General features: G+C 68.4%; 73 protein-coding genes and 1 pseudogene (2 of these 74 running past the window's edge). 51 read left to right on the top strand and 23 right to left on the bottom strand.

The window, feature by feature from the left end:
- Positions 1 to 351, top strand: partial view of a TetR/AcrR family transcriptional regulator gene (locus JVH1_RS06175; RefSeq protein WP_009479267.1) — the 3' portion only. The gene continues 294 nt to the left of window position 1, outside the view; only the last 351 of its 645 coding nucleotides appear in the window; the start codon falls outside the window, past its left edge; its stop codon occupies positions 349 to 351.
- A 60-nt stretch (positions 352 to 411) separates the two neighbouring features.
- On the top strand, positions 412 to 1,611 hold the full coding sequence (locus JVH1_RS06170; protein WP_083849881.1) for an amino acid deaminase/aldolase: 1,200 nt from the start codon (positions 412 to 414) through the stop codon (positions 1,609 to 1,611).
- Here the strand turns inward: JVH1_RS06170 and JVH1_RS06165 are convergent.
- Positions 1,596 to 5,063, bottom strand: a complete 3,468-nt coding sequence (locus JVH1_RS06165) for a bifunctional RecB family nuclease/DEAD/DEAH box helicase (RefSeq protein ID WP_009479269.1) — start codon at positions 5,061 to 5,063, stop codon at positions 1,596 to 1,598. The genes JVH1_RS06170 and JVH1_RS06165 overlap by 16 nt on opposite strands.
- 78 nt (positions 5,064 to 5,141) lie before the next feature.
- Here JVH1_RS06165 and JVH1_RS06160 point away from each other — a divergent pair, with 78 nt between their 5' ends.
- The gene (locus JVH1_RS06160; RefSeq protein WP_051033794.1) at positions 5,142 to 5,765 is read left to right on the top strand and encodes an alpha/beta hydrolase; all 624 of its coding nucleotides are present in this window, start codon (positions 5,142 to 5,144) and stop codon (positions 5,763 to 5,765) included.
- A gap of 51 nt (positions 5,766 to 5,816) precedes the next feature.
- Here JVH1_RS06160 and JVH1_RS06155 read toward each other — a convergent pair whose 3' ends face one another.
- The 4 genes from JVH1_RS06155 to JVH1_RS06140 all read right to left on the bottom strand — a co-directional run bounded on the left by JVH1_RS06155 (position 5,817) and on the right by JVH1_RS06140 (position 10,034).
- On the bottom strand, positions 5,817 to 7,604 hold the full coding sequence (locus JVH1_RS06155; protein WP_009479271.1) for a long-chain fatty acid--CoA ligase: 1,788 nt from the start codon (positions 7,602 to 7,604) through the stop codon (positions 5,817 to 5,819).
- Between the two features lie 139 nt (positions 7,605 to 7,743).
- Entirely contained in the window at positions 7,744 to 8,448 is a 705-nt protein-coding gene (locus JVH1_RS06150) for a hypothetical protein (RefSeq protein ID WP_009479272.1), read from the bottom strand.
- A gap of 99 nt (positions 8,449 to 8,547) precedes the next feature.
- Positions 8,548 to 9,177, bottom strand: coding sequence for a phosphoribosyltransferase (locus JVH1_RS06145; RefSeq protein ID WP_009479273.1), 630 nt, complete (start codon positions 9,175 to 9,177; stop codon positions 8,548 to 8,550).
- A gap of 59 nt (positions 9,178 to 9,236) precedes the next feature.
- On the bottom strand, positions 9,237 to 10,034 hold the full coding sequence (locus tag JVH1_RS06140) for a carbon-nitrogen hydrolase family protein (protein WP_016883289.1): 798 nt from the start codon (positions 10,032 to 10,034) through the stop codon (positions 9,237 to 9,239).
- A gap of 109 nt (positions 10,035 to 10,143) precedes the next feature.
- Between JVH1_RS06140 and JVH1_RS06135 the strand changes: the two genes are divergently transcribed.
- Positions 10,144 to 11,904, top strand: coding sequence for a DEAD/DEAH box helicase (locus JVH1_RS06135; protein WP_009479275.1), 1,761 nt, complete (start codon positions 10,144 to 10,146; stop codon positions 11,902 to 11,904).
- Positions 11,905 to 11,940: 36 nt separating this feature from the next.
- Here the strand turns inward: JVH1_RS06135 and JVH1_RS06130 are convergent, their stop codons facing one another.
- Both JVH1_RS06130 and JVH1_RS06125 read right to left on the bottom strand, forming a co-directional pair.
- Positions 11,941 to 12,573, bottom strand: coding sequence for a hypothetical protein (locus tag JVH1_RS06130; protein ID WP_043782057.1), 633 nt, complete (start codon positions 12,571 to 12,573; stop codon positions 11,941 to 11,943).
- A gap of 87 nt (positions 12,574 to 12,660) precedes the next feature.
- Entirely contained in the window at positions 12,661 to 13,212 is a 552-nt protein-coding gene (locus JVH1_RS06125) for a DUF664 domain-containing protein (protein ID WP_009479277.1), read from the bottom strand.
- Positions 13,213 to 13,364: 152 nt separating this feature from the next.
- Between JVH1_RS06125 and treS the strand changes: the two genes are divergently transcribed.
- Positions 13,365 to 15,221 (top strand): maltose alpha-D-glucosyltransferase, encoded by a 1,857-nt coding sequence (gene treS, locus JVH1_RS06120; protein ID WP_009479279.1) that lies wholly within the window; start codon positions 13,365 to 13,367, stop codon positions 15,219 to 15,221.
- Positions 15,218 to 16,621 (top strand): phosphotransferase, encoded by a 1,404-nt coding sequence (locus JVH1_RS06115; RefSeq protein ID WP_009479280.1) that lies wholly within the window; start codon positions 15,218 to 15,220, stop codon positions 16,619 to 16,621. The genes treS and JVH1_RS06115 overlap by 4 nt, the downstream gene beginning before the upstream one ends.
- Here the strand turns inward: JVH1_RS06115 and JVH1_RS06110 are convergent.
- The 5 genes from JVH1_RS06110 to JVH1_RS06090 form a co-directional block, all read right to left on the bottom strand.
- Positions 16,602 to 18,500 carry an ABC transporter ATP-binding protein gene (locus JVH1_RS06110; RefSeq protein ID WP_009479281.1) on the bottom strand — a complete coding sequence of 633 codons (1,899 nt, stop codon included), beginning with the start codon at positions 18,498 to 18,500 and terminating at the stop codon, positions 16,602 to 16,604. The two genes, JVH1_RS06115 and JVH1_RS06110, sit on opposite strands and share 20 nt — an antisense overlap.
- Positions 18,501 to 18,601: 101 nt before the next feature.
- A complete protein-coding gene (locus tag JVH1_RS06105) occupies positions 18,602 to 19,204 on the bottom strand; it encodes a hypothetical protein (RefSeq protein ID WP_009479282.1) in 603 nt (200 codons plus the stop codon).
- Between the two features lie 24 nt (positions 19,205 to 19,228).
- Positions 19,229 to 19,657 (bottom strand): YchJ family protein, encoded by a 429-nt coding sequence (locus tag JVH1_RS06100; protein WP_043782007.1) that lies wholly within the window; start codon positions 19,655 to 19,657, stop codon positions 19,229 to 19,231.
- Positions 19,654 to 21,216 (bottom strand): long-chain-fatty-acid--CoA ligase, encoded by a 1,563-nt coding sequence (locus JVH1_RS06095; protein WP_009479284.1) that lies wholly within the window; start codon positions 21,214 to 21,216, stop codon positions 19,654 to 19,656. The genes JVH1_RS06100 and JVH1_RS06095 overlap by 4 nt, the downstream gene beginning before the upstream one ends.
- 72 nt (positions 21,217 to 21,288) lie before the next feature.
- Positions 21,289 to 22,206, bottom strand: coding sequence for a hypothetical protein (locus tag JVH1_RS06090; RefSeq protein ID WP_043782008.1), 918 nt, complete (start codon positions 22,204 to 22,206; stop codon positions 21,289 to 21,291).
- A 142-nt stretch (positions 22,207 to 22,348) separates the two neighbouring features.
- Between JVH1_RS06090 and JVH1_RS06085 the strand changes: the two genes are divergently transcribed.
- The 4 genes from JVH1_RS06085 (at position 22,349) to JVH1_RS06070 (ending at position 27,777) form a co-directional block, all read left to right on the top strand.
- The gene (locus JVH1_RS06085) at positions 22,349 to 23,122 is read left to right on the top strand and encodes an ABC transporter ATP-binding protein (RefSeq protein WP_005239421.1); all 774 of its coding nucleotides are present in this window, start codon (positions 22,349 to 22,351) and stop codon (positions 23,120 to 23,122) included.
- A 4-nt stretch (positions 23,123 to 23,126) separates the two neighbouring features.
- Positions 23,127 to 25,658 carry an ABC transporter permease gene (locus tag JVH1_RS06080; RefSeq protein ID WP_009479288.1) on the top strand — a complete coding sequence of 844 codons (2,532 nt, stop codon included), beginning with the start codon at positions 23,127 to 23,129 and terminating at the stop codon, positions 25,656 to 25,658.
- An 83-nt stretch (positions 25,659 to 25,741) separates the two neighbouring features.
- Positions 25,742 to 26,971: an NAD(P)/FAD-dependent oxidoreductase gene (locus JVH1_RS06075; protein ID WP_009479289.1), complete on the top strand. Its 1,230-nt coding sequence runs from the start codon at positions 25,742 to 25,744 to the stop codon at positions 26,969 to 26,971.
- A 32-nt stretch (positions 26,972 to 27,003) separates the two neighbouring features.
- The gene (locus JVH1_RS06070; RefSeq protein WP_009479290.1) at positions 27,004 to 27,777 is read left to right on the top strand and encodes a glutamate racemase; all 774 of its coding nucleotides are present in this window, start codon (positions 27,004 to 27,006) and stop codon (positions 27,775 to 27,777) included.
- Here the strand turns inward: JVH1_RS06070 and JVH1_RS06065 are convergent.
- Positions 27,765 to 28,418 carry a TetR/AcrR family transcriptional regulator gene (locus JVH1_RS06065; protein WP_009479291.1) on the bottom strand — a complete coding sequence of 218 codons (654 nt, stop codon included), beginning with the start codon at positions 28,416 to 28,418 and terminating at the stop codon, positions 27,765 to 27,767. The two genes, JVH1_RS06070 and JVH1_RS06065, sit on opposite strands and share 13 nt — an antisense overlap.
- An 86-nt stretch (positions 28,419 to 28,504) precedes the next feature.
- Positions 28,505 to 28,870, bottom strand: a complete 366-nt coding sequence (locus tag JVH1_RS06060; RefSeq protein ID WP_029539480.1) for an SPW repeat protein — start codon at positions 28,868 to 28,870, stop codon at positions 28,505 to 28,507.
- Between the two features lie 174 nt (positions 28,871 to 29,044).
- Here JVH1_RS06060 and JVH1_RS06055 point away from each other — a divergent pair.
- Together JVH1_RS06055 and JVH1_RS06050 are read left to right on the top strand one after the other, a co-directional pair.
- A pseudogene (locus JVH1_RS06055) lies at positions 29,045 to 29,772 on the top strand (DNA alkylation repair protein).
- 25 nt (positions 29,773 to 29,797) lie between these two features.
- Positions 29,798 to 30,394, top strand: coding sequence for a CHAP domain-containing protein (locus JVH1_RS06050; protein WP_009479294.1), 597 nt, complete (start codon positions 29,798 to 29,800; stop codon positions 30,392 to 30,394).
- Positions 30,395 to 30,400: 6 nt separating this feature from the next.
- Here JVH1_RS06050 and JVH1_RS06045 read toward each other — a convergent pair whose 3' ends face one another.
- Positions 30,401 to 31,456 carry a ferredoxin--NADP reductase gene (locus JVH1_RS06045; protein WP_009479295.1) on the bottom strand — a complete coding sequence of 352 codons (1,056 nt, stop codon included), beginning with the start codon at positions 31,454 to 31,456 and terminating at the stop codon, positions 30,401 to 30,403.
- A 322-nt stretch (positions 31,457 to 31,778) separates the two neighbouring features.
- On the opposite strand from JVH1_RS06045, the gene mdo reads away from it, so the two are divergent.
- The 8 genes from mdo (at position 31,779) to JVH1_RS06005 (ending at position 41,826) form a co-directional block, all read left to right on the top strand.
- Entirely contained in the window at positions 31,779 to 33,050 is a 1,272-nt protein-coding gene (gene mdo / locus JVH1_RS06040) for an NDMA-dependent methanol dehydrogenase (RefSeq protein ID WP_005239439.1), read from the top strand.
- 107 nt (positions 33,051 to 33,157) lie between these two features.
- Positions 33,158 to 34,264 (top strand): MoxR family ATPase, encoded by a 1,107-nt coding sequence (locus JVH1_RS06035; RefSeq protein ID WP_009479296.1) that lies wholly within the window; start codon positions 33,158 to 33,160, stop codon positions 34,262 to 34,264.
- A gap of 2 nt (positions 34,265 to 34,266) precedes the next feature.
- Positions 34,267 to 35,805, top strand: a complete 1,539-nt coding sequence (locus JVH1_RS06030; RefSeq protein ID WP_009479297.1) for a VWA domain-containing protein — start codon at positions 34,267 to 34,269, stop codon at positions 35,803 to 35,805.
- Positions 35,806 to 35,943: 138 nt separating this feature from the next.
- Complete coding sequence (locus JVH1_RS06025; protein ID WP_009479298.1) at positions 35,944 to 37,131, top strand: iron-containing alcohol dehydrogenase; 1,188 nt, start codon at positions 35,944 to 35,946, stop codon at positions 37,129 to 37,131.
- Between the two features lie 4 nt (positions 37,132 to 37,135).
- Complete coding sequence (locus tag JVH1_RS06020; protein ID WP_009479299.1) at positions 37,136 to 38,476, top strand: GAF domain-containing sensor histidine kinase; 1,341 nt, start codon at positions 37,136 to 37,138, stop codon at positions 38,474 to 38,476.
- A complete protein-coding gene (locus JVH1_RS06015; RefSeq protein ID WP_009479300.1) occupies positions 38,473 to 39,159 on the top strand; it encodes a response regulator transcription factor in 687 nt (228 codons plus the stop codon). The genes JVH1_RS06020 and JVH1_RS06015 overlap by 4 nt, the downstream gene beginning before the upstream one ends.
- Positions 39,160 to 39,229: 70 nt before the next feature.
- Positions 39,230 to 40,165, top strand: a complete 936-nt coding sequence (locus JVH1_RS06010; protein ID WP_009479301.1) for an ABC transporter ATP-binding protein — start codon at positions 39,230 to 39,232, stop codon at positions 40,163 to 40,165.
- The gene (locus JVH1_RS06005; protein WP_009479302.1) at positions 40,162 to 41,826 is read left to right on the top strand and encodes an ABC transporter permease; all 1,665 of its coding nucleotides are present in this window, start codon (positions 40,162 to 40,164) and stop codon (positions 41,824 to 41,826) included. Before JVH1_RS06010 ends, JVH1_RS06005 begins: the two co-directional genes overlap by 4 nt.
- On the opposite strand, the gene JVH1_RS06000 is transcribed toward JVH1_RS06005, so the two are convergent.
- Positions 41,813 to 42,385, bottom strand: coding sequence for a putative immunity protein (locus JVH1_RS06000; protein ID WP_051033795.1), 573 nt, complete (start codon positions 42,383 to 42,385; stop codon positions 41,813 to 41,815). The genes JVH1_RS06005 and JVH1_RS06000 overlap by 14 nt on opposite strands.
- Before the next feature lie 44 nt (positions 42,386 to 42,429).
- Positions 42,430 to 42,732, bottom strand: a complete 303-nt coding sequence (locus JVH1_RS05995; protein WP_009479304.1) for a putative quinol monooxygenase — start codon at positions 42,730 to 42,732, stop codon at positions 42,430 to 42,432.
- A 42-nt stretch (positions 42,733 to 42,774) separates the two neighbouring features.
- Between JVH1_RS05995 and JVH1_RS05990 the strand changes: the two genes are divergently transcribed.
- Positions 42,775 to 42,933: a hypothetical protein gene (locus JVH1_RS05990; protein WP_009479305.1), complete on the top strand. Its 159-nt coding sequence runs from the start codon at positions 42,775 to 42,777 to the stop codon at positions 42,931 to 42,933.
- A 20-nt stretch (positions 42,934 to 42,953) separates the two neighbouring features.
- On the opposite strand, the gene JVH1_RS05985 is transcribed toward JVH1_RS05990, so the two are convergent.
- Positions 42,954 to 43,409, bottom strand: coding sequence for a hypothetical protein (locus tag JVH1_RS05985; RefSeq protein ID WP_009479306.1), 456 nt, complete (start codon positions 43,407 to 43,409; stop codon positions 42,954 to 42,956).
- 294 nt (positions 43,410 to 43,703) lie between these two features.
- On the opposite strand from JVH1_RS05985, the gene JVH1_RS05980 reads away from it, so the two are divergent.
- Positions 43,704 to 44,993 carry an HNH endonuclease signature motif containing protein gene (locus JVH1_RS05980; protein WP_009479308.1) on the top strand — a complete coding sequence of 430 codons (1,290 nt, stop codon included), beginning with the start codon at positions 43,704 to 43,706 and terminating at the stop codon, positions 44,991 to 44,993.
- Positions 44,994 to 44,998: 5 nt separating this feature from the next.
- On the opposite strand, the gene mftM is transcribed toward JVH1_RS05980, so the two are convergent.
- Complete coding sequence (gene mftM / locus JVH1_RS05975) at positions 44,999 to 45,823, bottom strand: mycofactocin oligosaccharide methyltransferase MftM (RefSeq protein ID WP_009479309.1); 825 nt, start codon at positions 45,821 to 45,823, stop codon at positions 44,999 to 45,001.
- Positions 45,824 to 45,861: 38 nt separating this feature from the next.
- Positions 45,862 to 46,485, bottom strand: coding sequence for a mycofactocin system transcriptional regulator (gene mftR / locus JVH1_RS05970; protein ID WP_029539479.1), 624 nt, complete (start codon positions 46,483 to 46,485; stop codon positions 45,862 to 45,864).
- A 132-nt stretch (positions 46,486 to 46,617) separates the two neighbouring features.
- Here mftR and mftA point away from each other — a divergent pair, with 132 nt between their 5' ends.
- The 19 genes from mftA to JVH1_RS05875 all read left to right on the top strand — a co-directional run bounded on the left by mftA (position 46,618) and on the right by JVH1_RS05875 (position 69,173).
- Positions 46,618 to 46,713, top strand: a complete 96-nt coding sequence (gene mftA / locus JVH1_RS05965; RefSeq protein WP_005573048.1) for a mycofactocin precursor MftA — start codon at positions 46,618 to 46,620, stop codon at positions 46,711 to 46,713.
- A 2-nt stretch (positions 46,714 to 46,715) separates the two neighbouring features.
- A complete protein-coding gene (gene mftB, locus JVH1_RS05960; protein ID WP_081437482.1) occupies positions 46,716 to 47,018 on the top strand; it encodes a mycofactocin biosynthesis chaperone MftB in 303 nt (100 codons plus the stop codon).
- A gap of 35 nt (positions 47,019 to 47,053) precedes the next feature.
- On the top strand, positions 47,054 to 48,271 hold the full coding sequence (mftC, locus tag JVH1_RS05955; protein ID WP_007295767.1) for a mycofactocin radical SAM maturase: 1,218 nt from the start codon (positions 47,054 to 47,056) through the stop codon (positions 48,269 to 48,271).
- A gap of 29 nt (positions 48,272 to 48,300) precedes the next feature.
- Positions 48,301 to 49,482 (top strand): pre-mycofactocin synthase MftD, encoded by a 1,182-nt coding sequence (gene mftD / locus JVH1_RS05950; protein ID WP_009479311.1) that lies wholly within the window; start codon positions 48,301 to 48,303, stop codon positions 49,480 to 49,482.
- 16 nt (positions 49,483 to 49,498) lie between these two features.
- Positions 49,499 to 51,463: a mycofactocin system FadH/OYE family oxidoreductase 1 gene (locus tag JVH1_RS05945; RefSeq protein WP_009479312.1), complete on the top strand. Its 1,965-nt coding sequence runs from the start codon at positions 49,499 to 49,501 to the stop codon at positions 51,461 to 51,463.
- A gap of 8 nt (positions 51,464 to 51,471) precedes the next feature.
- Positions 51,472 to 52,284, top strand: coding sequence for a mycofactocin-coupled SDR family oxidoreductase (locus JVH1_RS05940; protein WP_009479313.1), 813 nt, complete (start codon positions 51,472 to 51,474; stop codon positions 52,282 to 52,284).
- Positions 52,281 to 54,242 carry a mycofactocin system FadH/OYE family oxidoreductase 2 gene (locus tag JVH1_RS05935; RefSeq protein ID WP_009479314.1) on the top strand — a complete coding sequence of 654 codons (1,962 nt, stop codon included), beginning with the start codon at positions 52,281 to 52,283 and terminating at the stop codon, positions 54,240 to 54,242. Before JVH1_RS05940 ends, JVH1_RS05935 begins: the two co-directional genes overlap by 4 nt.
- 40 nt (positions 54,243 to 54,282) lie before the next feature.
- Positions 54,283 to 55,005: a mycofactocin biosynthesis peptidyl-dipeptidase MftE gene (mftE, locus tag JVH1_RS05930; RefSeq protein ID WP_009479315.1), complete on the top strand. Its 723-nt coding sequence runs from the start codon at positions 54,283 to 54,285 to the stop codon at positions 55,003 to 55,005.
- Between the two features lie 106 nt (positions 55,006 to 55,111).
- Positions 55,112 to 56,512: a mycofactocin biosynthesis glycosyltransferase MftF gene (gene mftF, locus JVH1_RS05925; RefSeq protein ID WP_009479316.1), complete on the top strand. Its 1,401-nt coding sequence runs from the start codon at positions 55,112 to 55,114 to the stop codon at positions 56,510 to 56,512.
- Positions 56,512 to 57,984 carry a mycofactocin system GMC family oxidoreductase MftG gene (mftG, locus tag JVH1_RS05920; RefSeq protein WP_009479317.1) on the top strand — a complete coding sequence of 491 codons (1,473 nt, stop codon included), beginning with the start codon at positions 56,512 to 56,514 and terminating at the stop codon, positions 57,982 to 57,984. Before mftF ends, mftG begins: the two co-directional genes overlap by 1 nt.
- A 66-nt stretch (positions 57,985 to 58,050) precedes the next feature.
- Positions 58,051 to 59,367 (top strand): helix-turn-helix domain-containing protein, encoded by a 1,317-nt coding sequence (locus JVH1_RS05915; protein ID WP_009479318.1) that lies wholly within the window; start codon positions 58,051 to 58,053, stop codon positions 59,365 to 59,367.
- Positions 59,368 to 59,442: 75 nt separating this feature from the next.
- Positions 59,443 to 60,966 carry an aldehyde dehydrogenase gene (adh, locus tag JVH1_RS05910; RefSeq protein WP_009479319.1) on the top strand — a complete coding sequence of 508 codons (1,524 nt, stop codon included), beginning with the start codon at positions 59,443 to 59,445 and terminating at the stop codon, positions 60,964 to 60,966.
- The gene (locus JVH1_RS05905) at positions 60,966 to 61,508 is read left to right on the top strand and encodes a DUF779 domain-containing protein (RefSeq protein ID WP_043782014.1); all 543 of its coding nucleotides are present in this window, start codon (positions 60,966 to 60,968) and stop codon (positions 61,506 to 61,508) included. The genes adh and JVH1_RS05905 overlap by 1 nt, the downstream gene beginning before the upstream one ends.
- A gap of 154 nt (positions 61,509 to 61,662) precedes the next feature.
- Positions 61,663 to 63,117 carry an ethanolamine permease gene (gene eat, locus JVH1_RS05900; RefSeq protein WP_009479321.1) on the top strand — a complete coding sequence of 485 codons (1,455 nt, stop codon included), beginning with the start codon at positions 61,663 to 61,665 and terminating at the stop codon, positions 63,115 to 63,117.
- On the top strand, positions 63,114 to 64,526 hold the full coding sequence (locus JVH1_RS05895; RefSeq protein ID WP_009479322.1) for an ethanolamine ammonia-lyase subunit EutB: 1,413 nt from the start codon (positions 63,114 to 63,116) through the stop codon (positions 64,524 to 64,526). Before eat ends, JVH1_RS05895 begins: the two co-directional genes overlap by 4 nt.
- Positions 64,523 to 65,290 (top strand): ethanolamine ammonia-lyase subunit EutC, encoded by a 768-nt coding sequence (gene eutC / locus JVH1_RS05890; RefSeq protein ID WP_011598118.1) that lies wholly within the window; start codon positions 64,523 to 64,525, stop codon positions 65,288 to 65,290. Before JVH1_RS05895 ends, eutC begins: the two co-directional genes overlap by 4 nt.
- Positions 65,291 to 65,368: 78 nt before the next feature.
- Positions 65,369 to 65,914, top strand: a complete 546-nt coding sequence (locus JVH1_RS05885) for a hypothetical protein (RefSeq protein ID WP_009479324.1) — start codon at positions 65,369 to 65,371, stop codon at positions 65,912 to 65,914.
- Between the two features lie 119 nt (positions 65,915 to 66,033).
- Positions 66,034 to 67,374 (top strand): MFS transporter, encoded by a 1,341-nt coding sequence (locus JVH1_RS05880; RefSeq protein WP_009479325.1) that lies wholly within the window; start codon positions 66,034 to 66,036, stop codon positions 67,372 to 67,374.
- Positions 67,375 to 67,535: 161 nt separating this feature from the next.
- Complete coding sequence (locus JVH1_RS05875; RefSeq protein WP_009479326.1) at positions 67,536 to 69,173, top strand: AMP-binding protein; 1,638 nt, start codon at positions 67,536 to 67,538, stop codon at positions 69,171 to 69,173.
- Between the two features lie 9 nt (positions 69,174 to 69,182).
- Here JVH1_RS05875 and JVH1_RS05870 read toward each other — a convergent pair whose 3' ends face one another.
- Together JVH1_RS05870 and JVH1_RS05865 are read right to left on the bottom strand one after the other, a co-directional pair.
- On the bottom strand, positions 69,183 to 69,680 hold the full coding sequence (locus JVH1_RS05870) for an ankyrin repeat domain-containing protein (RefSeq protein ID WP_009479327.1): 498 nt from the start codon (positions 69,678 to 69,680) through the stop codon (positions 69,183 to 69,185).
- A gap of 12 nt (positions 69,681 to 69,692) precedes the next feature.
- Positions 69,693 to 70,277, bottom strand: a complete 585-nt coding sequence (locus JVH1_RS05865) for a heme-binding protein (RefSeq protein ID WP_009479328.1) — start codon at positions 70,275 to 70,277, stop codon at positions 69,693 to 69,695.
- A 163-nt stretch (positions 70,278 to 70,440) separates the two neighbouring features.
- On the opposite strand from JVH1_RS05865, the gene JVH1_RS05860 reads away from it, so the two are divergent.
- From JVH1_RS05860 to JVH1_RS05850, 3 genes are all read left to right on the top strand, one after another.
- On the top strand, positions 70,441 to 71,643 hold the full coding sequence (locus tag JVH1_RS05860) for a sensor histidine kinase (RefSeq protein WP_009479329.1): 1,203 nt from the start codon (positions 70,441 to 70,443) through the stop codon (positions 71,641 to 71,643).
- Entirely contained in the window at positions 71,640 to 72,266 is a 627-nt protein-coding gene (locus JVH1_RS05855) for a response regulator transcription factor (RefSeq protein ID WP_009479330.1), read from the top strand. The genes JVH1_RS05860 and JVH1_RS05855 overlap by 4 nt, the downstream gene beginning before the upstream one ends.
- Before the next feature lie 148 nt (positions 72,267 to 72,414).
- Positions 72,415 to 72,684, top strand: a complete 270-nt coding sequence (locus JVH1_RS05850) for a GlsB/YeaQ/YmgE family stress response membrane protein (RefSeq protein WP_009479331.1) — start codon at positions 72,415 to 72,417, stop codon at positions 72,682 to 72,684.
- 107 nt (positions 72,685 to 72,791) lie between these two features.
- On the opposite strand, the gene JVH1_RS05845 is transcribed toward JVH1_RS05850, so the two are convergent.
- Positions 72,792 to 73,397: a TetR/AcrR family transcriptional regulator gene (locus JVH1_RS05845; RefSeq protein WP_009479332.1), complete on the bottom strand. Its 606-nt coding sequence runs from the start codon at positions 73,395 to 73,397 to the stop codon at positions 72,792 to 72,794.
- 115 nt (positions 73,398 to 73,512) lie between these two features.
- Between JVH1_RS05845 and JVH1_RS05840 the strand changes: the two genes are divergently transcribed.
- The 7 genes from JVH1_RS05840 to JVH1_RS05810 form a co-directional block, all read left to right on the top strand.
- Positions 73,513 to 75,102 (top strand): carboxyl transferase domain-containing protein, encoded by a 1,590-nt coding sequence (locus JVH1_RS05840; RefSeq protein ID WP_009479333.1) that lies wholly within the window; start codon positions 73,513 to 73,515, stop codon positions 75,100 to 75,102.
- Between the two features lie 14 nt (positions 75,103 to 75,116).
- Entirely contained in the window at positions 75,117 to 77,126 is a 2,010-nt protein-coding gene (locus JVH1_RS05835) for an acetyl/propionyl/methylcrotonyl-CoA carboxylase subunit alpha (RefSeq protein ID WP_009479334.1), read from the top strand.
- Positions 77,123 to 78,283: an acyl-CoA dehydrogenase family protein gene (locus JVH1_RS05830; RefSeq protein ID WP_009479335.1), complete on the top strand. Its 1,161-nt coding sequence runs from the start codon at positions 77,123 to 77,125 to the stop codon at positions 78,281 to 78,283. Before JVH1_RS05835 ends, JVH1_RS05830 begins: the two co-directional genes overlap by 4 nt.
- Positions 78,280 to 78,765 (top strand): MaoC family dehydratase, encoded by a 486-nt coding sequence (locus JVH1_RS05825; RefSeq protein ID WP_009479336.1) that lies wholly within the window; start codon positions 78,280 to 78,282, stop codon positions 78,763 to 78,765. The genes JVH1_RS05830 and JVH1_RS05825 overlap by 4 nt, the downstream gene beginning before the upstream one ends.
- Positions 78,762 to 79,610, top strand: a complete 849-nt coding sequence (locus tag JVH1_RS05820) for a CoA ester lyase (RefSeq protein ID WP_009479337.1) — start codon at positions 78,762 to 78,764, stop codon at positions 79,608 to 79,610. The genes JVH1_RS05825 and JVH1_RS05820 overlap by 4 nt, the downstream gene beginning before the upstream one ends.
- 48 nt (positions 79,611 to 79,658) lie before the next feature.
- On the top strand, positions 79,659 to 81,602 hold the full coding sequence (locus tag JVH1_RS05815) for an acetoacetate--CoA ligase (protein WP_043782016.1): 1,944 nt from the start codon (positions 79,659 to 79,661) through the stop codon (positions 81,600 to 81,602).
- A 1,324-nt stretch (positions 81,603 to 82,926) separates the two neighbouring features.
- A protein-coding gene (locus tag JVH1_RS05810) for a non-ribosomal peptide synthase/polyketide synthase (RefSeq protein WP_009479342.1) crosses the window boundary here: on the top strand, positions 82,927 to 115,343 show its 5' portion. Its footprint extends 1,309 nt past the window's final position; the window shows 32,417 of its 33,726 coding nt (coding positions 1–32,417); it begins with the start codon at positions 82,927 to 82,929; its stop codon lies off the right edge, out of view.

The following is a 115,343-nucleotide window of genomic DNA, read 5'->3' as shown; positions in this document are numbered from 1 at the left end:
ATCAGCGGAATGTGGCCGATCATCGAGGCCACCCCGGACCGTCAGTTGCTGACATACGAGATCACCGCGCAGGCGCTGCGGCACCGCGCGTCCGGGAGCGAGCGGGCCGGCGATATCGCCGGTCAGCAGTACCGGACCATGGATGAGGAGGCGATCGAGTTCCTCGTCGAGTGTGCCCGCATCGCGGAAGTCGGCTGGGCCACCCCGGTCGAGGCGATCGCGCGGTTCGGGCTGGCGATCCTGGACGGGCTCGTGCTGCGGTGGCTGGTGGACCGCGACAGCGAGGCGATGATCGCGGCGCTGGACGACATGGTGCACGTGATCGCGTCGAAGGCGGTCGAGCGGGCCTGAGCGGGTCCGATTCGATCTGGACAATCGTCCAACTCGGTGGTTGACTGGCGTCGCAGACCAATGGAAAAGGTTGGACGAACTGTGACGCCCACGCTCGACCGTCTCATCGCCTCGACCGCCGAGGTCGACCCGCCGCTGGCCGCGCTCGACCTGACCACCCTGCGCGCGAACGCCGCCGACTTGGTGCTGCGCGCGGGCGGCACCCCCGTCCGCGTCGCCAGCAAGTCCGTTCGCTGCCGCGCGGTACTCCAGGTCGCACTGGGGGAGAAGCTCACCGGGGCCGGCGGGTTCCGCGGGATCATGGCGTATTCATTGCGCGAGGCGATCTGGCTCGCCCGCCGCGGCGCGGACGACATCCTCATGGGCTACCCGACGGTCGACCGCGGGGCCCTCGCCGAACTCGCGGCCGACCCCGAACTGCTGAACCGGATCACGTTGATGGTCGACAGCGACGACCACCTCGACTTCGTTCTCGCCGCGGCCGGCACCACCTCCCTCCGGGCCCGGCTGTGCATCGACGTGGACGCCTCGCTGCGGCTCGGTCCCCTCCACATCGGGGTCCGCCGTTCCCCGCTCCGCGAACCGTCCACCGTCGCCGCCTTCGCGAAGCGGGCCGCGGGGCGGGGGTTCGCCGTCGTCGGCGTCATGTTCTACGAGGCACAGATCGCGGGTCTGCCCGATTCCAGTCCACCGATCGGCTGGATGAAGCGGGCGTCCGCGAACGAACTCGCGACCCGTCGCGATGCCGTGGTGAACGCCGTGCAGTCGGAGGTCGGGGTGCTCGAGATCGTCAACAGCGGGGGCACCGGCTCCCTCGAGGTGAGCTCCGCGGACCCGGTCGTGACGGAGGTGACGGCCGGTTCCGGCCTGTACGTCCCGACGCTCTTCGACAGGTACCGCGCGTTCCGTCCGCACCCGTCGCTGTACTTCGCCCTCTCGGCGGTCCGGCGGCCGACTCCCGGCATCGCGACGCTGTTCGGCGGCGGCTACATCGCCTCCGGTCCCGCCGGGGGCAGTCGGGTGCCCAAGCCGGTGTGGCCGCCGCGGCTGAAGCTACTGCGCAACGAGGGCGCAGGCGAGGTCCAGACCCCGGTGACCGGAAAGGCTGCCGCAGATCTCGGCATCGGCGACCGGGTGTGGTTCCGGCACGCGAAGGCCGGCGAGCTGTGCGAGCGGTTCACCGAGGTGCACCTCGTCGAGTCGGACGGCTCCCGCACCGTGGTGCCCACCTACCGCGGCGAAGGTCAGTGCTTCGGCTGACCGGTGAGCCGCATGAAGGCACCCAGCTCGGTCAGACCTTCCGGGGTGCTCGGCATGTACTGCGTCAACGATTCCGACCGGACGATGATCGCCGCCCACTTGCCGCGGGACACCGCCACGTTCATCCGGTTCCGCGACAGCAGGAACGACATGCCGCGCGGCACGTCCTCGATCGCCGACGCAGTCATCGACACGATGGCGACGGCCGCCTCCCGGCCCTGGAACTTGTCGACCGTGCCCACCTCGACCTTGTCGAGACCGACCGCGGCCAGATTGCGTTCGATCAACCCGACCTGCGCGTTGTACGGCGCCACCACCAGGATGTCGGACTCGTCGAGTGGGCGGGTGCCCTCGAACTCGCTGGGGTCGGTCCAGCCGGAACCGAGCAGCTTCGTGATCCGGTTGACCACCTCCCGCGATTCCTCCGGGGATTGGGTGGCATTGCCCTGGTGGTCGACGAAGACGGTGTGCACACCCGGCCCCATGCCGTCGAGTCGCCGTGCGGCACTGGCCGATTCCTGCGAACGCAGCTTGCCGTCGTAGGACAGCGTCGACACGGGTGCGCACAGTTCCGGGTGCATCCGCCACGTGCGCTCGAGGAAATAACCCCGGCTCGCGGGCAGCGCCCCGTGCCCCTCGGCGAGCCACCCGAGGGCCGACGCGTCCACCGGTTCCGGGTGGGTGCCCTGGCTGACCTGCGGAAGTTGCTGGGGGTCGCCGAGAAGCAGGAGGTTGCGGGCCGCCCCGCCCACCGCGATGGTGTTGGCGAGAGCGAACTGCCCGGCCTCGTCGATGACCAGCAGATCGAGGCTGCCGGGCGGAACGCGGTCGGTGTTCGCGAAATCCCAGGCGGTCCCGCCGATCACGCAACCCGTCTCCTCGGCCTGGTCGATGAAACCCGGGTAGTCGTTGGAGCTGATGTCGGTCCACGTCGCGGCGCGATGCCGCCCGTCCTTCTTCGCGACGAGTTCGGCGGGGAGCCCGGCCTTCACGACGCCGCCGAGCATGTTCTCGATCACCGAATGCGACTGCGCGACCACGCCGATCCGCCAGTGGTGCTGCTCGACGAGCGCCTTGATCACCCGGGCCCCGGTGTACGTCTTGCCGGTGCCGGGAGGTCCCTGCACTGCGACGTACGAGTCTTCGAGGTCGAGTAGTGCCGCGGTGATCGCGCCCGCGTAGTCCGTGCCGTCGACGGGCGGGAGCGGGTTCCCGCTCCGGGTGCGCGGGTCGGACCGCCGCAGAATGTCCACCGACGCGCACAACGGGAGCTCCGGCAGCGGTGCGCACATGTCGTCCGCGGCCACCGCGATGGACGATTCGATGCGGTCGGTCGTGATCGGGGGACCGGGGGTGATCGCCGTCGGAAGTTGCCCGTACTCCTCGCCGTTCAGGAGTTCCTCGACGATCACGACGTCGCGGCGCCGGCCGTCCTTCCCGACGTCGAGCACGTTGACCGTGCACGTTCCCCGCTGCTGCGGATTGTCTCCCGCGACCGCCTCGGGTGCGGGAGTGTCGTAGAGCGCGTACATCGTGGTCTTGGGCCCCACCGTGCTCCCGGTCCCGAAACGGCCGGTGAGCTGCAGGCGCCGGCGCAGCTTGCGTTGCCGCGGGCTGCTCTTGTGCCAGTTCTCCTCGACGACCGCGGACGACACCACCAGAACGTCCCGGATGTCGGACAGTTCGTCGTGCGGCACGACCAGCCGGTCGAAGTGCGCCCACCAGAACGGTTTCCGCTCGCGGCGGTGGTAGCCGACCGCCGCCGCCATGAGTGCGGCCGCCTGCTGATCGTGCTCGCGGTGCTCGCTCGGTCCGTGCCCGGCGAACTCGCGCAACGCCGCCTCCGCGGGGGTGCAGTCCTCGGTCACCGGGGTGGGCCCGTCGCCGGGCGGCCGGAGAGCCACGCCGTGCGTCTCCGCCTGCCCGATCAACCAGTCGCGCAGCCGCAGCGTGGAATCGCAGTCGTACTCGTTGTAGTCGGCGATGCCCTGCAGCAGCGCGCGTGCCTCGTCCTCGCGGCCGTTGTCGCGGTGATCGCAGTAGTCGGCGTACGCGACCACCGACGCGGCGGCGTTGGTGACGTCGCCGTCGCGCGGCTGCTCCGGCATGTACAGCGGTTCGAGTTTCTTGATGCTGTAGGACCGTTCGCCGATGCGCAGGCACCCGCGCACCACCGGATACAAATCGACGAGGACGTTGTCGCGCAGCAGGGTGTCGACGGTCTCCTCGCCGACGCCGTGCCGTCCCGCCAGTCGCAGCAGCGCCGATTTCTCGTACGCGGCGTAGTGGTAGATGTGCATGTTCGGGTACTGCTGACGACGCGCGGTGACGTAGTCGAGGAAGTCGACGAGTGCCTGCCGCTCCTCGGCGCGGTCGTGTGCCCAGAACGGCCGGAACACGGCGGCGTCGGCGGGACCCTCGACTACGCCGAAGAGGTATTCGAGACCCCAGTCCGTGGATCCGTTCTCGGCCCAGAGCGGGTCTCCTTCGAAGTCGAAGAAGATGTCGCCGTCGTCCGGTTCGGGCAGCCCGCCCAGAGCCTGCGGGGCGTACACCTGGAACTCGGGGGTGCCCGAGGACTCCTGCCGCAACTGCAGGGCCGCCTGCGCGCGAAGCGATTCCAGGGTGCGCTCGGGGAGGCCCTCGACGCTGCCCGCATGCGCGGCGAGGGCATCGAGGGTGCCGATCCCGGCCGCGATCAGCCGGCTCCGCTGCGTCGTGCGCATTCCGGCCACCAGCAGGAGGTCGCGGTGCTGCTCCACCTCCGGGGTGCACGTGTCGCACCGGCCGCACGCCGTGTACCGGGGGTCGCCCCACTCCGCGAGCGACTGCTCGTCGCGGTGCTCGTCGAGAATTCGTTCGAGCGAGGACCGTCGCGCGGAGTACACGGGAACGATGTCGCCGAGCGAGTGCGCCGAGTCGCTGTCGTCGCCGAGCAGCAGGTGGACGTCCGGGGACGTCGGGATCCCGTTGTCGGCCAGCGCTTCCGCGTACGCGGCGAGCTGCAGCAGGGCCGACACCTTCGCGTGCCGTGACAGTTTGGTGTCGTACACGGCATACGTGTCGCCGTCGCGGACGAGGAAATCGCAGAAACCCAGGAAGCGGCCGTCGAAGAACGTCCCCTGGTACACGACGTCGGCGCCCCCGCGGATCGCCTCCACGGTGGCCAGGTTCGCGTCGAACAGGCCCACCGCGGTGTATTCGGGACGGTCCATCGTGACCACCCCGTCGCCGTACTCGGCGCGGAACTGCTCGAGCCGGCGATGTTCGTGCGCATCGCCGAGGCTGGACGTCCGTCGCAGCATCGGATCGTCGTCGACGGACGGGGCGGCGGAACCGGCGCCGGCGAGCCCGAGTGTGGCGTCCAACCGGCGCAACAACGCGAACTCGCAGGTGGCGGCCGCGGAGAGGTCGCTGGCGCTGTAGACGATGGTGTCGTCGAGGAGGAACACAGCTACGTCCCCAGTTCTGCCGGTGAGTTCACCCGGCCGATTGTGCCATCGGGGTGCGACAGGCCCAGAATGGCAGCCATGCCTTTCTTCGACGGCCACTCCGGACGAGTCCACTACCGGCACTGGAGCGCGGTGGGAGGACCCGTCGCCCAGTTGGTGTTTCTCCACGGCATGGGGCAGCACACGGGTCACTACCACCGGTTCGCGCGCGGACTGACGCCTGCCGGAATCGGGGTGTGGGGAATCGACCAGGCCGGTCACGGATTGTCCGAAGGCGACCATCCGGGATCGGTGGCGGACCTGGCGGAGGACGCCGCGCTTCTCACCGGCCTCGCCGGCAGGCACGCGCCGGATGTTCCGCTTGTGCTCATGGGTCATTCGCTCGGTGCCGCGGTCTCGATGGAACTTCTCGCGTCCGGTGACTCCGGTTTCCGGGGCGCGATTCTGTGCGGGACACCGAAGACCGCCGCCGTGCAGCAGACGGCGGACGCGCTCGGGTCACTCGGGATTCCGCTGCTCGCGGTTCACGGCGTCGACGACCGCATCGCACCGATCGACCCCGTCCGGGACTGGGCGGCGGGGATCGGACGCCTCGAGTTCCGGGAGTTCGACGACGCCGGACACGACCTGCTTCACGAGAAGGTCCACACATCCGTGACCGCGGTGGTCCGCGACTTCGTCCTCGGCGCTGCGCACCCGTGAGTGCCCGAGGAGTCTCTGCACTCCTCGAACACTCACGGGCGGCGGAGCCGCCTACGCGTAGATGGCCTCGATGGCCGCGCCGTGCTCCTTGTGGATGACGTTCCGCTTCAGCTTCAGCGTGGGCGTGAGCTCACCGGTCTCCTGCGTGAAGTCGACCTCGAGGATGCGGTACTTCTTGATCCGCTCCGGGTTGGACACCTTCTTGTTGCCCTCGGCCACGGCCTCGTCGATCTCGGCGACCAGGTCGGGGTTCTTCACCAGTTCGGACACCGGGGTGTCGGCGGCCAGCCCGTGGCGTTCCTTCCAGCCCGGGAGGGTTTCGGAGTCGAGGGTGATGAGCGCGCCGATGAACGGCTTGCCGTCGCCGACGACGAGGCACTGGCTGATCAGCGGGTGCGCGCGGAGTGCGTCTTCGAGGACCGCGGGCGCGACGTTCTTGCCGCCCGCGGTGACGATGATTTCCTTCTTGCGACCGGTGATCGAGATGTAGCCCTCTTCGTCGATCGAGCCGAGGTCGCCGGTGTGGAACCAGCCGTCCCGGATCGAATCCGCGGTGGCCTGCTCGTTGTGCCAGTACCCGCCGAACACGACGGGACCCTTCAGGAGCAGTTCGCCGTCCTCGCCGATCTTCGCGGCGTGACCGTCGATCGGCTTGCCGACGGTGCCGACCTTCTGCGCACGGGTGGTGTTCACGGAGATGGCGGCGCTCGTCTCGGTGAGACCGTAACCCTCGTACACCGGGACGCCGATGCCGCGGAAGAAGTGACCGAGGCGTGCACCGAGCGCGGCGCCACCGGAGACGGCGCGGTCGCACTCGCCGCCGAGTGCGGTGCGCAGCTTCGAGTAGACGAGCTTGTCGAACAGGGCGTGCTTGAGCTTGAGACCGAGCCCGGCGCCGCCGTTGTCCTGCGCCTCGCTGTACGCGATGGCGGTGGCGGACGCCTTCTCGAAGATGCTGCCCTTGCCGCCGTCGTATGCCTTCTGCTTGGCGGAGTTGTAGACCTTCTCGAACACGCGCGGCACCGACAGGATGAAGTGCGGCTTGAACGCGGCGAATTGGTCGAGCAGCGTGGTGAGGTCGGCGGTGTGCGCGACCGTGACCTTGGCGTCGAACGCGCCGAAGGAGATGGCGCGGGCGAAGACGTGCGCGAGGGGCAGGAACATCAGGGTGCGCCTGCCGGCGTACATCGCGTCGCTGAGCGCCAGCTTCACGGCCGCGGACTCCGCGTAGAAGTTGGAGTGGGTCAACTGCACGCCCTTGGGACGGCCCGTGGTGCCCGACGTGTAGATGAGAGTCGCGGGCGAGGACGCGCGCACCTGGTGACGACGCTCGTGCAGCTGCTCGTCGGTGACGCCTTCGCCACGCTTCGACAGTTCGTCGATCGCCCCGCCTTCGATCTGCAGGACCTCCTTCAGGTCCGGCGCGGCGTCGGTGACGACCTTCAGCGCGTCGGCCTGCTTGGCGTTCTCGACGACCAGCAGCGATGTGCCGGAGTCTTCGAGGATCCACTTCGCCTGATCGGGTGCGGACGTTTCGTAGATGGCGACGGTGCACCCGCCTGCCGTCCAGATCGCGTAGTCGATGACGACCCACTCGTACCGGGTCGCCGACAGGATCGCGACGCGGTCGCCGAGCTCGACGCCGGAAGCGATGAGGCCCTTCGCGACGGCGGAGACCTGCTCCGCGAACTCGGCGGCGGTGACGTCTACCCACCCACCGTTGCCGGGGCGCTTGAACGGAACGAACTTCGGGTCTTCCTCGGCATGACGGAAGACCGTGTCCGCCATGGAGGCGTCCTCCGGAATTGAGAACGACTGCGGTACCGAGAATTCACGCACTATGACCCCTCCACTGAAACGACATGACGGATGTGCATTCGATCACATTTGTCCCAGTTTCGCACCAGGGTCGATGTCCGTTATGTGTATTTCTGTTCTGACCAGCGGAGATAAGTGTAACTCGGCGTAAACTGATAACTCAGGCAGCCTCTTCGAGACGCCGCGAGTTCGCCGACAGCCAGCGCCGGATCGCATAGTTCAACTGATCCGGATCGACACCGAGTTCGGTCGCCGTCGCCTCGAGGATCTCCTCGGCTGGGCCGTCGTCGGTGGCTTCCGAAATTCCGAGCGCGCCGCTGATGAACACGTCCGCCACCCGATTCGGCCGGACCCCGGGGATCCCGGCGAGCATCAGGAAGTGCGCCCACGTGACGTCGCTGCTCTCCCCGCACACCTCGATCCACGCGTCGTGGATCTGCTCCAGGGCGGCTTCGTCCCGGGCGGCCTCGAGAAGGTCGTCGATGCTGTTGATCCGGAGCTGGTGTAGCCGCTCCGCCGCCAGCTGGATGTGACGCGCCTCGATCGGCACACCGGTCGCGGAGTACCGCCGTTTGTACGAGCCGACCTTGCCCGCCCACTGATCCGAGCTGCCCGCCTCCTCGAACGTGCGGAGAAGGTCGCGGGCGCCGTCGGTGAGCGGCTGATCGGGGTGCGCCCGCCGGTACGCCAGATAGCGGTCGACGACGGCGACCTCGCTGTGCCCGGCGCTCGACTGCACCGATTCGATGATGCAGAGGGCCAGGCTGTGCCGGTAGGCATCGGAGGTGACCCAGCCGGACGGGTCGCCCAATCGGTCGCGGCAAGCGGTGACGACGGTTTCGACGGTATCGGCAGAGACGGTCACGAGATCCTCCAAAGGCAGTCTGTTCTGTGCTCTGTCCGGTGTATCGACAGGGCCTCCGGGAACGTTGCACTGGAGCTGAAGATTCCTCGAGAACCACCGTCAGTGGTGGGCCAGCAGGTCTGTGACCTCGGTGTCCGAGAGTTGATGGAAATCGTCGTACGCGTTGCCGACGCCGCCGAGATCGGCCGGGACGTATGGGCAGACCACCTCGTCGGCGGTCACACGCAGACGGCCGACGGCCTCGGGCGCCGCCACCGGGACCGCGACGATCACGCGTGCCGCGCCCAGTTTCTTCACCGACTGGCAGGCCACCGCCGCGGTCGCGCCCGTGGCCATGCCGTCGTCGACGAGGACAGCTGTGCGGCCCTTGAGTGACGCTCGCGGCTTCCCGCCGCGGAGCACCCGAGCCCGCCGTTCGAGTTCGCGGCGCTCCTTCGCCTCGACCATGGCGAGTGCGGTCTTGCTGATCCGGGCGATGCGGAGGACGTCGTCGTTGATCACCCGGGATTCGCCCTCGCCGATGGCACCCATGGCGAGTTCCGGCTGCCACGGGACACCCAGTTTGCGGACGAGCACGACGTCGAGAGGGGCCGACAGGGCGGCAGCGACTTCGAACGCGACGGGGACGCCGCCGCGCGGCAGACCGAGCACCACCAGATCGGTGCCGCGCAGGTGCTCCAGTGCGGCGGCCAGTCTGCGACCGGCGTCGGCGCGACTGGTGTACAACATCGAACGCTCCGTGATCGGGGAGAACTGTTCGTCTCCGACGCTACTCCCGATCGCGCCGTTCAGATCTCGCTGACGGTGAATCGGCGCAGGGCGAGGGCGGGGTTCTTCTCCCGCACCTCGGTGATCCGCTCCGCGCTGACCGCCGCGACCGCGGTGCCCACCCGCTCGCCGAGCGACGCGAGGGTCACGCCCATCGGATCGACGATCATGCTGTTCCCGGCCCCGGTGCGCGCGCTCTGGTCGGCGGCGGCCACATACACGGTGTTCTCGATGGCGCGCGCCCGCACGAGCGTGGACCAGTGGTCCTCCTTCAACGGTCCGGGCACCCACTGCGCGGGCAGCAGCAGCACGTCGGCGCCCGCGTCGACGATGCGGCGGGTGACCTCGGGGAACCGGAGGTCGTAGCAGGTCTGCATGCCGAACGTGAGGCCGTCGACGGCGAAGGTCTGCGGGGCGTCGATCTCCCCGGCGCGGATGACGTCGGATTCCTTGTAGCCGAAGGCGTCGTACAGGTGGAGTTTGCGGTAGGTGGCGACGATGTCGCCGCCCGGTCCGAGGGCGACGAGGGTGTTGGAGATGTGATCGTCTCCGGGCAAATGTTCGTTGACCCCTGCCACCAGGTGGACGTCGAGTTCCTTCGCGGTCGCGGCCAGCCCGCTGACGAACTCGCCGTCCAGGCCCTCGGCCGACTCGACGATCCGCTCGTCCGTCCGCGGCGCCGTGAACATCGCGTACTCGGGCGCCACCACCACCTTCGCGCCGCGGCCCGCGGCCTCGGCGGCGAGCGTGCGGAGGGTGCGCAGGTTCTCCTGCTTGTCCTGACCGGGAGCGAACTGAATGACAGCGACATCGACCATGCCGTCCACGCTAGGCGACGACCCCGCGGCAGGTGTCTCCCGTCCCGGTCGCCGCGTATTTCCACGGCGTGGCGATGCACTGTGGACTCGTGCACTAAACTGCTGGTCAATGAGTGATATCGAGCGTGACCCCGAACCCCCCACTTTTGCCGACCTCGACATCGATGATCGGGTCTTGAAGGCACTGTCCGATGTGGGCTACGAGTCGCCCTCGCCGATCCAGGCAGCCACCATTCCGCCCCTCCTCGCCGGCAACGACGTCGTCGGCCTGGCGCAGACCGGCACCGGCAAGACCGCTGCGTTCGCGGTTCCGATCCTCTCGAAGATCGACCTGACGCAGAAGTCGCCGCAGGCGTTGGTCCTCGCGCCGACGAGGGAGCTGGCCCTGCAGGTCGCGGAGGCGTTCGGCAAGTACTCCGCCCATATCCCGGGCCTGCACGTCCTGCCCATTTACGGCGGTCAGAGCTACGGCGTCCAGCTGTCCGGACTGCGGCGCGGCGCGCACGTGGTCGTGGGCACGCCCGGTCGCGTGATCGACCACCTGGAGAAGGGCACGCTCGACCTGTCCAAGCTCTCCTACCTCGTCCTGGACGAGGCCGACGAGATGCTGAAGATGGGTTTCCAGGAGGACGTCGAGCGCATCCTCGCCGACACCCCGGAGTACAAGCAGGTGGCGCTGTTCTCGGCCACGATGCCGGGGGCCATCCGCAAGATCTCGAAGCAGTACATGCACGACCCCGTCGAGATCACGATGAAGTCGAAGACGTCGACCGCGTCCAACATCTCGCAGCGGTACGTCCAGGTGGCGCACCAGCGCAAGCTCGACGCCCTGACGCGTGTCCTCGAGGTCGAGGACTTCGAGGCGATGATCATCTTCGTGCGCACCAAGCAGGCCACCGAGGACCTCGCCGAAAAGTTGCGGTCTCGTGGTTTCTCCGCGTCGGCCATCAACGGCGACATCGTGCAGGCGCAGCGTGAGCGGACCATCGGCCAGCTCAAGAGCGGCGCCCTCGACATCCTCGTGGCCACCGACGTGGCTGCGCGTGGCCTGGATGTCGACCGCATCTCCCACGTCGTCAACTACGACATCCCGCACGACACGGAGTCGTACGTCCACCGGATCGGCCGTACCGGTCGCGCCGGCCGCGCGGGCGAGGCGTTGCTGTTCGTGGCACCGCGCGAGCGGCACCTGCTCAAGGCCATCGAGAAGGCGACCCGTCAGCCGCTGGCCGAGATGCAGCTGCCCAGCGTCGACGACGTCAATGCGCAGCGTGTGTCCAAGTTCGGCGACTCGATCACCGAGAGCCTCACGTCCGACAATCTGGCGTTGTTCCGCAAGATGATCGAGGACTACGAGCAGGAGCACGACGTGCCGCTCGCCGACATCGCCGCCGCGCTCGCGGTGCAGTCGCGCGACGGTGAGGCGTTCCTCATGGCACCCGAACCGCCGCCGGCGCCTCGCCGTGAGCGCGAGCCTCGTGAACGCCCGGCACGCCGGTTCGACGAGGGCCCCCCGACGCGGTCGCGTGGACCGGAGGGCCAGGAGCTCGCGACGTACCGGATCGCGGTCGGCAAGCGGCACCGTGTGGTGCCGGGTGCGATCGTCGGTGCCATCGCGAACGAGGGTGGGCTGCGGCGCAGCGATTTCGGGCACATCAGCATCCGCCCCGACCACAGCCTGGTGGAGTTGCCCGCCGACCTGTCCAGCGAGACCCTCGAAGCCCTGCGTCGTACCCGGATCTCCGGAGTGCTGATTCAGCTGCAACCCGATTCGGGTCCGCCGTCGGGCCGACCGCGTGGTGGCCGCGACGATCGGGCAGGCGGAAAGTTCCAGCGCGACCGGGACAGCAGGAAAAAGCCGCGCGAGTAGTTCTCACGCGGCCCTCCCGAAGAGGATCCCCGGCGGTTACGCCGGGGGAGCGGGAGCCGGGGCGGGCTTTGCCGCTTCGGCGGGCAGCGGGCCCTCCTCGGGAACGAAGAACGAACCGACGGTCGGCAGCACGTAGCAGGTCGCGTTGGTGTAGCCGACGGTGCCGAAGATCGATGCCACGACGGTGCCGGCCCCCGTTGCCACGACCTTGTTCAGCGCCGGGTAGCCGCCCTCGGTGACGCCGTCGAGGGGCAGGATTCCGCTGGCGCCGGTGTTGGTGTTGATCCACGCGACGTTGAGTCCCGAGGACTTCACGACACCGGGGTACGCGGAGAGGGCCTGGAAGCTGATCTCGTTCGCCTTCACCTCGGCGGTGGGCCCGGTGGTGCCCGACGCCAGCGTCAGCGTGACCGGTGCGACGGTGCCGCAACCCACGGTCGGTGCGGTGTAGAGGAACGGGGTGTACGCGCCCGCGACGTCATGCAGCACCGTGGACGTGGCCAGCGCCTCGACCGCGGCCTTCGCCTCGGGCTTGTCGGCCTGGGTGCGCAGTTCGGCGAGGCCGGGGACGTCGGGGGTGGCCGGTTCGGCCGCTGCCGTGCCCGACAGGCCGAAAGTCGCCGCGATACCGACCGTTGCCGCCGCGATCGTGCGTCGCATCACGCTCATACCGTCCACCTGAACTCCTCGTTGTCTCGTCCGGGCGGCTCTGCAGCGCCGCCCGAGCGGAGAATTTACCCGAGAGAGCGGAAACAGTCAGGACCAGCTGCCGCCGCCGGCCAGCGTATCGGCGCGCGCGCCGTCGAGGGATTGCCGGATGATGTCGGCGTGACCGGCGTGCCGGGCGAGTTCCTCGATCTGGTGCAGCAGCATGTACCGGACCGTGAAGACGACCCCCGGCGCCATCCACTGCGCCACGTCGGCGGGCAGGTCGACGTCGCGATCCAGATCGGTTTCGGCGGCGACCGCGGCCTCGGTGGCGCGCTGTGCGTCGTCGAAGCGGGCGAGGAGGGTGTCGACGGTCTCGTCCTCAGTGACGTTCCATGCGGCCATCCACGCTGCCACCGGGTCGTCGCCGACATCGCGCGGAGCCCCGGTGATGCGGGAGGTCATCGCCTCTTCGCCGTCGATCACGTGCTTGAGGAGGGACGCCAGGCTCAGCTCGCTGGCGCTGGGCACACTGCGGGCCTGCTCCTCCGTCAGCCCGGACATCGCGTTTCGGAAGGCGGTGCGCTGGTTGTCCAGCATGAGGAGAAGGAGTCCGCGCTCGTCGGAGATGGGGTTCTGGGTGCTGGGTGTCTCGGTCATGAGTTCAGTGTGGCGCGAATAGCGGACACCTACTGTCCTGGATCGACACTCTGCGCGCGTCCCCAGCGGTTCGGGCAGGACCGACCTACGATCGAGGCACGTGTCCGGGGAACGCCCCTGTTCCTGTGATCGAGTCGCGAACCGAGGTGCTTATGGCCCTGGAAGATTCGTCGTCGGCCTTCGCCGACCCGTCCCGGGAGGGCGCGGCCTCACCGGAGCACGACCTCGAAGGCCACCTCATCGAGGCCCGGTCCGAGGACTTCTTCCACGCCAGAGAACTGCAAGTGGACAACGAGTGGTTCAAGACCGCGGTGTTCTACGAGGTGCTGGTCCGCGCGTTCTTCGATTCCTCCGGCGACGGAACGGGCGATCTCCAGGGGCTGACGTCCAAACTCGACTACCTGTCCTGGCTCGGGGTCGACTGCCTGTGGCTGCCGCCGTTCTACGATTCGCCGCTACGCGACGGCGGTTACGACATCCGCGACTTCCGCGCCGTGCTCCCGGAGTTCGGGACGGTCGAGGATTTCGTCCAGCTCTTCGATCAGGCGCACCGCCGCGGAATCAGAGTTATCACGGACCTGGTCATGAACCACACGTCCGACACGCACGCGTGGTTCCAGGAGTCGCGCACCGACCCCGATGGCCCGTACGGCGACTTCTACGTGTGGTCGGACCGTGACGAAGGGTATCCGGACGCGCGCATCATCTTCGTTGACACCGAGACGTCTAATTGGACGTGGGATCCGGTGCGCAAGCAGTACTACTGGCATCGGTTCTTCTCCCATCAGCCGGACCTGAACTACGACAATCCCGACGTCCAGGACGCGATGATCGACGTGCTGCGATTCTGGCTGGACCTCGGAATCGATGGCTTCCGGCTGGACGCCGTGCCCTACCTGTTCGAGCGGGAGGGCACCAACTGCGAGAACCTGCCCGAGACGCATGCGTTTCTCAAGAAATGCAGGGCCGTCATGGACGCCGAGTACCCGGGGCGGGCGCTTCTCGCCGAAGCCAACCAGTGGCCGTCGGACGTCGTGGAGTACTTCGGGGAGCCGGACGTGGGCGATGAGTGCCACATGGCGTTCCACTTCCCGTTGATGCCCCGCATCTTCATGGCCGTGCGCCGGCAGAACCGGTTTCCGATCTCCGAGATCCTCGCGCAGACCCCGCCGATTCCGAGTTCGTGCCAATGGGGAATCTTCCTCCGGAACCACGACGAGCTGACCCTCGAAATGGTGTCGGACGAGGAGCGTGACTACATGTATTCCGAGTACGCGCAGGATCCGCGGATGAAGGCGAACATCGGCATCCGGCGACGTCTCGCGCCGTTGCTCGAGAACGACCGCAACCAGCTCGAGCTGTTCACCGCGCTGCTGCTGAGTCTGCCGGGTTCGCCCGTTCTCTACTACGGCGACGAGATCGGCATGGGCGACAACATCTGGCTCGGCGATCGGGACTCGGTGCGGACTCCCATGCAGTGGACGCCCGACCGCAACGCCGGATTCTCCCGTGCCGACCCAGCCCGGATGTACTTGCCGGTCATCATGGATCCCACGTACGGCTACCAGTCGGTGAACGTCGAGGCGCAGATGAACTCGACCAACTCGTTGCTGCACTGGACCCGGCGCCTGATCCAGGTTCGCAAACAGCATCCGGCGTTCGGAACGGCGTCGTTCACCGAACTCGGCAGTGCGAACCCGGCCGTACTGTCGTATGTGCGGGAGACGCCGCCGAGCCAGGACCGCCCGTACAGCGACGTCATCCTGTGCGTCAACAACCTGTCCAGGTTCCCGCAGGCGGTGATCCTGGACCTCACCCAGTTCGCCGGCCGAATCCCCGTGGAGCTCACCGGTTCCGTTCCCTTCCCCTCGATCGGGGACGGCGGGTACATGATCACACTCCCCGGTCACGGATTCTTCTGGTTTGCGCTGCAACCGGATCCGAAGTCCGACGGCGCGGTGAGCGGACACCCGGTCAGCAGCGAAGCGGAACAGGCGGTGCAGCAGTGAACGAACCCACCAGTGAACGCATTCCCGACGAGACCCTCGAGCGGCAACTCGTCCGGTGGTTGCCGGACCGGCGGTGGTTCGCCGCGAAGGGCACCACCATCGCGGCGGTGCGGATCCTGCTGCGCCACGAACTGACGACGGCGTTCGGGTTCTCCGCCGAGCATCTCCTGGTGTCGGTGGAGTTCGAGGCAGGGCCGCCGCAGGTGTACCAGATACCTCTGGGTTTTCGCAGTCATCTGCCGGAGGACCTCGAGCCGTGGGCGCTGCCGGACGGCGACGGGAACATCATGATCGCGTACGACGGCCTGCACGATGCCGAGATCATCACCTTGTACGCCGACCTGCTGTCGGAGGCCGAGGGATCGGGGCCGGTGCAGTTGAAGACGGTGCCGGGCACGGTGATCGAACCGGGGCTCCGCGGGCGGACACTCGGTGCGGAGCAGTCGAACACATCGGTGGTGCTGGGGGAGAAGCTCCTGATGAAGATCTTCCGGCTGGTCACGCCGGGCGTGAACCCGGATGTAGAACTCCACCTCGCGCTCGCCGAAGCGGGCAGCGAATACGTGGCGACGCTGCGGGCGTGGATGGAGACGGACGTGGCCGGGATTCTGACCACCCTCGCGATGGTCCAGGATTTCGAGGCCAACTCGGCGGACGGGTGGAGCATGGCGCTCGGCAGCGTCCGCGACCTCCTGATCGAAGCGGATCTCCACGCCGCGGAGTTGGGGACGGACTTCGCCGGTGAGTCCTATCGGATGGGCGCTGCGGTCGCCGAGGTGCACGCCACCCTGGCGCGTGCGCTCGGTGCGGAGGAACGACAGGTGGCGTCGACGACCGTGGAGGCGATGACGCGCAGGCTGGACGCCGCCACCTCGATCGTTCCCGAACTGGGGGAGGTGGCGGCGGCGGTGCGGGGCAAGTTCGCCGAGGCGGAAGCTCTGGGCGCCACCACCGTCCAGCGGATTCACGGCGACCTCCACCTCGGTCAGGTGCTGCGGACACCGGAGCGGTGGCTGCTCATCGACTTCGAGGGGGAGCCCGCCAAGACGCTCGACGAGCGCCGGGAACGGGACAGCCCGTTGCGGGATGTGGCGGGAATGCTGCGGTCCTTCGACTACGCCGCTCACCACCTACTGGCAGATTCGGTGCCGATGGGAGCGATGGGGGCGGCGTCGCAGCGGGACTTCCGCGCGAGGGAGTGGGCGCAGCGCAACGCCGACGCCTTCTGTGAGGGCTACGCCTCCGTGTCGGGCACCGACCCACGCGAGGCGGCGGCGTTGCTCCGAGCCTACGAACTCGACAAGGCGGTGTACGAGACCGTGTACGAGGCGAGGAACCGCCCCAATTGGATCGGCCTGCCCCTCTCCGCCATTCGCAGACTCACCTCAGCACCTCGGTGAGCGTCGGGGACGACACCGTGCCCGTGTCGAACTGAGTGCGGTACAGCTCCTCGTATCGGCCGCCCGCGGCGAGCAGCTCGGAGTGGGTGCCGCGTTCGACGATGCGCCCGGCCTCGACCACGAGGATCAGATCGGCCGCGCGGACGGTCGACAACCGGTGCGCGATCACCACCGCGGTCCGCCCGGCGAGGGCCTCGCCCAAGGCCTCCTGGACGGCGGCCTCGGACGTGGAGTCGAGGTGCGCCGTCGCCTCGTCGAGGATGACCACCCGCGGATGTGCGAGTAGCAGGCGCGCGATGGTCAGCCGCTGGCGTTCGCCTCCCGACAGCCGGTAGCCGCGTTCGCCGACCACCGTGTCGAGGCCGTCGGGCAGGGCCGCGACGAGGTCGGTGAGCCGCGCCCGCTCCAGCACCTCCGCGAGTTCGGCCGGCGTGGCACCCGGCCGGGCGAGCAAGAGGTTGGCCCGCACGGTGTCGTGGAAGAGGTGCCCGTCCTGAGTCACCATGCCGACGGTGGCCCGCACGGAGTCGGCGGTCAGGTCGCGCACGTCCACCCCGCCGAGTTTCACCGAGCCCGCGTCCGCGTCGTAGAGCCGGGGAACCAGTTGGGCGATGGTGGACTTGCCGGCTCCGGACGATCCCACCAGGGCGACCATCTGCCCGGGTTCGGCACGGAACGACAGCCGGTGCAGCACGTCGACGCCGCCGCGGGTGTCGAGGGTCGCGACCTCCTCGAGCGATGCCAGCGACACCTTGTCGGCCGAGGGATACGCGAATTCCACGGAGTCGAACTCGACGGATACCGGGCCGTCGGGCACCGCGACCGCGTCGGGCTTCTCGGCGATCAGCGGCTTCAGGTCGAGGACCTCGAAGACGCGCTCGAAGCTCACCAGCGCGCTCATCACATCCATCCGTGCGCTGGCCAGCGCGGTGAGGGGTGAGTACAACCGGGTCAGCAGCATCGCCATCGCGACGACGGCTCCCGCGTCGAGTTGTCCGCGCAGTGCGTAGAACCCGCCCAGCCCGTAGACGAGCGCCAGCGCGAGAGCGGACACGAGAGTGAGCGCGGTGACGAACACCGACTGCAGCATCGCGGTGCGGACACCGATGTTCCGCACCCGCCTGGCCCGGACCGCGAACTCGGCGGACTCCTCCGACGGGCGGCCGAACAGCTTCACGAGTGTGGCACCCGGCGCCGAGAACCGCTCCGTCATCTGAGTGCTCATCACCGAATTGTGGTTGGCCGCCTCACGATTGAGTTGAGCCAGCCGCGCGCCCATCCTGCGGGCGGGCAGGACGAAGATCGGCAACAGCAGCAGTGCGCACAGCGTGATCTGCCAGGAGATCCCGATCATCACGATGAGCGTGATGCCGAGCGTGACGAGGTTGGACACCACGCCCGACAGCGTGTCGCTGAACGCGCGTTGCGCACCGATCACGTCGTTGTTGAGGCGGCTGACCAGCGCGCCGGTGCGAGTGCGGGTGAAGAAGGCGATCGGCATCCGCTGCACGTGGTCGAACACGGCGGTCCGCAGGTCGAGGATCAGGTTCTCGCCGATGCTCGCGGACAGCCACCGCGTCCACAGGGCGAGGGCGGATTCGAGTACGGCGATGACCGCGATGAGTGCCGCGAGGCGTACGACGACGGACACCGCGTCGCCGCCGACAATGGCGTTGACGACCCGGCCCGCCAGCACCGGGGTGGCCACCGCCAGCGCGGCCGTGACGACGCTGAGCAGCAGGTACCACCCGAGGCTGCGGCGGTGTGGCAGGGCGAACCGGGCTATCCGCCGCAACGTCGTGCGGGAGAAGGGTCGACGATCCTCTTGGGCGTGCATCGCGTTGTACATCGCGTTCCACGCCGTGACTTCCATGCTCATGCCAGCGGCCTCCTGTCGCTATCCCCCCACGGTAGAGCCGGGGTATGACACGACGGTAGAACCTCAACGTTACTCGAGGTCAAGCGGCGAGCGCGGAAGCGCTACTTCGCGACGTCCACGACCACCCGCGTCGGGTCGGACAGAGTCGACACCGTGAAGGGGCGGCCCGGTTGCGTCACGCCGATGAACGACTGCGTGACGCCTTCGAACACGAGCGCGCCGTTGACCTCCGTCACCGTGCCGCCGGGAACACCGGGGACCGGGTTGGGGCCCGAGTATCCCTCCACATCACTGTCGAACGGGTACGCCGAGCCGTCGATCTGCACCTGCAGGATGCCGTTGCCCGACACTGGAATCGTCCTGCCGCTGCCGTCCTGCACCGCCTCGTCCACATACGCGACCCGCCAGCCCGGTGTGCCCTTGCCGCCGAGTTCGTACACCACGCGGTCGAATCCGTCGTGCTCGCCGACGCGGACGTCGGTGACCGTGAGCTTCGCGGACTCGGACGCCGCGGACGATTTCGGCGACGCGTCGGTCGGGATCGGCGCCGACTCGGATTCGAGGGCGCTGCTGGTGGTGGCGGCCGCGGCCGGTGACGTCGCCGCCACACTGCTGGGGGAGTTCGACTCCGAGCATCCGGTGAGCGTCAGGGCCAGGGCGCAGGCGGCGAACACGGCGAAGGGACCGATCCGGTGGTTGGTCATGATCCGATCGTAAGCCGGGGCCGATCAGAGAAGGGGGAGACCCTGGCGTGGCGTCGCGATCGCGTCCAGGTACAGCCAATTGCCGTCCTCACGGACGAATCGGCTGTTCTCGTGCAGCGATTCGCGGTGGCCGTCCAGTACGTAGTGCGCGCGGAACTCGACGGTTCCGGTGGTGTCGAGCAGTCCGCCGCCGCTCGTGGCCAGGATGTCGAGGCGGGTCCAGCGCTGCTCCGGATCGAGGTCCAGGGTCCCGGGCCGGGCGCTCGGATGCCATGTCGCGAGCAGGTAGTCGGCATCCAGGACGGCGAACGCGCTGAACCGTGATCGCATGAGACGCTCGGCGGTGGGCGCCGTCGCCTCGCCGCGGTGATACCTCCCGCAGCACTCGTCGTACGGTTCACCGAGCAGGCAGGGGCATCGAACGGTCACGATCCCAGTATGGACGGCGGTCACACGAGCTTGTGCGTGCGGTCCTTCCAGTACGGCGCGCGCAGTTCCCGCTTGAGGATCTTGCCGGTGGGGTTGCGGGGGAGCAGGTCGACGACGTCGACCGTCGTCGGGCACTTGAACTTCGCCAGACGCTGGCGGGTGTAATGGATCAGCTCGTCCGGTTCGATGGTCGTCCCGGTCACCGGTACGACGACGGCCTTGACCGTCTCACCCCAGTGGTCGTCGGGCACGCCGATCACCGCCACCTCCGCCACCGCCGGGTGTTCGACGAGCACCCGTTCGATCTCGGGCGAGTACACGTTCTCACCGCCGGTGATGATCATGTCCTTCAGGCGGTCCTCGATGAACACGAAACCGTCGGCGTCCGCCCGTCCCATGTCGCCGCTGCGCAACCACCCGTCGGCGGTGATGGCCTCCGCCGTCGCCTCGGGCTTGCCGAGATAGCCGGGTGTGCGTTGTTCGGAACGCCACCACAGTTCCCCCGTCTCGCCGGGAGCGACGTCCTCGGTGGTGGCCGGGTCCACGATGCGCATCTCCACCCCGGGAATGGGCTGTCCCGCCGACGCCATCCTCTCCTCCTGTGCCGCGTCGCGATGCACCTCGGGCAGCAGAGCGGTGACGACACCCGCGCACTCGGTCATTCCGTAGACCTGGACGAACTCCGCCTCGGGCCAGGCGGCGAGCGCGCTGCGCAGCAACGGCAGCGGCATCGGCGCCGCGCCGTACGTGATGCGGTGCAGCGCACCGAACGCGGCCACGGCCTGCTCGCCGGCGGCGAGCACTCCGGCTATCACCGGCGGCACCAGGAACGCGATGTTCGCACCCGCAGCGAGCGCGCCGAACAGGGACGGGGCGTCGGCCTCCCGGGTGAAGTGGCACCGGGCGCCGGCGTGCACGCCCATGATGGCGTAGCAACTTCCGCCGACGTGGAACAGCGGCATCGCGACGAGGAGGCAGTCGTCGTGCCGCGCGGGCAGGATCTCGAGCACCGCGGTGCTGTGGGCGATCAGGTTGCGGTGGGTCAGCTGAACGCCCTTCGGCCTGCCGGTGGTTCCCGAGCTGTACAGGATCAGCGCGGTGGCATCCGCTCCCACCTCCGGCCTCGACGACAGCACCGGCGCCTCGGCAAGCCACGGCTCGAACTCGTCGTGCTCCCCGCCGACGGTGATGATCTGCTCGATACCGGTCAACCGGTCGCGCAGTGCCATGACCTGTTGGAGGAACTCGTTGCCCACGAACAGGATCCGCGCCCCGGAATCGTTGATCACGTAGTCGAGTTCCTCACCGGCCAGCCGCCAGTTGGGAACCGCGGCGGCCGCGCCGAGGAGCGACGCGGCGTAGGTGACCTCGAGGCAGGACAGATGGTTCTTGTCGACGAACGCGACCGTGTCGCCGGCCCCGATTCCGCCCTCCGCCAAGGCTCCCGCGATGTGCAGGATCCGGTCGTGCCACCCGGACCACGTGTATTCGGTGCCCTGGAACTGCACGGCGACGTCGTCCGGTCGGACCTGCGCCCAGTGCGCGAGTCGGTCGAAGATGATCTCGTTGTCGGCGTCCGACATGCGCCCACCTCTCGTCTGTGACGTCAGTCACATCAGGCTAGTAGCCGGTGATTCGATCAGTGACGTTTTGCCTCACGCGGCCGAACTGCTTCGGCTCTGTGCGTCCGCGCGTCGCAGCGCGGCGGTGCCGAGGGCGCCGACCACGATCAGGGTGATGCCCAGCCAGTCGGGGTCGTTGTCCGTGACGAGCATCGCGATACCCACGCCGACCACGAACGGCGGCAGGAAGTCGAACAGTTTGACGAGGGGTGGTGCCACTTCTTCCGGTTCCCCTGGCTCCCGCGGCGCCTGCGCGCTCGCCACGTCCGGATACCACTCGGTGAAGGACAGCGCGAACAGCAACGCCCCGATCGGGATGATCCAGCCCGTCCAGAAATTGTCCGGCTGGTCGAGGACCAGGTCGCCGTACAGTCCAGCCGCCGCCGACACCGTGAAGGACAGTGCCCACACCAGCGTGATGAGCTGGTTGACCTTGCGGAACAGCGGCGAGGTCCAATACTCCTCGGGTGTGGTCTCTTTCGCGTACGGCAGGGTGAACGGATTGCGCAGTAGCAGCGACCCGAACGCGAAGGCGACCAGCGCCAGGCTCGACATCTCGCCCGACCACTTCTCCAGCCAGGTGATCAGGTCGTCGGACGCGAACAGTCCGATCGCGGCGAGGCACCCGAAGTAGAGGATGTCGAACACTTCGAGAGGTTTGAGGGTTCCGCCGCGGCGGTGGCTGAGGAACAGGAACAGAATCGACAACCCGAGAGCGGTGGCGACCGATTCCTCGAACCGCCCGGGGCCGGACAGCAGCGACATCACGATCCATGGCGCCAGGCCGGCGAACGGTGATTGCAGGAAAGCGTCGAGGAACCGCGATCCGGCCCGGGGTTTGGGGGATTCGATGGCCATGAGGCTCTCCTTCGCACCGGCGATACCGGAATTCTCCCAGGTCGGTACTTCCGTTGTGGGCGTTTCCGCGGGGGTCTCCGTGTCGGAGATCACGGCCGCGGCGACCGAAGATCAGGGTGGTCCCTGATGGCGGGCCGCAGCGGGTGTCGACAAGATGGAGGAGTGCGCCGCGCGTGCACCGTCCCGGCCCGTCACCACGGGGCCGGACCGCACAAGAGAAATACGAAAGGCGATCATGAGCACGCATGCCCCCGCTGTCGCTGCCCGTGCTGTCGAGCTGTCCAAGACGTACGGCACCGGCGACACCCAGGTCCACGCGCTCAGCGCGGTATCCGCGGAGTTCGCCCGTGGTGAGTTCACCGCGATCATGGGACCGTCCGGTTCCGGTAAGTCGACGCTGATGCACTGCCTGGCCGGTCTCGATGCGGCCAGTTCGGGTTCCGTCCTCATCGGCGACACCGAGTTGACGACCCTGACGGACAAGCAGATGACGCAGCTGCGACGTGACCGGATCGGCTTCGTGTTCCAGGCGTTCAACCTGGTGCCGACGCTGACGGCACTGGAGAACATCACCCTTCCGCTGGACATCGCGGGCCGCAAGCCGGACGCCGCATGGCTCGAGAACGTGCTCACCAAGCTCGGACTGCAGGACCGTCTCGAGCACCGCCCCGGCGAGTTGTCCGGCGGTCAGCAACAGCGCGTCGCGTGCGCGCGCGCCCTGGCCGGGCAGCCGGAGATCATCTTCGGTGACGAGCCCACCGGCAACCTCGACTCCAAGTCCTCGGGTGAGGTGCTGTCGATCCTGCGGGCCGCGGTGGACGAGTTCCATCAGACCGTCGTCATCGTCACGCACGATCCCCGCGCGGCCGCCTACGCCGACCGGGTGGTCTTCCTCGCCGACGGCAAGATCGTCGACGAACTGCGTGACCCGACGGCCGATTCGGTCCTCGACACCATGAAGCGACTCGACGAGCCCGCTCACGCCCTCGCGTCCGACGCGGCGGTCTGACCGCATGGCGTCCACATCCAGCGCCCCGATGCGCAAGGTGTCGCTGCGCAACCTGGCGGCACACAAGGTCCGGCTGGCACTGACGGTGCTGTCCGTGGTGCTCGGCACCGCGTTCGTCGCCGGTTCCTTCGTCTTCACCGACACACTCCAGAAGACGTTCGACTCGATCTTCGAGAACACCGCGCAAGGGGTCGACGTGCGGGTGTCGAGCGAGGAGCGCAACTCCAGCGGAGTGCCCCTCGCCGACCTCGACACCATCACCGCGCTGGACGGAGTGCGCGCGGTGGCACCTGCCGTCAGCGGGCAAATCGTCCTCATCGACTCCGACGGTGCCGCCGTCCAGACGGGTGGTGCGCCGAGCATCGGCGAGTCCTATCTGCCGCCGGGCCAGGCGCTCGGTGAACCCGACGAGTACGTTCAGGGCGGCCCGCCCGCTCAGGTCGGCCAGATGGCCGTCAACGCCAGTGCCGCAGAACGCGCGCAACTGGCGGTCGGCGACACCGCCAAGGTTCTCGTGCCCGCTCGCGGCATGGTCGACGTCACCGTCTCCGGCATCTACGACACCGGCAACGAGACCGGTGGATTCATCGGCGCGACGTTCGTCGACTCGCAGGCCCGCGAACTGTTCACCGACGGCAAGCACGTCGAGTACATCGACGTCGCCGGAACGGGTGTGTCCCAGACCGAACTGCGCGACGAGATCGCCGCGGCCCTTCCCGACGCGAAGGTCCAGACCGGCGACGAGGTGCGCGAGGAGACCAAGGCGCAGGTGACGGAGGCGCTGAGCTTCATCAACTACTTCCTCCTCGCATTCGGTGCGATCGCCCTGCTCGTCGGCACGTTCATCATCTACAACACGTTCTCGATGATCGTGGCCCAGCGCCTGCGCGAACTGGCGCTGCTCCGCGCGATCGGTGCCAGCCGCAAGCAGGTGGGCCGTTCCGTGGTCTTCGAGGCCCTCGTGGTCGGCGTGATCGGCAGCGCGATCGGGATCGCCGCCGGCGTCGGCCTGGCCTACGGTCTGCGCGGACTGCTGAACGCGTTCGACGTCGGTCTGCCCGAGGGTCCCCTGCAAGTGGGGCCGCGCACGATTCTCATCGCCCTCGTGGTCGGGGTGCTCGTGACGACGGTCAGCGCGTACGCACCCGCCCGGCGCGCGTCCAAGGTGCCGCCGGTCGCGGCGATGCGGGAGGAATTCGCGTCCACCGGCGACTCACTGCACGTGCGCACCATCGCCGGTGCAGTCCTCGGTGTCCTCGGCGTCGTGGGACTCGTCATCGGTTCGCGGGGCACGGGTGGTGGCGCGGCCGCCGTCGTCGGTGCAGGCGCGCTCGGTCTGATCCTCGCCGTGCTGTTCGCCGCCCCGGCGTTGTCCCGCCCGATCGTCGGAGCTCTCGGCGCGGTGCTGGCCAAGCCGTTCGGTCCGGTCGGGCGCCTGGCCCGCACCAACGCCGTGCGGAATCCGCGCCGCACGGCGGCCACCGCCTTCGCGCTGACGCTGGGTCTGATGCTCGTGTCCGTCATCGGCGTGTTCGGCGCGTCCGCGAAGGCCAGCGTCAACCAGCTCGTCGACTCGGGGGTGTCCGCCGACTACGTGCTCACCGGCCCCAACCAGATCGGTGTGCCCAGCGGCGCGGCGAGAGCCGTGCGGAACCTCGACGACGTCCAGAGCGCCGCCGCCCTGCATCCGGTGTCCGTGAAGGTCGACGACGAGCAGGAGCAGGGCGCGTCGCTGGACGGCCCGCTCGAGGGCGTCCTCGACTACGAGCTCGTCGAGGGTGGCGCCGATCTGACGGGCAACCACCTCGTCGTGTCCCAGACGACGGCCGCGCAGAAGGGCTGGACGCTGGGGACGACCGTCCCGATGACGAGCGCCGACGGGAAGGTCGTCGACGCCGAGGTGACAGGCGTCTTCGAAGACAACCAGCTGGTCGGCGACTGGCTCGTCTCGGACGACGTGTACCGCCAGGTGATGCCGGCCGCGACCATTCCCGATCTGGCTGTCCTCATCGACGCGAAACCGGGTGCGGATCTGACGCAGCTGCGAGCCGACCTCGAATCCGCGACCAAGCAGTTCGTCGTGGTTCAGGTGCAGGACCGGGAACAGTTCAAGGGAACACAGGGGCAGCAGATCGACACTCTCCTCGCCATCCTGTACGGACTGCTCGCACTCGCCGTCGTGATCGCGATCCTCGGCATCATCAACACGCTCGCGCTGTCGGTGGTCGAGCGCAGGCGGGAGATCGGCATGCTCCGCGCGGTCGGAATGCAGCGGTCGCAGATGCGTCGCACGATCTACCTGGAGTCGATGCTCATCGCGGTGTTCGGTGCGGCCGTCGGCGTGCTGCTCGGCATCGCATTCGGGTGGGGTTTCGTGAGCACCCTGAAGGACCAGGGTCTCGACCAGGTGACGGTGCCGTGGGGGCAGGTGATCGCGATGCTCCTCGGATCCGGTGTGGTCGGTGTGCTCGCAGCGCTGTGGCCGGCGAGCCGCGCCGCCCGCACCCGGCCCCTCGAGGCCATCGCCGACCTCTGACCCGTGAGTACTTATTAACCGCGGGGGGTTAATAAGTACTCACGGGCGCGGAGCGCGTTTGATATGACTTGTACACACACGCGATGGTGATCATGCCCGTCGCAGGGGCAGATTGGGCGGGTACGGGGACAGTGCAGAGAATTGTGATCGTGGGAGCGGGCCTGGCAGGTCTGCGCACCGCCGAGGAGCTCCGGCGGGCCGGATACGAGGGTGACCTGGTGCTTCTCGGCGGTGAACCGCACCTTCCGTACGACCGTCCGCCGCTGTCGAAGGAAGTGATGCGCGGGGAGAAGAGCGACACCACGCTCAAGCCGCGTGAGTTCTTCGACGAGAAGAACATCCAGTTGCGTCTGGGCGTCGAGGCGGTCGCGGTGGACAGCGGATCCCGCATCCTGAGACTCGCCGACGGCACCGAACTCGGCTACGACGAACTGGTGATCGCCACCGGCCTCGTGCCGCGGCGGATACCGGGTCTCCCGGACCTCGCGGGTGTCCACGTTCTCCGTTCCATCGACGAGAGTCTGGCGTTGCGCGCGGACCTCGCCGAGGGCAAGCGCGCACTGATCGTCGGGGCGGGGTTCATCGGCTGCGAGCTGGCGGCGAGCATGCGGGCGGGTGGTCTCGACGTGGTGCTGGTGGAGCCGCAGCCGACGCCGCTCGCGTCCGTGCTCGGCGAGAAGATCGGCGGACTCGTCGCCCGGCTGCACACCGGCGAGGGGGTCGACCTGCGGGCCGGTGTCGGGCTCACGTCGCTGGTGGGCACCGACCGGGTCACCGGAGCCGTCCTCGGCGACGGAACCGAGGTGGACGTCGACGTCGTGGCGATCGGAGTCGGCTCGGTGCCGGTCACCGCGTGGCTCGACGGCTCCGGCGTCGAACTGGACAACGGTGTGGTGTGCGACGGCGTCGGACGCACGGCGGTCCCGCACGTGTGGGCGGTCGGTGACGTGGCCGCGTGGCAGCTGCGGGTGGGCGGTCGAAAACGCGTCGAACACTGGAGCAATGCCGGTGAGCAGGCCAAGATCCTCGCCGGGGCGTTGACCGGGACCGGCGACGAGAACGCCGCCGCTCAGGTCCCGTACTTCTGGAGCGACCAGTACGACATCAAGATCCAGGCCCTGGGCACGGTGGCAGCCACCGACGAGGTGCACGTGATCAAGGACGACGGCCGCAAGTTCCTCGCCTACTACGAGCGGGACGGCATCCTGGCCGGTGTCGTCGGCGGTGGAATGGCGGGGGGCGTCATGAAGATGCGGGGCAAGATCGCGGCGGGAACGCCGATCGGCGAGGTCCTCGAGGCCGCGTCGGCGTAGGCGGCCGGGCGGGGGCGCGATAGATTCTCCGAGTGATTGTTGCGCTCATCGACTCGGGTCTCGGCATGCTGCCGACGTCGGCGTGGCTGCGCAAGTTGCGACCCGACCTGGATCTGATCCTCGCTCTGGATCCGGACGGGGCTCCGTGGGGTCCCAAACCGGAACAGTGGGTGATCGACCGCGTTCTCGCGACCGCGCAGCGCTGCCTCGACCGCGGAGCCGAGGTGATCGTCCTGCCGTGCAACACGGCGAGTGTCACCGCACTCGACCACGTCCGGGAGTTCGTCGGACCGGCAGTTCCGGTCGTCGGCACGGTTCCTGCAATCAAACCGGCGGCTGCCGCGTGTGAGTCGGTGGCCGTCTGGGCGACCGCGGCGACGACGGCGAGCCGGTATCAGGCGGATCTGATCGAGAAGTTCGGGAACGGCAGTTCCGTCGTGGGTGTCGCGTGCCACGGCCTCGCCGAGGCGATCGACCGCGGCGAGCGGGACGCGGCCACCGCTGCCATCGCCTCGGCCGTGGAGCGCACACCCGACGATGTGGGCGGGGTGGTGCTGGGCTGCACCCACTATCCGTTGATGGCCGACGAGATCGCGGCGCAGCTCCCCGCCGGGGTTCGGCTGTTCGACAGCGCCGAGGCGGTGGCGACGCAGACCCTCCGCCGCATCGATGCGTTGAACCGTCCGAGCGCGGGGGAGGGCACCGTCGAGGTCTTCCTCAGCGGGAGGCCCGGGCGTCTGCCCGCGAGCGCCGAGGCGTTCCCCGCCGGTCAGCTGTTGTCGGCGGGGCGTTCTCAGCCGAGCTGAACCATCCCGGCCGCCACGACGCGTGCGACGTTGTCGAGTTCCTCGCCGTGCCGTCGCGGCAGGTCGTCGAGGTCGTGGAGGCGGTCGCTGCCGGCCACGGAGAACATCGCGGCCACCCACGCCGTCGCGCAGGCCCGGAGCGTTCCGGGTTGCACGGGGTAGGGCGAACTGGCCTGCAGGAGACGCTCGGTGATGTCGCTGAGGTAGTCGCGGAACCGTCGCAGGTGCGCACGGACGTCCGGGTGGGTCTCGGCCTCGCGCCAGATGATCACGCGCATCACCGACGAGTGGTGGTCGCGCAGATTCAGCGCGTTGTCGAGGTTGACGAGGCTGGCGGCGGGGTCACCCGGAGTCACCAGGGGGCCCACGTCGCCGAAGGGTTCGGTCGGCAGTCTTTCGGACAGCAGCGCCAGAAGGATGTCGGTCTTGGAGGGGAAGTAGTAGAACACCAGTCCTTTCGGGACGTGCGCGGCAGAGGCGATCGATGCGGTGGACGTGGCATCGAATCCGTGTACGGCGATGAGGGATTCGGCAGCGTCGAGAATCAGTTCCCGGGCGTCGCCGTCGATCTTCGCACTGCGCCGCCGCCGGCCTTTCCGCGGTTGGGGGCCACCGGGCTTACCGAGATGGGGTGTTGGCATGGGCCTTTCCGGACGTGAACGGCGGGGCACAGGCCGTAAGCCTGTGCCCCGCCCCAATCGATGTTCTCGGTGCTGTGGTTCACGGATCAGTGATGAGTCGCCAGCCCTCCGTGTCCGTGCATCCGGGAACTCATCATCGGCAATCCGGTGACAGCCACGACGACTGCCAGGACACCGACGACCCATGCGGTCCACGACGCGCCTGTGAATGCGTCGAAGTTCATCACCCACGGGGAGAGGAACAACAGCACTCCGAAGACGGCCATCGCGTACTCGGCCACAGTCATCTCCGGGCGGCTCATATGGACGAGACCGGAGAGGGCCACGAGTACACCGAGCACGATGAGTGACCACATCGCGGCGTTGTTGGTGTCGAGCCACAACGGCGAGAGCGCCGCGAAAACTCCGATCACGATCGCCACCACATCTTGCATACGACTCCACGATCTCATGTCCAGCCTCCTCGAAAATGGATTGTGTCCACCTCGAGTACACGCCTGATTGACCGACCGATCAATACCTGGCTCGTTGCAGTCGGATAACGCGAACTGCAGTTCAGAGTATGTTTCGTGATCTTCGACCGCACTGTCACGGCGACTGTCGGTCACCTGTGGGACAGTGCGTTCGTGACTTCCACCGCGGACGACCTGAAGCGCGCACTCGACGAGTTGTCGGACGCGGCCGACGCCGTCAATCTGGCACGGTTCTTCAAGACCGGTCCGGGGGAATACGGGGAGGGTGACGTCTTCATCGGCGTGCGGGTTCCCGGGACGCGCAGCGTGGTCCGTGCTCACGCCGATCTGGACCTTCCGGAAGTGACGGTGCTTCTCGACAGTCCGGTGCACGAGCATCGACTGGCGGGGTTGCTGGTGCTCGCGACGCAGTTCGACCGGGCGGCGAAGGCCGGCGACGACGCCCTGGGCGAGAAGATCGCGTCCTTCTACCTCGACCTGGTGCTGCGGGGACGGGTGAACAACTGGGATCTGGTGGATTCGTCCGCCGACCGGATCCTGGGCGCGTGGCTGTACGACCGGCCGCGGGACCCGGTGTTCGCGCTGGCCGCGGACGACGACCTCTGGCGGCGCCGCGTGGCGCTGCTCAGTACGTTCGGTTCATCCGCCGGGGTGACGCTTCCACGACACTCGAGGTCGCGGAGTCCGTCCTGGGTGATCGCCGCGACCTCACGCAGAAGGCGACGGGCTGGATGCTGCGCGAGGTCGGTAAGCGGGTCGACCGCGACCTGCTCACCGGTTTCCTCGACCGGCACGCTGCGGCGATGGGCCGCACCGCGCTGACGTACGCGTGTGAGCATCTGACCGCCGAGGAGCGCGCGGGCTACCGCGCGATGAGGTGACCGGATACCCGCTACATTCGGTGGCATGACTGCTCCCCCGCCCACTCGCCGCCGCCGACGTGCCGGGCTGATCGTCGCCGCCGTCGTTGCGGTGCTGGTCGTCGTCGCGGGAGGCGTGTTGTGGCTGGCGCCGGACCGCTACCTGCCGTGGGACACCGCGGAATTCCCGGCCGTCGACACGACCGCGTTGTCGCCGCAGCAGGCACGGATCGTCGGGCTGCTCGAGGCCGAACACGACAGGCAGCGGCCGGGCACGTTCTACTCCGAAGGGGTCGAAGAGCCCTGGTGTGCGGACTTCGTCAGCTGGATCATGCGGGAAGCCGACCGGCCACTGTCGAATCCGAATTCCGGGCACTGGCGGATTCCCGGGGTCTACACGTTGCAGGAGTACTACGAGTCGCAGTCGCGGTTCGAAGAGGTCGGTGGCGGATACCGCCCGACCGTCGGGGACGTGGTGCTCTACGACAACAGCAGCTGGGTCGGCCAGCACACCAACGTCGTCGTCGCCGTCGACGGGGACACCGCTACGACGGTCGGCGGCAACGAGTTCGGCCGTATCCGCGTCCACACCGTGGACTGGTCGAGCGACTCCGCCGTCGTCGGCTTCGGCCGGCTCGGGTGAGCGGCGTCAGAATTCGATCTTGAGGTGATCGGTGACCGGACGGGCCTGGCAACCCAGGATGTAGCCGCTCTCGATGTCCTCGGGGTCGAGGATTTCGCTGTTCTCCATCTCGACCTTGCCCTCGAGCACGGTGCACGCACAGGATCCGCACTCGCCCTCCTGGCAGGAGTAGGGGACGTCGATTCCCTTGGCCAGCATGATGTCGACGAGGGTCTGCTTGCGGGGCCAGCTGAGGTTGTGGATCTCGCCGTCGAGTTCCACTTCCACGGTGGCGGCGTCGGCGGCCTCGTCCTCGGTGACCTCCACGACGTCGGCGTCACGGAACGGGTCGCCGGCCAGCGAGTTGAACACTTCGGCGTGCACCTGGCTGCGGGGCATCCCGGCGTCGGCGAGGGCCTTGTGGATGGTGTCCATGAACGGCGCCGGTCCGCACATGAACGCTTCGTGCCCGAGGTAGGGCGCGACGGCGGAGGCGAGCTGATCGACGCCGGGCAGTCCCTGAACCGTCTCGAGCCAGTGGATGGACACGAGCCGTGACGGGTACCGGCTCGCGAGTGTGCGGAGTTCCTCGGCGAAGATGACCGACTTCTCGTCGCGGTTGGCGTAGAAGAGCACGACCTTGCCGGACCCCTCGGTGAGGGCGGACTTGAGGATCGAGATCACCGGGGTGATGCCGCTGCCTGCCGCGAACAGCAGGAAGTCGTGGTCCAGCGACTTGGGGGTGAACACTCCCGACGGGGGGAGGACCTCGATGGTGTCGCCGACGGCGACGTTGTCGCAGAGCCAGTTGGACCCGTAGCCCTCGGCGGTCCGCTTGACGGTCACCTTGGGCGCGTCGTCGGTGAACGGTGAGCTGGCCAGCGAGTAGCACCGGGCGACCGATCCCGTGCGGTCGCTGGGGATGCGCAGGGTGAGGAACTGGCCCGGTTTGTAGGCGAACTTGTCGGCGAGGTCTGCAGGGACGTCGAAGACCAGTGACAGGGAGTCGGGGGTTTCCTCGACCACGCCCGACACGGTGAGCACCACCGATCGTGAGCTGTGTGGCACCTCGACAGTCGTCATCGTGTGTGCAGTCCTTCCGTACTCCGCAGCGCCGGAACGCTCGCTTGCCTGCTCCAAATATAGAACAGGTTCTAGTTTTTGCCTAGCGGGTGGACTCCGCATGAAGGGGACAGCCTATCGAGTGCCGCCCTCTCCGGCTCGGCCCGGCCGTACCTGCCCGTTCGGGCAGTTTGTGCGCCGCGGTCGGACGGTTCGGCCTCGCAGGCCTGTAACCGGGGCCCGAACTAGGTCACAGTGGGTTCCAGGTGAGACGCCGATCACATCGAGTGCGTCCCCTTCCACAACGCTTCAGATCCGACATCGACTAATCGAGGAGACGGCCATGGCCATCGAGCTCAACCAGATCTGGGACTTCCCCATCAAGGAATTCCACCCGTTCCCGCGGGCACTGATGGGAGTGGGCGCCCACGACATCATCGGCGTCGAGGCGAAGAACCTCGGATTCAAGAGGACCCTGCTCATGACCACGGGCCTGCGCGGCTCGGGCATCATCGAGGAACTGGTCGGCAAGATCGAGTACCAGGGCGTCGAGGTCGTGCTCTACGACAAGGTCGAGTCCAATCCCAAGGACTACAACGTCATGGAGGCGGCAGCGCTCTACCAGAAGGAGAAGTGCGACTCGATCATCTCCGTCGGCGGCGGCTCGAGCCACGACGCCGCCAAGGGCGCCCGTGTGGTGGTCGCGCACGACGGCCGCAACATCAACGAGTTCGAGGGATTCGCGAAGTCCACCAACAAGGAGAACCCGCCCCACATCGCCGTATCCACCACGGCCGGTACGGGTTCGGAGACGTCATGGGCGTACGTCATCACCGACACGTCGGACATGAACAACCCGCACAAGTGGGTGGGATTCGACGAGGCGACCATCGTGACCCTCGCGATCGACGACCCGCTGCTGTACTACACCTGCCCCCAGCACTTCACGGCGTACTGCGGATTCGACGTCCTCGCGCACGGCAGTGAGCCGTACGTGTCGCGTCTCGACTTCGCGCCGTCGCTCGGCAATGCGTTGTATTCGGTGGAACTCGTCGCGAAGAACCTGCGCGAGGCCGTGTTCGAGCCGCGCAACCTGAAGGCCCGCGAGGGAATGATGAACGCGCAGTACATCGCCGGCCAGGCATTCAACTCCGGCGGTCTCGGCATCGTGCACTCCATCTCGCACGCGGTCAGCGCGTTCTTCGACAGCCACCACGGTCTGAACAACGCGATCGCCCTGCCCCGCGTCTGGGAGTACAACCTGCCGTCGCGGTACGAGCGCTACGCCCAGCTGGCCGGGGCGCTGGGGGTCGACACCCGCAACCTCACCACGGTGCAGGCCGCGGACGCTGCGGTCGAGGCGGCCATCCGCCTGGCGAAGGACGTCGGCATTCCGGACAACTTCGGTCAGGTGCGCACCGACTCGTACGACAAGAACCAGATGAACACCAAGAAGTACGAGGGTCGCGGTGACACCATCCGGGGCGACGAGAAGACCGTGCGGGCCATCTCCGAGCACATCCAGGGCGACTGGTGCACGCCGGGCAACCCGCGCGAGGTGACGGTCGAGTCGATGCTCCCCGTGGTCGATCACGCGATCAACAGCGCGTACTGACCGCCTCACCGAAACTCGCGTCCGGGGCGGGAGCCACACCCCAGCCCGGCCCCGCCCCGGATGCGTTCCCACCACCACACCGCTGACGAAGGACGGACGCCCCGATCATGACTGCACCGCACACAGCCCCCGAACCGGAGGACATCCGCTTCGCCGACGGCGCGGAACTGAAGGAGGCGTTGCGCGAGGTCGACTACATCGCCGACGACGAGTTCGCGGTGGTCGTCCACCTGGCGACCGCCCTCGAACGTCCGCTGCTGCTGGAGGGGCCGGCCGGCGTCGGCAAGACGGAGCTGGCGAAGTCGCTGGCCGAGGCGTCGGGGCGCAAGCTCGTGCGGCTGCAGTGCTACGAAGGTCTCGACGACAACCGGGCCCTGTACGAGTGGGACTACGCGAAACAGCTTCTGCACGTGCAGATGTTGCGCGACCGCATCGGCGAGAAGATGGCCGCGTTCGACGACGTCGCCGAGGCGTCGCAGTTCCTGGCCGCGCAGGATTTCGGGTTGTATTCGGAGAAGTTCCTGTCGGTCCGTCCTCTGCTCGAGGCGATCCTGTCACCGGAACCGGTGGTGCTGCTCGTCGACGAGGTGGACCGCACCGAGGAGTCGATGGAGGCGCTGCTCCTCGAAGTTCTCGCGGAGGGGCAGGTCACCATCCCAGAAGTGGGGACGTTCACCGCGCGGTCGGCGCCGTGGGTGATCCTGACGTCCAACGACACTCGCGAACTGTCACCCGCACTCAAGCGTCGTTGCCTGCACTACCACCTCGGCTACCCGACACCACAGCGTGAGCGGGACATCGTGACGGCCAAGGCCCCCGAGGTCGAGGAGGCCGTCGCGGCGGACGTGGTGGATCTGGCTCGCACGTTGCGGCAGTTGCCGCTCCGCAAGAGTCCGTCCATCGCGGAGGTCATCGACGCGGCCCGTGCGGCGGTGGTCCTGAAGTCGACCGGAGTGGCCGTGAGTTCGCAGGCCGCGGTCCGCGACATCCTGCTCACCGCCCTGCTCAAATACACCAGCGACGTCGAACTGGTCCGCACCCGGCTCTCCGGCGAACGGCCGTTCCCGGCGGACGACGGCGAGACCGCTCCGGCCGGGCCGGTGGAGCGGGTGACGGTCGCATCGCGGCCGGCCAACACCACCACCGCGGTGTTCCGCGGGCACGGCGGTCGCGACCGCGGCGGCATCGGCGCGGGTCGGCAGGGCAGGCGCTGACGATGCTCCACCCGCAGCCCGACCCTTCCCCGTCCCTTCCCGCGCAACTCCTCGACGTGCTCGCGGCGTCCTTCGGAAAGGTGTTGCGCCGCTACGGTGTCGCCGCGTCCCCGGCCGAGGTCATCGAGGTTCGCCGGGTGTTCGGCCTGATCGGCGGCCGGGACCTGCCCACGCTGAGGGCGTCGCTGCGTGCGGTGTGCGCGAAGTACACGTACGAGCAGGCGGGTTTCGACCGCGCCTTCGACGTGTTCTTCGCATCGGTCGCCGACGCGGCACCCGACGACGTGCGTGCACCGTCCCGGACCGAGTTCGCGGAGGGCCTGCCCACCGCGCTGGAGGTCGCGGACAACGCGGAGACGGTGCGATACGCCGAATACAACGAGCGCGCCGCAGAGGTGGGCGACCACTTCGACACCCCCGAGGCGCAGAAGGGGTTCAACCCCCACAAGGACGACGACGATGTCAGCATGACGTCGAGCGACGCGGATCTGTCCGTCGATTCGGAAGCCGAATCCGGACGACGCGGTGTCACCTACACGGTGGAGGTCGAGCGGGCGGCGAGCACCGCCGTCGGGGACCTGGCGTCGGCGACGAGCGGTGCCGTCGTCGGATCGTTGTCCTGGGACGATCCGGAGTCGATCCTCGCGTGGCTCGACGCCTACGACCCGAGCACGGTCTACGCCGATTCCGATGGGGCCGAACCACTCACCGCGGCCCAGTTGAACCGGCTGGCGGAGGCGGTGGAGGCCTTCGTCGGCGCGCTGGCGGACGCCCGGGACCTGACCGGCGGACCCGAAAAAGGACCGGAGACCACGAGCGGCACGGTGGCGGCCACGACCCGCGCCGAAGTGAATCAGGCGTGCTACGAGGTGCTTCGGCGGATGCGCGGGCCGTCGCGCCCCCGGCCGCGTGAACTCGCGCGGGGCAGGCTCGACATGCGACGGACCGTGCGCGCGAGCCTGCGGACCGAGGGCATACCGTTCCACCTCATGGTGAAGGCGCCCCGCCCGGACCGGGTGCGGGTGCTGATCCTCGCGGACGTGTCGCTGTCGGTACGACCCGTCACCGCCTTCACACTCCGGCTGGCGCAGGCCATGCATCGCCGGGCGAGCCGCTGCCAGGTCCTGGCGTTCGTGGACCGGCCCGTCGACGTCACGGACACCCTCCTCGCCGGGACCGACGACGACGCGCTCGCGTCGGTGCTCGCCGACCCGCGCATCGACCTGGAGGCGAGCAGCGACTACGGCCGGGTGTTCGCCGACGTGCTGACCGAGTTCGGCACCGACGTGAACTCCCGCACCTCTGTGGTCGTCGTCGGCGACGGGCGGTGCAACGGCCTGCCGCCGGGTGTCGACGAATTCGCCGAACTGCGTCGCAAGGTCCACCGGCTGGCCTGGATCACGCCGGAACCCGAGCGGTACTGGAACCAGGCGTCGTGCGCGATGCCGGAGTACGCGGACATCTGCGACCGTGTCGTCGTCGCGCGGGATGCCGCCCAGCTGATGTCCCGTGCCGCCGAGCTGGGGCACGCGTTGCGGTGAGATCCCCGCTACCTACCCGATCGGGCAGGTCCGCACCTGTCCTTCGGCGGGTGTGGGGGCTCGTCCCGGACCGTAGGGTCTAGGTCAGAGTCTTGTAATCTGGATCACATGCACGCAGGTGTCGGGAGGAGTGTCGACTTGTCCGTGTCCTATCCGTCCACCCGCACCACCGCCCCGGGCAGGCTGGTGAAATTCCACGCACCCGAGATCGTGTTCGGTATCGGGTCCATGGTCGAGGCCGCGCATGCCGTACTCCGCCTCGGCGGATCGAGGCCGATGCTCGTCACCGATCCCGGTCTGATCGACGCCGGCTGGGCCGCCGAACTCCAGGATCAGCTGCGCGAACAGGGCCTCACCCCCGTCGTGTGGAGCGCGTTGACGCCCAACCCCAAGGACCACGAGATCGCGGCCGGGCACGACGCGTATCGCGAGGGCGAGTGCGATGTCCTCGTCGCGCTGGGCGGCGGCTCCGTCATCGACGCGACGAAGGGCATCGCGGTGCTCGCCGCGAACGGGGGAAACATCCTCGACTACGAGGGAGTCGACCAGGCCACCAGTCCGATCCCGCCGCTGGTGATGGTGCCGTCCACGTCGGGGACGGGCGCCGACGTGTCGCAGTTCTGCATCGTCACGGACACGAGGCGGGGCACCAAGATCACCATCATCGGCCGCGCGCTCGTGCCGGACGTGACCGTGATCGACCCCCGGCTGCTGACCACCATGCCGGACTGGCTCAACGCCGCGACGGGCCTGGACGCGCTCACTCACGGCATCGAGGCGTTCGTGTCGCTGGCCCACAACCCGCTCACCGACCACCATGCGCTCCGCGCGGTCGGACTGGTCACCGACACCCTCGTCCGCACCATCGAGGAGCCGATGGAGATGGAGTCGCGTGCCGTCATGGCGCAGGCGAGTCTCGAAGCCGGGCTTGCGTTCACCAATGCGATCCTCGGTGCCGCGCACGCGATGAGCCATCAGGTCGGGGGACTGCTCGACCTGCCGCACGGTGTCATCAACGGCATCCTTCTCCCGCACGTCATCCGATTCAACGCCACCGACGACGCCACCCCGTTCGTCGCCATCGCCGCGGCGCTCGGTCTCGAGGAGCGTCGCGGAACACCCGAGGAGGCCGCTCTCGCGGTCGCGGAACGGGTGGAACGCCTCGCCCGCGAGGTCGGAGTGCCGAAAGGTCTGGGGCAGCTGGGAGTTCGCGAAGCCGACCTGACACGCCTGGCCGAGTTCGCCCTCCGCGACGCCTGCATGTCCACCAACCCGCGCACGGCCACCCAGGAGCAGATGGTGGCGCTGTTCCGGACTGCGCTGTGAGCCCGTGAACGCCCCGGATCTGTCGACGCTCACCGGACTGCGGTCCGGCAAGCCGACGTTCTACCCCCAATATCGTGGCGCCGCAGAACGTCTCGAACGGGTCGTCCACGCGCTGGAACTCATCTCACGGGCCCTCGTCCGCACCGTGGAGGGCCCCGAGACCCTCATCTGCGCGGTCGCCGAGGCGGCCCGCGCGCACCTGGACGCGCGATGGGTCGCGTTCGCCCTCGCCGACGGCATGCTGCCCGACGCCGGCCCGCGCCGGCTGGTCCTGGGGCCGGACGCGACGCCGTTCCTCGTCGACGACGTCGAGGGCCCACCGCTGCCGGACGAGGTCGTGACGTGTCTGGCCGACATCCGGTCCGCGCGCACCGGGGGCGCTCCCGTCATCGACGCGCACCACGCCTTCGTGCCGATCGTCCTCGAGGGTGGCGTCGTGGGAGCCTTCGCGGCCTGGACGGCCGAGCACCGCACTCTCGACACCACCGACGGCGCGGTCCTCAGCATCCTCGCGAGTCAGACCGCCGTGGCACTGCAGAATTCGGCGCTCTACCAGCGGGGACAGCTGCTGCTCGAGCGGGCCGAGCACGCGTACTCAGAGGCGCGCCGCACCGCCTCCGATCTCGCGGTGCGCAACGCCGAACTCGAATCCACCCAGCGTCAACTCGGGGCGGCGCACCGGCACCAGGTGCTCGACGAGGAACGGCACCGGATCGCCCGCGAACTCCACGACAGTGTCACGCAGGCGGTGCTGTCGGCGGGCATGCAGATCGAGGTGTGCCGCAGCGGTGTCCCGGACGACGAACGCAGTGAGAGGCTCGATCTTGCCAAGGAATTGACGCGCCGCGCCGTGGAGCAGTTGCGCTCGGCAATCTACGCGCTCAACCACTCCGGGGGATCCGACCGGACGTCCCTGCCCGAAATGCTCGAGCAACTCGGGGTCGTGCACATGCCCGACGAACTCGCGGTCACCGTCCGCGTCGGCGGCACACCCGCCGAGCTGTCCAGCGACCGGGAACACGCGCTGCTGAGGATCGCCGGCGAGGCACTGTTCAACGCGGCCGTCCACGCCCACGCGACGCGCGCCGTCCTGCGACTCACGTATTCGGCCGATTCGGTGCTGCTCTCCGTCGCCGACGACGGAGACGGAGATCCCAAGCGGATGCGACTGATGCTGCGGATGGCGGCGAACAACGACCTCGACGGGCACCACCGCGGGTTGGCGAACATGCAGGCCCGGGCAGCCGAATTGGGCGGCACCCTCGAAGTGGCGCGGGCCAGGATCGGCGGAGTCCGGGTGGCTGCCCGGATCCCGTTACATTCCGACAGTGAGGTGGACCGATGACCATACGAACCGCGGTGCGTGACCAGGCCGGGTCCGCTCGCCCCACCTCGGTGGTGAAGCTCGTGCTCGTCGACGACCACGCGATTCTCCGTCAGGGTCTGCGATCGGTCCTCGAACGGGAGCCGGATCTCGAGGTCGTCGGGGAGGCGTCGTCCATGCAGGAGGCGCTGGCCGTCGTCGGTGACGTCGCGCCGGACGTCGTGCTGATGGACCTGAAGCTGTCGGCGGCCTCCGACTACGAGGGGCTGGCACTGTGCGCCCAGCTGTCCGCCGCGGACGGCACGATGGGACTGCTCGTGCTCACGACGTTCCTCGACGAGCAACTCGTAGTCCGCGCCATCCACGCCGGCGCCCGCGGATACGTGGTCAAGGATGTCGACACCACCGAACTGGTCCGCGCCATCCGCGCCGTATCCCGCGGCGAGAGCGCATTCGATTCACGCAGCGCGTCGGCGGTGATCCGCTCGCTCAACGGGCAGACGACGCCGCGGGACGGGCTCACCGAACGTGAACTCGAGGTCCTGCAGCTCCTCGCCAAGGGTCTGTCGAATGCGAAAATCGGCGAGCGGCTGTTCATCTCGGCTACGACGGTGAAATTTCACGTCAGCAACATCATGCGCAAACTCGACGTCGGCCGCCGTGCGGAGGCCGTGTACGAGGCGGGCAAACTCGGTCTGATCTGATCCGGCCCCGTCGCGGCGGGGGCAGCGGAACCCGTCGTGACCACCCGCGAACCGGCGTAGCGTCCCCATCATGGCTGCGATCTCGGTGGAGAATCTCGTCAAGACGTTCGGGCCGACCCGCGCACTCGACGGCCTCGACCTCGAGGTGGGGACGGGGGAGGTGCACGGATTCCTCGGCCCCAACGGGTCCGGCAAGTCGACAACCATCCGGGTCCTGCTCGGCCTGCTGCGCGCGGACTCGGGCATTGCGCACCTCCTGGGCGGCGACCCGTGGCGCGACTCCGTGTCGTTGCACCGGCGGCTCGCCTACGTTCCCGGTGACGTGAACCTGTGGCCCAACCTCAGCGGCGGAGAGGCGATCGACCTCCTCGCGGGGTTGCGCGGCGGGCTGGACGAGCCGCGGCGCGCGGAACTCCTCGAGCGATTCGAACTCGATCCGACGAAGAAGGCGCGCACGTACTCGAAGGGCAATCGGCAGAAGGTCGCACTGGTGGCCGCGTTCGCGTCGGACGTCGAACTGTACGTGCTCGACGAACCCACGTCCGGGCTGGATCCGTTGATGGAGTCGGTGTTCCAGGACTGCGTCGAGGAAATGTCCGACGCGGGGAAGACGGTCCTGCTGTCGAGTCACATCCTCGCGGAGGTCGAGGCGTTATGCGATCGGGTGAGCATCATCCGCGAGGGCCGGACCGTGGAGACCGGCACCCTCGCGGAACTGCGTCACCTCACGCGCACGTCGATCACCGCCGAGACGCAGCGGCCGGTTACCGGGCTCGACGCCGTCGACGGGGTGTACGACGTGCGAGTCGACGGCCTGCACACCCGGTGCGAGGTGGACACCAGCGCGATCGACGGGGTGCTGCGCCACCTGCTGACGTTCCGCATCACGTCGCTGACGTCGACGCCACCGACGCTGGAAGAGTTGTTCCTCCGGCACTACGGGGACGAACTGGCCCGAGAGGGCGAGAACCATCGGCGGGCCGAGTCCGGGACGCGGACGCCGTGAGCACGGTGACGGCGCCGTCCACGGCGGGCCGCGGCCAGTATGCGGGAACCGCCCGGCTCGTGCGGCTCGCCCTGCGCCGCGACCGCATCCAGTTGCCGGTGTGGCTGCTCGCTCTCGCAGCGCTGCAGGCATTCTCGGCATCGAGCGTGCTCGGACTGTATCCCACGGAGCCCGACCTTCGCAGTTTCGCTATGGCCACTGCGGCGTCGCCGGTCGCGCTGGCCACCAACGGTCTCGTGTCGGGGTACAGTGCCGGCGCCGTGCTCGCCTGTCAGATCGTCATGCCACTGTCGCTGGCCGCCGGCCTGATGACCACCCTGCTGGTCGTGCGGCACACCCGCCAGAACGAGGAGACCGGCCGCGCCGAACTCGTCGAGGCCGCCGTGGTGGGCCGGAAGGCACTGCTCACCGCAGCCCTGGTGGTCGCGGTCGGCGCGAACCTTGCTCTCGGACTGCTCAACGTCGTCGTGCTGGTGGCGGCGGGTCTGCCGCTGGACGGGTCGGTGGCGCTCGGCGCGGCCGTCGCCGGTGCCGGTATCGCGTTCGCGGCGATCGCCGCGGTGACGGCGCAGGTGACGGACAGTGCCCGCACCGCCAACGGACTGGCCGGGGCCGCCCTGGGCGTGGCATTCCTGTTGCGTGCGGTGGGGGACATGACGGGAACCGTGACGGACAACGGCACGCGGGTGGTGAGCGGCTGGCCGACGTGGGTGTCGCCGATCGGCTGGGCCGAGCAGGTCCGTCCGTACGACGACAACGCCTGGTGGGTGCTGGTGCTCCCCGTCGTGTTCGCACTCGCGGTCGGCTCGGTCGGCTTCGCCCTCACAGAACACCGCGATGTCGGCTCGGGGCTCGTCCCGACTCGCCCGGGCCCCGCCCGCGCGTCCCGTTCGCTGCCGACGGCGGTCGGATCGGCGTGGCGGATACAACGGACGATCCTGTTCTGGTGGGCATTCGGAATCGCTGTCCTCGCCGTGGTGTACGGCGCGATCGCAGAGCAGATCGACGACTTCCTCGGCGAGGGCGAGCAGGTGGCCGACATGATGGAACAGCTCGGCGGCGGCACGACGAACATGGTCGACGCCTACTTCGCCGCCATCTTCGGCATGATGGCGATCGCGGTCGCAGGCTACGCCGTCCAGGCATTGCTGCGGATGCGCGGAGAGGAGTCGGCGGGTCGACTCGAACCCGTTCTCGCGACAGCGGTCTCGCGTCCGCGGTGGATGCTGGCGCACGTCGGCCTGGTCACCGTCGGCATCGTCGTCCTGCAGACGCTGACCGGGGCGGCGACCGGGCTCGCGTACGGTCTGGTGACCGAGGACGCGCCGGGGAAGGTCGTGCACCTCACGGGGGCCGCCCTCGTCTTCGTACCGGCGATCGGGGTGGTCGCGGCATTGGTGGTGCTGGTGTTCGGCGGCGTCCCGGCCTGGTCGGCCGGGCTCTCCTGGGGTGTGCTCGCTGTCTGCCTGATCTTCGGTTTCCTCGGATCACTGCTCGGGCTGCCTCAGGCGGTCCGCGATCTGTCGCCGTTCACGCACGTCCCGCCCGTTCCCGCCGCGGACGTGACGGCCACTCCGCTGATGTGGCTCGCGGTGATCGCCGTCGGCGTGGGTGCCGTCGGAGTGGTGCTGTTCCGTCGGCGCGACCTCACGAACTCGTAGCGGAACCGGGAGGCTGGGCCGGCGGTCGGCGGCGAAGGTCGGTGTCCAGCATGCGGATCAACTCACCGACCCGTCCACCGCCTCCCGGTGCCGCGGGGAAGCGTTCGAGCACATCGACGACGACCGGTGTCGCACGAAGCACCGCTTGCACGACGTGCCCGGCACCGACGGTCCGATCGTCACCGGCGACGAGTTCGGCGGCTCTGGCCGCGTGAGCGCCTGCTCCGAGAACATGTTTGACCTGGGTGGCCTTGGCCAACGGATGCAGATAGGCGGCGCCTGCCGCAGACATCGCTGCCCACGCTGCCTCGCGCGCAGCCACAGTGTCGGTGCCCTTGGCTGCCGCGAGCGCGGCCCACGCTGTGTCGCGCAGAGACTTGCCGCGTTCAGCACCCCGCGCGAATTCCCACGCAGCCGTGATCGCGTCTCGGGGCCGCGAGTCGTGCGGCTGATCGGCCTCGAATATCTCGAGGACCACCTCCGCACACCCGACGGCGAATGCGGTGACCTCACGAAGTTCCTGCGTGCTCAGAACGATCTCGTTCGCTTCCCCTGCCATCGTTCCATTTTCGACCATCGGGGCCGGTGTGCCGTACCGCGCGTTCACGCTGTGTCTTCCCCGAACAGGGTCCGCACGTCGGCGACGTCGTACTCGGCCACCGACGCCGACAGCATGTCCGCGCCTTGCTCGTCGCTCGGGCCGCTGCCGCGGAAAGTGTCGACCGCCGCTTGCAACTCCCAGCGCTCGAAGACGTTGATGCGACCGGGGTCGATCAGGTCGGCGGAGATGGCGAAGTCGAGGCAACCCGCGGCGCCGCGTGCCTGTTCGACGACGCTCACGCAGCCTGCGATATAGGACTCGCGCTGCTGCGGTTCGACGGTGATGTGTCCTGCGACGATGACCATGGTTCGCCTCTCTTCCTGGCGTCCTCGTGTCGAGCCGGTCGGGTGTACTTCGGGCCGGGACGCGTCTTCGCCACAGCACCTCTCATCGCGAGCACTCCCGACCAGTCGTTCACCCTCGCCCGTTCCGACACCATCGCATCCATGCTCGACGACCACGCCGACATACTCCGCGAGCAGATCCTCGCCGACCGCATTCCGTAATCGCTGACGGTCCGTGTGCCCTACTGGGGGCGGATCGGATTGCAGCCGACCCTGACATAGGTGACGATCCCCTCCTGCAGCCCGCACGTAGTGAAGGCGCCCGTCGAGACGCCGACCTCCCACCACGGGGCACCGATCCCGCCGACGCACGATCCGGTCGACGGTGTCCCCGTCGGCACCCACAGGCCATCGCGGCGATAGCCCTGAATCCACGGAATGTGCGAGACACCCCCGGGTCCCGGAATCGCTCGTGGCGTCAGGCCGAAGCACTCGACGGTGCCGATGTGGACCGCAGTCATGCCATCGGGCACGCCCTGCGCCGTGCAGTGCGAGGTGCCCGATGTGGGCGTGGTGCCGGTGTGACAGTCGGCCGAGGGTTCGGCCTGTGCGGGTGCGGCGGCAACCGCGACCACCGCGGCGGCAAGGGCGGACGACGCGGCCGCTCCGGCGAGGAACCTGCGGATCCTTTGGGTCATCGGATACTCCTTCGGGTCCGGCGGCCCCGCTTCTGACGATCGGGTCCGTATGGTGCTTCTGTCGCTGCGGCATCGGATTTCGTTAGCCGTGCGGTGGTGCCGTCGAGGTCGCGGACGGTCGCGACGCTCGAGTTGGCGACGATCACTCCGGGGCTGCGTGACCAACACCGGCTCCAGCGTCGGGGAGCGGGTCTCGCGCCTGCGCGACGGGTCTGTCGGAGCTTTCTATTGCTGTGGTCGTGTTCGGGGGCTAGAATCGAACAAAGTTTCGAATGACCTTGGGGGAGGTTCGTTGTGGGGGGATTGGTGGCGCCGGATCTGGAGGAGTTGCGTGTATTCGCGGCGCGGCTGCGAAGTGTCGAGGCGGGTGTGGACACTGGGTTGGGGATCGAGTGGCTCGATGCAATCGAGGCGTTGAAGTCGGTCGGGTGTGCGGTGCAGGCGGTGATCACCGACGGCGTCGCCACGCAGATACGTGCGGACCGCAGAGCTCGAGGTTTGCCGCGGGTGGAGTGGGACCGCGGCATTGTGTCGCAGATTGCGTTGGCGCGCAGGGAATCCCCGAACCGTGGTGGTCGGCATCTCGGGTTCGCTCGGGCGTTGGTGCACGAGATGCCGCACACCCTGGCGATGTTGCGGTCGGGCCGGTTGAACGAATGGCGAGCCACCCTGTTGGTGCGCGAAACGGCGTGCCTGTCGGCTGCGGATCGGGGCATCGTGGACCGCCGGTTATGTTCGGACCCGGCCACTCTCGACGGCGTCGGCGACCGGGGTCTGATCGCGCGGGCGAAAGCGTTGGCGGTGGAACTCGATGCCGCGGCGGTTGTGGCCCGGCATCGTAAGGCGGTGTCGGAGCGTCGGGTGACGACACGGCCGGCGCCGGACTCGATGGCGTATCTGAGTGTGCTGATGCCGGTGGAGCAGGCGGTGTGTTTGCAGGCCACGCTGGGTCGGGATGCGGACAGTCTCATCGCAACCGGGAACAGCGGCGGCCGTACCCGCAATCAGCTGATGGTGGACTTGTTGTTCGACCGCGGCACCGGAGCATCAGTGGCGTCGGGGGTTCCGGTGGCGGTGAATCTGGTGCTCTCGGACGAGACCCTGCTGGTGGGTGGTCGCGAGGCCGCGCAGTTGCAGGGGTTCGGGCCGGTGCCGGCGGGAATCGCCCGGCAGTTGGTGGCCGACGCCGTCGACAGTGACACCGAGACGTCGTTGCGGCGGGTGTATTCGTGCCCGCAGTCGGGGGCGTTGACCGCGATGGAATCGCAGTCGCGCACGTTCCCGAAAAGCCTCGCCACACTGATCGATCTGCGGGATCGGACGTGCCGCACCCCGTGGTGCGATGCGCCGATCCGGCATCACGACCACATCCGCTCACACCGAGAATCCGGTGCCACGACGGCGGACAACGGGTCCGGGCTCTGCGAGGCCTGCAACTACGCGAAGGAAGGCGACGGATGGTCCGCCCGCCCCGTACACAACCCCGGCGGCACCCACCTCATCGACCTCGGCACCCCGACCGGGCACCACTACCGATCAACCGCGCCGCCGCTCCCGACCCCGGCGCATCTGTGGGCGTCGTGAGGTGGTCAGCAGTCGATCACGAGCCAGCCGCCGTGGTGCTCGAACACCTCGAACTGGCGTCCCGTCGATTCACCGAGCTTCGTGAGCGACGGGGTGTCGAACGTGCGGATGTGTCCGTGGCAGGCCGTTGCCTCGTCCTCGTAGGGGACGGCGACGACAACCCGCTCGCGGGCAACGCGGAGGGCGTCGGATATCACTGCGGCCCCGATGTTTTCGTCGACGTGTTCGAGGAGGTGGATTGCGGTGACGGTGTCGGCGCTGTTGTCGGGAACCGGCACGTGCGCGGCGTCGCAGACGAGGGTGCGCAGATCGAGGCCGAGTTGCAGTGCCACGGCGTCGAGGAGGGTCATGGTGCCGGGCAGGATGTCGGTTGCCGTGACGGACCGACCGGCGCGGGCGAGTCGGAGCGGAAGGAATCCGAAGCACGACCCGAGGTCGAGGACCGAACCGCGGACCAGTTGTTCCGCCTTCTCGTGGATCGGTGCGAAGTCGGCGGTGCCGTCCAGCAGTTCGTTCAGGGAGTTGCGGTAGTAGACGGTCCACGCTTCGAGCGCACCGTCGACGGTAGAGCGAACCAGTCCGACCATGGTCGATTCGAATTCGTCCTGGCCGAAGTCGGCGTCCTCGATGGACGCGGTGACCGAGGCGACGAGTCGTTCGCTCAGATCGTCGGGTGTCAGGGCGTGCGTCACCCGCAGCTGGTCGCCGTCACGGGTGAGTGTGAGCGGCCCGGCCGCGACCCGCTCGACCGTGACATGACCATGTGACCACAGCCCGGATTCGCACGGTGCAAGGGAGTCGAAAGGGGGCGTGTCGAGAGTGGAAGTCATTCGAGGCAACCTTGCCGAGAGGTGATGGCGGGAGTGGGTCAGGTTCGGGTGTCGGGCTCGCCGAGGGAACTCAGCCCATCGTAGAGCGATTGCATTCCGCTGGCGAGTAGTTCGTTCAGTTCGAGCGAATCGTCGTCGAGCCACTGCTCGTACGCCGACATCGCAACGCCGAGTAGAAGATAGCCGACTGTCCGGGGAACGTGGTCGGTCGGTGAGGTTCCGAGCCGGCTCGCGACGTACTCGGCGATGACGTTGCGCCACCCTTCGTACATCACCACCGAATACGCCTGCAGGGCGGGGACTCGCAGGATCAGCCCCATGCGTTTGCGGTGGTTGCGTTCCTCGCTCGCGGGAAACGCGTTGAACTGTAGGAGTGCTGCGGTGAGTCCGTCGACGATCGGGATGTCGTCGGGTTGCGCTGCGAGTTGGGCGCGCATTTCGGCGAGGTGAGCGTCGAAGTCTCCCCACGGGATCGCGTTCTTGGACGGGAAGTAGCGGAAGAGGGTGCGTCGGGCGATGCCCGACGCTTCGGCGACTTCGTCGACGCTGGTGGCGTCGAACCCCTGTTCCGTGAACAGTTCGATCCCGACGGTGCTGATCCGATCCTGCGTTGTGGACGGGCGTCGCCCTATCCGACTGGATGGTTTTCGACGACTTCTCAATTTCGTCCCCTCCCGATCTGTCATTCTGCACTCGATGCCATTACAGTGGTGAGGCGAGTCACAGGGACGGTCTCCTATGACGGGGAACATCCCTCCGGCTCGCGCCGTATCACCGAACAGTAGGAGGAAATCATGTCGGATCGCGACAACAACGTGCTGGAAAACGACTTGGTCGAGGAATCCCTGGTGGAAGAGGTCTCGATCGACGGCATGTGCGGCGTGTACTGATCATGTCCGCTCCAGCTTCTCCTTCAGTGGCCGGCAACGCCGGTATCGATCTCGATGTGGGCTGGAAGCTTCATCCGCAGGTGGCGCTGCGTCCCGAACCTTTCGGGGCGCTGCTCTACCACTTCGGGACGCGCAAGCTGTCGTTCCTGAAGAACCGCACGATCGTCGCGGTGGTCGAAGCGCTTCCCTCACACGCCGACGCCCGGTCCGCACTGCGGGCGCAGGGTATCGGGGACGACGCTGCCGCGCAGTATGCGCGAGCGCTCGGCACGTTGGCCGAGTCGCACATGATCGTCCCCGCCTGACCAGCTCTCTCCACCCGTACCAGAGGACACAGCCCATGACCTCCATGCTCGAAAGGCCGTCCGCCCCGGTCGGCCGCCTCGTCGACCAGTTCGAACTCGGTCTCGACGCCCCGATCTGCCTCACCTGGGAGTTGACCTACGCGTGCAACCTGTCGTGTGTGCACTGTCTGTCCTCCTCCGGCCGACGTGACCCGCGGGAGTTGAGCACCGAGCAGTGCAAGTCGATCATCGACGAACTGCAGCGTATGCAGGTTTTCTATGTGAACATCGGCGGCGGTGAGCCGACGGTTCGCTCGGACTTCTGGGAGCTGGTCGACTACGCGACGGCCCACCAGGTGGGGGTGAAGTTCTCCACGAACGGGGTGAAGATCGACAAGAAGGTCGCCGCCCGGCTCGCGGCCAGCGACTACGTCGACGTGCAGATCTCCCTCGACGGTGCGACGGCCGAGGTCAACGACGCCGTCCGTGGTCCGGGTTCGTTCGCGATGGCGGTGCGGGCACTCGAGAATCTGTCCGAGGCGGGTTTCAAGGACGCCAAGATCTCCGTGGTGGTCACCCGGCACAACGTGTCCCAGCTCGACGACTTCAAGGCCCTCGCCGACAAGTACGGCGCCACCCTGCGCATCACCCGGCTGCGACCGTCGGGGCGCGGCGCGGACGTGTGGGACGAACTGCATCCCACGCAGGCGCAGCAGCGCGAGCTGTACAACTGGCTGGTCGCCAACGGCGAGGGTGTGCTCACCGGCGACTCCTTCTTCCACCTGTCCGCGTACGGCGATGCGTTGCCCGGTCTGAACCTGTGCGGCGCCGGACGGGTGGTGTGCCTGATCGACCCGATCGGCGACGTCTACGCCTGCCCGTTCGCGATCCACGAGCAGTTCCTCGCGGGAAACATCGTGGCGGACGGCGGTTTCCAGCAGGTGTGGCAGACGTCGGAGCTGTTCCAGGAGCTGCGGTCCCCGCAGACCGGTGGCGCGTGCAGCAAGTGCAACCACTACGACTCCTGCCGCGGCGGATGCATGGCCGCGAAGTTCTTCACCGGGCTGCCGATGGACGGCCCGGACCCCGAATGTGTGATCGGCAACGGCGAACTGGCGTTGGCTGCCGCGGGGGAGATCCCGAAATCCAGTGTCGACCATTCCCGCACCGGCCAGCGCCGGACTCCGCGGGCGCCGGTTCCGTTGACGCTGATGGTGCGTCCGCCGGCAAAGATTTGTGACGAGAACCCGCTTGCGGGCATGGACCAGACGTAAGTCGTCTGCCAGGTACGAGAGGTATTGCCATGGGTAAGAATCCGTTCTTCGAGACGGTGGCGGAGGCTCAGCGTCGCGCGAAGAAGCGCCTGCCGAAGTCGGTGTACGCGGCGCTGATCGCCGGTTCCGAGCGGGGCGTGACGGTCGACGACAACATCGCGGCGTTCGCCGAGTTGGGGTTCGCCCCGCACGTCGTCGGTTTGTCCGACAAGCGTGAGCTGTCGACGACCGTGATGGGTCAGCCGATTTCGCTGCCCGTCGTGATCTCCCCGACCGGTGTGCAGGCGGTGCACCCCGATGGCGAGGTCGCGGTCGCGCGTGCGGCGGCGGCACGGGGAACGGCGATCGGTCTGAGTTCGTTCGCGAGCAAGTCGATCGAGGAGGTCACGGCGGCCAATCCTCAGACGTTCTTCCAGATGTACTGGGTCGGCACCCGGGACGTGTTGATCCAGCGGATGGAACGCGCCCGCGCCGCCGGGGCGACCGGCCTGATCATCACCACCGACTGGTCGTTCTCGTACGGACGCGACTGGGGTAGCCCGGCGATTCCCGAGAAGATGGACCTCAAGGCGATGCTCCAGTTCGCCCCGGAGGGCATCGCCCGTCCGAAGTGGTTGTACGAGTTCGCGAAGACCCGCAAGATCCCGGATCTGACCACCCCGAACCTGGCGCAGCCCGGTCAGGAACCGCCCACGTTCTTCGGCGCCTACGGCGAGTGGATGCAGACGCCGTTGCCGACGTGGGACGACATCGCGTGGCTGCGCGAGCAGTGGGGCGGGCCGTTCATGCTCAAGGGTGTCATGCGGGTCGACGACGCCAAGCGCGCCGTCGACGCCGGCGTCACCGCGATCTCCGTGTCGAATCACGGCGGCAACAACCTCGACGGCACCCCGGCGCCGATCCGCGCGCTGCCCGCCATCGCGGAGGCCGTCGGCGACCAGGTCGAGGTGCTTCTCGACGGTGGTATCCGCCGCGGTAGCGACGTCGTGAAGGCCGTCGCGCTCGGTGCGAGGGCGGTCATGATCGGCCGCGCGTACCTGTGGGGCCTCTCGGCGAACGGTCAGGCCGGCGTCGAGAACGTTCTCGACGTCCTCCGCGGAGGTATCGACTCGGCGCTGCTCGGGCTGGGTCATTCGTCCATCCACGACCTCACGCCGTCCGACGTCGTGATCCCGCCGGGATTCGCCCGTGTGCTCGGCGCCGAATCCTGACCGACGAACGGCGTAGATGTCTGCGCAACTGACGGACCCGATCACCCTGGCTGGACGCCACGCCCCGGCCAGGGTGCTTCTGGGTCCGCACCCCACCAATCTCGGTGCGGGAAGAGCGCTTTCCTCGCGGCACGTCGCGTACTACGAGCGTCGGGCGCGTGGTGGTGCGGGGATCGTCGTCACCGAGGTGGCGTCGGTCCATGCGTCCGACTGGCCGTACGAGCGGGCGCCGCTGGCGTCCGACTGCGTCGGCGGCTGGCGGGACGTGGTCGCTGCGTGCCGCCCGCACGGCACGCTGGTGCTGGCCGGGCTGGGGCACACCGGACTGCAGGGGTCGAGTGCGTATTCGCAGGCGGTGCTGTGGGGACCGTCGGGCATTGCCGACGTGATCTCCCGTGAGATGCCGATGCAGATGGAGCGGGCGGAGATCGACGGTCTCGTCGAGGGCTTCCGTGCCGCGGCCGCCGCGGCCGTGTCCGCGGACGTGGACGGTGTCGAGCTCGACGCGGGACCGAGAGGGATACTGCGGCAGTTCCATTCGAACCTCACCAATGTGCGCGATGACGCGTACGGCGCCGACCCGCTGCGCCTCACCCGGGAGGTCCTCGCCGCCGTCCGCGACGAGCTGGGCCCCGGCCGGGTCCTGTCGCTCCGCCTGAGCTGCGACGAGGCGACGTCCTGGGCGGGGATCACGCCGTCGATCGCCGCCGGACACGCACGAGAACTTGCCGAGGATCTCGACCTGCTCGTGGTGGTCCGGGGCGGACCGATGACGCCGAACGCGTACCGCCCCGACTTCCACCGGCCACCCTCGTTCAACACCGAGCTCTGCCGGGACATCCGCGCCGCTGTCGCGGGCGTGGTCCCGGTCGTTCTCCAGGGCAGCGTCGTCGATCCGGCCGACGCCCGGCAGGCGCTCGACGAGGGCGTCGCCGACGTCGTCGAGATGACGCGTGCCCAGATCGCCGACCCGGATCTCGTCGTCAAGATTCGGCGCGGTGCGGCGCCGCGGCCGTGCGTCCTGTGCAATCAGACGTGCCAGGTGCTCGACCCCCGCAATCCGGTGGTCACGTGTGTCGGTAATCCGACGGCCGGGCACGAGACCGTCGATCCCGTCGAGGACACCGCCGAGGTGGCCACCGGCGCGGTGCTGGTGGTCGGCGGCGGCCCGGCCGGTCTCGAGGCGGCGCGAGTGCTGGCCCTGCGCGGTCACCGCGTCACCGTGGCGGACGCGTCGGCCCGGCTCGGCGGGATGGTGCGGGCAGCCGTAGGTGCGCCGCACCTCGGAGCGCTCACCGATTGGCTCGAGAACGAATGCCGCAGCCTCGGAGTCGAATTCCGTCTCGGCACCGCTGTCTCGGACGCCGACATCGATGCCGCGGAACGCGAGGGCGCGACGGTAATCCTCGCGACCGGCAGCAGGCCCCGCCCGTTGCCGTTTCCCGCCAAGGGGAACGTCCGGTGCGTCGGCGCCGCGGATCTGCTGGACGGGGGACCGCCGACGAAGGGGCCCCATGTCGTCTTCGACCCGGTCGGCGGACCGGTCGGCGTGGCAGTCGCCGAATGGCTCGCGGCGCAGGGGCGCGACGTGAGCATCGTGACCCAGGACTCCGTGGCCGGCTCGCGACTCGGCATGACCGGAGATCTCGCCGATGCCAACACCCGGATGCAACGAGCCGGGGTGACGCGCCACCTCGACAGTCGCATCGTGTCGATCGGCGACGACGGCATGCGTATCCGCAACCGGTACACCGCCGAAGAGTCGGTGGTGCCGTGCGCCGTGCTGATCGACTGCTCACACCGCCTCTCCGAGGACACACTCGGCTCGTCGCGTCCGGATGGGGTGCGGATCGGCGACTGCGTGGCCCCCCGCACACTGCTCGAGGCCGTCCGGGAGGGTCGCGCCGAGGCGCTGACCTGGACCGCGCACAGGCAGAACGAGTTCGACCACCATCCGTTCACCCTCGTCAACGAGAGATAGGACATTTCATGGGACAGTTCGACGGCAAGGTCGCGTTCATCACCGGGGCTGCCCGTGGGCAGGGACGGACGCACGCGGTGCGGTTGGCGCGCGATGGTGCGGCGATCATCGCCGTGGACATCTGCGGGCCGGTGTCGGAGTACAACAGTTACGAGCCGGCGACGCCGGACGACCTGGCCGAGACGGTGCGGCTCGTGGAATCCGAGGGCGGCAAGATTCTCGCCGAGCAGGCGGACGTGCGTGACAGTGCGCAACTGAAGGCTGTCGTCGACCGGGGAGTCGAACAGTTCGGCCGGCTCGACATCGTGATCGCGAACGCCGGGATCTGCAATTGGAACCGCTTCTGGGAGATGCCCGACGAGCAGTGGGAGACGTTGATCGACGTGAACCTCACCGGGGCGTGGAAGACGCTGAAGGCTGCGGTGCCTGCGCTGATCGAGGGAGGTCGCGGGGGTTCGATCATTGTGATCAGCTCCGTCGCGGGCATCAAGCCGTTGCCGGGGCAGGCGAATTACGCCGCCTCCAAGTTCGGGCTCGTCGGACTTACCCAGACCGCGGCAAAGGAACTGGGCGAATACGGGATTCGGGTGAACTCCGTTCACCCGTACGGGGTGAAGACTCCGATGGGCACCGATCCGGGCAGCCTCGTGATACTCGAGAAGCACCCGCACTACCTGTCGAGCTTCGGCACCATCCTCACCGAGCACCCGCTGGCCGACACCGACGACATCACCGATGCGGTGCTGTGGCTGGCCGGCGACGGTTCGCGGAGGGTCACGGGCAGTCAGGTCGCCGTCGACATGGGCAACACCAAGGTGTGAGCACCTCCGCGTACCGCCACCTGTTCACCCGATTGCGTCTGGGGCCGCTGACCCTGCGCAATCGGGTGGTCTTCTCCGCGCACCTCACGGGGTACGCCGTGGACGGCCTGCCCACCGCGCAGCACGCCGCCTACTATGCGGCGCGCGCGAAGGGCGGTGCCGGCCTGATCGTCTCCGAGGAGCACGCCACCCATCCGGGCGACTGGCCGTACGAGAAGGTGATCGCCGGCTACCGGCCGGAGGTCGTCCCGGGGTACCGGCGGATCACCGACGCGGTTCACCAGCACGGAGTCCCGATCCTGGCTCAGGTCAACCACAACGGTGGCCAGGGGTCGAGCATGTACTCGCGGCGGCCGCTGTGGGCGCCGAGCGCAGTCCCCGATCCACTGTTCCGCGAAGTTCCCAAGGCGGTCGATCAGCGGGAGATCCGGACCCTCGTCGACGGGTACGCGCGCGTGGCCGAGCATTGCGTCCGAGGCGGATTCGACGGGATCGAACTGCAGTGCTCCCATTCGTCGCTGGTGCGCAGTTTTCTCGCCCCCGCCACGAACCAGCGCACGGACGATTACGGGGGATCGTTGGAGAACCGGGCCCGGTTCCTCCTCGAGGTCGTCGAGGCCGTGCGCGTCGCGATCGGTCCGGATCGCGCACTCGGGGTGAGGCTCGCGGGGGAGGATCTGTTCGACGGTGGAGTCCGCCTCGACGAGGCGGTGGAGGTGGCCGCTCTGGTCGAGGCGGGCGGCCGTGTCGACTACATCAACACGTCCATCGGGATGGCCACCGAGACGCTCCACATGATCGAGGCGTCCATGGCCGTCCCTCGCGGGTACGCGCTGTTCGTCCCGAACGCGATCCGGCAACGGGTCGGTCTTCCCGTGGTCGGTGTCGGCCGATTCTCCGATCCGCACCAGGCCGACCAGGCTCTGGACGAGGGGCACTGTGACCTGATCGGGGTGGTGCGCGGCCAGATCGCGGACCCGGATTTCGCGGCGAAGGCCCTGGCCGGCGAAGAAGGAAACGTCCGAACGTGCCTGGCGTGCAATCAGGAATGCATCGGACGTATGGGGCTCGGCCGGTGGCTCGGGTGCGTCGTCAACCCGCGCGCGGGCAGGGAATCGGTCCTGCTGCCCGAACCGACGGTTCCCGGCAGGCGGGTCTTCGTGGTCGGCGGTGGACCGGCCGGGCTGAAGGCCGCGGCGACCGCGGCGCAGCGGGGGCACGACGTGACCCTGTTCGAACGCGCGACGGTTCTCGGCGGCCAGGTCCGGACGGCTGCCGTCGTCCCGGGGCGCCGTGAGTTCCTCGACTTGGTCGTCGATCTGGAATCGGAATGCGTTCGGCGCGGTGTGGATGTGCGGACCGGCACCGACGCGACCGCCGGGGCGCTGATGCAGGGACGTCCCGACGTGGTGGTGCTCGCGACCGGGGCGCGTCCGCGCCGACCGCGCTGGGCGGGCGCGTCGGACCGGGTGGTGGACGTGCGGGACGTGCTGGAGGGCCGCGCGCGTCCGGCCGGGACGGTGCTGGTGGTCGACGAATTGGGATTCCATCAGGGCACGTCCGTCGCGGAGTTCGTCGCCGACGCCGGGTGTGCCGTCACGATCTGCACACCGGGGATGATCGTCGGCCAGGACCTCGGCATCACGCTGGACCTCGAGGGCTGGAACCGGCGGGCGCACGACAAGGGCATCACGCAGGTGACGGACGTGGTGCCGACCGGGTGCGAGGCCGTCGACGGAGGGCGGCTCGCGGTCACGCTCCTGCATCATCCGACCGGTGAGTCGCGGCAGCTCACCGTCGACTGGGTGGTGTCCTCGGCGCATCAGCAGCCGGAGGAGGAGCTCTGGAAAGACCTGGCCGACAGAGGTATCGAGGTTCATCGCATAGGCGATGTCCTGGCTCCGCGCCGCGCGCATTCCGCCGTCATCGAGGGGGAGCGGGTTGCGCTCGCGCTCTAGCGCCCGCAGCGGCCGGTTCCGCATCGCCTAGCATCGGTGGATGCCCCATTCCGGACACCTCGACGACGCGGTGTGGCCCGAACTCGTGTCCCGCGTGTCGACGGTAGTGGTCCCGGTCGGCTCTCTCGAGCAGCACGGACCGCATCTGCCGCTCGACACCGACACCGCCATCGCCGACGCCGTGTGCCGCGCGCTGCCGCACGTACTGGTGGCGCCCCCGATCGCCTACGGAGCCAGCGGCGAGCACGAGGGGTTTCCCGGGACGGTCTCGCTCGGGTCGGAGGCGCTCGAAACCGTGCTGGTCGAGTACGGCAGGTCCGCGTGCCGGTGGGCCGACCGCGTGCTGTTCGTCAATGGGCACGGAGGGAACGGGCCCGCGCTGGTCAAGGCTGTCGCCTTGCTTCGGTACGAGGCACGGGATGTGGCTTGGGTGCCGTGTGCGGTACCCGGGGCGGACGCCCATGCCGGGCGTACGGAAACGTCCTTGTTGCTACACCTTTCACCCGCTCGAGTGAGGTTGTCCAGGGCTGAAGCCGGTAATACGGAACCTGTTGCGAGGTTGATGCCAAGACTGCGCGAAGGCGGTATGGTCGCCGTGTCGGCCAACGGCGTGCTCGGTGACCCGACGGGCGCTACGGCCGCGGAGGGGGCGCAGATCTTCGGCGTACTCGTCCACGCAGTCACCAAGGCACTGGCCCGGTGGGAACCGGGCCCCGATGGAAGGCTCCGGTCGGAACCGGGCGCCGATGGGAGGCTCCAATGACCCGCACGGGCGTCCTCGAGTTGCCGAGGGCGGATTTCCGGCATGCCGACGCGACTAATTTCCGGCATGCTCTGCCAGCGCTCTCCGATCCGCATACGATCGACTGATGCGCCAAGCTCGACTTCCCGACGGATTCGGGATCCGAATCGACCCCAAGGTACGCGCATATTCCGGAGGTCGCGTGCTCATCGGCGGTTCGCCGACTCGGATGCTGAAGCTGGCGCCCACCGCGGCGGCCATGATCGGAGACGGCTACCTCGAGGTCGTCGATCCGCAGTCCGCGGTCGTCGCACGCCGCCTCCTCGATTCGGGGGTCGCCAACCCGCGCCCGATGAGTACTCCGTCGCCCCGGGATGTCACCGTTGTCATTCCGGTGAAGAACAACGCGTCGGGGCTGCACCGGGTGCTGGCCTCGCTCCGCGGACTCGAGGTGGTCGTCGTCGACGACGGCTCCGACGTCCCGATCGTCGCCCCCGTGCTGCAGAACGGGTGCGGTGGCCACGTCACCGTCCTGCGCCACGAGACGGCCAAGGGGCCGGCCGCGGCCCGGAACACCGGTCTGCGTTACGCCGCAACTCCGTTCGTGGCGTTCCTCGACTCCGACGTCCTGCCGCGCACCGGCTGGATCGAGGTCATGCTCGGCCACTTCAGCGATCCCGCAGTCGCACTTGTCGCCCCGAGGATAGTGGCGCTCGAACCCGACGCGAGCACACTCGCGCGGTACGAGCACGCCCGCTCCTCCCTCGACCTCGGACGTAAGGAGTCCGCGGTCCAGTCCGGTGGCCCGGTGTCGTACGTCCCGAGCGCCGCGATGATCGCCCGCCGCGAAGTGCTCGACGAGTTCGGCGGCTTCGACGAGTCGATGCATGTGGCGGAGGACGTCGACCTGTGCTGGCGACTCCAGGAGTCCGGCTGGCGACTGCGGTACGAGCCCGTGGCCCACGTTGCGCACGATCATCGTGTGACGTTCGGAAGGTGGTTCGACCGCAAGCTGTTCTACGGCACCGGTGCGGCGCCGCTGGCGGCAAGGCATTCGGGGATGGTTCCCCCGCTGTCGATGTCGCCGTGGACGTTCTTCGCGTGCCTCGCCGCCGCCACGTGCACCCGGCTCGGCCTGCTCGGCGCCGTCGCCACACTCGCGATGATGCTGATGCGCCTGCGCCGCATGTTCACCGGACTCGACCAGCCGACCCGCATCGCCGCGATCCTCGCGGCCCAGGGTTTCGCCGGCGGTGCCTGGCAGCTGGCGTCCGCGATGTGTCGCCACTATTGGCCGATCACACTGCTGGCGGTGCTGCTCTCGAAACGGATTCGCCGTATCGCGCTCGCGATCGCCGTCGCCGAGGGCGTCGCCGATTGGGTGACCCACCGGGCGCCCGGAGGGCTGGGACCGGTGCGGCACACGGTGTTCAAGCGGATCGACGACGTCGCGTACGGCGCCGGGCTCTGGAAGGGCGCCATCACCGCCCGCGACCTCGACGCATTGAAGCCCCGGTTGAAGTCGTAGTGGCCGATCCGATTCGCGCCGCCGACGTCGTGGTCGTCGGCGGCGGTTCGAGTGGATGTGTGGTGGCCGCCCGGCTCAGCGAGAATCCCGGACGATCGGTTCTGCTCCTCGAGTCCGGGCCCGGCTACCGAACGGTGTCCGACTGTCCCGTGCTCGACTACCGGACGCTGCCGGTCGGTCCGGGTAGCGCGTTCGCCGAGACGTACGGCGTGGAGTTGGCCCCGAGCGTTCCGTCGGCCATGGTGCGGGGACACGTCCTCGGTGGTTCGGGCGCCGTCAACGGCGCCTATTTCGTCCGTGGGACGGAAGCGGATTTCCGGCATTGGCCCGCGTCGTGGTCGTACGAGCACGTGCTGCCCGCCTTCCGGGCACTCGAGCGTGACGCCGACTTCGACGACTCCCGGCACGGCACGACCGGACCGATGCCCGTTCGCAGGCAGCCCGCGGAGCGGCTGAGCGAGATCAGCGCGGCGTTCCGCGCCGCGGCGCTCGGTGCAGGACATCCCGAGGAACCCGACAAGAACAGCGCGGGTGGAGGCGGGGTCGGTCCGGTGCCCCTGAACGTCGACGGCGGCCACCGTGTCAGTACGGCAGTGGCGTACCTGCTGCCGGCGTGGAAGCGGGCCAATCTGACGGTCGAAGCGAATTCCGACGTCGTCCGAATTCTGTTCTCCGGTAACGAGACCGTCGGGGTGGAGGTAGAGTCGGACGGTGTGCGGCGCACGGTCCGCACCGGTCGGGTCGTGCTGGCGGCAGGTCCTGTCGAAACCCCGGTGCTGCTGATGCTTTCGGGGATTGGTCCTGCAGAACACCTGAAGGGCAACGGCATTCCCGTCGTCCTCGACGCGCCCGGTGTCGGCAGCAACTTCAGTGATCACCCCGAAGTGGCTCTGCCGTACCGTATCCGGGACTCGCTCCGCCGCAATGACACCAGTCCGGTCGTCGAAACGGTGCTGAATGTCGGCGACCTCGAAATCCGTCCGTACACGGCGCCGTTCGACGTGCTCGTCCCTGGATCCGGGCAGTCCGACCCGATCCTCGGGATCGGGCTCATGGTGACGGACAGTCGGGGCGACATCCGGCTCACGTCGGGGCGCCGCCGGGACCGTCCCCGAATCGAATACCGCTACGCGCAATCCGCCGCCGACCGCCGGGCGCTGCGCGAGGGGCAGGCCATCGGGCTGGAGCTGCTCCGCTCACCGGAACTCGGCCCGCTGCTCGAACCGTTGTCCGGGGAGGTGTCCGACCGCGCGGTGCTCGCCCACCTGGGGACGTCGCTGCACCTGTGCGGCAGTTGCCGGATGGGCGGACGCGACGACGCGGGCGCGGTGGTGGACGAGTGGTGCAACGTCCGCGGAATGGAAGGGCTGACCGTCGCCGACACCTCGGTGTTCCCGGTGGTCCCGAGCCGTGGGCCCCACGCCACGGCGGTGATGGTCGCCGAGCGCGTCAGTACGTTCCTGGAGGAGTGACCGAGGGGGCGACACGGGCCCGTGTGACGCGGGTTACAGTAGGCAGAGACGCCGTGGAGGAGTTCGATGCAAAGTCAACCGCCCACAGGGGGCAATCCGTGGGTCGCCGTGCGCCCGGGAGACGACGTCGCGATGCTGGCACGCAGGGTGTCGTCGGCGCATCAGTTGTTCGTCGAGCGCCACGCACCCGCCGGTCGTGCCCCGGACGGGGACGGGAATTCCGTCCGTTCCGTCATCCTCGACTCGTGGTTGCGCAGCACCAGCAAGGGAGTGAACCCGGACGGGTCGGCCCGCGCGGTCGATCTGGCGGCCGCGGATCTCGCCGCGTACCGGGCGTCGCACCCGATGTCGATCATCCGCCCGGTGGTCCGCAAGCTTCTCGTCGAAGACGCCGCCGACACCGGGCTGCTCGTGGCCATCACGGACGAGAAGGGTCAGCTGCTGTGGGTCGAGGGCGATTCGTCCGCCAAGGACCGCGCACTGGAGATGAACTTCGTCGAGGGCGCCGACTGGAGTGAGGACACCGTCGGCACCAATGCCCCGGGTACCGCGCTGGCGCTCGACCATTGCGTGCAGATCTTCGGTGCCGAGCATTTCAGTCGCTCGGTGCACGACTGGAGTTGTTCGGCGGCGCCCGTTCACGACCCCGCGACCGGGCTGATCGTCGGGGCCATCGACATCACCGGTGGTCCGCGGGTGGCGGTGCCCGAGGTGCTCTCGCTGATCAGGGCGACCGTCGCGGCGGCCGAGGCGGAGTTGCGACTGCACCAGCTGCGTTCACCGCACCCGCTCGTCGAGACGGTATTGCGGTTGGAGGTGCTGGGATCGGGACGGCCGACTCTGGTCCGTGGGCCCGAACGCATCCCGCTGTCGCAGCGGCACGCGGAGATCCTCCTGCTTCTGGCGGAGCACCCCGAAGGCCTGAGTTCCGACCGCCTCGCGGTGCTGCTCGACGAGAACGAACTCGACGCCGTCACGATTCGTGCCGAGATGTCGCGCCTGCGTAAGGTTTTCGGTCCCGCAAACCTCGGTTCGCGGCCCTATCGGCTGCTCGCCGAGTTGACGTCGGACGTCCGGCAGGTTCGCGGAGCCCTGGACCGTGGCGAGCTCACCGCCGCCCTCGACGTGTACTCGGGCCCGGTCCTTCCCGGGTCGGAGGCGCCCGGGGTCGAGGATCTTCGCGACGAGTTGCGGGCACGCGTCCAGGCGGCGCTGCTGCGGGAAGGTGATCAACGGTTGCTCGCCAAATGGACCACGTCCGTCCACGGCCGCGAGGACGTCGCCGCATGGGAGGCGTACCTGGCGGGCCTCGACCCGCGTTCGCCCCTGTATTCCCAGGTCAAGTCCAGGATCGATCTGTTCGATCAGCAGTACGCAACGTAGTTGCAACGGTACGGTCCCTAGTGTTGTGAGTCACACCCAGTTCCACCCGAGTTTCACGACACCAGGGAGTTATCGATGACCGTGTATGCCCGCCCGGGTTCGCCGGACGCCGTCATGTCCTTCCAATCGCGTTACGACAACTGGATCGGCGGCCAGTGGGTTGCGCCCGTCAAGGGCCAGTACTTCGAGAATCCGACACCCGTCACCGGACAGCCGTTTTGCGAGGTCGCGCGTTCGACGTCCGAGGACATCGAACTTGCGCTCGACGCCGCACACGCTGCGGCTCCGGCCTGGGGCAAGACGTCGGTGGCGGAGCGCGCCATCATCCTGAACAAGATCGCGGACCGCATCGAGGAGAACCTCGAGTCCATCGCGCTCGCCGAGTCCTGGGACAACGGCAAGCCGATCCGCGAGACCCTGAACGCCGACATTCCGCTGGCCGTCGACCACTTCCGCTACTTCGCCGGCGCGATCCGGGCGCAGGAAGGGGCACTGTCGGAGATCGACTCCGACACCGTCGCCTACCACTTCCACGAGCCGCTCGGCGTCGTCGGCCAGATCATCCCCTGGAACTTCCCGATCCTCATGGCCGTGTGGAAGCTCGCTCCCGCACTCGCCGCGGGCAACGCGGTCGTCCTCAAGCCCGCCGAGCAGACCCCGGCGTCGATCCTGCACCTGATCTCCGTCATCGGCGACCTGCTGCCCGCCGGTGTGGTGAACATCGTCAACGGATTCGGTGTGGAGGCGGGCAAGCCGCTCGCCTCGAGCCCGCGGATCCGGAAGATCGCGTTCACCGGTGAGACCACCACGGGCCGGCTCATCATGCAGTACGCGTCGCAGAACCTGATCCCGGTCACCCTCGAACTCGGTGGCAAGAGCCCCAACATCTTCTTCTCCGACGTGCTGTCCTCCAACGACGACTACCAGGACAAGGCGCTCGAGGGCTTCACGATGTTCGCCCTCAACCAGGGCGAGGTGTGCACCTGCCCGTCGCGTTCGCTGATCCAGGAGGACATCTTCGACGAGTTCCTCGCGATGGCGGCCATCCGCACCAAGGCCGTCCGTCAGGGCGACCCGCTCGACACCGACACGATGATCGGCGCGCAGGCCTCGAACGATCAGCTCGAGAAGATCCTGTCGTACATCGAGATCGGCAAGGGCGAAGGCGCCAAGGTCGTCACCGGCGGTGAGCGCGCCGAACTCGGCGGCGACCTGTCCGGCGGCTACTACGTGCAGCCGACGATCTTCACCGGTCAGAACAAGATGCGGATCTTCCAGGAGGAGATCTTCGGTCCCGTCGTCTCCGTCACGTCGTTCAAGGACTACGACCAGGCCATCGAGATCGCCAACGACACGCTGTACGGCCTCGGCGCCGGCGTGTGGTCGCGGGACGGTGGCGTCGCCTACCGCGCCGGTCGCGACATCCAGGCCGGGCGCGTGTGGACCAACACGTACCACCAGTACCCCGCGCACGCGGCGTTCGGTGGCTACAAGCAGTCCGGCATCGGCCGCGAGAACCACCTGATGATGCTCGAGCACTACCAGCAGACGAAGAACCTGCTGGTCAGCTACGCCCAGAAGGCTCAGGGCTTCTTCTGATGGACGCAGCCCGGGCGCCTCAGCGCCTGAAGGCAACCGCCGGGGCGGTGGAGCTTCTCCGCCGCCTCGGCGGTACCCACGGGGCGCTGATGATGCATCAGTCCGGCGGGTGCTGCGACGGCTCCGCGCCGATGTGTTACCCCGACGGTGAATTCATCGTCGGCGACCGCGACGTGCTGCTCGGCGTCCTCGACCTGCGACTCGGGGTCGGGGAGACCCCGTCCACCCGGCCCGAAGGCGGCGATGCGGTGCCCGTGTGGATCTCCGGTTCGCAGTTCGAGGCGTGGAAGCACACCCAGCTGGTGCTCGACGTCGTGCCCGGCCGCGGATCGGGATTCAGCCTGGAAAGTCCCGAAGGCATGCGTTTTCTCAGTCGCGCGCGTGCGTTCACCCCGGAGGAGAACGCCAGCCTCGCCGCGGAGGAGGTCATCGTGGGTCAGCGGTGGGAGCAGGGCTGGAGGCCCGCGCCGTCCCCCGAACCGCAAGTGGTCGCCGAAGCCGTCGACGCATGTCCGGTGCCCGCCCGCCGCCCGGTGCCATAGCACCCGAAGTGCGCTACGACCCAGGTTTTTACGTCGTGGTCACGTCTTGCTGACACGACGTGTACACAACTCGTTCACCATTGGCCTCGGCCGTTCGATCCCGCTCCACGAGCGGGGCGGGCGAGGCACCATTCGGATCGACGTAGGGGACGGAATGTCACTCGTAGAACCATCCAAGAATTCCGGAACCGGTCAACATCACGATGCTGCCGATTTCCACTCCGAAGACAGCAGCTATCTGGAAAAACGCACGCTCCGTAAGGGTTCGGCGGGCTGGGTGCTGCTCGCCGGCCTCGGTGTCAGTTACGTGATCTCCGGCGACTACGCCGGATGGAACAACGGACTGGCCGAGGGCGGATTCGGCGGCCTGCTGATCGCCGGCGTCGTCATCGCGGGCATGTACCTGGCCATGGTGCTGGGCATGGCCGAGATGTCGTCCGCCCTGCCCGCTGCCGGCGGCGGTTACACGTTCGCGCGGCGCGCACTCGGGCCGTGGGGCGGATTCGCCACCGGCACGGCCATTCTCATCGAATACGCGATCGCGCCCGCCGCCATCGCGACCTTCATCGGCAGCTACGTCGAGTCACTGAACCTGTTCGGTATCACCGACGGGTGGTGGGTGTACCTGGCGGTCTACGCCATCTTCATCGGAATCCATCTGACCGGCGCCGGCGAGGCACTCAAGGCCATGTTCGTCATCACGGCGATCGCACTGGTCGGTCTCGTGATCTTCGCGGTCTCCGCGATCGGCCTGTTCGACGCGGGCAACCTCACCGACATCGCCGCGACCGATGCGGTGGGAGCGTCGAGTTTCCTGCCCTTCGGCGCATTCGGAATCTGGGCCGCCGTCCCGTTCGCCATCTGGTTCTTCCTCGCCGTCGAAGGCGTGCCGCTGGCCGCGGAGGAAGCCCGCGAGCCGGAGAAGAACGTGCCGCGCGGAATCATCATCAGCATGCTCATCCTCATCGTCACGGGGGCGGCTGTCCTGTTCCTCGCCACTGGAGCGCTGGGTGCCGAGAGCCTGTCCACGTCCGGCAATCCGCTGGTCGAGGCGCTCGGTGACGGAACCGCGGCGAAGGTCGTCAACTACATCGGTCTGGCCGGCCTCGTCGCCAGCTTCTTCTCGATCATGTACGCCTACTCGCGGCAGACGTTCGCGCTGTCCCGCGCCGGTTACCTTCCCAAGAACCTGTCGATCACCAACTCGCGGAAGGCGCCCACGCTCGCCCTCATCGTGCCGGGCGTCATCGGGTTCGTGCTGTCGCTCACCGGTGAAGGCGCAATGCTGCTGAACATGGCGGTGTTCGGCGCGGCCGTCAGCTACGTGCTGATGATGGTCAGCCACATCGTCCTCCGCAGGCGTGAGCCGGAGATGAAGCGGCCGTACCGCACCCCGGGGGGCATCGTCACCACGTCGTTCGCGCTCGTCATCGCGGCCGCCGCGGTGATCGCCACCTTCCTCGTCGATCCGGTCGCCGCACTCTGGACGCTGATCGCTTTCGCGGCCTTCATGGCGTACTTCGGCCTGTACAGCCGCCATCACCTCGTTGCCAATTCGCCCGACGAGGAGTTTGCTGTTCTTGCGAAGGCAGAGGAAGACCTGGAATGACCACCTACAGTCACGGAGTCGCGGGAACCGGGTACACGTTCGACGGTCTCGTCGACCTCATGGCCAAGGCGACACCGCTCCGCAGCGGCGACGAACTGGCCGGGTGCGCGGCGTCCTCCGACGCCGAACGCGCCGCCGCGCAATGGGCGCTGGCCGACGTCCCGCTCGGCACGTTTCTGAACGAACTCGTCGTTCCCTACGAGGACGACGAGGTCACGAGGCTCATCATCGACTCGCACGACCGGGTCGCGTTCGGCGAGATCTCCCATCTCACCGTCGGCGGCCTGCGCGACTGGCTGCTGGACGTCGCGGCGCGAGACGGTGCGGCCGAGACGTTCCGTCGCGTCGCCCCGGGGCTGACACCGGAGATGGTCGCGGCGGTCAGCAAGATCATGCGCAACCAGGACCTCATCGCGGTCGCGCGGGCCGTCACCGTCACCGCGGGGTTCCGGACGACGCTCGGCGTACCGGGGCACCTGGGAACCCGGCTGCAGCCCAACCATCCCACCGACGACCCGCGTGGAATCGCGGCCGCCACGCTCGACGGCCTGCTGCTCGGCTGCGGTGACGCCGTCATCGGAATCAACCCGGCCACCGATTCGCCGCACGCCACCGCGGAACTGCTCCACCTCCTCGACGACATCCGTCAGCGCTTCGACATTCCGGCGCAGTCGTGCGTGCTGTCGCACGTGACCACCACGATGGGCCTGATCGAGGAAGGCGTTCCCGTCGACCTCGTGTTCCAGTCCATCGCCGGAACACAGGGCGCCAATTCGAGTTTCGGTGTGGACATTTCGCTGCTCCGAGAGGCCAACGCGGCCGGTCGGTCCCTGAAACGCGGCACCGTCGGCGACAACGTCATGTACCTCGAAACCGGTCAGGGCTCGGCGCTCAGTGCGGGCGCCCACCTCGGCACGGGCGGCAGGCCCGTCGACCAGCAGACCCTCGAGACCAGGGCGTACGCGGTGGCCCGTGATCTCGAACCGCTGCTGATCAATACGGTGGTCGGGTTCATCGGTCCGGAGTACCTGTACGACGGCAAGCAGATCATCAGGGCCGGGCTCGAGGACCACTTCTGCGGAAAGCTCCTGGGCCTGCCGATGGGTGTCGACGTCTGTTACACCAATCACGCCGAGGCCGACCAGGACGACATGGACACGCTGCTCACCCTGCTCGGTGTCGCAGGCGCAGCCTTCGTCATCGCGGTACCCGGTGCGGACGACGTCATGCTCGGGTACCAGAGTCTGTCGTTCCACGACGTGCTGTACGCGCGCCAGGTGCTCGGACTCAGGCCGGCACCGGAATTCGAGGACTGGATGCGCCGTCTCGGCATGGTCGACGACGCGGGACGGGTCCTGCCGGTCGACGCCGCGGCGTCGCCGCTGCGGGCACTGACGGTGGCACGATGAGCGATCCTGTGGTGCAAGACTTCTGGGCGGAACTGCGGGCCACGACGCAGGCGCGCATCGGACTCGGCCGCACCGGTGACGCCCTGCCCACGCAGCGCGTCCTCGAGTTCCGGTCGGCGCACGCCGCCGCACGTGACGCCGTCCACCAGCCGCTCGACGCGGAGGCGCTGGCCGAGCAGGTCGAGGCCGTGGGCCTGGGCAGGCCGGTGGTCGTCACGAGTCAGGCATCGGACCGCAGCGAATACCTGCGCCGGCCCGACCTGGGCCGCACGCCGGCCGACCTGTCCGCGGTTCCCGCGGTGACGGCCGAGGTCGGATTCGTCCTCGCCGACGGGTTGTCGCCGCGGGCGCTCACCGATCACGGGGTGTCCCTGCTGTCCGCGCTGGTCGACGAATTCGGCGGGACGTACTCGCTGGCGCCGCCGGTGATCGCGACCCAGGCCCGGGTGGCGCTCGGTGACCACATCGCGCAGGCACTCGGCGTGCAGACGCTCGTCCTGCTGATCGGGGAGCGGCCGGGGCTGTCGGTGGCCGACAGCGTCGGCGTCTATCTCACGCACCTCCCGCGTCCCGGACGCACCGACGCGGACCGGAACTGCGTGTCCAACATCCACCCACCCGAGGGGCTCGGCTACGAACTCGCAGCCCGCGTCGTGGCGGGTCTCGTGTCCGGTGCCAGGAAACTGGGCCGGTCCGGAGTGGAGTTGAAGGACACCTCCCGTGCCGATGCGCTCGCAGCCCCCTCGGAGATCCTCGAGCTGTAGTCGTGTTATCTAAAGGGCGGCAGGTCCGACCGGGCCTGCGGAGAACCGCCCTGGACGGGGTGTGACGAGGAGAGATCTATGGCCTTCGCTGGCAATGTGGACGAGTTGGCCCTGCTGCAGGCGGTCCGGTTGAAAGAGCAGGTCAGCGCGTCTGTTCTGGCCGAGCATCTCGGGGTGAGCGCCGCGTCCGCGCAGGCCGCCTACGACGCGCTGCTCACCCAGGGCAAGGCACAGGAAGCCTCGGACGGCCGGATCGGGCTCACCGACACCGGACTGTCGGAGCTCGAGGATCAACTCGACGCCGAGCGGGTGTCCATCGACGAGGACTCCATCGCGGAGGTGTACGAGAGCTTCGTGCCGTTCCACGAGGAGTTCGTCGGACTGATCGATTCGGCCGACGCCGATCAGCTGGCCGACCTGGACCGCCGTGCGTCGGTCGTGTTCGACGACCTGTCGGCGTTCGTGCCCAGGTTGTCCCGCTACCAGGATCTGTTCGCCGACGCTCTCGCGAAAGTCGCTGCGGGGGAGACGAAGTGGATCTCGGAACCCGTGATCGACTCGTACGCCACCGTGTGGACCGAACTCCGCACGGAGTTGCTCGGCGCGTCCGGCACCGCCGAGTGACGTGACGCGCGTCACCACCCCCTATTCGGGGGTGGTGGCGCAGTGAGCCGGATCACTACTTTTCCTCTCATCCGGGATACGCCCACCAGGGTGTTCCCCACGGACCACGGAGGAATCGAGTGACCACAGTCTCCAACTCGGGTGCGGGAGCCCCCCACGCCCCCACACCGGTGCGCCAGGGCGGTACCAGCGTCCGCAAGGTGGCCATCGCCAGCGGCATCGGCACGACCATCGAGTTCTACGACTTCTTCATCTACGGCACCGCCGCAGCCCTGGTGTTCCCCACGGTGTTCTTTCCCGCCCTCGGCTCCACCGCAGGCACCGTCGCCTCCTTCGCGACCTTCGCCGTCGCGTTCGTCGCCAGGCCCGTGGGTGCCATGCTGTTCGGCCACTACGGAGACCGGATCGGACGTAAGAAGACGCTGATCTCCACGCTCATCCTGATGGGTGTCTCGACGTTCCTGATCGGCCTGCTGCCCGGTGCCGCGACGATCGGGGTCGCGGCCCCGATCCTGCTGGTGCTGCTGCGTTTCGGTCAGGGATTCGCCGTCGGCGGCGAATGGGCGGGCGCCACACTGCTGACGGCGGAGTACGCACCCCCGGGCAAGCGCGGCCTCTACGCGATGTTCCCGCAACTCGGCCCCGCGGTGGCCTTCATCCTCTCCAGCGCCACGTTCCTCGTCACCGGCACCCTGCTCGGCGACACCAACGAGGTCTTCCTCGAGTACGGGTGGCGGATTCCCTTCCTGTTCAGCGCCGTCCTTGTCGGCATCGGCCTCTACATGCGACTGGCGATCGAGGAGACACCGGTGTTCCGCGCGGCCCAGCTTGCCGACCGTGCCGACGCGGCCCCGCGGACCCTCCCGCTGATGGACGCCTGGCGGTACCAGACAAAGGAGATCCTCCTCTCCGCCGGCGCGCTCGCTACACTCTTCGCGTTCTTCTACATGGGCACAGCGTTTCTCACCAGCTACGGCACCAAGACCCTCGGATTCAGCCGCCCGTTCGTGCTGACGGTCGGGATCGCCTCGGCCGTGGTCTTCGGATTCACGATCGTCGTCTCGGCTCTGTACTCGGACCGGATCGGGCGCCGACGGGTCATCATGATCTCCTGCGGACTGGCCGTCGTGTGGGCGCTCGCACTGTTCCCCCTGCTCGACACCGGTTCACCCGTCGCGTTCACGATCGGCGTGATGGTCACGCTCGCCATCTTCGGAATCGCCTACGGCCCCTGCGGCGCCCTGCTTCCCGAAATGTTCCAGACGCGCTACCGCTACACCGGCGCCGGCCTCGGCTACAACCTCGCCGGCGTGCTCGGCGGCGCGGTGCCGCCGCTGATCGCCGCGCCGCTGGCGTCCGCGTACGGCAGCGCCGCGATCGGCGTGATGCTCGCCGTCCTCGGCGTGGTCAGCCTGCTGTGCACGAAAGCCCTGGTGGAAACGAAAGACGACGCGCTCTGACAGGGCCGGCGAGGGGTGTCCGGACTTCGCACAGATACCGGCGCCCCTCGCCGTGCAGTATGCCCTGGATCACATCAACCAAGAGTAAGTTCGACCGCGGAAGGGCCTTCGGGTCTGCCCGTCCCGTAGGTGCCCGAACGGGCTCCTGGAGAGGAAGAGTGATGACAACCCCGCTTCCCAGCTACACCAACGGCGTGTGGGACGCCCCGATGCTCGGCGACACCATCGGAGACAACTTCGACCGGACCGTGGCAGCCCACGGCGATCGTGACGCCCTGGTCGACCGGCCCTCGGGACGGCGGTGGACGTACGCCGAACTGAGGCGGGACGTCGACGCCGTGGCGGCGGGGTTGCTGAAGCGGGGAATCGGGAAGGGCGACCGGGTGGGGATCTGGGCGCCGAACTGCCCGGAGTGGACGCTGATCCAGTTCGCGACGGCCAAGATCGGCGCCGTGCTCGTCAACATCAACCCCGCCTACCGGGCGCACGAGTTGAAGTACGTGCTCGACCAGGCCGGTATCCGCCTGCTGGTGTCGGCGCCCGAATTCAAGTCGTCCGACTATGCGGCCATGATCGAGGAGGTCCGGCCGCAGTGCCCCGACCTCGAGATGGTGGTGCTCCTCGGGAGTGCCGAGTGGAGCCGGCTGGCGTCGGACGGCATGGCTGCGCACGAGGCCGACCCGGCGCTGCTGCCTGCCGCGCAGGCGGCCCTGTCCTCGGACGATCCGATCAATATTCAATACACCTCGGGGACAACCGGATTCCCCAAAGGGGCGACGCTCAGCCACCACAACATCCTGAACAACGGGTACTTCGTCGGCGAGCTGTGCCACTACACGGAGAACGACCGCGTCTGCATCCCGGTGCCGTTCTACCACTGCTTCGGCATGGTGATGGGCAACCTGGCGTGCACGAGTCACGGCGCGACCATGATCATTCCGGGGCCGTCCTTCGACCCGAAAGCCACGCTGCAGGCCGTCGAAGCGGAGAAGTGCACGTCGCTGTACGGGGTGCCGACGATGTTCATCGCCGAACTCGCCGAACCGGACTTCGCATCGTTCGACCTGTCGAGTCTGCGGACCGGAATCATGGCCGGGTCACCCTGCCCGGTGGAGGTGATGAAGCAGGTCATCGAACAGATGGGAATGGCCGAGGTCTCCATCTGTTACGGCATGACCGAGACGTCGCCGGTGTCGTTGCAGACCCGGTCGGACGACACGATCGATCAGCGCGTGTCGACGGTCGGCCGGGTCGGCCCGCACCTCGAGGTCAAGATCGTCGATCCGGCAACGGGGTTGACCGTTCCGCGGGGCACGCCGGGCGAGCTCTGCACCCGGGGTTACTCGGTGATGCTCGGGTACTGGAACAACCCGGAGAAGACCGCGGAAGCGATCGACGCCGGACGGTGGATGCACACCGGTGACATCGGTGTGATGGATTCGGACGGCTACGTCGCGATCACCGGGCGGATCAAGGACATGGTCATCCGCGGTGGCGAGAACGTCTATCCCCGCGAGATCGAGGAGTTCCTGTACACGCATCCGGACATCCTCGACGCCCAGGTCATCGGGGTGCCGGACGCGAAGTACGGCGAGGAACTGATGGTGTGGGTGCGGATGAAGGACGGTGCCGAGCCCCTGGACGCGGCGAAGGTGCGCGAATTCTGCACCGGGAAGCTCGCCCACTACAAGATCCCGAAGTACGTGCACGTCGTCGACGAGTTCCCGATGACGGTGACCGGCAAGGTGCGCAAGGTCGAGATGCGCGAGCAGTCCCTCGACCTGATCGGGCGCACCTGACCCGTCTCGTCATCTGGTCCGCAGCAACGTCGCGACGGCGTCCTGCCCGCGCCGCTCGGCATGCTGCAGGGCCGTGCGGCCGTCCGCGTCCTCGATGGACGGATCGGCGCCCGCGTCGAGCAGCAGGCGGACGACGTCCTGATACCGCTCGGAGCCGTCGCCGTAGACCACGGCCTCGAGCAGGGCCGTCCAGCCCGGCTCGTTGACGTGGTTGATCGGCACGCCGGCCTCGATCAGCATCCGCACGGTGTCGACGTGGCCGTGCTCGGCCGCCGGGATCAGCGCGGTTCCGCCGAACCGGTTGATGCTGGTGACGTCGGCGCCGGCGTCGAGGGTGAGCGCGAGAATCTCGTTCAGTCCCTCCGCGCCGGCGTACAGGAACGCCGAGTCCTCGCGGGCGTTCTTCGCGTCGACGTCCGCTCCGGCGTCGATCAGCGTCCGCGCGGCGGCGACGTCGTCACGGACGACGGCGTCGAACAGCGCGTGTTCCAGTTCGGGCGTCGACACGGGGGCGGCTCTTCAACCGAGCGTCCCGGCGATCGCGTCGAGCCCGGCGGCCGCGCACGCCTGATCCCGCATTCCGTCGGGCGCGCCGCCGACGCCGATACCCGCGATCGACCCGCCGGCCGACTTCACGCTCACCCCGCCTGCGAGGAACAAGGTGCCGGGAAGGTCGGCGACCGTCGCGCCGTCGCCCTTGGCCCGTTCGCTCAGATCGCTGGTGTTCGCGCCGAACGCGGCAGCGGTGTACGCCTTCTGGCGGGCCGCCTCCACGGTGTGCTGAGCGGCATTGTCCCCGCGCAACATGGCCTGAACGTTGCCGGCACGATCGACCACCGACACGGTGACGAAGCCGAGCCCGTCGGCCTGGCACTTCGCGAGCGCCGCCTGCGCGGCGGCCTGCGCTGTGCCGATACCGAGACGGTTCTGGCTCACCACGCCGTCCGCACCGTCGATCGGGGCAGGCGCGGCGGCGGTCGCGAGCGGAGTGGACGTCGGACTCGCCTCGTCGGACGCGGACGTGCCGCACGCCGAGGTGGCGACGATCGCGGCGAGCGGGACGGTGATCGCCAGAACGCGGGGCAGGCGGTGGAAGGTGCGCATCGGAAGGCCTTTCGGGAAGTGACGAGCTGACGTGACCAGCCTGGCCCGGCGGTGCCGGTGACCGCATCGGGCCGACGGCGCCCCCGAACTCATCCGTCCGGTCCCGGCAGATCATCCGAACGGTGGATCCGCGAACTACGGCACATCCGTAGGATCACTCGACGTGACGACACCTGTGGACGGAGTGGACAGGCCGGACGGCGCGGGTCTGCGCGGCCCGCTCGCTACCGCCATCCATGTGTCGTTCTACGTCCTCCTCGCGACGTCGACGGCGCGATATCTGACCTACCACGGAGTGAGCGGACGGTTCATCGTGGTGGTCGCGTTGATCGCGGCGCTTGCCGCGTTGTACACGGTCACCGCCGTTGTCGCACGGCGGGGAGGCGTGTGGGAACCGTGGGTATGGCCGGTCCTGACGACGTGGGCAGTGCTCGTCTGGCTCGCGCCGAGTTTCGCCTGGTGCGCGTTTCCCATGTTCTTCCTGTGCACGCGGGCGTACCCGAGCCGGATCGCGTACCCGGTCGTCGGGGTTCTCGCCGTCCTCACCTCGGTGGCGTTCTTCACCTTCTCCGGCCGCACCGAGTGGGCCGTGCTGGTGGGACCGCTGTGCACCGGGGCGCTGATCGTCATGGCGTACAGCCAGATCGAGCGCGACGGCCGGGAACGGGTGCGACTGCTCCGCCAGGTGGCGGAGACCCGGTCCCGGCTCGCGGAAACCGAGCGGGAGGCGGGGGTGCTCGCCGAACGCGAACGACTGGCCCGCGAGATCCACGACACCGTGACGCAGGGGCTGACCAGCAGCCTGCTCCGGCTCGAGGCGGCCGAGCAGATCTGGGCGCAGGCAGATCCGCGGACGGAGGAGCGGGCACGTGAGGACGTCCGCGTGGCGACCGGAACGTTGCGCGAGAACCTGGCGGAAACACGCAGTCTCGTGCACCATCTCGCGGCGCCCAATCTGGAATCCCAGCCACTCGACGCGGCACTGCTCGCCGCCGCGCGTACCCACCACCCGCGGGCGGAGCTCCGGATCGTGGGCACTCCGATCGCGATTCCGGCGGAGGTGACGCATGCGCTGCTGCGGATCACCCAGAGCGCGCTGTCCAACATCGCCCGGCACGCCCACGCCGAGACCGTGGGTGTCACGTTGACGTACCTTCCGGACGCCGTCGCGCTCGACATCTTCGACGACGGCACCGGTTTCGAACCCCCGCCCGCCGGATCTCCCTCGGCGCGAGGCGGATACGGCCTGCGGGCGATGCGCAGTCGCGTCGAGCAACTGGGTGGCACGTTCACCGTCGAGAGCGCACCGGGCGAGGGCACCGTGGTGGCCGCCCAGATACCGTGCGCGAGAGGAACCGCGGCATGACGAGAGTGACCGTGCTGCTGGTCGACGACCATGTGGTCGTTCGTGCCGGGCTGCGAGCGCTTCTCGACTCGCAGCCGGACATCGAGGTGATCGCCGAGGCGGGCACGGGGGAGGAGGCGGTCGACGCGGTGAGCGCCTTCCGGCCGCAGCTCGTGACGATGGATCTCGCCCTGGGCGCCGGTATCGACGGGGTCGAGGCCATTCGCCGCATCCGGCAGGTCGATCGGGCCCTGCCGGTGCTGGTGTTCACGACCTACGACACGGATGCCGACGTGGTGCGCGCCATCGACGCCGGTGCCATCGGATACCTCCTGAAGGATTCGACACCCCAGGAGATCTTCGCGGCCGTGCGCGGCGCGGCCGCCGGCCAGAGTGTGCTGTCGCCGCCCGTCGCGTCGCGGCTACTGCAGCAGATGCAGCGCCCCGAGGAGGCCCTCACGCCGCGGGAGGCCGAACTGCTGACCCTGCTGGCCGAGGGCATGACCAACAAGGAACTCGGCAAAGCCCTCTTCATCAGCGAGGCGACGGTCAAGACCCATCTCGCCCACATCTACGCGAAACTCGGTGTCGACACCCGCGCCGCGGCGGTGTCCGTGGCCCTGCGACGGCAGGGCATTCGCTGAACCGAGGGGGTTCACAGCGGTACGCCGCATGAACCTTTTGGCAACGATTTGCCGAAGCCCTGTCGAACGGGTGTCCACGTGGTTATGTTCGACATGAGCGGTGACCTTCCGCTCGCACCATGAATTGCGTGTTGAGAGGACAAGCGCCATGGTCATGGACATCATCGGCACCATCATCTTCGGTGCGGTCATCGGCGTTCTGGCGCGTCTCGTGATTCCGGGAAAGCAGGCGATGGGTTGGATCATCACCGTCGTCCTCGGCATCATCGGTGCGCTGATCGGGTACTGGGTGTGGGAGGGGCTCCTCGACAAGGGGGACACCGGCGGAATCGACTGGATCCGGTGGATCATCAGCATCGCCGTAGCGGCCGTGCTGACCCTCGGATACACCTCGATGACGAGCAAGAACAGGGTGTAGGCGCCACATCGCACTGGCACGAGAAGGGCCCCGTCCGGTCAGGGCGGGGCCCTTCTGCGGCTTCGCCGCCCGTGAGTACTTATTAACCGCCGGACGTTAACAAGTACTCACGGGCGTAGGCAGAGAAGCGTCATGTCGCGCAGTACTTTCCGAGTGCGCGAGGGGGTCGTGGGATCGGCGCTGTGCGGGGTCGAGTTGATGAGCCCGAACGTGGCGTGTGCCTTGGTGCGGGCATCCGTCTCGTCCAGTGACGTGTCCACCTGCAGCAGCACCTTCACCCAGATCTCCACGTAGCGCCGCTGCGTCTGCCGGACCTCCCGGCGGGCCTCGGGGGGCAGGCTCTCCAGGTCCCGGTCCTGGATACGAATGAGGTCGGGTTCGCCGAGCGCGAAGTCCAGGTGGAAGTCGATCAGACCCTCGAGGGCCGCTTCCGGGGAGGCGGCCTCCGCCACGACGAGCGACCCGCCCTCGAGCAGTCGCGTGCTGATCCCGACGAGCAGTTCGACGAGGACGGCGTCCTTGTTGGGGAAGTGCCGGTACACGGCGGGGCCGCTGATTCCCGCCGCGGAACCGAGGTCCTCGAGGCGGACGCCGAGGAAGCCCCGTTCGGCGATGAGGCGGGCGGCGGCGTCGAGCAGTTGGCGGCGACGATCCGCCTTCATCTGTTCCCGGCGCGTGATCGGCGCTTCGGTGCCGTCGACGTCTGTGGTCATCGCCTTGCTCTTTCTCGGATGCGGTCTGGACAACTCAGTTAATCACAGTTATCTTAGATTCAGTTATCGAGTATTAACTCACTCGGCACGGGCGTCAAGACGAGAAGGCGGCAGGATGGCACTGAGCGGAACCACTGCACGGGAGGGCTACCGGGCAGAGCACACGAAATTGGTGGACGAGCTGAAGTCGAGGCTGGCCGTGGCCGCACTCGGCGGCAGCGAGAAGTCGCGCGAGCGGCACGTCAGCCGAGGCAAGCTCCTGCCCCGCGATCGAGTGGACACCCTGCTCGACCCCGGAAGCCCGTTCCTCGAGATCTCCCCGCTCGCGGCGAACGGCCTGTACGACGACGAATGCCCCGGCGCGGGCGTCATCGCCGGCATCGGCCGGGTGTCCGGCCGGGAATGTGTGATCGTCGCCAACGACGCGACCGTCAAGGGCGGCACCTACTACCCGATGACGGTGAAGAAGCACCTGCGGGCGCAGGAGATCGCGCTGCAGAACCAGCTACCGTGCATCTACCTCGTCGACTCCGGCGGCGCGTTCCTGCCCAGGCAGGACGAGGTGTTCCCGGACCGCGAGCACTTCGGCCGCATCTTCTACAACCAGGCCACGATGAGCGCGCAGGGCATCCCGCAGATCGCGGCGGTCCTCGGCTCGTGCACCGCGGGCGGCGCCTACGTGCCCGCGATGAGCGACGAGGCCGTCATCGTCCGCAACCAGGGCACCATCTTCCTGGGTGGCCCGCCGCTGGTGAAGGCCGCCACCGGTGAGGTCGTGACAGCGGAGGAGCTCGGCGGCGGCGACCTGCACTCGAAGGTCTCCGGCGTCACCGACCACCTCGCGGAGGACGACCAGGACGCGCTGCGGATCGTGCGGAACATCGTCGCGACCCTCGGCCCGCGCGCCGAGCGTCCGTGGGACGTGATCAGCGCCGTCCCCGCGTCGGCGCCGCAGACCGACCTCTACGACGTGGTCCCCACCGACCCGCGCACCCCGTACGACGTCCACGAGGTCATCGACCGCATCGTGGACGGAAGCGAGTTCCAGGAGTTCAAGGCGGAGTACGGCAAGACCCTGGTCACCGGTTTCGCGCACATCGAAGGCCACCCGGTCGGCATCGTCGCCAACAACGGCGTGCTGTTCGCCGAGTCCGCGATGAAGGGCGCGCATTTTATCGAACTGTGCGACAAGCGCAAGATTCCGCTTCTGTTCCTGCAGAACATCGCAGGCTTCATGGTCGGTCGCGACTACGAGGCCGGCGGCATCGCCAAGCACGGCGCCAAGATGGTGACCGCGGTGGCATGCGCCCGGGTTCCCAAGCTGACCGTCGTGATCGGCGGCTCCTACGGTGCGGGCAACTACTCGATGTGCGGGCGGGCGTACTCGCCGCGGTTCCTGTGGATGTGGCCTAACGCCCGGATCTCCGTGATGGGCGGCGAGCAGGCGGCATCGGTGCTCTCTACGGTGCGCAGCGAGCAACTCGACAGCGCGGGCAACCCGTGGTCGGCCGAGGACGAAGAGGCGTTCAAGGCGCCGATCCGCGAGCAGTACGAGGCGCAGGGTAATCCGTACTACTCGACGGCCAGGCTGTGGGACGACGGCATCATCGACCCCGCCGATACCAGAACTGTTCTCGGACTGGCGCTCTCGGTGTGTGCGAACGCACCGGTCGAGCCGGTCTCCTACGGCGTTTTCCGGATGTGAGTGGAATGACTGAAATGACTCGGATAGATACCGTCCTGGTAGCCAACCGCGGCGAGATCGCGGTGCGTGTGATCCGCACCCTGCGGGCCATGGGAATCCGTTCCGTCGCCGTGTTCAGCGAGGCGGACCGGGACGCGCGGCACGTCCGTGAGGCCGACACCGCGGTGCTGCTCGGCCCGGCCGCGGCCCGGGAGAGTTACCTCGTCATCGAGAAGGTGATTGCGGCGGCGCAGGCAACCGGCGCGCAGGCCATCCATCCCGGTTACGGGTTCCTGTCGGAGAACTCCAAGTTCGCCGGGGCCTGCGCGGACGCGGGAATCGCGTTCCTCGGCCCGTCCGCTCACGCGATCGAGGTGATGGGCGACAAGATCACCGCCAAGAACGCGGTGGCGAAGTTCGACGTGCCCGTCGTCCCCGGCATCGCCCGTCCCGGCCTGTCCGACGACGAACTGATCGCGGCCGCAGGCGACATCGGATACCCCGTCCTCGTCAAGCCGTCGGCAGGTGGCGGCGGCAAGGGCATGCGACTGGTGGAGGAGCCGGGCGCACTCGCCGAGGCACTGCGCAGCGCTCGGCGGGAGGCGGCGTCGGCGTTCGGCGACGACACGCTGTTCCTCGAGCGATTCGTGCTGCGGCCTCGGCACATCGAGGTGCAGATTCTCGCGGACGGGCACGGGAACGTCGTCCATCTCGGTGAGCGCGAATGCAGTCTGCAGCGTCGCCACCAGAAGGTCATCGAGGAGGCTCCGTCGCCGCTGCTGGACGAGGCGACGCGCGCCCGGATCGGTGAGGCCGCCTGCAACACGGCGCGCAGCGTCGACTACTCCGGAGCGGGAACGGTCGAGTTCATCGTCTCCGCCGACAAGCCCGACGAGTTCTTCTTCATGGAGATGAACACCCGGCTGCAGGTCGAGCACCCGGTCACCGAACTCGTCACGGGCCTGGACCTCGTCGAGTGGCAGGTGCGAGTGGCCGCCGGTGAGCCGCTCGGCTTCGCCCAGGACGACATCACCCTCACCGGTCACGCCATCGAAGCCCGCGTCTACGCCGAGGATCCGAGTCGCGGATTCCTCCCCACCGGCGGACTCGTGGCCGACGTCGTCGAACCCGCCGGCCCCGGTGTCCGGGTCGACTCCGGGCTGCAGCCCGGCACGGTGGTCGGCAGCGATTACGACCCGATGCTGGCGAAGGTCATCGCCCACGCCGACGACCGCGCCGGTGCGCTGCGCAAGCTGGACCGGGCACTGGCCGGCACCGGTGTGCTGGGAGTGGTCACCAACATCGAGTTCGCACGCTTCCTGCTCGCCGATCCCGACGTGGTGGCCGGCAACCTCGACACCGGTCTGCTCGACCGACGGCTCGAGGACTTCGTCGCCGCGGAGGCCACCGACGCCGCCCTGATCGCCGCTGCGGCTTTCCGCTGGTTGCAGCGCTGGCCCGAGCGGGCACAGGCCGATCCGTGGGACGTTCCCAGCGGCTGGCGGGTCGGGGTTCCCGCGCCCACCAGCATCCGGTTGTCGTCTGCCACCCGCACCGACCACGTGCGCATCACGGGCAGTCCGTCCGAGGCCACCGCGCAGGTGGAGGACGGCGACACCCTGTCCCTGACGGCGGCGCTCGACGGAACGACGCTGTCCGTGGTGATCGACGGCAGGCGCGAAACCTACCGGGTCGCCCAGACCGACGGGCACATCTGGCTCGCCGGTTCCGACGGCACGACGATGCTGCGTGAGGTCCGCGAACTCAGTGTCCGCACCGGCGACGTCCACGCCGGCGAGGCCGAGATCACCAGCCCCATGCCCGGATCCGTCATCGCCGTCGGCGCCGAGGCAGGCGCCCACGTCACCGCGGGCCAGAGCCTCGTCGTGGTCGAGGCGATGAAGATGGAGCACTCGCTCACCGCCCCCGTCGACGGCGTCGTCGACATCCTCGTCGCACCCGGTGACCAGGTGATGGTCGACCAGCTGCTCGCACGAGTCACCCCGCACACCGACACCACCGACACGAAAGAAGACGCGTCATGACCGAATTCCTTGCCACCGGCCAGCTTCCCGACGAGTACCAGCAGTTGGCGAAGACCGTCGCCGATTTCGCCAAGAACGTGGTGGCACCGGTCGCGGCGGAACACGATGCCAATCACACGTTCCCGTACGAGGTGGTGGCGGGAATGGCCGACATGGGCCTGTTCGGCCTGCCGTTCCCGGAGGAGTACGGCGGAATGGGCGGCGACTACTTCGCCCTCTGCCTGGCACTCGAAGAACTGGGCAAGGTCGACCAGAGTGTCGCGATCACCCTGGAAGCCGGCGTGTCGCTGGGTGCGATGCCGATCTACCGGTTCGGCAACGAGGAGCAGAAGCAGGAGTGGCTGCCGCAGCTGACGAGCGGCAAGAGCCTGGCCGCGTTCGGGCTCACCGAGCCGGGTGCCGGAAGCGATGCCGGCGGGACGAAGACCACCGCGAAGTTCGACAGCGGTGAGTGGATCATCAACGGCAACAAGCAGTTCATCACCAACTCCGGCACCGACATCACCAAGCTCGTCACCGTTACCGCGGTGACCGGTACGAAGGACGGCAAGAAGGAGATCTCCACCATCCTCGTGCCGACGTCGACGCCGGGCTTCACCGCCGAGCCGGCGTACAACAAGGTCGGCTGGAACGCCTCCGACACCCACCCGCTCACGTTCTCGGACGTGCGCGTTCCCGAGGAGAATCTGCTCGGCGAGCGTGGCCGCGGGTACGCGAACTTCCTGCGGATCCTCGACGAGGGCCGCATCGCCATCGCCGCGCTCAGCGTCGGAGCCGCCCAGGGATGCGTCGACGAGTCGGTCAAGTACGCCAAGGAACGCGAGGCGTTCGGACGGCCCATCGGCCACAACCAGGCCATCGCCTTCAAGATCGCCCGCATGGAGGCGCGCGCCCACACCGCGCGCACCGCCTACTACGACGCCGCTGCCCGGATGTTGTCCGGCAAGCCGTTCAAGAAGCAGGCCGCCATCGCCAAGCTCGTCGCCTCCGAGGCCGCGATGGACAACGCCCGGGACGCCACCCAGATCCACGGCGGCTACGGATTCATGAACGAGTACACCGTGGCCCGGCACTACCGTGACAGCAAGATCCTGGAGATCGGCGAGGGCACCACCGAGGTGCAGCTGATGCTGATCGCGCGGGAGGCGGGCCTGTGACCGCGACGACCGAACCGAAGCGAATCGTCCAGCGGGGCCTGTGGTTCGAGGAGTTCGAGCTGGGAGCGGTGTACGAGCACCGTCCCGGCCGGACCGTCACGGAGGCCGACAACGTCCTCTTCACGACGCAGACGATGAACACGCAGGCACTGCACCTGGACGCCGCGTACAGCGAGAACACCCAGTTCGGTGAGCGCCTCGTCAACTCGATGTTCACCCTCTCGACCGTGGTCGGGTTGTCGGTGGCACAACTGACGCAGGGGACGATCGTCGCGAATCTGGGGTTCTCGGAGATCAGTTTCCCGAAGCCGCTGTTCCACGGCGACACGCTCTACGCGGAGACGAAGATCGTGGACAAGCGCGAGTCGAAGAGCAGGCCCGGCGAGGGCATCGTCACGCTCGAGCACACCGGCCGCAACCAGAACGGCGACGTGGTGGCGATCGCGGTCCGCAAGACCCTCGTCCAGAAGAGGCCGTCGTGAGCTGGGAACTGCCCGGGCCCGCCTGGTTGTTCTGCCCGGCCGACCGGCCCGAACGGTATGCGAAAGCGGCTGCGGCAGCCGACGTCGTGATCCTCGACCTCGAGGACGGGGTGGCGCCCGCGGACAAGGAAGCGGCGCGGGTCGCCCTGATCGACACCCCGCTGGATCCGGATCGCACGGTGGTGCGGGTCAATCCGGTCGGAACCGAGGACCACGAGCGCGATCTGCTGGCACTCGACGGCACCCGCTACACGAGGCTGATGCTGGCCAAGTGCGAGTCCGCCGACCAGGTGCTGTCGTTGGCGCCGCGTGAGGTGATCGCCCTCGTCGAGTCGCCTCTCGGTGCGCTCGCGGTGAGCGAGATCGCGCTCGCGGCGAGCACGATCGGCGTGATGTGGGGCGCCGAAGATCTCGTGGCGGCGATGGGTGGTAACTCCAGTCGTCGCCGCGAGGACGGCAGCTATCGTGACGTCGCCGATCACGTGCGGTCGTCGACACTGCTGGCCGCCAAGGCGTATCACCGGCTCGCCCTGGATTCCGTCTATCTCGACATCAAGGACCTCGACGGGTTGCGTGCCGAGGCGGTCGACGCCGTCGCCGTCGGATTCGACGTCAAGGTCGGCATCCATCCCAGCCAGATCGCGGTGATCCGGGAGGCGTACGCGCCGTCCGACGAGGACGTCGACTGGGCCACGCGGGTTCTCGCCGCCGTCGCCGACGAACGGGGAGTCTTCGCGTTCGAGGGAAAGATGGTGGACGCGCCGGTCCTGCGTCACGCCGAGGCGATCCTGCGCCGCTCCCAGGTCGATTCGAAGGGGAAGAGCACGTCCGAGTCCCCGCGGTAGGCGGCGAAAGAGCGCGGAACTGCCGCGCTCTCGGGGAAGATGGTGCCCATGACTGCCGATCCGCAATGGGTGCCCACCGAATCCGACGTGCGCGACGCGGTCGTCACCGACTTCGCCCGGTTCGTCGCACGGCGTCACAGCGTCCGGGTCGACGACTACCGGGCGCTGTGGCGCTGGTCGATCGCCGACCCGGCGGCGTTCTGGCAGGACGTGTGGGACTACTTCGAGATCCGGTCCGCCACCGACCCCGGACCGGCCCTCGCGGACGACGCGATGCCGGGTGCCGTCTGGTTCCCCGGGGCGACCCTCAACTACGTCGACCACGTCTTCCGGAACGCCCGCCCCGGCACACCGGCGATCCTGTACGCGGGTGAGGGCGCCACCGACGTCTCCGTCGGGTGGGACGAGTTGCGGTCCGCGGTGGCGGGCCTCGCCGCGACTCTCCGCGAGCACGGAGTCGGGGTCGGTGACCGGGTCGTCGGCTACCTCCCGAACATTCCCGAGGCCGTCGTCGCGTTCCTCGCCACGGCGTCGCTCGGTGCCGTGTGGGCCGCGTGCGGACAGGACTACTCCGCGCCGGCCGCGCTCGATCGACTGGGTCAACTGGACCCGAAAGCGTTGATCACCGCGGACGGCTACCGGTTCGGGGGCAAGGAACACGATCGGCTCGCCGCGGCCGCCGACCTGCGCGGCGGATTGCCGTCGTCGGCCCTCACCGTGGTCGTGCCGCATCTCGATCCGGACAGTGCCGTCGACGGCACCCTCACCTGGGCGGATGCCACCGGCCGGGACGCCGTACTCGAGTCCGTCGCCGTCCCGTTCGACCACCCGCTGTGGGTGGTGTTCTCCTCGGGGACCACGGGCCTGCCGAAGGGCATCGTGCACGGTCACGGCGGCGTCCTCCTCGAACACGTGAAGTCGCTCGCGCTCCAACTCGACATCCGCCGCGACGACACCCTGTTCTGGTACACCAGTCCCAGTTGGATGATGTGGAACTTCCAGACGGCGGGCCTGCTGGTGGGGGCCACCATCGTCACCTACGACGGAAGTCCGTCCTATCCGACGCCGGATGCGTTGTGGTCCTTGGTGTCACGACTGGGTGTGACCGTGGTCGGCACCAGTCCCGGCTATGTTCTCGCGTGCGACAAGGCGGGTGTGGTCCCCGTGCGCGAGCACGATCTGAGCGCACTTCGGGCGGTGGGGGTGACCGGGTCCACGCTGCCGGCGGCGTCGTCACTGTGGTTGTCCGAGAACGTCGGTCGCCGCGTTCCCGTCGTGTCGATCACCGGTGGGACCGACGTGGTGTCGGCGTTCGTCGGGGGAGCGCGGAACATACCGGTCTGGCCGGGGGAGCTGTCCGCCCCCTGCCTGGGTGTCGCCGTCGACGCGTTCGACGAGTCGGGGCAACCGGTGCGAGGGGAGGTCGGTGAACTGGTCGTGACGGCGCCGATGCCGTCCATGCCGGTGTCGTTCTGGAACGATCCGGACGGAAAGCGGTACCGCGAGGCATATTTCGATGTCTTCCCCGGAGTGTGGCGGCACGGCGACTGGATCACGATCACCGATCGCGGGACCGTCCTGATGCACGGGAGGTCCGATTCCACCTTGAATCGCAACGGGATTCGGATGGGTAGCGCCGACATCTACCAGGTGGTGGAGAAGCTCCCGGAGGTCGCCGAAGCGCTTGTCGTCGGTGTCGACCTGGCGGACGGCGGATACTGGATGCCGCTGTTCGTGGTCCTGTCGGAGGGGGCGGAACTCGACGACGCGCTGAAGCAGCGTATCCGTGCCGCGATTCGTGAGCAGGCCTCTCCGCGGCATGTGCCCGACGACATCATCGAGGCGCCCGGTATCCCGCACACCCGGACCGGCAAGAAGCTCGAGGTGCCCCTCAAGCGCATTTTCCAGGGAGCGGATGCGGGGCGCACGGTGGACCGCAGCGCCGTGGACGACCCCGGTCTGCTCGATTGGTTCGCGAGCCACGGACGGTGAGCGGCGAGTCCCTCGATGTCAGTGTCGTTGGGCGGCAAAGTTAGGTTAGTCTTACTTCGATTACTCGTTGGTAGAAGTGTGCTTCCCGACGTCGACGCGCCCCCGAATGTGAGAAATCTCCCGTCTGCCTGCGATCGGTCACGCGTCAGCGATCGCGACTAATCGGACATCGAGAGTGTCGCGCACCGGGAGGGTGTTCCAGATGCTGGGATACAACCGTGGTGTCGTCGGTTCACCTCCCTTCGCCGGGGGCGCGTGTCTGCGTCCTCGTGGCAGGTCAGCGGCCGATCTTCCGGAGCCCGGGTGCTCACGTGAACGTCCAAGTTTCCGTTCGAGGCGGATGCGTGACGGGCCTGGTCGGTTATTCCCGGTGTGCAACTTCGGGTGCTCTTCATTTTGAGACCTGTGCGGGGCTTTGGTAGACACGGTGGTTGGCAAAAACTGCGGTCACGGGGGGCAGTGAGTGTTCAACGCCGCGGCCGGTCATCAGATCGGCTGCACCGTGCGCGGATAACAGTCGGGAGGTGGAACATGAAACTGGATACGACAGTTGTACACCTTGCGAAATTCCGACTCTCGGTACGGTATCCGTATTCTGGTTGTACACAGTGCCCGGAATGTGGTTCGGCCTGTTGAATATGTGCGCGTCGAAGATCGAATTCAGGCCTGGTTCTGGAAGTATCGAGGGTTGGGTACGTCACACCGGCGCCGGTAACGGCAGTGGATCCGACACCGATGTAATTCCCGGCGCTACCGCAGAACCGTACGAACCGAGATTGTCACCCCCGAGCGAGAGGAGGCCGAAGCAATGATCGCGACGATGTTTCGCTCCTCCACCAGCGCCGTAGACTCGGCTCTCGACTCGGAGGATGACGAGCACCGATTGGGTGGCCGCTTGTTGGATCGATGAGAGAACGGAGCCACGTATGAACCCGCTCACCGCAAGTAGTTCGGGATGTAAGGGCCTTGGAGTGTTCAGCGTCGCAGGCAATCGGGTTTCGGACGATCGTCTGATATCGACTCCGAGTGTGGTGGAACTCTTCGATCAGCGCAGGGCGTCCCATGCCCGGCACGTCACCGCTCCGCGAGATGCTTCGAACCGGCAAGGCTTGTTCATGTGATGGCGTTCATCGGAAGACCGGCCCACGACGTAGTCCGTGGGACCGAGAGCTACGAATCACCAAAGACACAGGCGGCAGTCGCCACGCGTTCGAGAACGGAGTAACCCTTGGGGTCGGGACAAGCAGCGGGTAGTAGCGGTGCTCCGGAAGGAGCGTTTCCGCTGTCGGCTGCGCAGCGTGGCATCTGGTTCGCGCAACACGCGATGGGCGACGTTCCTCTCACCATCGCCCAGTACATCGAGCTTCGCGGTGACATCGACCTCGACCTGTTGACCGAGGCCAGCAAGCGCACCGGCCGGGAGTTCGGCTCCGGCTTCCTCCGCCTCGTCGAGATCGACGGCGTTCCGTACCAGTACGTCGACAAGGCGCTCGACGACGCCATCACCTATGTCGACCTCCGCGCCGAGAACGATTCCGTCGACGCCGCCGAGAAGTGGATGCGGGCCAACTACAGCGCCCCCGTCGACCTCCTCGAGGACCGCCTCGTCGTGGTCTACCTGCTCCACGTCGGGGAGAATCACTACTTCTGGTTCTGCCGCATCCATCACATCGCGCTCGACGGTTTCGGCGCGATGGCGCTGATCGCTCGCATCGCCGAGATCTACACCGCACTGGTCGAGGGCACCGAGCCGCCGGCCTGCCGCGCCGAGGACCTGGTCCGGATCGTCGAGGACGAGCAGCGGTACCGCAACTCCGAGCGGTTCGCGAAGGATCGCGAATACTGGGCCGAACGCACCGCGCACCTGCCCGAGGCTCCGAGCCTCGCCGGTCGCGCGGCCATGGTGGGCAAGTTCGCGCGGCTCTCCTCCGAGGCCCTGCCCGAGTCCACCGCCACCCTGCTCGACGAGGCGCTCGGCGGCAGCAACGCCAGCTCCGCACCCATCGTGGTGGCCGCATTCGCCGCGTACCTGGCCCACATGACCGACCGGACGGACGTCGTCCTCAGCCTCCCGGTCTCGGCGCGCACCACCGCCACGCTGCGTCGCTCCGGCGGAATGGTGTCGAACATCGTTCCGCTCCGACTCCAGATCACCCCGGAGATGACCGTCCCCGAGCTGGTCAAGAGCGTCCAGATCGAGCTCACCGGCGCCCTGCGCCGCCAGCGGTACCGCCACGAGGACATCCGCCGGGACGCGGGAGCGCCCCAGGGGCAGCGTGGCTTCTTCGGTCCCTCGATCAACATCATGATGTTCCACAGCGAGATCAAGCTGGGGACGGTCACCGGACACCAGAACGTCCTCACCACCGGACCGGTCGAAGATCTCTCGCTGAACATCTACCAGGGTGTGGCGGGCAGCAAGATCCACATCGACTTCGAGGCCAACCCCAACCTGTACTCCGCCGACGAGCTGGACCGTCACCACAGCCGCTTCTTCGACTTCTTCGAGCGCTTCCTCGGCGCCGGCGACGACGCCTCGGTGTCGGACCTGGCCGCGATGAGCCACGAGGAACGCGGACAGGTCGTGACCGGGTGGAACGGCGACGTCGTGACCCCGCCGGCGGGGACCGTCGTCGACTTGTTCGACGCCCAGGTCGGGCGCACGCCCGACGCGACGGCACTCGTCTTCGACGGCGAGGAGCTCACATATGCCGAGTTCGACGCGCGGGTGAACCGTCTCGCCCGGACGCTGATCGGCAGGGGGGTGGGTCCGGAGACGAAGGTCGCCCTCGCGATCCGCCGCTCGCTCGACTCCATGGTCGCGATGTACGCCGTCGTCAAGGCGGGCGGCGCGTACGTGCCCCTCGACCCCGACCACCCCGCCGAGCGCACGGCGTACGTGCTCGAGAGTGCCCGCCCGCTGTGCATCCTCACGGTCGCGCGCGACGACCTCGTCTTTCCCGCCGATCAGGACGTCCTGGAGATCGACGCCCTGGATCTGAGCGGCGCCCCGGCCGGCCCGATCCGCGACGACGAACGGGCAGCCGATCTGCGGCCGGCGAACCCGGCCTACGTCATCTACACGTCCGGGTCCACCGGACGTCCGAAGGGCGTGGCGGTGAGCCACGCTTCGGTCCTGAACCAGGTCACGTGGATCGCGTCGCGCTACGGGCTCGATGCGAACGATGTCGTGCTGCAGAAGACCCCGACGACGTTCGACGTGTCGGTGTGGGAACTGTTCGCCGCACTCGCCTCCGGGTCGCGCCTGGTGATCGCCGCACCCGAGGGGCATCGCGACCCCGCCTACCTCGCCGACGTGATCGCGCGCGAGAAGGTCACGGCGACGTCGTTCGTCCCGTCGATGCTGTCGGTGTTCGTCGCCGAAGCGGACCGCGAACAACTCGTCAGCCTGCGCGTCGTTCTCGTTGCGGGCGAGGCGTTTCCGCCTGCCGTCGCCGCAACGTTCCGCGCGAAGTCCGACGCCGGGTTGCACAACCTGTACGGCCCCACCGAGTTCACCGTGCACGCCACCGCAGGCGAGGTGGATCGGGAGACCCTCCACACGATTCCCATCGGCACCCCGGTGTGGAACACCGAGGCGTACGTGCTCGACGGCCACCTCCGGCCCGCTCCCATCGGATCCGCGGGAGAGCTCTATCTCGCGGGCGCCCAGGTCGCGCGCGGCTACGAGGGCAGGCCGGAACTCACGGCAGAACGCTTCGTGGCCAATCCCTTCGGCGCCGCGGGAACCCGTCTGTACCGCACCGGCGACCTCGTCAAGTGGCGCGTCGACGGCAGCATCGAGTACCTCGGTCGCACCGACTTCCAGGTGAAGGTGCGCGGCCTGCGCATCGAACTGGGCGAGATCGAGGCCGCGATGTCCTCGTATCCCCATGTGGCGCAGTCGGTTGCGGTCGTGCACGACAGCTCCCTGGGGCAGCGGCTCGTCGGTTATGTCGTCCCCGAACCCGGTTCGGCGGTGGACGTCGAGGATCTGACGGTCCACGTCGGCCGCGCGGTGCCCTCGTACATGGTTCCCGACGCCGTCGTGGTGATCGCCGAGATGCCGGTCGGAGCGAGCGGCAAACTCGACCGGAAGGCCTTGCCCGAACCGACGTTCGCCGCGGAGTCCAGTGAGTACGTGGCCCCTCGCAGCACCATGGAGGAGTCGATCGCAGGACTGTTCGCCGAGGTTCTCGGTCTGCCGCGGGTCAGTGTCGGTGACTCGTTCTTCGCGCTCGGTGGCGACAGCATCGTCTCGATCCAGCTGGTGTCCCGCGCGAAGGAAGCCGGTGTCCTGTTCACGGCCCGCGACGTCTTCGAGCGCAAGACCGTGGCCTCGCTCGCCGAGGTCGCGAAGTCGGCATCCGAGTCGGCGACGGTGCACGTCCTCGAGGAACTTCCGGGCGCCGGTATCGGCACGATGCCGCTGACACCGGTCGTGCACTGGATGACGGAACTCGGCGGCGACTTCCACCGCTTCTCCCAGTCCATTCTCCTGGCACTGCCGCCGAAGGTGGAGCGGGACCGCCTGGTGCGCACGCTGGCGGCCGTCGTCGATCGTCACGACGCTCTGCGTTCGTCGTTGCGCCGCACCGACTCTCCGGCCGGATGGTCGCTGGAGGTCGCACCGATCGGCTCCGTCGACGTCGACCGGCTCGTCGATCGCGTCGAGTTCAGCGAGGGACCCGGCACCGACTCGTTCGAGGCGCTGGCCGCGCACGCTCTCGAGCGCACGGTGGACACGCTGGACCCGGCGACCGGCAGCGTGGTGCGTTTCGTCTGGTTCGCGCCCGCAGAGGATGCCGGAGATCTCGCACCGCGGGACGGCGCGGACGCCGACAGCGGGGAGGGCGAGAGCACCCCGCAGTCGGGACGACTGCTCGTCGTGATCCACCACCTCGCCGTGGACGGGGTGTCCTGGCGAGTGCTGGTGCCCGACTTCGCATCCGCGTGGGCGCAGATCGCCGCCGGGGCCGACCCGCTGCTCCCGGCGGTCGGCACGTCGGTGCGCCGCTGGGCGCACGGCCTCGCCGACAACGCCCGGAGCGCCCGCCGCGTGGCCGAACTCGACCACTGGCGCACCACTCTCGACGGTGCGGACCCGCTGATCGGTTCGCGCGCCCTCGACGGACGCGACACGGTCTCGACCACCGGCCGGGTCCGCTTGGAGGTCCCGGCCGACGTCACCGACGGTCTGCTGACCGACGTGCCGCGCGCGTTCCACGGCGGCGTCAACGACGGTCTCCTCACCGCCCTCGCCCTTGCCGTCGCGGCGTGGCGCGCGGAACGCGGCGTCACCGAGTCCTCCACCCTCGTGCACCTCGAAGGCCACGGCCGCGAGGAGACGGTGCTGCCCGGCGCCGATCTCTCCCGCACGGTCGGCTGGTTCACCAGCATGTTCCCGGTCCGGTTGTCGGCGCCCGGCGTCGACGTGCGCGACGCCCTCGCCGGCGGTGCGGCCGCAGGCCGGGCCGTCAAGTCGGTGAAGGAACAACTCGCCCGGGTACCCGAGCACGGCATCGGTTACGGAATGCTGCGATTCCTCAACGCCGAGACCCGCGCGGTTCTCGCCGCGTTGCCGAGCCCGCAGATCAGTTTCAACTACCTCGGTCGCGTGTCGGTGGGCGAGATCCCCGACGCGTTCCGGGCGGCGGGCTGGGTACCCGACACCGACACGATGGAGCTGACCGGTACCCGCAACAGCGAGATGCCGGTGCACTTCGCCCTCGACATCAACGCGATGATCGTGGATGTCGAAGGAGAACAGCGACTTTCGGCCACCGTCGACTTCCCCCAGGGCGTCCTCACCGACGCCGAGGTCGGCGAGCTCACGGGCCTGTGGACACGCGCGCTCGAAGGGCTCGTCGAACACACGAAGCGGCCCGGAGCCGGTGGCCGGACGCCGTCGGACCTCGACCTCGTGTCCCTGAGTCAGAGCCGGATCGACACCCTCGAGAGCGACTACCCCTCGCTCGCCGACGTCTGGTCGCTGGCCCCGCTGCAGGTGGGCTTGCTGTTCCACGCGTCGCTGGCCGGTACCGCCACCGACGTGTACACCACCCAGCTCGTGATGGACCTGGGCGGATCCGTCGACACCGACCGCCTCCGCCGTGCCGCGGAGTCACTCGTCGCGAGGCACCCCAACCTGCGCACCGCGTTCGTCGCGGGCGACGACGGCACCGGCATGCAGGTGGTCGTCGACCGGGTGGACGTGCCGTGGACGCACGTCGACCTCTCGGCCGCGTGCGAGTCCGATCGTGCTGCGGAACTCGAGGCGCTGATGCTCGCGAACCGGACCGACCGGTTCGACATGACTGCGCCGCCTCTCGTTCGGTTCCTGCTGGTCGAGACGGGCGAGGACCGCTACCGGTTCGCCGTCACCAACCACCACATCCTCCTCGACGGCTGGTCGCTGCCGATCCTCATCCAGGATCTGCTGACCCTGTACGCGGTGGACGGCGACGAACTGGCACTGCCGCAGCCGCGTCCGTACCGCAGCTACCTCGAGTGGCTGTCCGCGCAGGACCCGCAGGTGCCCGTGGCCGCGTGGACGAAGGCCCTGGGCGGTATCGAGGAGCCCACCCTCCTCGCACCCGCGCACGCGGAGACCGCGCCGACGCTCACCCCCGGTGAGCTGGTGATCGACCTGCCGGACGACCTGCTCGCCGACATGACGGCGCGCTCGCGCGAACTCGGTGTCACCATGAACACCCTTGTCCAGGCCGCGTGGGGAATCGTGCTGGGCAGGCTGACCGGACGGGACGACGTGGTGTTCGGCACCACCGTCTCGGGTCGTCCGCCGCAGGTGCCCGGCATCGAGTCCATGCTCGGGCTGTTCATCAACACTCTGCCGGTGCGGGTCCGCGTCCGTGCCGGCGACGCCGTCCGCACCCTGCTCGACCGCATCCAGCACGAGCAGACAAAGTTGCTCGATCACCATCACGTCGGGCTCACCGACATCCAGCAGGGACTCGGCCTCGGGGCGCTGTTCGACACGCTGATGGTCTACGAGTCCTACCCGCTCGACCGTGAGGCGCTCACGAAGAGCAGCGACATCGAGGGTCTCCGCGTTCTCGACGTGACGTCCAACGACGCCACGCACTACCCGCTGGCGATCGTCGCGATGACCGACCCGCGGCTGCACCTGACGGCCAAGTTCCTTCCCGAGATCTTCGAGGCCGCCGAGGTCGAGGAGATCATGGAGCGGGTCGTCCGCGTGCTCGGTGCGCTGTCCGGGGACGTCGACACGCTCGTCGCGGACATCGACATCCTCGCTCCCGGTGAGCGTGCGTCCTTGCTGGCGGCGCACGGCACCGACGCCGTCGCACCGCTGTCGCTGCCGGAGATCCTCGCCGCGACCGCGGCCGAGAACGGCGAGCGCACCGCGCTGGTCGCGGACGGCGAATCGCTGACCTACGCGGAACTCGACGCGCGCTCGAACCGGCTCGCCCGGGTTCTCGTCGATCGCGGTGTGGGACCGGAAACGTCGGTGGCGCTCGGGATGACGCGCTCGCTGCACTCGGTGATCGCAACGTGGGCCGTGGCCAAGGCCGGCGGCACCTTCGTGCCCGTCGACCCCCGCTACCCGTCCGAGCGCATCGCGCACATGGTCGCCGACTCCGGTGCGATTCTCGGCCTGACCGTGGCCGCCCAGCGGGACACCCTTCCCTCGGACGTCGAATGGCTCGCCCTCGATTCGTCCGAGTGCGACGCGCTGTGCGCCCCGAAGTCGGCGGATCCGGTCACGGATTCCGAGCGGACCGCGTCGGTGCAGCTCGAGCACCCGGCGTACATGATCTACACGTCCGGTACCACCGGTCTGCCCAAGGGCGTCGTCGTCACCCACGCCGGTCTGGCCAACTTCTCCGCCGAGCAGCGCACCCACTACGGGGTGAGCCCGTCGGCGCGGACCCTGCACTTCGCGTCCCCGAGCTTCGACGCGTCCGTCCTCGAACTGCTGCTCGCCTTCGGCTGCGGCGCGACGATGATCGTCGCCCCCGCAGACCTGTACGGCGGCGAGGAACTCCGAAACTTCCTCGCGGACAACGAGATCACCCACGCCTTCGTCACGCCCGCCGCGCTCGCGTCGGTGGAGCCGGCCGGACTCGACCGGCTCGAGGTCGTCGTGGCCGGCGGCGAGGCGTGCCCGCCGGAACTGGTGGAACGCTGGGCGCCGGGTCGCCGGATGTACAACGGTTACGGACCCACCGAGGCCACCGTCATGAGCAACGTCAGCAACCTGCTGGTGCCCGGGAGCCGGGTCGAGATCGGCGGTCCCGTCTGCGGTGTCACCGTCTACGTTCTCGACGAACTGCTGCGCCCGGTACCCGTCGGCGTGGCGGGGGAGTTGTACATCGCAGGCCCCGGCCTCGCCCGCGGCTACCACGACCGTCTCGGCCTCACTGCCGAACGATTCGTCGCGAACCCGTTCGGCGACAGCGGCAGCCGGATGTACCGCACGGGCGACGTCGTCCGGTTCGTCGTCGACCACGGGCACCGTGCCGGCTACGGCGTGGAGTACGTCGGTCGCAGTGACTTCCAGGTGAAGGTCCGTGGTTTCCGGATCGAACTCGGCGAGATCGACGCCGTTCTGGTCAAGCACCCGGACCTCGAGTTCGCGGCCACCCTCGGCACGTCGATGCCGTCGGGTTCGACCGCCCTCGTGTCGTACGTGCTGCCGACCGCGGGCGCCGCGGTGGACGTCGCCGAGGTGACGCATTTCGTCGGCGACATGCTTCCGGCGCACATGGTGCCGAGCGCGGTCGTCGTCCTCGACGAGATCCCGCTCACCACCGCAGGCAAACTTGACCGGAAGGCCCTGCCCGAGCCCGACTTCGACGCCCTGCAGGGCGAGATGATCGAGCCGCGTACGCCGACCGAGGAACTGGTCGCCGGTGTCCTCGCCGACGTGCTCGGGCTCGCGAAGATCAGTGTCGCCGAGTCGTTCTTCGACCTCGGGGGCAACTCGCTCGTGGCGACGAAGGCTGTCGCCCGGCTCAACGCTGCCGCGGGCACCCGTCTGGGTGTGCGCGAGTTGTTCGAGGCACCGACCGTGGAACGGCTCGCCCTGAAGGTGGCCGAGCAGGCAGGCACGGGCTCCGACCGGCCGGTCCTCGTCGCGCGGCCGCGCCCCGAGCGGGTTCCGCTGTCGATGGCTCAGCAGAGCATGTGGCTGATGAACCGGTTCGACGCGGCGTCCTCCGCGTACAACATCCCGCTCGCCGTGCGTCTGTCCGGTTCGCTCGACATCGACGCGATGTCGTCCGCCGTGTCGGATGTGCTCGCGCGGCACGAGTCGCTGCGGACCGTGTTCCCCGACTCCGGCGACGGCCCGTATCAGCAGGTCGTCGACACCGCGCAGGTTCCGTTCGACCTGACGCCCGTCCCGGTGACCGAGGCCGAACTCCGCACGGCCCTCACCGAATTCGCCACCGACGGATTCGACGTCACGGTCGCGCCCCCGCTGCGCATCCGGCTGTTCGCCACGAGCGAGAGCGAGTTTCTGCTCGTCCTCGTCGTGCACCACATCTGCGCCGACGGCGCGTCGATGTCGCCGCTCGCGCGCGACCTCATGGTCGCCTACAGCGCGCGCACCGCCGGTGCGGCGCCCCTGTGGCAGCCGCTGCCGGTGCAATACCCCGACTTCGCACTGTGGCAGCGCGAAGTCCTCGGCGACCCCGCCGACACCCGGTCGCTCGCGGCGAAGCAGATCGCGTATTGGTCGGAGACACTGTCGGGCACTCCGGAACTGCTCGAACTCCCGACCGATCGCCCGCGACCCTCCCGGCAGTCGATGCGGGGAGACTTCGTCGACTTCGGAATCGAGTCACAGGTCTACGACGGGCTCGAGCGACTCGCGAAGGCGCGGGGCGCCTCGCTGTTCATGGTCACGCACACCGCTCTCGCGACGCTGCTCTCGCGGCTCAGCGGCACCGACGACATCGCGATCGGCACCCCCACGGCGGCGCGCCACGACCAGTCGCTCGACGACCTGGTGGGAATGTTCGTCAACACGCTGGTCCTGCGAACCGAAGTGCACGCGGGCGACGGGTTCGGCGACCTGCTCGCGCGGGTACGAGAGCACGACCTGAACGTTTTCGAAAACTCAGACGTACCGTTCGAAAGCCTGGTAGAGACCCTTCGTGTCCGGCGTTCGACCGCGTACTCACCGCTGTTCCAAGTGATGCTGTCGTTCCAGAACAACCGCATCGGCGCTCTCGAGCTGCCCGGACTGTCGGTGCAGGCGCTCGAGGACCTGGGCGAGGGCGCGAAGTATGACCTGACCCTCACCTTGACTGAGCGAGTCGACGACACCGGAAGGCCCTTCGGGCTCACCGGCCGGTTCACGTACGCCACCGACCTGTTCGAACGGGCGAGCGTGGAGCGGATCGCGGAGCGTTTCGTCCGCATTCTCGAAGCCGTCGTCGCCGACCCGGATGTCTCGGTGGGGGACATCGACATTCTTACCGAACGTGAAAGAGCAAAGTTGACCCCTGTCAGGCCCGCCCGCACGATGACCGTTCGCGAGCTGCCGCAGCTCCTGGCTGCCGCTGTCGAGGTCGCTCCCGACGCCGTCGCGGTCGCCCACGACGGCATGCAGGTGACGTACCGCGAGTTCGACGAGCGGCTCCGCTTGATGTCAGCGCCGCTGTCGGAGCGTGGGATGGGTCCGGACGCGATCGTCTCCGTGGTGCTGTCCGGTCTGGTTCCCACGATCATGATGGCCCCGCCGTCCGAGGACGGGAAGGACGGCTTCGGGGCGATCCTGGACACGGTGATCGCCGATGCGCACGCGCTCGTTGGAGACGTCGACCTCGAAAAGTACACGGCCGCACCGATCGTCCCGGAGCAGGCAGCCCCCGCTGATACCGCCGCGGCCCGGCCGGAGTCCCCCCTCGCCGCATGGCACGAGCACGTGCAGCGCGACCCCGACGCCGTCGTGGTGGTCGGCGGGACAGTCACGACGACGCGTGCCGAGCTGAACGGCCGCGCCAACCAGATGGCCCGCGAACTCGCGAACCGGGGTGTCGGGGCCGACGACGTCGTCGCCCTGATCGTTCCGCGTTCGCTCGACTGGGTCGTCGGGATGCTCGCGGCGTGGAAGGTCGGTGCCGCGTACTCTCCACTCGACCAGGCGTGGCCTCTCGAGCGTATCGCCGGTCTGGTGGAGACGAGCGGAGCGCGCGTGGCGATGACCACGTCGTCGTGGCGCGAACTGGGCCGTACGCCGTTGGGCGACACCGTTCTCGACGAGGCCATCGTCCTCGACGCTCCGGACACCGTCGCGGCGCTGACCGAGTACGACGCGAGCGACCTCGGGTTTGACCCGTGGTCGGACGACGAGGCGGGATCCCGTCTCGCATACGTCATCTCGACGTCGGGCTCGACGGGACGGCCGAAGCCGACGATGGTGCCCATGGCTGGTGTGATGAACACCTACCGGTGGTACCGCGACGAAATTCGCATCGGCGACGGCACGGGTGTCCTCGTCGCGAGTTCCCCGCTGTTCGACCTCACACAGAAGAACGTCTGGGTTCCGCTGATCTCCGGTGGCGTACTCCACCTCGCGGCGGAGGGGTTCGACCCGGCGGACATACTCGGTCATCTCGCCATGGGCGACGTCCGCGTCGTGAACATGGCGCCCAGCGCGTTCGAACTGCTCGCCGAACTCGACGTCGACGACCGTCTGGCGGCACTGGACTGCGTCGTCCTCGGTGGTGAGCAGATCCGGCCGGCTGCGTACGCGAAGCTGATCGGCCGGGGCGTCCGCCTGGTCAACTCTTACGGCCCGACGGAAGCGTCGGACGTGAGTGCGTCCTACGAGCTCGATCTGACTGCACCCGGCGCCGAGGCCACCCCGATCCCGATCGGGTCCGCGTTGCCGGGAGCCGACTACTACGTGCTGGACAAGCGGCTGCGCCCCGTACCTGCCGGCGTGACCGGCGAACTGTACATCGGCGGCGTCGTAGTGGGGCGCGGTTACGGCGGGATGACCGGCACCACCGCCGCGCGTTTCGTCGCCAACCCCCTCGGCGATGCCGGCTCCCGTATTTACCGGACCGGCGATCTCGTGCGCGAGCGCGCCGACGGTGAGCTGATCTTCCTCGGGCGCAGTGACTTCCAGGTCAAAATCCGCGGTCTGCGGGTCGAGCTCGGTGAGATCGAGTCGGCCCTGACCGCGATGGACGGGGTCAAGCAGTCGATCGTCGTCGTCCACGAGCGTGACGAACTTCAGCGGCTCGTCGGGTATGTCACCGCCGCGGCAGATGCGACCGTGGTGGCGCACGACGTGTCCACGCACCTGCGTTCGCTTCTGCCGTCACACATGGTCCCCGACGCGCTCGTCGTCCTCGACGAGATGCCGTTGAACTCGAGCGGCAAAATCGATCGCAAGGCGCTCCCGGCACCCGAGTTCGCCGCGGACACTGCCGAGTTCGTTGCTCCGCGCACGCCGCTGGAGGAGATCGTCGCAACGATCTTCGGCGACGTGGTTGGTGTCGATCGCGTCAGCGTCGACGCGTCGTTCTTCGATCTCGGTGGCAACTCGCTCAGCGCCACTCGGGTCGCGGCACGCCTGTCGTCGTCGACGGGCGCGATCGTAGGCATGCGGGATCTCTTCGAGGCTCCCACCGTCGCCGAACTGGCCGCCTTCGTCGAGGAGCAGGGCGGCGACGGAACACCGCGCCCCGCTCTCGTCGCGCAGGCCCGGCCACAGGAACTCCCGCTGTCGCTGGCGCAGCAGCGCATGTGGTTCCTCAACCGCTTCGACCCGGCGTCCCCGGCGTACAACGTGCCGCTGACGGTCCGGCTCCGTGGCGACCTCGACGTCGCGGCGATGTCGTCTGCTCTTTCCGACGTCGTGACGCGCCACGAAATCCTGCGGACGGTGTTCCCCGACTCGGATTCCGGTGCGCACCAGGTCATTCTTCCTGCGTCGAAAGTCGACCTGGGGATCGAATCGGTCGAGGTGGCTGAGACGGATCTGACGGCGCGGTTGTTCGAGTTCGCGTCCCAGGGATTTGACGTCACCGACACCCTCCCTGTCCGCGCAGGCTTGTTCCGGATCGGTGCGGACGACCATGTACTGGTTCTGGTGATGCACCACATCGCCTCCGACGGCGCGTCGACCCTTCTGCTGGCACGCGACATCATGGCGGCCTACACCGCGCGTCTCGAGGAGAGCGAGCCACAGTGGCCGGAACTCCCGGTCCAGTACGCCGACTACGCGATTTGGCAGCGCGCTCTCCTCGGATCCGAAGACGATCCGGAATCTGTTGCCACGCAGCAGATCGATTTCTGGTCGAAGACCCTCGCGGGTGTGCCCGACGTCCTGGCGCTCCCCACCGACCGGCCCCGCCCGACGGTGCGGTCGATGGCCGGTGCCTCCGTCGGCTTCTCCGTCGACGAGGACATCCACCGTCGTCTCGGTGAGGTCGCGCGCGCACACAACGTGTCGCTGTTCATGGTGCTGCACGCGTCGCTGTCCGTGCTGCTGGCACGGCTCAGTTCGAGCACCGACATCGCCATCGGAACAGCTGTGGCCGGTCGCGGTGACGAGGCACTCGAGAACCTCGTCGGCATGTTCGTCAACACGCTGGTGCTGCGGACCGAAGTCGAACCCGGCACGTCCTTCGCCGAACTGCTCGAGCAGGTCCGCACCCAGGACCTCGCCGCGTTCAGCAACCAGGACGTCCCGTTCGAGCAGTTGGTGGACGCCCTGAAGCCGACCCGGTCGACGGCGTACTCGCCGCTGTTCCAGGTTGTGCTGACCCATCAGGTCAACGGCATTCCGTCGCTCGAATTCGCCGGACTCGAGGCGACACCCGGCGCCGTGGACGTCGAGTTCAGCAAGTTCGACCTCACCGTGGACCTGCGCGAATTGTGGTCGGACGAGGGTGCGCCCACCGGGATCACCGGCGTTCTCGGGTTCGCCACCGAGATCTTCGACGCGGAGACCGTGCAGGGCTTCGCGGACCGTTTCGTGCGGATCCTCGCCGCCGTCGCAGGCGGCGGAACCGACACCGCGGTAGGGGACATCCCCATCCTCGACGCCGAGGAGACAGCGGAACTGACACCGGTCCGCGGTATCGAGGGCACACCGCCCACGACTCTCGTCGAACTGCTGTCCGCGGCGGTCGCCGCGAACCCCGACGGGGTCGCGATCGTCTCGGGCGGCGACAGCATCACCTACCGCGAGCTGGACGAGCTCTCGAACCGTGTGGCGCGCATCCTGATCGAGCGCGGGGTCGGCGCGGAGACGTTCGTCGGGCTCGGCATCACCCGCTCGATCGCGTCGATCGCCGGCATCTGGGCGGTCGCCAAGAGCGGCGGTGCGTACGTGCCGATCGACCCCGGGTACCCGGACGAGCGCATCGCGCACATGGTCACCGATTCCGGTGTGTCGCTGGGGCTTTCCGTGAGCTCCGAGGTCGGCCGGCTTCCGGCGGACGTGGATTGGCTGGTCCTCGACAGCGAAGACTTCGAGAACGCAGCCGCGCAGTATTCCACGGCTCCCGTCGCGGAGGCGGAGCGTCGCACGGCCGTGACACCGGCCAACAGCGCCTACGTGATCTACACGTCCGGCACCACCGGGCAGCCCAAGGGCGTCGTCGTGACGCACCGGGGTCTCGCCAACTTCGCGGCCGAACAGCGTGAGCGTTACCGGGTGACGACGGACTCGCGGACGCTGCACTTCGCGTCGCCGAGCTTCGACGCGTCCGTCCTCGAACTGCTGCTCGCGGTCGGCGCCGGTGCCACCATGGTGATCGCTCCGACCGACGTGTACGGCGGACCCGAGTTCGCGAAGTTCCTGCGCGCACACCGCGTCACGCACGGCTTCGTCACGCCTTCGGCGCTGGCGTCCGTGGACCCATCCGGGCTGGACGACTTCCAGTTCGTCGTCGCCGGCGGCGAGGCCGTCCCGGCGGAACTCGCGGCCCGCTGGGCACCCGGACGTTCGCTGTTCAACGGATACGGTCCCACCGAGACCACGATCATGACCAACATCAGCGACCCGATGGCCGCCGACGGCCCGGTCACTATTGGTGGTCCGATCCGCGGCACCAGCGCGCTGGTCCTCGACGATCGGCTCCGCCCCGTTCCGGTCGGTATCGCAGGTGACCTCTATCTGTCGGGTCTCGGACTCGCCCGTGGCTACCACCGGCGCACGCCGCTGACCGCGGGACGCTTCGTCGCGAACCCGTACGGTGAGCCGGGCGACCGGATGTACCGCACCGGCGACGTCGTGCGCTGGACGAAGGACGCGGACGGTGCGCTGACCGTCGACTACGTCGGCCGCTCGGACCAGCAGGTGAAGGTCCGCGGGTTCCGCATCGAACTCGGCGAGATCGACGCGGTGCTCGCCAAGCACCCCGCCGTCGACTTCGCCACGACGTCCGTGCTGCCCGGACCGTCCGGCGATTCGGTCCTCGTGTCGCACGTGCTTCCGGTGCCGGGCGTCGAGGTGGACGTCACCCGGATGCTGGACTTCGTGGGCGAGTTCGTGCCCACGTACATGGTGCCGTCGACGATCGTGACCCTCGACGCCATCCCGCTCACCCCGGTGGGCAAGCTCGACCGCCGGGCCCTGCCCGAGCCCGAGTTCCTGGCGGAGGACCGTGCGTTCCGTGTCGCGGGAACCGCTCTCGAGCAGCGGGTCGCCGCGGTGTTCGCGGAGGTGCTCGGTGTCGACGTGGTCGGCGCCGACGACTCCTTCTTCACGCTCGGCGGAAACTCGCTCGCCGCCACCCGCGTGATGGCGCGGATCAACGAGGCCGTCGGCATCGACGCTCCGGTGCGCGAGATCTTCGAGGCTCCCACGGTGGCGCAGCTGGCCCGCAGGCTGGAAGAGCTCGGTGTGGACGGCGGCGCCCGCCCGCCCGTCACCGCCGGACCGCGTCCGGACAGGCTGCCGCTGTCGCTGGCCCAGCAGCGGATGTGGTACGCCAACAGATTCGATCCCGAATCGGCCGAGTACAACATCCCGTTGGCGCTGCGGCTCACCGGCGCACTGGACGCCGACGCGATGCGCTCGGCGATCGCCGACGTCGTTGCCCGGCACGAATCGCTGCGCACGGTGTACCCGGATTCCGTCGACGGCCCCTACCAGGTCGTCCTGTCCGCCTCCGACACGAAGCCCGAGCTCGACGCCGTCCGCGTGGCCGACGAGCAGGAACTGCGGGAGCGGGTCGTCGCGCTGGCATCGGCAGGCTTCGACGTCACCGCCGACGTCCCGGTGCGCGCCGCCCTGTTCGAACTCGGGGAACGCGACCACGTCCTCGTGGTCGTGGTCCACCACATCTCGGCGGACGGCTCGTCGATGGCCCCGCTCGCACGGGACCTGTTCGGCGCCTACGGCGCTCGCGTGCAGGGGGACGAGCCCAGCTTCTCACCGCTGCCCGTGCAGTACCCGGACTTCGCCCTGTGGCAGCGGAACCTCCTCGGCTCCGAAGACGACCCGGAGTCGCTCGCGGGCAAGCAGATCGCGTACTGGACGCACGCCCTCGGCGATGCACCGGAGGTCCTCGACCTCCCGGCCGACCGACCGCGCCCCGCCGTCCGCAACCCGCAGGGTGGCCTGATCGAGTTCGAGATCGGGCAGGACGTGCACCGGTCGCTGAACGACCTCGCGCAGACCCATCAGGCGTCGCTGTTCATGGTGGTGCACACCGCGCTCGCCGTGCTCCTGGGGCGGTTGAGCAACACCAGCGACATTTCCGTCAGCACCCCCGTGGCGGGCCGCGGTGACCGCGCTCTCGACGACCTCGTCGGGATGTTCGTCAACACGCTCGTGCTGCGCACCGATGTCGACCCGAACGCCCGCTTCAGCACGCTGCTCACGCAGGCACGCGAGGTCGATCTGAATGCATTCGGCAACGCCGATGTGCCGTTCGAGCAGATCGTCGAGGTGCTCCGTCCGTCGCGCACCGCCGCGTACGCGCCGCTCGCACAGGTGATGCTGAGCTTCCAGAACCTCGAACGTCCGAAGCTCGAGCTCGCCGGGCTGACCGTCGAGGTCCTCGAGAGCGGACTCACCACGAGCAAGACCGATCTCGGTGTCGCCGTCGAGGAACGGTTCGACGAGGGCTCCGTCGCGAACGGCATGCGAGGCTGGTTCTCCTACGCCACCGATCTGTTCGACGAGTCGACGGTCCGCGGTTTCGCCGACCGTTTCGTTCGCGTGCTCGAGGCCGTCACGGCCGATGCGGACGCCATCGTCGGTGACATCGACATCCTGACCGAGGACGAGAAGGCCGGTCTGACCGTGCCGGACGAGGGGGCGCAGTCCCTGATGTCGCACTCGATCTCGGAGGAGCTGGCGGCCACCAAGTCGCTGCCCGAACTCCTCGACGGCGCGGCGTCGATCAACCCGGACGGAATCGCGCTGTCGCACAACGGCACCGATGTCACGTATGCGCAGTTGCGGGACAAGTCGGCGGAACTCGCGCGCACGCTCGCCGGTGTGGGCGTGGGCCCGGAGGCTGCGGTCACGGTCGCCCTGTCCACCCTGCTGCCCGGACTGCTCGACGGCTCGTCGGGCGAAGGCTTCGCCGACACGTTCGCCGGTGTCCTCGCCGGCGTGATCGCCGACGCGACGTCGGCGACCTCCGCGACCGCGGCGGAGGAGCGGACCCTCGTCGACCTGTTCGACGAGCAGGTGGCGCGGACGCCGGACGCGATTGCCCTGGTGTTCGGCGACGACGCGCTGACGTATGCCGAGTTCGATGCCCGGACCAACCGCCTGGCACGGGAACTGCTCGCACGGGGTGTCGGCCCGGAGTCCCGGGTCGCGGTCGCCCTGCGCCGCTCCCTCGAGATGATGATCGCGATCTACGCGATCGAGAAGACGGGCGCCGCCTACGTGCCGCTCGACCCGGATCATCCGGCGGCGCGTACCGCGTACGTGATCGACAGCGCCTCCCCGGTCTGCGTGCTGACCTCGTCGGCCGATCGGGATGCAGAGACGGACGCGCCGCGGATCGAGGTGGACACCGTCGACCTCTCCGGTCACCCCGACGGTCCGATCACCGATGACGAGCGCGGGGCACCGGTCCGTCCGGATTCGACCGCCTACGTGATCTACACGTCCGGATCGACCGGTAAGCCGAAGGGCGTCGCCGTCAGTCATCGGGCGATCGTCAACCGGTTGCTGTGGATGCAGGACACCTACCCGATGGATTCCACGGACGTGGTCCTGCAGAAGACTCCCGTCACCTTCGACGTGTCCGTGTGGGAACTGTTCTGGCCGCTCGAGGTCGGGGCCAAGCTCGTCGTCGCGATCCCGGACGGGCACCGCGACCCGGTGTACCTCTCCGAGGTCATCGCCGGGCACAGCGTGACCACGATGCATTTCGTGCCGTCCATGCTGGCGGTGTTCACCGCAGGTGCGGACGCCGCGCTGTGCGGTTCGCTGCGTCAGGTGTTCTGCAGTGGTGAAGCCCTTCCGCCGGCCTCCGCGGCCGCGTTCCGGGACTTCTCCTCCGCAGCGCTGCACAACCTGTACGGCCCGACGGAGGCCGCAGTCGACGTCACCTACTGGGAGTGCACCGAAGCGGACCGCACGACGGTGCCGATCGGCGCGCCCGTGTGGAACACCCAGCTGTACGTCCTCGACTCCCGGCTTCGTCCCGTGCCCGCGGGCGTGCACGGCGAGCTGTACCTCGCCGGCATCCAGCTGGCCCGCGGCTACGTCGGCCGCAGCGACCTGACATCGGACCGGTTCGTGGCGAACCCGTTCGGCACGGCCGGGCAGCGGATGTATCGCACCGGCGACATCGTCCGCAAGCGCGCCGACGGCATCATCGAATACATCGGGCGCCGCGACTTCCAGGTCAAGCTCCGCGGACAGCGGCTCGAACTCGGCGAGGTCGAGTCCGCGCTTCTCGCGCATCCGTCGGTGGCGCAGGCCGTGGTCGTCGTGCACAGCAGGGAGACCACGGGCGAGAACCTGGTGGGCTACGTGATCCCGGTGGCCGATGCGGCGATCGACACTGCGTCGGTGCTGGACGCGGCAGCGGAGACGCTGCCCGCGTACATGGTGCCCGCCCGGATCCTCGTCCTGGACAGTTTCCCGCTCGGCGCCACCGGCAAGTTGGACCGGGGTGCACTTCCCGAACCGGACTTCGTCACGTCCGAGGCCGAATACATCGCATCCCGCACCCCGGTCGAGGAGATCGTCGCCGGGGTATTCGGTGAGGTGCTCGGCGTCGAACGCGTCGGCGCCGCCGACTCGTTCTTCGACCTCGGCGGAAACTCCATCAGCGCAACGAGGCTCACCGCCAGGCTGACCGCCGCGCTCGGCGCGCAGCTTTCCGTCCGGGAGTGCTTCGAGCACCCGACCGTCGCGGAGCTCGCGGCGTTGCTCGAAGCGACCGCGGGAACCGCCGAACACCGTCCCGCACTCGTCGCCCGTGCCCGCCCCGACCGCATCCCGCTGTCGCTGGCTCAGCAGCGCATGTGGTTCGTCAACCAGTTCGATCCGTCCTCCCCGGCGTACAACCTGCCGTTGGCGGTGCGGTTGACGGGCTCGATCGATACGGCGGCGCTGAATGCGGCGTGGGCGGACGTCGTGGAGCGGCACGAGTCGCTGCGAACGGTCTTCCCGGTCGGCGACGAAGACGCACACCAGGTCGTGCTGCCCGCAGCCGACGTGGTGTCCGACCTGACCCCGACGCCGGTCGCGGACGAGCAGGACCTGTACGCGCGGATGCGTGAACTCGGCGCCACCGGATTCGATGTCACCGAGACGGTCCCGGTGCGGGTCGCCTGCTTCGAGGTGAACCCCACCGACCACATCCTGATGATGGTCGTGCACCACATCTCGGCCGACGGTGCGTCGCTGGCGCCCCTGTTCACCGACATCATGACCGCCTACGCGGCGCGTGCGGCCGGTACTGCTCCCGGCTGGGAACCGCTGCCCGTCCAGTACGCCGATTACGCGCTGTGGCAGCGTGAGTCGCTCGGTGACGAGTCCGACCCCGAATCGCTCGTCGCCCGCCAGCTCGGCTACTGGCAGCAGGCGCTCGGCGGGCTCCCCGAGGTACTCGAACTTCCGGCCGACCGCCCCCGGCCGCCGGTGCAGTCGCTGCGCGGCGCGTCGGCACGTTTCACGATCGACGCGCAGACCCACCGCGGGCTGCTCGCGATCGCCCGGGAAACGAACTCGACCCTGTTCATGGTCGTGCACGCCGCGCTCGCGGTCCTGCTCGAGCGACTGTCTTCGCAGACGGACGTCGCGATCGGCACGCCGGTCGCCGGCCGCGGCGAGCAGGAACTGGACAGGCTCGTCGGCATGTTCGTCAACACCCTCGTGCTCCGCGCGTCGGTGCGTCCCGACGACACCTTCGCCGACCTGCTGGCACAGGTCCGCGCGACCGATCTGAATGCGTTCAGCCACAGCGACGTTCCGTTCGAGCGTCTCGTCGAGGTACTCGACGTCCCGCGGTCGACGGCGCACCAGCCGCTGTTCCAGGTGGCGTTGTCGTTCGACAACAACGAATCGGTTCGGATGGAGTTCCCGGGTCTCGAGATCTCCGCGCTCGACGCCCCGCTCGAGGTCGCCAAATTCGACCTCCAGCTCAGCGTCGGCGAGCGCTACGTCGACGGAGCCGCCGCGGGTATTGCTGCGACGTTCAACTACTCGACCGACATCTTCGACGAGCAGACCGTTCTGAGCTTCGCGGACCGGTTCGGCCGGATCCTCCATGCCGTGTCGGCCGACCGTGACGTGGTCCTCGGCGACATCGAGATCCTCGACGCCGCGGAGAAGGCCGCGATCGCCCCGGTCCGCGGACCGCAGTCGATCGAGCCGCGCACGCTGCCCGAACTGCTGCGTTCGGGTGTCGAGATTTCCCCGGAGTCGGTCGCGGTGTCCTACGAGGGACGCGAGGTCACGTACCGGGAACTCGACGAGCGGTCGAATCAGCTGGCGCGCGTCCTGATCGATCGGGGCGTGGGGCCGGAGAACTATGTCGCTCTCGCGATCACGCGTTCCGTCGAATCCATCCTCGGGATCTGGTCGATCGCCAAGGCCGGCGGCGCCTACCTGCCCGTCGACCCGAAGCTGCCGTTCGAGCGGATCGGCGAGATGCTGTCCGACTCGGGGGCGGTCCTCGGACTGACGGTCGCCCGCCACCACGACGACCTTCCCGGCACGGTGCCGTGGATCGTCCTCGACGAGACGGCGGCGGCCGAGGAGATCGGTGCCCGCAGTGCGGGCGCCGTGGAGGACGCGGATCTGCGCCGCGCGCTGACGGTCGACCACCCGGCGTATCTCATCTACACCTCGGGTTCGACGGGTAAGCCGAAGGGCGTCGTGGTCACCCACCGCGGTCTGGCGAACCTCACCCGCGAGGTGCGCGAGCACTACGTCGTGTCACCGGACTCCCGTTTCCTGCACGTGGCGTCGCCGAGCTTCGACACGTCGGTCGGGGAGATGCTCGCCGCGTTCAGCGCGGGCGCCACCCTGGTGATCTCGCCCGCGGACGTCTACGGCGGCGACGAACTCGCCGACCTGATCCGCCGCGAACGGGTCAACAACGTGGTCATGACACCGACGGCGCTGATGACCGTCGACCCCGACGGGCTCGACACGGTCACGTCCGTCGTGGTCGGCGGCGACACCTGCACACCGGAACTCGTGGCCCGGTGGGCTCCCGGCCGCGAGATGCGCAACGCCTACGGTCCCACCGAGACCACGGTCATCGTCACCATCACCGAACCGATGGTGGCGGGCGAACGCGTGACGATCGGTTCGCCGCTGCGCGGCGTCGAATCCCTCATTCTCGATTCGCGGTTGCGTCCGGTGCCGGAAGGAGTTCCCGGGGAGCTCTACATCTGCGGTCCGTCGGTGACCCGCGGCTACCACAACCGTCCGTCGGTCACGGCGGAGCGGTTCGTGGCCAACCCGTTCGGTGAACCCGGCGCGCGCATGTACCGCACCGGCGACGTCGTGCGCTGGGCGGACGGACACCGGGTGGAGTACGTCGGCCGGTCCGACTTCCAGGTGAAGGTCCGCGGGTTCCGCGTCGAACTCGGTGAGATCGACGCCGCCCTGGCCGCACAGCCGAACGTCGAGTTCGCCGTGACCGTGGGTCGCGAGAACCCGGCCGGGCTGACGACTCTCGTGTCGTACGTCCTGCCCGCCGACGGTTGTACGGTCGATCCCGAATCGCTGAAGGCGGTTGTCGGCGAGACGCTTCCGCCGTACATGGTGCCGTCCGTCGTGATCCTCCTCGACGAGGTCCCGCTGACCAGCATCGGCAAGCTGGATCGCGCGCGGTTGCCCGAGCCCGAGTTCGTCACCGCCGGCGCGGAGTTCCGTGCCCCGACGACACCCGCGGAAGAGACGATCGCAGGCATCTTCGCCGACGTGCTCGGACTCGCGCAGGTCAGCGTCGACGACAGCTTCTTCGACCTCGGCGGAAACTCGCTGAGTGCCACCCGTGTCGTGTCCCGCGCCGGACAGGTCTTCGGCCTCCGTATCGGGGTGCGGGAACTGTTCGAGGCACCGACGGTCGCGGGCCTCGCCGCCCGCATCGCCACTCCGGACGAGAACGTCCGACCGCGGCCTGTCCTCGCGCCGCGGGAGAGGTCTGCCTTCGTCCCGTTGTCGCTGGCACAGTCCCGGATGTGGTTCATCAACCGCTTCGACCCGGACTCGCCCGCCTACAACATCCCCCTTGCGGTCCGGTTGACCGGTGCGCTGGACGTGGACGCGCTGCAGGCCGCCGTATTCGACGTGCTGGGGCGGCACGAGTCGCTGCGCACGATCTACCCGGACTCGCCGGAGGGCCCGCACCAGGTGATCCTTCCCGCCGATTTGGTTCCGCTGGACCTGACGCCCGCTGCGGTCTCGGACGACGAACTGCGCGAGCAGTTGGTGAAGATGATCACCGCCGGATTCGACGTCACCGCCGACGTCCCGCCGATCCGGACGCGACTGTTCGAGGTCGGCTCGCAGGACTACGTGCTGGCACTCGTCGTGCACCACGTGTCCACCGACGGTGAATCCACGGCGCCGTTCGTGCGCGACGTCATGGTGGCGTATGCGTCGCGGGCGGCAGGCCGGGAACCTGGCTTCGCACCGCTCCCGGTGCAGTACGCGGATTACGCGATCTGGCAGCGTGAACTCCTCGGCAGCGAGGACGACCCCGACAGCCTGATCGCCGCCCAGCTGGCCTTCTGGAAGAAGACGCTCGCCGGCGTGCCCGATCTACTCGAGCTGCCGGTGGACCGGCCGCGACCGCCCGTGCAGTCCCTGCGCGGGTCGCGGATCGACTTCACCATCGACGCCGAGGTGCACCGCGGTCTGGCAGCCCTGGCCCGCAGGCACAACGCCAGCGTGTTCATGGCCGTGCACGCCGTGTTCGCGGTGCTGCTCAGCCGGTTGTCCGGCACCGAGGACATCTCGGTGGGCACCCCGATCGCAGGCCGCGGCGAGCGCGAACTCGACGACGTCGTCGGCATGTTCGTCAACACCCTTGCGCTGCGGGTGCAGGTCGACGGGCAGCAGACGTTCGACGAGATCCTCGATCGTGCCCGGGAGGCCGACCTCGAGGCGTTCTCGCACGCCGACGTCCCGTTCGAGCGCCTGGTCGAGGTCCTGAACCCGGCACGCTCGATGGCCCACCACCCGATCTTCCAGGTGGGCTACTCGTTCCAGAACACGACGAAGGCCGAGCTGGAACTGCCCGACCTCACCGTCACACCGCTCGAGGTCGAGGGCGACACCGCGCAGTTCGACCTGCATCTGATCCTGGGCGACAGCCCCGAGGGTGAGCAGATGTCGGGCGTGTTCACGTTCGCGACCGACCTGTTCGACGCCGCCACCGTCAAGCGTTTCGCGGACATGTTCCGCCGCGTCCTGGCCGCCGCGGTGGACTCGCCGCGGACCGCGGTCGGCGACCTGCCGCTCGCGGGCAGCGACGAGCGTGCGCTCGTGGTGTCCGGATGGAACGACACGGAGCGGGCCCTGCCGGAGACGACGCTCGCGGACATGTTCGCGTCCGCCGCCGCGGAGAACCCCGACGTCACCGCTCTCGTGTTCGAGGGCGAGTCGCTGACGTACGCCGACTTCTCGGCGAGGGTCAACCGGTTGGCCCGGCACCTCGTCGGCCGCGGGGTCGGCCCGGAAACCGTGGTCGGCCTCGCGATTCCGCGTTCGGTGGAACTGCTGGTCGGCATGTACGCGATCGTCGCGGCCGGGGGTGCGTACCTGCCGATCGACCCGGACCATCCGGCCGAGCGCACCGCGTACGTGCTGGAGAGCGCACAACCCGTCTGCGTCCTGGCGACCCGCGCCGTCGTCGGGGAACTGCCGGGCGAGGTCGACTACCTCCTCCTCGACGAACTGGATCTGGGCGGAATCGACCCGTCCCCGCTCACCGACGCGGAGCGGATCACGCCGCTGCGGCCGGAGAACGCCGCGTACGTGATCTACACGTCCGGCTCGACCGGCCGCCCGAAGGGTGTGGCGATCGCGCACCGTGCGATCGCCAACCAGTTGCGGTGGAAGCAGTCGGAATATCCGCTCACCGCCCAAGACTCGGTGTTGCTCAAGACGGCGGCGACGTTCGACCTGTCGGTGTGGGAGTTCTGGTGGGCACTGACCGCGGGCGCACGTCTGGTCGTCGCCACACCGGACGGCCACCGCGACCCGTCGTACCTGGCCGCACTCGTTGCGGAGCAGCAGGTCTCGACCGTCCACTTCGTGCCTTCGCTGCTGTCGGCGTTCGTCGCGGTGGCGGAGCCTGCCCAGCTGGTGTCGTTGACACGTGTGCTCTGCATCGGTGAGGCACTGCCCGCCGACACGATGCTCCGCTTCCGCGACGTCTCCGACGCGGAGATCTTCAACCTGTACGGCCCCACCGAGGCCGCCGTCAGCGTCACCCACTACCGGTGCGGCGACGAGCGCGACGGTTCGGTCCCGATCGGCAGGCCCGAATGGAACACGCAGACGTACGTTCTCGATGCGCGTCTGCACCCGGTTCCCGCCGGCGTCACAGGTGAGCTCTATCTCGCGGGCGAGCAGTTGGCGCGCGGTTACTTCGGCCGCCACGACCTCACCGCGGAACGGTTCGTCGCCAACCCGTTCGGCGACGCCGGACACCGGATGTACCGCACCGGTGACCTGGTGCGATGGAACCGCGACGGCAACCTCGACTACGTCGGCCGGAGCGACTTCCAGGTCAAGGTCCGCGGTTTCCGGATCGAACTCGGCGAGATCGAACGGGCGCTCGTGGCGCACCCGTCGGTGGCGCAGGCCGTCGTCGTCGTCCACCACGACCGTCACACCGGGGACCGGCTCGTCGGCTACGTGGTGCCGGAGCAGGGCGTCTCCGTCGCCGACGCCGACGTTCTCACGTTCGCCAGCCGGTCGGTGCCGGGATACATGGTGCCGTCCGCGCTGATCGCCCTCGACGCGCTGCCGCTGAACATCAACGGCAAGCTCGATCGCAAGGCGCTCCCCGAACCCGAGTTCGGTGGCGCCGTGGACCATTACAAGGCTCCGCGTACGCCCGTCGAGGAGATCGTCGCCGGAGTCTTCGCGGACGTGCTCGGTCACGAGCGGGTCAGCGTGGACACGAGCTTCTTCGACCTCGGCGGCAACTCACTGGTCGCGACGCGCGTGGTCGCCCGCGTCAACGCCGCGCTCGACACGTCGATCGGTGTGCGCGAACTGTTCGAGGCTCCGACGGTGATCGCGCTGTCGGCTCGCGCCGAGCAGTCCGATTCGGCGGGCGCGAACCGCCCGGCCCTGGTGCCGCAGCCGCGTCCGGCCCGGATTCCGCTGTCCCCGGCGCAGTCCCGCATGTGGTTCATCAACCAGTTCGACACGGCGTCGGCGGCGTACAACATTCCGCTGGCGATCAGGCTGACGGGCCACCTCGACGTCTCGGCGCTCGAACAGGCACTCGGCGACGTCGTCGAAAGGCACGAGACGCTGCGCACGACGTATCCCGACACCGGAGACGGTCCGGGCCAGGTCGTGTTGTCGCGTACCCGGAGTTTCACCTCACTGGACGTGGAGAACGTCGCCGACGAGAACGCCCTGCGTGAGCGTGTGATCTCCCTCGTCACCGCCGGTTTCGACGTGGCGAAGGCCGTCCCCGTCCGCGCGCGTCTCCTGCGGATCGACGCCGAGCAGCACGTGCTGGTCATCGTGGTCCACCACATCTCCTCCGACGGTGCCTCGACGGCACCGCTGGCGCGCGACGTGGTGATCGCGTACAGCGCACGCGCGGCCGGTTCCGAACCTGCCTGGGCTCCGCTCGACGTCCAGTACGCGGACTTCTCGCTCTGGCAGCACGAGTTGCTCGGCGACGAGAGCGCGTCGGATTCGCTGGCCACCAAGCAGATCGACTACTGGCGGACCACGCTCAGCGGTCTGCCGGACGTGCTGCCGTTGCCGACGGACCGGCCGCGGCCGCCCGCGCAGTCGATGCGCGGCGCGAACTTCGACTTCGAGATCGACGCGGAACTGCGCGACCGGCTCGCGGCGCTGGCGCGTGAGCACAACGCGTCGCTGTTCATGGTCGCGCACGCGGCACTGTCGGTGCTGCTCGCTCGGCTGAGCGCCACGGACGACATCGCGCTGGGGACCGCGATCGAGGGCCGCGGCGAGGCCGCGCTCGACGACCTCGTGGGCATGTTCGTCAACACGCTGGTGTTGCGCGCGCAGGTCGACGTCGACGCGACGTTCGCCGACCTCCTCGCGCAGGTGCGTCAGCACGACCTCGGTGCGTTCACGCACACCGACGTGCCGTTCGAGCGGCTGGTCGAGATCCTCCAGCCGGAACGCTCCACGGCGTTCTCGCCGCTCTTCCAGGTGGCACTCGCTTTCCAGAACATCGAGCAGGCGCACCTGGAGCTGCCCGGTCTGACGGTCGAGGGACTCGACGGTGGGATCAGCGCCGCGAAGTTCGATCTGCAGCTCACGCTCGCGGACGCAGCCGGCACGGACGGGGACGCGCCCATGCGGGGCGTCTTCACCTACGCGACGGATCTGTTCGACGAACGCACGATCGCGTCGTTCGCGTTCCGTTTCCAGCGCATCCTCGAGGCGATCACTACCGACGCCTCCGTGCTGATCGGGGACATCGACGTCCTGAGCGAGAACGAGCACGCGGTGCTGGCACCCGTGCGCGGCGCCGACAGCGCCGCACCCGAGCTCCTGTCGAGCATCCTGGCCACCGCCGCCGCGGTGGACCCCGATGCCGTCGCCGTCGTGTGCGGCGACGAACAGGTCACCTACCGCGAGCTCGACGAGCGCTCGAACCGTCTCGCCCGCGTCCTGATCGGCAGGGGCATCGGGGCCGACGACTTCGTCGCACTGGCGCTGACGCGTTCCGTCGAATCCATCCTCTCCATCTGGGCGGTCGCGAAGACCGGCGCCGCATTCGTGCCCGTCGATCCGAGCTACCCGTTCGACCGGATCCTGCACATGGTCACGGACTCCCGCGTGGAGGTCGGTCTCACCACCGGCGCCCACGTCGGCGAGCTGCCGGACACCGTGCGCTGGCTGGTGCTCGGTGAGGACGAGATGGACGGCGACTGCGCGTCCGTGTCGTCCGAGGCCGTCACCGACGCCGACCGCATCCGTCCGACACGGGTCGACGATGCGGCGTACGTCATCTACACGTCGGGGTCGACGGGTCTGCCCAAGGGCGTCGTCGTCACCCACACCGGGCTGGCGAACGTCACGACCGAGCAGGTCGAGCGACTCCGCCTCACTCCGCAGTCGCGGGTGCTGCACTTCGCCTCGCCGAGCTTCGACGCGTCCGTGTTCGAACTGCTGCACGCCGTGGCCGCCGCGTCGACGATGGTCATCGCGTCCGGCGTGGTCTACGGCGGCGACGAACTCGCCCGGTTGCTGAAGAAGCAGAAGGTCACGCACGCGTTCATCACGCCCGCGGCTCTGACCACGGTCGACCCGGCCGGGTTGGACGGCATCGAGGTGCTGTCGGTGGCCGGTGAGGCCTGCCCGCCGGAACTCATGCAGAAGTGGGCGCCGGGCCGGCGCATGTTCAACCTCTACGGCCCGTCCGAGGCGACGATCTGGAGTACGTCGAGCAACCCGATGAAGGCGGATCAGCCCGTCACCATCGGTGGTCCCACCCGGGGCGTCGACGTGGTCGTGCTCGACTCGCGGCTCACGCCCGTCCCGGTGGGGGTCGCGGGTGAGCTGTACGTGGCGGGTCCGAGCGTGGCACGCGGCTATCACAACCGGTTCGCCCTGACGGCGGAGCGATTCGTCGCCAACCCGTTCGGCGGTCCCGGTGAGCGGCTCTACCGCACCGGCGACGTCGTCCGCTGGGTGCACGACGGGGAGACCGGCGACCTCGTCCTCGACTACGTCGGCCGGTCGGACTTCCAGGTGAAGGTCCGCGGGTTCCGCATCGAGCTCGGTGAGATCGACGCCGAACTCGGCAGCCACCCGAGCGTGGACTTCGCGGTCACGCTGGGCCACCACCGCGAGCAGACCGGTCAGACCGTGCTGGTGTCGTACGTGATGCCCGCTGCCGGCGCGTCGATCGACGTCGCGGAACTGTCGGCGTTCGTGTCCGAGACCCTGCCCGGGTACATGGTGCCGTCGTCGATCATGGCGATCGACTCGGTGCCGCTGACGCCCGCCGGAAAGCTCGACCGGAAGGCGCTTCCCGAGCCTCAGTTCGTGTCGGCCGCCAGTGAGTACTGCGCGCCGTCGACGCCGATGGAGAAGGCCATCGCCGACGTCTTCGCGCAGGTGCTCGGTGTGGACCGTGTCAGCGTCGACGACTCGTTCTTCGCCCTCGGCGGCGACAGCATCGTGTCCATCCAGCTGACGACCCGCGCGAAGAACGCCGGGGTGCTGTTCACGGCTCGGGACGTCTTCGAGCGCAAGACCGTCTCGGCGCTGGCCGACGTGGCCGCCTGGGCCACCGACGTCGAGTCGGTGAAGCTCGAGGAGCTGCCGGGCGGCGGCGTCGGTTCGATTCCGCTCACGCCCATCGCGCACTGGCTGGTGGAGACGGCAGGGACCTTCGAGAAGTTCTCGCAGGCGGTTCTGCTGACCACCCCGCCCGCGGTCACGCGGGATCAGCTGGTGGCCACGGTGGATGCTGTCCTGGAACGCCACGACATTCTGCGATCCCGGCTCACCCGGGCCGGGGACGACTGGGCGTTCGAGGCTCTCTCCACCGAAGAAGCGTTCGGTGCTGACGACCTGATCGAGCGGATCGAGTTCACCGACAAGCCGGGAACGGACGGATTCGAGAGGCTGGCACGCGCGGCTCTCGACCGCGCGGCGGAGCGGCTGGATCCGGCGTCGGGCCGGATGACGCAGTTCGTGTGGTTCGCTCCCGCGGCGTCGTTGGCGGGGCAGAGCGGCCGCCTGCTGGTGCTCGCGCATCACCTCGTCGTCGACGGTGTGTCCTGGAGAGTGCTGTTGCCGGACTTCGCGACCGCGGGTTCGCAGGTCACGGCGGGACAGCCGGCGCAGCTCGAACCGGTCGGCTCGTCGGTCCGTGCGTGGGCGCACGGTCTCGTCGAGGAGGCGAAGTCGCCGCACCGCGTGGCGGAACTCGACTTCTGGCGCGGGATGCTCGCGGGCACGGATCCGCTGATCGGAAAGCGTGCATTCGATCCCGCACGCGACGTGATCGCCCGGACCGACCGCCTGAGCATGACGTTCTCGACGCAGGTGACGCAGGCGCTGCTCACCACGATCCCGCAGTCCGTGAACGGCGGTGTCAACGACGGCCTGCTCGCGGCTCTCGCTCTCGCGGTCGCGCGCTGGCGTGGACTCCGCATTGGGACCGAGGATCGCTCGGTGCTGATCAACCTCGAGGGACACGGCAGGGAAGAGGCGACCGTGCCCGGTGCCGACCTCTCCCGCACCGTGGGCTGGTTCACGAGCCTGTACCCGGTGCGGCTGGACGTCTCCCGGGCCGATCTCGACGACGCGTTCGACGGCGGGACGTCGACAGGCGCGGCGCTGAAGGCTGTCAAGGAACAGTTGCTTGCCGTGCCCGACAAGGGCATCGGCTACGGCCTGCTTCGCTATCTGAACGAGGAGACCGCTGCGGCTCTGGCATCGTTGCCGACTCCTCAGATCGGGTTCAACTACCTCGGACGCGCGGGCTCGGTGGATCTGCCCGCCGAGATCCGGGATCTCGGCTGGATCCCCGACAGCGATTCGGGTGAATTCGGCGGTGCCATGGACGACGACATGGTGGCACCCGCGGTACTCAGCATCAACGCGGTGACGTCGGAGACGGCGTCCGGTCCCCAGATCGAAGCCAAGATCGCGTTCGCCACCGAGATTCTCGGCGAGGCGGACGTGTGGGAGCTCGCCGAACTGTGGCACACCGCGGCGACCGCGCTGGCCGAGCACGCCTCCGGACCGAACGGCGGCGGTCTCACCCCGTCCGACGTTCCGCTGGTGTCCGTCACGCAGGACGACCTCGAGGCGCTCGAGCGGCGCTACCCCGACGCCACCGACGTGTGGCCGCTCGCCCCGCTGCAGTCCGGAATGTTCTTCCATTCCGTTCTCGCCGAGGACGCGGTCGACGTCTACACCGCTCAGGTGGTGCTGGACTTCCAGGGCATCGTCGACACCGGCCGGCTCCGCGGCGCGGCGGAGGCGTTGATCGCACGGCACGCGAACCTGCGCACGGCGTTCGTCCCCGACGATTCGGGAACCGCGGTCCAGGTGGTCGTCGACCGCGTCGCACTGCCGTGGGAAGAGCTCGACCTCTCCGGTCTCTCCGGGGTCGAACGCGAGGAGCGGATGAGTTCCGTTCTGAGCGAACATCGTTCGGCGCGGTTCGACATGAGTCGTCCGCCCCTGATGCGGTTCCTGCTGATCCGCACGGGCGAGAACAGCTACCGGTTCTCCATCAGCAACCACCACATCCTGCTCGACGGATGGTCGATGCCGTTGCTGATGAAGGACCTGCTGGTGCTGTACGCGACCCGCGGAGACGGTTCGGTGCTGCCGCGTGTGCGCAGCTACCGCGACTTCCTCGGCTGGCTGACCGAACGCGACACCGACGCATCGCGCAGCGCCTGGGCGCATGCACTGGCGGGACTGGACGGTCCGACCGTGCTGGCCCCGGCGCCGAGCAGCGAGGACCGACCCGAGCCGGCCGAGTTCGCGCTGCACCTCGGTGAGGTGGTGAGCGAGAACCTGGCGCGCATCGCCCGGGACCGCGGCCTGACGATGAACACGATCGTCCAGGCTGCGTGGGGTCTGCTGCTGGCCCGCATGACGGCCTCGGACGACGTCGTCTTCGGCGCCACCGTGTCGGGTCGTCCCCCGGAGGTCGCAGGCATCGAGTCGATGGTGGGCCTGTTCATCAACACCATCCCGATCCGCGTGCGTATCGATCCCCGTGAGTCGCTCCTCGGACTACTCGAGCGGCTGCAGGCGGAACAGTCGACGCTGTTCGACCACCATCACATCGGTCTTCCGGAGATCCAGCAGATCGCCGGAATCGGTGGGCTGTTCGACACGTTGACGGTGTTCGAGTCGTACCCGGTGGACCGCGCAGGTCTCACCGAGGACAGCGACATCGACGGTCTCCGGGTCGCCGGGGTGCAGATCAGCGACGCCTCGCACTACCCGCTGAGCCTGCTGGCCCAGTCGGACAGCGAGCTGCAACTGGTCCTGAAGTACCTTCCCGACGTATTCGGCGCCGACACCGTCGAGCGGCTCGGGTCCCGGCTGAACCGGATCCTGCAGACCATCGCGGCAGGCAGTTCCACGCTGGTGGGCGATCTCGACCTGCTGACCGGCGACGAACGCGAACTCGTCCTGTCCGGGTGGAACGACTCGGGGCACGACGTCACCGACGAATCCGTGGTGTCGATGTTCGGCGCCCAAGTCGCCCGCACACCGGATCGAACGGCGGTGGTGGCGGACCACATCCGGCTCACCTACGCGGAGTTCGACGCGCGGGTGAATCGTCTGGCGCGGCACCTGATGTCGATCGGGGTGGGGCCGGACTCGGTGGTGGGTATCGCGATGCGACGCTCGCTCGACATGGTGATCAGCCTCTACGCCGTCCACGCGGCGGGCGGTGCGTACGTGCCGATCGACCCGGAGCACCCGGCGGACCGCACCTCGTACGTGGTGGACAGTGCCAGGCCGACGTGTGTGCTGAGCCTGGCCGACGACATCGCGAATCTCGACGTGGACGTGCCGGTGTACCTGGTCGAGGACTTCGACCTGTCCGAGTACGCGGCCGGCCCGGTCGAGGATTCCGAGCGGCTCGCCGAGTTGCGCCCGGACAACCTGGCCTACGCGCTGTACACGTCGGGTTCGACGGGACGTCCGAAGGGCGTGGCGATTCCGCACGCGGCGCTGGCCAACCAGCTGGCGTGGATGCGGGACGTCTACGGCATCGGCGCGCAGGACGTGGTGCTGCAGAAGACACCGTTCACGTTCGACGCCTCGGTGTGGGAGCTGTTCCTGCCGTTGGTGGTCGGTGGCACTCTCGTGATCGCGTCGCCGGACGGTCACCGCGACCCCGAGTACATGGCAGCGACCGTGGGCACGGAAGCGGTGACGGTGATCCAGTTCGTCCCGTCCGTGCTGACCATGTTCCTCGACGCCGCGACGGCCGACCGGTGTGGTTCGCTGCGCCTGGTCTTCGCGGGCGGTGAGCCGCTGCCGCAGTCGGCTGCCGAGCGGGTCGCCGGTCTCGGTTCCGCGGAATTGGTGAACCTGTACGGCCCGACCGAGGTGACCATCAACTCGACTGCCCACGTGGTGGAGCCGTCGGGAACGGCGACGATCGCGCCGATCGGTTCGCCGGCCTGGAACACGCGGGCCTACGTGCTCGACGCTCATCTGAAGCCGGCGCCGATCGGTGTTCCCGGTGAGCTGTACCTCGACGGCGCGCAACTCGCTCGCGGATACGTCAACAGTTCCGCACTGAGTGCGGAACGGTTCGTCGCGAACCCGTTCGACGATTCGGGTGCGCGGATGTACCGCACCGGCGACCTCGTCCGGTGGAACGAGAACGGCGTCCTCGAGTTCGTGGGCCGCACCGACTTCCAGGTGAAGGTACGCGGACTGCGTATCGAGCTCGGCGAGGTCGAGGAGGCGTTCGTCCGGTACCGCGACGTGGCGCAGGCGGCCGTGATCGTCCACAACAGCGAGGTGGGTGCGCGGCTCGTCGCCTACGTCGTGCCGAAGCCGGATGCCGCTCTCGACGCGGCGGCGCTGAACGGGTTCGTCGCGGAATCGCTGCCCGAGTACATGATTCCGGATTCCGTGATGGTTCTCGCCGAACTGCCGTTGGGTACCAGCGGCAAGCTCGACCGGCGCGCACTGCCGGTGCCGGACTTCGCGTCGGCGGCCGAGTTCCGGGCGCCGAGCACCGACACCGAGCGTGCACTCGCGACCGTGTTCGGTGAACTGCTCGGCCGGGAGAGCGTCGGAATCGACGACTCGTTCTTCGAGCTCGGCGGCGACAGCATCGTGTCCATCCAGTTGGTGGCGCGGGCACGTTCGGCCGGTATCCACTTCACCGCGCGAGATGTGTTCGAGCGGCGCACCGTTGCCGAGCTGGCCGCGGTGGCCGACTCGGGCGAGTCCGCGGCGGCCACACTGCAGGAGTACGAGGGTGGTGGCGTCGGAACGGTGCCGCTCACCCCAGTTGCCCGCAAGATGGTCGAGCGCGGCGGCGACTTCGACCGGTTCGTCATGCCGCTGTTGCTCACACTGCCCGCCGGGATCGAACGCGAGCAGGT

The organism is Rhodococcus sp. JVH1 (genome assembly GCF_000280725.2).
GTDB classification, from domain to species: Bacteria; Actinomycetota; Actinomycetes; order Mycobacteriales; family Mycobacteriaceae; genus Rhodococcus_F; species Rhodococcus_F jostii_A.
The sequence above is the reverse complement of the archived record's forward strand: the minus strand, read 5'-3'. Positions and strand labels throughout refer to the sequence as shown.

What these genes read in the sequence shown, in the direction of transcription:
- JVH1_RS06130 (WP_043782057.1), bottom strand. Translation starts at nt 12,573, where the DNA reads ATGAGCGTGATGCGACGCACGATCGCGGCGGCAACGGTCGGTATCGCG.
- JVH1_RS06075 (WP_009479289.1), top strand. Translation starts at nt 25,742, where the DNA reads ATGGTGATCATGCCCGTCGCAGGGGCAGATTGGGCGGGTACGGGGACA.
- JVH1_RS05865 (WP_009479328.1), bottom strand. Translation starts at nt 70,277, where the DNA reads ATGCGCACCTTCCACCGCCTGCCCCGCGTTCTGGCGATCACCGTCCCG.
- JVH1_RS05830 (WP_009479335.1), top strand. Translation starts at nt 77,123, where the DNA reads ATGACCGAATTCCTTGCCACCGGCCAGCTTCCCGACGAGTACCAGCAG.
- JVH1_RS06010 (WP_009479301.1), top strand. Translation starts at nt 39,230, where the DNA reads ATGGCTGCGATCTCGGTGGAGAATCTCGTCAAGACGTTCGGGCCGACC.
- JVH1_RS05875 (WP_009479326.1), top strand. Translation starts at nt 67,536, where the DNA reads ATGACAACCCCGCTTCCCAGCTACACCAACGGCGTGTGGGACGCCCCG.
- mftB (WP_081437482.1), top strand. Translation starts at nt 46,716, where the DNA reads ATGTCCGCTCCAGCTTCTCCTTCAGTGGCCGGCAACGCCGGTATCGAT.
- JVH1_RS05850 (WP_009479331.1), top strand. Translation starts at nt 72,415, where the DNA reads ATGGTCATGGACATCATCGGCACCATCATCTTCGGTGCGGTCATCGGC.
- JVH1_RS06145 (WP_009479273.1), bottom strand. Translation starts at nt 9,177, where the DNA reads ATGTTGTACACCAGTCGCGCCGACGCCGGTCGCAGACTGGCCGCCGCA.
- JVH1_RS06160 (WP_051033794.1), top strand. Translation starts at nt 5,142, where the DNA reads ATGCCTTTCTTCGACGGCCACTCCGGACGAGTCCACTACCGGCACTGG.
- adh (WP_009479319.1), top strand. Translation starts at nt 59,443, where the DNA reads ATGACCGTGTATGCCCGCCCGGGTTCGCCGGACGCCGTCATGTCCTTC.
- JVH1_RS06110 (WP_009479281.1), bottom strand. Translation starts at nt 18,500, where the DNA reads ATGAGCATGGAAGTCACGGCGTGGAACGCGATGTACAACGCGATGCAC.
- JVH1_RS06000 (WP_051033795.1), bottom strand. Translation starts at nt 42,385, where the DNA reads ATGGCAGGGGAAGCGAACGAGATCGTTCTGAGCACGCAGGAACTTCGT.
- JVH1_RS06080 (WP_009479288.1), top strand. Translation starts at nt 23,127, where the DNA reads ATGGCGTCCACATCCAGCGCCCCGATGCGCAAGGTGTCGCTGCGCAAC.
- mftF (WP_009479316.1), top strand. Translation starts at nt 55,112, where the DNA reads ATGCGCCAAGCTCGACTTCCCGACGGATTCGGGATCCGAATCGACCCC.
- JVH1_RS05835 (WP_009479334.1), top strand. Translation starts at nt 75,117, where the DNA reads ATGACTCGGATAGATACCGTCCTGGTAGCCAACCGCGGCGAGATCGCG.
- mftE (WP_009479315.1), top strand. Translation starts at nt 54,283, where the DNA reads ATGCCCCATTCCGGACACCTCGACGACGCGGTGTGGCCCGAACTCGTG.
- JVH1_RS05855 (WP_009479330.1), top strand. Translation starts at nt 71,640, where the DNA reads ATGACGAGAGTGACCGTGCTGCTGGTCGACGACCATGTGGTCGTTCGT.
- JVH1_RS05995 (WP_009479304.1), bottom strand. Translation starts at nt 42,732, where the DNA reads ATGGTCATCGTCGCAGGACACATCACCGTCGAACCGCAGCAGCGCGAG.
- JVH1_RS05945 (WP_009479312.1), top strand. Translation starts at nt 49,499, where the DNA reads ATGTCTGCGCAACTGACGGACCCGATCACCCTGGCTGGACGCCACGCC.
- mdo (WP_005239439.1), top strand. Translation starts at nt 31,779, where the DNA reads ATGGCCATCGAGCTCAACCAGATCTGGGACTTCCCCATCAAGGAATTC.
- JVH1_RS06065 (WP_009479291.1), bottom strand. Translation starts at nt 28,418, where the DNA reads ATGCCAACACCCCATCTCGGTAAGCCCGGTGGCCCCCAACCGCGGAAA.
- JVH1_RS05885 (WP_009479324.1), top strand. Translation starts at nt 65,369, where the DNA reads ATGGCCTTCGCTGGCAATGTGGACGAGTTGGCCCTGCTGCAGGCGGTC.
- JVH1_RS05915 (WP_009479318.1), top strand. Translation starts at nt 58,051, where the DNA reads ATGCAAAGTCAACCGCCCACAGGGGGCAATCCGTGGGTCGCCGTGCGC.
- JVH1_RS06060 (WP_029539480.1), bottom strand. Translation starts at nt 28,870, where the DNA reads ATGAGATCGTGGAGTCGTATGCAAGATGTGGTGGCGATCGTGATCGGA.
- JVH1_RS06045 (WP_009479295.1), bottom strand. Translation starts at nt 31,456, where the DNA reads ATGACGACTGTCGAGGTGCCACACAGCTCACGATCGGTGGTGCTCACC.
- mftA (WP_005573048.1), top strand. Translation starts at nt 46,618, where the DNA reads ATGTCGGATCGCGACAACAACGTGCTGGAAAACGACTTGGTCGAGGAA.
- JVH1_RS05985 (WP_009479306.1), bottom strand. Translation starts at nt 43,409, where the DNA reads ATGACCCAAAGGATCCGCAGGTTCCTCGCCGGAGCGGCCGCGTCGTCC.
- JVH1_RS06135 (WP_009479275.1), top strand. Translation starts at nt 10,144, where the DNA reads ATGAGTGATATCGAGCGTGACCCCGAACCCCCCACTTTTGCCGACCTC.
- JVH1_RS06140 (WP_016883289.1), bottom strand. Translation starts at nt 10,034, where the DNA reads ATGGTCGATGTCGCTGTCATTCAGTTCGCTCCCGGTCAGGACAAGCAG.
- JVH1_RS06030 (WP_009479297.1), top strand. Translation starts at nt 34,267, where the DNA reads ATGCTCCACCCGCAGCCCGACCCTTCCCCGTCCCTTCCCGCGCAACTC.
- JVH1_RS06125 (WP_009479277.1), bottom strand. Translation starts at nt 13,212, where the DNA reads ATGACCGAGACACCCAGCACCCAGAACCCCATCTCCGACGAGCGCGGA.
- JVH1_RS05815 (WP_043782016.1), top strand. Translation starts at nt 79,659, where the DNA reads ATGACTGCCGATCCGCAATGGGTGCCCACCGAATCCGACGTGCGCGAC.
- JVH1_RS05840 (WP_009479333.1), top strand. Translation starts at nt 73,513, where the DNA reads ATGGCACTGAGCGGAACCACTGCACGGGAGGGCTACCGGGCAGAGCAC.
- JVH1_RS05895 (WP_009479322.1), top strand. Translation starts at nt 63,114, where the DNA reads ATGACCACCTACAGTCACGGAGTCGCGGGAACCGGGTACACGTTCGAC.
- JVH1_RS06170 (WP_083849881.1), top strand. Translation starts at nt 412, where the DNA reads ATGGAAAAGGTTGGACGAACTGTGACGCCCACGCTCGACCGTCTCATC.
- JVH1_RS06105 (WP_009479282.1), bottom strand. Translation starts at nt 19,204, where the DNA reads ATGACCAACCACCGGATCGGTCCCTTCGCCGTGTTCGCCGCCTGCGCC.
- JVH1_RS06035 (WP_009479296.1), top strand. Translation starts at nt 33,158, where the DNA reads ATGACTGCACCGCACACAGCCCCCGAACCGGAGGACATCCGCTTCGCC.
- JVH1_RS05940 (WP_009479313.1), top strand. Translation starts at nt 51,472, where the DNA reads ATGGGACAGTTCGACGGCAAGGTCGCGTTCATCACCGGGGCTGCCCGT.
- JVH1_RS06015 (WP_009479300.1), top strand. Translation starts at nt 38,473, where the DNA reads ATGACCATACGAACCGCGGTGCGTGACCAGGCCGGGTCCGCTCGCCCC.
- eat (WP_009479321.1), top strand. Translation starts at nt 61,663, where the DNA reads ATGTCACTCGTAGAACCATCCAAGAATTCCGGAACCGGTCAACATCAC.
- JVH1_RS06050 (WP_009479294.1), top strand. Translation starts at nt 29,798, where the DNA reads ATGACTGCTCCCCCGCCCACTCGCCGCCGCCGACGTGCCGGGCTGATC.
- mftC (WP_007295767.1), top strand. Translation starts at nt 47,054, where the DNA reads ATGACCTCCATGCTCGAAAGGCCGTCCGCCCCGGTCGGCCGCCTCGTC.
- mftD (WP_009479311.1), top strand. Translation starts at nt 48,301, where the DNA reads ATGGGTAAGAATCCGTTCTTCGAGACGGTGGCGGAGGCTCAGCGTCGC.
- treS (WP_009479279.1), top strand. Translation starts at nt 13,365, where the DNA reads ATGGCCCTGGAAGATTCGTCGTCGGCCTTCGCCGACCCGTCCCGGGAG.
- JVH1_RS06095 (WP_009479284.1), bottom strand. Translation starts at nt 21,216, where the DNA reads ATGTCGGACGCCGACAACGAGATCATCTTCGACCGACTCGCGCACTGG.
- mftM (WP_009479309.1), bottom strand. Translation starts at nt 45,823, where the DNA reads ATGACTTCCACTCTCGACACGCCCCCTTTCGACTCCCTTGCACCGTGC.
- JVH1_RS05905 (WP_043782014.1), top strand. Translation starts at nt 60,966, where the DNA reads ATGGACGCAGCCCGGGCGCCTCAGCGCCTGAAGGCAACCGCCGGGGCG.
- JVH1_RS05845 (WP_009479332.1), bottom strand. Translation starts at nt 73,397, where the DNA reads ATGACCACAGACGTCGACGGCACCGAAGCGCCGATCACGCGCCGGGAA.
- JVH1_RS06085 (WP_005239421.1), top strand. Translation starts at nt 22,349, where the DNA reads ATGAGCACGCATGCCCCCGCTGTCGCTGCCCGTGCTGTCGAGCTGTCC.
- eutC (WP_011598118.1), top strand. Translation starts at nt 64,523, where the DNA reads ATGAGCGATCCTGTGGTGCAAGACTTCTGGGCGGAACTGCGGGCCACG.